At 69.5% G+C, this 114,173-nt stretch carries 106 protein-coding genes, 1 tRNA gene and 2 pseudogenes (1 of these 109 only partly in view); 45 read left to right on the top strand and 64 right to left on the bottom strand.

The genetic code is table 11. The features are described 5' to 3' along the window. Window positions 1-1,366, bottom strand: a 1,366-nt coding sequence (locus tag ABD108_RS14820; protein WP_343930678.1) for a glutamate synthase subunit beta, incomplete at its 3' end; no start/stop codon positions are given. Beyond that, window positions 1,359-5,966: a glutamate synthase large subunit gene (gene gltB, locus ABD108_RS14825; protein WP_343930679.1), complete on the bottom strand. Its 4,608-nt coding sequence runs from the start codon at window positions 5,964-5,966 to the stop codon at window positions 1,359-1,361. The genes ABD108_RS14820 and gltB, both read right to left, overlap by 8 nt. A 367-nt stretch (window positions 5,967-6,333) precedes the next feature. Here gltB and ABD108_RS14830 point away from each other — a divergent pair, with 367 nt between their 5' ends. Together ABD108_RS14830 and ABD108_RS14835 are read left to right on the top strand one after the other, a co-directional pair. Further along, entirely contained in the window at window positions 6,334-6,966 is a 633-nt protein-coding gene (locus ABD108_RS14830; RefSeq protein WP_305112525.1) for a DsbA family protein, read from the top strand. After that, window positions 6,963-8,123 (top strand): NAD(P)/FAD-dependent oxidoreductase, encoded by a 1,161-nt coding sequence (locus ABD108_RS14835; RefSeq protein ID WP_343930680.1) that lies wholly within the window; start codon window positions 6,963-6,965, stop codon window positions 8,121-8,123. Before ABD108_RS14830 ends, ABD108_RS14835 begins: the two co-directional genes overlap by 4 nt. A gap of 83 nt (window positions 8,124-8,206) precedes the next feature. Here ABD108_RS14835 and ABD108_RS14840 read toward each other — a convergent pair whose 3' ends face one another. From ABD108_RS14840 to ABD108_RS14900, 13 genes and pseudogenes are all read right to left on the bottom strand, one after another. Then, window positions 8,207-9,976, bottom strand: a complete 1,770-nt coding sequence (locus tag ABD108_RS14840) for a glycoside hydrolase family 35 protein (protein ID WP_343930681.1) — start codon at window positions 9,974-9,976, stop codon at window positions 8,207-8,209. A gap of 68 nt (window positions 9,977-10,044) precedes the next feature. Then, window positions 10,045-10,743: an MspA family porin gene (locus tag ABD108_RS14845; protein WP_343930682.1), complete on the bottom strand. Its 699-nt coding sequence runs from the start codon at window positions 10,741-10,743 to the stop codon at window positions 10,045-10,047. 66 nt (window positions 10,744-10,809) lie between these two features. Continuing rightward, on the bottom strand, window positions 10,810-11,454 hold the full coding sequence (locus ABD108_RS14850) for an MspA family porin (RefSeq protein WP_343930683.1): 645 nt from the start codon (window positions 11,452-11,454) through the stop codon (window positions 10,810-10,812). A 433-nt stretch (window positions 11,455-11,887) separates the two neighbouring features. Beyond that, window positions 11,888-12,961 carry a Gfo/Idh/MocA family protein gene (locus ABD108_RS14855; RefSeq protein WP_343930684.1) on the bottom strand — a complete coding sequence of 358 codons (1,074 nt, stop codon included), beginning with the start codon at window positions 12,959-12,961 and terminating at the stop codon, window positions 11,888-11,890. Further along, window positions 12,958-13,593, bottom strand: a complete 636-nt coding sequence (locus ABD108_RS14860) for a Gfo/Idh/MocA family protein (RefSeq protein WP_343930927.1) — start codon at window positions 13,591-13,593, stop codon at window positions 12,958-12,960. The genes ABD108_RS14855 and ABD108_RS14860 overlap by 4 nt, the downstream gene beginning before the upstream one ends. Before the next feature lie 18 nt (window positions 13,594-13,611). Further along, window positions 13,612-13,959 (bottom strand): annotated as a pseudogene (locus ABD108_RS14865) (Gfo/Idh/MocA family protein); the annotation flags it as partial. Between the two features lie 45 nt (window positions 13,960-14,004). Next, complete coding sequence (locus tag ABD108_RS14870) at window positions 14,005-15,201, bottom strand: ROK family transcriptional regulator (protein ID WP_343930685.1); 1,197 nt, start codon at window positions 15,199-15,201, stop codon at window positions 14,005-14,007. Window positions 15,202-15,226: 25 nt separating this feature from the next. Continuing rightward, on the bottom strand, window positions 15,227-16,075 hold the full coding sequence (locus ABD108_RS14875; protein WP_305112534.1) for an ABC transporter ATP-binding protein: 849 nt from the start codon (window positions 16,073-16,075) through the stop codon (window positions 15,227-15,229). Further along, a complete protein-coding gene (locus ABD108_RS14880; protein ID WP_305112535.1) occupies window positions 16,072-16,944 on the bottom strand; it encodes an ABC transporter ATP-binding protein in 873 nt (290 codons plus the stop codon). Before ABD108_RS14880 ends, ABD108_RS14875 begins: the two co-directional genes overlap by 4 nt. Beyond that, window positions 16,941-17,933, bottom strand: a complete 993-nt coding sequence (locus ABD108_RS14885; RefSeq protein ID WP_305112537.1) for an ABC transporter permease — start codon at window positions 17,931-17,933, stop codon at window positions 16,941-16,943. The genes ABD108_RS14880 and ABD108_RS14885 overlap by 4 nt, the downstream gene beginning before the upstream one ends. Continuing rightward, window positions 17,926-18,921: an ABC transporter permease gene (locus ABD108_RS14890; protein WP_305112539.1), complete on the bottom strand. Its 996-nt coding sequence runs from the start codon at window positions 18,919-18,921 to the stop codon at window positions 17,926-17,928. The genes ABD108_RS14885 and ABD108_RS14890 overlap by 8 nt, the downstream gene beginning before the upstream one ends. A gap of 51 nt (window positions 18,922-18,972) precedes the next feature. Beyond that, window positions 18,973-20,601, bottom strand: a complete 1,629-nt coding sequence (locus tag ABD108_RS14895; protein WP_305112540.1) for an ABC transporter substrate-binding protein — start codon at window positions 20,599-20,601, stop codon at window positions 18,973-18,975. A gap of 351 nt (window positions 20,602-20,952) precedes the next feature. Further along, on the bottom strand, window positions 20,953-23,652 hold the full coding sequence (locus ABD108_RS14900) for a polysaccharide lyase family 8 super-sandwich domain-containing protein (RefSeq protein WP_343930686.1): 2,700 nt from the start codon (window positions 23,650-23,652) through the stop codon (window positions 20,953-20,955). Between the two features lie 22 nt (window positions 23,653-23,674). Between ABD108_RS14900 and ABD108_RS14905 the strand changes: the two genes are divergently transcribed. Then, the gene (locus tag ABD108_RS14905) at window positions 23,675-24,865 is read left to right on the top strand and encodes an ROK family transcriptional regulator (protein WP_343930687.1); all 1,191 of its coding nucleotides are present in this window, start codon (window positions 23,675-23,677) and stop codon (window positions 24,863-24,865) included. 9 nt (window positions 24,866-24,874) lie between these two features. On the opposite strand, the gene ABD108_RS14910 is transcribed toward ABD108_RS14905, so the two are convergent. Both ABD108_RS14910 and ABD108_RS14915 read right to left on the bottom strand, forming a co-directional pair. Next, the gene (locus tag ABD108_RS14910) at window positions 24,875-25,216 is read right to left on the bottom strand and encodes a hypothetical protein (RefSeq protein WP_343930688.1); all 342 of its coding nucleotides are present in this window, start codon (window positions 25,214-25,216) and stop codon (window positions 24,875-24,877) included. A 15-nt stretch (window positions 25,217-25,231) separates the two neighbouring features. Further along, on the bottom strand, window positions 25,232-26,110 hold the full coding sequence (locus ABD108_RS14915) for a phytanoyl-CoA dioxygenase family protein (RefSeq protein WP_343930689.1): 879 nt from the start codon (window positions 26,108-26,110) through the stop codon (window positions 25,232-25,234). A gap of 101 nt (window positions 26,111-26,211) precedes the next feature. Between ABD108_RS14915 and ABD108_RS14920 the strand changes: the two genes are divergently transcribed. After that, window positions 26,212-26,964, top strand: a complete 753-nt coding sequence (locus ABD108_RS14920) for a helix-turn-helix domain-containing protein (RefSeq protein WP_343930690.1) — start codon at window positions 26,212-26,214, stop codon at window positions 26,962-26,964. A gap of 69 nt (window positions 26,965-27,033) precedes the next feature. After that, window positions 27,034-27,627, top strand: coding sequence for a M15 family metallopeptidase (locus ABD108_RS14925; protein WP_343930691.1), 594 nt, complete (start codon window positions 27,034-27,036; stop codon window positions 27,625-27,627). 78 nt (window positions 27,628-27,705) lie between these two features. On the opposite strand, the gene ABD108_RS14930 is transcribed toward ABD108_RS14925, so the two are convergent. Together ABD108_RS14930 and ABD108_RS14935 are read right to left on the bottom strand one after the other, a co-directional pair. After that, entirely contained in the window at window positions 27,706-28,326 is a 621-nt protein-coding gene (locus tag ABD108_RS14930; RefSeq protein WP_220657068.1) for a hypothetical protein, read from the bottom strand. 198 nt (window positions 28,327-28,524) lie between these two features. Beyond that, window positions 28,525-28,986 carry a GbsR/MarR family transcriptional regulator gene (locus tag ABD108_RS14935; RefSeq protein WP_220657069.1) on the bottom strand — a complete coding sequence of 154 codons (462 nt, stop codon included), beginning with the start codon at window positions 28,984-28,986 and terminating at the stop codon, window positions 28,525-28,527. A gap of 64 nt (window positions 28,987-29,050) precedes the next feature. On the opposite strand from ABD108_RS14935, the gene ABD108_RS14940 reads away from it, so the two are divergent. Continuing rightward, entirely contained in the window at window positions 29,051-29,950 is a 900-nt protein-coding gene (locus ABD108_RS14940; protein WP_343930692.1) for an ABC transporter ATP-binding protein, read from the top strand. Further along, entirely contained in the window at window positions 29,947-31,527 is a 1,581-nt protein-coding gene (locus tag ABD108_RS14945) for an ABC transporter permease (protein WP_343930693.1), read from the top strand. The genes ABD108_RS14940 and ABD108_RS14945 overlap by 4 nt, the downstream gene beginning before the upstream one ends. Before the next feature lie 164 nt (window positions 31,528-31,691). On the opposite strand, the gene ABD108_RS14950 is transcribed toward ABD108_RS14945, so the two are convergent. The 7 genes from ABD108_RS14950 to ABD108_RS14980 all read right to left on the bottom strand — a co-directional run bounded on the left by ABD108_RS14950 (window position 31,692) and on the right by ABD108_RS14980 (window position 39,425). Then, on the bottom strand, window positions 31,692-32,489 hold the full coding sequence (locus tag ABD108_RS14950; protein WP_343930694.1) for a glutamate racemase: 798 nt from the start codon (window positions 32,487-32,489) through the stop codon (window positions 31,692-31,694). A gap of 10 nt (window positions 32,490-32,499) precedes the next feature. Then, the gene (locus tag ABD108_RS14955) at window positions 32,500-33,855 is read right to left on the bottom strand and encodes a sensor histidine kinase (protein WP_343930695.1); all 1,356 of its coding nucleotides are present in this window, start codon (window positions 33,853-33,855) and stop codon (window positions 32,500-32,502) included. After that, window positions 33,852-34,550, bottom strand: a complete 699-nt coding sequence (locus tag ABD108_RS14960; RefSeq protein WP_220657074.1) for a response regulator transcription factor — start codon at window positions 34,548-34,550, stop codon at window positions 33,852-33,854. The genes ABD108_RS14955 and ABD108_RS14960 overlap by 4 nt, the downstream gene beginning before the upstream one ends. Beyond that, window positions 34,522-35,169, bottom strand: a complete 648-nt coding sequence (locus tag ABD108_RS14965; RefSeq protein ID WP_220657075.1) for a phosphatase PAP2 family protein — start codon at window positions 35,167-35,169, stop codon at window positions 34,522-34,524. Before ABD108_RS14965 ends, ABD108_RS14960 begins: the two co-directional genes overlap by 29 nt. Before the next feature lie 155 nt (window positions 35,170-35,324). Beyond that, window positions 35,325-37,475 (bottom strand): SulP family inorganic anion transporter, encoded by a 2,151-nt coding sequence (locus tag ABD108_RS14970; protein WP_220657076.1) that lies wholly within the window; start codon window positions 37,473-37,475, stop codon window positions 35,325-35,327. Between the two features lie 124 nt (window positions 37,476-37,599). Continuing rightward, a complete protein-coding gene (locus ABD108_RS14975) occupies window positions 37,600-38,730 on the bottom strand; it encodes a sensor histidine kinase (protein WP_220657077.1) in 1,131 nt (376 codons plus the stop codon). Next, complete coding sequence (locus ABD108_RS14980) at window positions 38,727-39,425, bottom strand: response regulator transcription factor (protein ID WP_220657078.1); 699 nt, start codon at window positions 39,423-39,425, stop codon at window positions 38,727-38,729. The genes ABD108_RS14975 and ABD108_RS14980 overlap by 4 nt, the downstream gene beginning before the upstream one ends. Before the next feature lie 20 nt (window positions 39,426-39,445). On the opposite strand from ABD108_RS14980, the gene ABD108_RS14985 reads away from it, so the two are divergent. Continuing rightward, window positions 39,446-40,369 carry a cytochrome c oxidase assembly protein gene (locus ABD108_RS14985; protein WP_220658511.1) on the top strand — a complete coding sequence of 308 codons (924 nt, stop codon included), beginning with the start codon at window positions 39,446-39,448 and terminating at the stop codon, window positions 40,367-40,369. Between the two features lie 9 nt (window positions 40,370-40,378). Continuing rightward, window positions 40,379-41,071 (top strand): DUF998 domain-containing protein, encoded by a 693-nt coding sequence (locus ABD108_RS14990; protein WP_305112554.1) that lies wholly within the window; start codon window positions 40,379-40,381, stop codon window positions 41,069-41,071. Here ABD108_RS14990 and ABD108_RS14995 read toward each other — a convergent pair. After that, on the bottom strand, window positions 41,010-41,333 hold the full coding sequence (locus ABD108_RS14995) for an ArsR/SmtB family transcription factor (RefSeq protein WP_305112555.1): 324 nt from the start codon (window positions 41,331-41,333) through the stop codon (window positions 41,010-41,012). The genes ABD108_RS14990 and ABD108_RS14995 overlap by 62 nt on opposite strands. A 103-nt stretch (window positions 41,334-41,436) precedes the next feature. On the opposite strand from ABD108_RS14995, the gene ABD108_RS15000 reads away from it, so the two are divergent. Further along, window positions 41,437-42,666: an MFS transporter gene (locus tag ABD108_RS15000; protein WP_220657081.1), complete on the top strand. Its 1,230-nt coding sequence runs from the start codon at window positions 41,437-41,439 to the stop codon at window positions 42,664-42,666. Here ABD108_RS15000 and ABD108_RS15005 read toward each other — a convergent pair. The 4 genes from ABD108_RS15005 to ABD108_RS15020 are packed head-to-tail and all read right to left on the bottom strand — an operon-like array spanning window position 42,663 to window position 45,780. Beyond that, the gene (locus ABD108_RS15005) at window positions 42,663-44,003 is read right to left on the bottom strand and encodes a L,D-transpeptidase (protein ID WP_343930696.1); all 1,341 of its coding nucleotides are present in this window, start codon (window positions 44,001-44,003) and stop codon (window positions 42,663-42,665) included. The genes ABD108_RS15000 and ABD108_RS15005 overlap by 4 nt on opposite strands. A 27-nt stretch (window positions 44,004-44,030) precedes the next feature. After that, the gene (gene bluB, locus ABD108_RS15010) at window positions 44,031-44,672 is read right to left on the bottom strand and encodes a 5,6-dimethylbenzimidazole synthase (RefSeq protein WP_305112557.1); all 642 of its coding nucleotides are present in this window, start codon (window positions 44,670-44,672) and stop codon (window positions 44,031-44,033) included. After that, complete coding sequence (locus ABD108_RS15015; protein WP_220657083.1) at window positions 44,672-45,169, bottom strand: GNAT family N-acetyltransferase; 498 nt, start codon at window positions 45,167-45,169, stop codon at window positions 44,672-44,674. The genes bluB and ABD108_RS15015 overlap by 1 nt, the downstream gene beginning before the upstream one ends. Then, entirely contained in the window at window positions 45,166-45,780 is a 615-nt protein-coding gene (locus ABD108_RS15020) for a TetR/AcrR family transcriptional regulator (RefSeq protein WP_220657084.1), read from the bottom strand. Before ABD108_RS15020 ends, ABD108_RS15015 begins: the two co-directional genes overlap by 4 nt. Before the next feature lie 200 nt (window positions 45,781-45,980). Between ABD108_RS15020 and ABD108_RS15025 the strand changes: the two genes are divergently transcribed. The 4 genes from ABD108_RS15025 (at window position 45,981) to ABD108_RS15040 (ending at window position 50,578) form a co-directional block, all read left to right on the top strand. Further along, window positions 45,981-46,379: a DUF5313 domain-containing protein gene (locus tag ABD108_RS15025; RefSeq protein WP_220657085.1), complete on the top strand. Its 399-nt coding sequence runs from the start codon at window positions 45,981-45,983 to the stop codon at window positions 46,377-46,379. Window positions 46,380-46,389: 10 nt separating this feature from the next. Then, complete coding sequence (locus ABD108_RS15030; RefSeq protein ID WP_343930697.1) at window positions 46,390-46,992, top strand: FMN-binding negative transcriptional regulator; 603 nt, start codon at window positions 46,390-46,392, stop codon at window positions 46,990-46,992. Between the two features lie 21 nt (window positions 46,993-47,013). Further along, window positions 47,014-48,096: an alpha/beta hydrolase gene (locus tag ABD108_RS15035; RefSeq protein WP_305112559.1), complete on the top strand. Its 1,083-nt coding sequence runs from the start codon at window positions 47,014-47,016 to the stop codon at window positions 48,094-48,096. A 235-nt stretch (window positions 48,097-48,331) separates the two neighbouring features. Then, on the top strand, window positions 48,332-50,578 hold the full coding sequence (locus ABD108_RS15040) for a heavy metal translocating P-type ATPase (protein WP_343930698.1): 2,247 nt from the start codon (window positions 48,332-48,334) through the stop codon (window positions 50,576-50,578). A 27-nt stretch (window positions 50,579-50,605) separates the two neighbouring features. Here the strand turns inward: ABD108_RS15040 and ABD108_RS15045 are convergent, their stop codons facing one another. After that, a complete protein-coding gene (locus tag ABD108_RS15045; RefSeq protein ID WP_343930699.1) occupies window positions 50,606-51,664 on the bottom strand; it encodes a TPM domain-containing protein in 1,059 nt (352 codons plus the stop codon). A 95-nt stretch (window positions 51,665-51,759) separates the two neighbouring features. Here ABD108_RS15045 and ABD108_RS15050 point away from each other — a divergent pair, with 95 nt between their 5' ends. Beyond that, window positions 51,760-52,527, top strand: a complete 768-nt coding sequence (locus tag ABD108_RS15050) for a WecB/TagA/CpsF family glycosyltransferase (RefSeq protein WP_220657090.1) — start codon at window positions 51,760-51,762, stop codon at window positions 52,525-52,527. A gap of 19 nt (window positions 52,528-52,546) precedes the next feature. Here the strand turns inward: ABD108_RS15050 and ABD108_RS15055 are convergent, their stop codons facing one another. The 14 genes and pseudogenes from ABD108_RS15055 to ABD108_RS15120 all read right to left on the bottom strand — a co-directional run bounded on the left by ABD108_RS15055 (window position 52,547) and on the right by ABD108_RS15120 (window position 68,380). Next, window positions 52,547-54,202, bottom strand: coding sequence for a hypothetical protein (locus ABD108_RS15055; protein ID WP_343930700.1), 1,656 nt, complete (start codon window positions 54,200-54,202; stop codon window positions 52,547-52,549). A 100-nt stretch (window positions 54,203-54,302) separates the two neighbouring features. Further along, window positions 54,303-56,144 (bottom strand): cytochrome c oxidase assembly protein, encoded by a 1,842-nt coding sequence (locus ABD108_RS15060; protein WP_343930701.1) that lies wholly within the window; start codon window positions 56,142-56,144, stop codon window positions 54,303-54,305. Window positions 56,145-56,146: 2 nt separating this feature from the next. Then, window positions 56,147-56,869, bottom strand: a complete 723-nt coding sequence (locus ABD108_RS15065; protein WP_343930702.1) for a hypothetical protein — start codon at window positions 56,867-56,869, stop codon at window positions 56,147-56,149. Between the two features lie 52 nt (window positions 56,870-56,921). Beyond that, window positions 56,922-57,386: a hypothetical protein gene (locus tag ABD108_RS15070; protein WP_220657094.1), complete on the bottom strand. Its 465-nt coding sequence runs from the start codon at window positions 57,384-57,386 to the stop codon at window positions 56,922-56,924. A 65-nt stretch (window positions 57,387-57,451) separates the two neighbouring features. Further along, window positions 57,452-58,792, bottom strand: a complete 1,341-nt coding sequence (locus ABD108_RS15075; RefSeq protein ID WP_305112656.1) for a glutamate-1-semialdehyde 2,1-aminomutase — start codon at window positions 58,790-58,792, stop codon at window positions 57,452-57,454. Window positions 58,793-59,014: 222 nt separating this feature from the next. Beyond that, window positions 59,015-59,956 (bottom strand): annotated as a pseudogene (locus ABD108_RS15080) (class I SAM-dependent methyltransferase); the annotation flags it as partial. 2 nt (window positions 59,957-59,958) lie between these two features. Further along, window positions 59,959-60,975, bottom strand: a complete 1,017-nt coding sequence (locus ABD108_RS15085) for an NAD-dependent epimerase/dehydratase family protein (RefSeq protein ID WP_343930703.1) — start codon at window positions 60,973-60,975, stop codon at window positions 59,959-59,961. Next, window positions 60,972-61,625 carry a PIG-L deacetylase family protein gene (locus ABD108_RS15090; protein WP_343930704.1) on the bottom strand — a complete coding sequence of 218 codons (654 nt, stop codon included), beginning with the start codon at window positions 61,623-61,625 and terminating at the stop codon, window positions 60,972-60,974. The genes ABD108_RS15085 and ABD108_RS15090 overlap by 4 nt, the downstream gene beginning before the upstream one ends. Further along, a complete protein-coding gene (locus ABD108_RS15095; protein ID WP_305112567.1) occupies window positions 61,622-62,404 on the bottom strand; it encodes a glycosyltransferase family protein in 783 nt (260 codons plus the stop codon). Before ABD108_RS15095 ends, ABD108_RS15090 begins: the two co-directional genes overlap by 4 nt. Window positions 62,405-62,417: 13 nt before the next feature. Next, the gene (locus ABD108_RS15100) at window positions 62,418-63,659 is read right to left on the bottom strand and encodes a class I SAM-dependent methyltransferase (RefSeq protein ID WP_220657099.1); all 1,242 of its coding nucleotides are present in this window, start codon (window positions 63,657-63,659) and stop codon (window positions 62,418-62,420) included. A gap of 108 nt (window positions 63,660-63,767) precedes the next feature. Continuing rightward, window positions 63,768-65,387 carry a hypothetical protein gene (locus tag ABD108_RS15105; RefSeq protein ID WP_343930705.1) on the bottom strand — a complete coding sequence of 540 codons (1,620 nt, stop codon included), beginning with the start codon at window positions 65,385-65,387 and terminating at the stop codon, window positions 63,768-63,770. Beyond that, window positions 65,384-66,736, bottom strand: coding sequence for an O-antigen ligase family protein (locus ABD108_RS15110; protein ID WP_343930706.1), 1,353 nt, complete (start codon window positions 66,734-66,736; stop codon window positions 65,384-65,386). The genes ABD108_RS15105 and ABD108_RS15110 overlap by 4 nt, the downstream gene beginning before the upstream one ends. Beyond that, entirely contained in the window at window positions 66,733-67,407 is a 675-nt protein-coding gene (locus ABD108_RS15115) for a hypothetical protein (protein WP_343930707.1), read from the bottom strand. The genes ABD108_RS15110 and ABD108_RS15115 overlap by 4 nt, the downstream gene beginning before the upstream one ends. Window positions 67,408-67,411: 4 nt before the next feature. Then, the gene (locus ABD108_RS15120) at window positions 67,412-68,380 is read right to left on the bottom strand and encodes a hypothetical protein (RefSeq protein ID WP_343930708.1); all 969 of its coding nucleotides are present in this window, start codon (window positions 68,378-68,380) and stop codon (window positions 67,412-67,414) included. Window positions 68,381-68,471: 91 nt separating this feature from the next. Between ABD108_RS15120 and ABD108_RS15125 the strand changes: the two genes are divergently transcribed. Beyond that, window positions 68,472-69,113, top strand: coding sequence for a GNAT family N-acetyltransferase (locus ABD108_RS15125; protein ID WP_220657104.1), 642 nt, complete (start codon window positions 68,472-68,474; stop codon window positions 69,111-69,113). Between the two features lie 33 nt (window positions 69,114-69,146). Here the strand turns inward: ABD108_RS15125 and ABD108_RS15130 are convergent, their stop codons facing one another. Further along, on the bottom strand, window positions 69,147-70,202 hold the full coding sequence (locus tag ABD108_RS15130; RefSeq protein ID WP_343930709.1) for a glycosyltransferase family 4 protein: 1,056 nt from the start codon (window positions 70,200-70,202) through the stop codon (window positions 69,147-69,149). A gap of 41 nt (window positions 70,203-70,243) precedes the next feature. On the opposite strand from ABD108_RS15130, the gene ABD108_RS15135 reads away from it, so the two are divergent. The 3 genes from ABD108_RS15135 to ABD108_RS15145 are packed head-to-tail and all read left to right on the top strand — an operon-like array spanning window position 70,244 to window position 74,783. Next, window positions 70,244-71,791, top strand: a complete 1,548-nt coding sequence (locus tag ABD108_RS15135; protein WP_220657106.1) for a flippase — start codon at window positions 70,244-70,246, stop codon at window positions 71,789-71,791. Continuing rightward, a complete protein-coding gene (locus ABD108_RS15140; RefSeq protein WP_343930710.1) occupies window positions 71,788-73,764 on the top strand; it encodes a glycosyltransferase in 1,977 nt (658 codons plus the stop codon). The genes ABD108_RS15135 and ABD108_RS15140 overlap by 4 nt, the downstream gene beginning before the upstream one ends. A gap of 8 nt (window positions 73,765-73,772) precedes the next feature. Next, a complete protein-coding gene (locus tag ABD108_RS15145; protein WP_343930928.1) occupies window positions 73,773-74,783 on the top strand; it encodes a glycosyltransferase in 1,011 nt (336 codons plus the stop codon). Here ABD108_RS15145 and ABD108_RS15150 read toward each other — a convergent pair. Beyond that, complete coding sequence (locus ABD108_RS15150; RefSeq protein WP_343930711.1) at window positions 74,761-75,855, bottom strand: glycosyltransferase family 4 protein; 1,095 nt, start codon at window positions 75,853-75,855, stop codon at window positions 74,761-74,763. The two genes, ABD108_RS15145 and ABD108_RS15150, sit on opposite strands and share 23 nt — an antisense overlap. 71 nt (window positions 75,856-75,926) lie before the next feature. On the opposite strand from ABD108_RS15150, the gene ABD108_RS15155 reads away from it, so the two are divergent. Beyond that, the gene (locus ABD108_RS15155) at window positions 75,927-76,454 is read left to right on the top strand and encodes a hypothetical protein (RefSeq protein ID WP_343930712.1); all 528 of its coding nucleotides are present in this window, start codon (window positions 75,927-75,929) and stop codon (window positions 76,452-76,454) included. Window positions 76,455-76,478: 24 nt separating this feature from the next. On the opposite strand, the gene ABD108_RS15160 is transcribed toward ABD108_RS15155, so the two are convergent. Then, complete coding sequence (locus ABD108_RS15160; protein ID WP_344185984.1) at window positions 76,479-77,054, bottom strand: dTDP-4-dehydrorhamnose 3,5-epimerase family protein; 576 nt, start codon at window positions 77,052-77,054, stop codon at window positions 76,479-76,481. Window positions 77,055-77,204: 150 nt separating this feature from the next. On the opposite strand from ABD108_RS15160, the gene ABD108_RS15165 reads away from it, so the two are divergent. Then, entirely contained in the window at window positions 77,205-78,629 is a 1,425-nt protein-coding gene (locus ABD108_RS15165; protein ID WP_343930713.1) for a hypothetical protein, read from the top strand. 45 nt (window positions 78,630-78,674) lie between these two features. Next, entirely contained in the window at window positions 78,675-79,361 is a 687-nt protein-coding gene (locus ABD108_RS15170) for a DUF1361 domain-containing protein (protein ID WP_343930714.1), read from the top strand. Here ABD108_RS15170 and rfbA read toward each other — a convergent pair. Beyond that, window positions 79,306-80,178 carry a glucose-1-phosphate thymidylyltransferase RfbA gene (rfbA, locus tag ABD108_RS15175; protein WP_343930715.1) on the bottom strand — a complete coding sequence of 291 codons (873 nt, stop codon included), beginning with the start codon at window positions 80,176-80,178 and terminating at the stop codon, window positions 79,306-79,308. The two genes, ABD108_RS15170 and rfbA, sit on opposite strands and share 56 nt — an antisense overlap. Before the next feature lie 52 nt (window positions 80,179-80,230). On the opposite strand from rfbA, the gene rfbC reads away from it, so the two are divergent. The 4 genes from rfbC to ABD108_RS15195 all read left to right on the top strand — a co-directional run bounded on the left by rfbC (window position 80,231) and on the right by ABD108_RS15195 (window position 83,292). Further along, on the top strand, window positions 80,231-80,785 hold the full coding sequence (gene rfbC / locus ABD108_RS15180) for a dTDP-4-dehydrorhamnose 3,5-epimerase (protein WP_343930716.1): 555 nt from the start codon (window positions 80,231-80,233) through the stop codon (window positions 80,783-80,785). A gap of 157 nt (window positions 80,786-80,942) precedes the next feature. Then, window positions 80,943-82,463 carry a sugar transferase gene (locus ABD108_RS15185; RefSeq protein ID WP_305112583.1) on the top strand — a complete coding sequence of 507 codons (1,521 nt, stop codon included), beginning with the start codon at window positions 80,943-80,945 and terminating at the stop codon, window positions 82,461-82,463. A 5-nt stretch (window positions 82,464-82,468) separates the two neighbouring features. Beyond that, entirely contained in the window at window positions 82,469-82,918 is a 450-nt protein-coding gene (locus tag ABD108_RS15190) for a hypothetical protein (RefSeq protein WP_220657115.1), read from the top strand. Continuing rightward, complete coding sequence (locus ABD108_RS15195; RefSeq protein ID WP_343930717.1) at window positions 82,915-83,292, top strand: hypothetical protein; 378 nt, start codon at window positions 82,915-82,917, stop codon at window positions 83,290-83,292. The genes ABD108_RS15190 and ABD108_RS15195 overlap by 4 nt, the downstream gene beginning before the upstream one ends. 8 nt (window positions 83,293-83,300) lie before the next feature. Here ABD108_RS15195 and ABD108_RS15200 read toward each other — a convergent pair whose 3' ends face one another. Both ABD108_RS15200 and ABD108_RS15205 read right to left on the bottom strand, forming a co-directional pair. Beyond that, window positions 83,301-83,858 (bottom strand): YdcF family protein, encoded by a 558-nt coding sequence (locus tag ABD108_RS15200; protein ID WP_343930718.1) that lies wholly within the window; start codon window positions 83,856-83,858, stop codon window positions 83,301-83,303. 38 nt (window positions 83,859-83,896) lie between these two features. Next, window positions 83,897-85,195 carry a lipase family protein gene (locus ABD108_RS15205; RefSeq protein WP_220657118.1) on the bottom strand — a complete coding sequence of 433 codons (1,299 nt, stop codon included), beginning with the start codon at window positions 85,193-85,195 and terminating at the stop codon, window positions 83,897-83,899. A gap of 163 nt (window positions 85,196-85,358) precedes the next feature. Here ABD108_RS15205 and ABD108_RS15210 point away from each other — a divergent pair, with 163 nt between their 5' ends. Continuing rightward, window positions 85,359-85,502, top strand: a complete 144-nt coding sequence (locus ABD108_RS15210; protein ID WP_220657119.1) for a hypothetical protein — start codon at window positions 85,359-85,361, stop codon at window positions 85,500-85,502. A gap of 7 nt (window positions 85,503-85,509) precedes the next feature. Here the strand turns inward: ABD108_RS15210 and ABD108_RS15215 are convergent, their stop codons facing one another. After that, on the bottom strand, window positions 85,510-86,139 hold the full coding sequence (locus tag ABD108_RS15215; RefSeq protein WP_220657120.1) for a TetR/AcrR family transcriptional regulator: 630 nt from the start codon (window positions 86,137-86,139) through the stop codon (window positions 85,510-85,512). A 96-nt stretch (window positions 86,140-86,235) separates the two neighbouring features. On the opposite strand from ABD108_RS15215, the gene ABD108_RS15220 reads away from it, so the two are divergent. From ABD108_RS15220 to ABD108_RS15230, 3 genes are read left to right on the top strand one after another with little or no spacing between them, the layout of a single operon-like run. After that, the gene (locus ABD108_RS15220; RefSeq protein ID WP_343930930.1) at window positions 86,236-87,129 is read left to right on the top strand and encodes an SDR family oxidoreductase; all 894 of its coding nucleotides are present in this window, start codon (window positions 86,236-86,238) and stop codon (window positions 87,127-87,129) included. Next, entirely contained in the window at window positions 87,126-88,055 is a 930-nt protein-coding gene (locus ABD108_RS15225) for a patatin-like phospholipase family protein (protein WP_343930719.1), read from the top strand. The genes ABD108_RS15220 and ABD108_RS15225 overlap by 4 nt, the downstream gene beginning before the upstream one ends. Next, a complete protein-coding gene (locus ABD108_RS15230) occupies window positions 88,052-89,515 on the top strand; it encodes a flavin-containing monooxygenase (protein ID WP_343930720.1) in 1,464 nt (487 codons plus the stop codon). Before ABD108_RS15225 ends, ABD108_RS15230 begins: the two co-directional genes overlap by 4 nt. A 36-nt stretch (window positions 89,516-89,551) precedes the next feature. Here ABD108_RS15230 and ABD108_RS15235 read toward each other — a convergent pair whose 3' ends face one another. The 3 genes from ABD108_RS15235 to ABD108_RS15245 all read right to left on the bottom strand — a co-directional run bounded on the left by ABD108_RS15235 (window position 89,552) and on the right by ABD108_RS15245 (window position 91,741). After that, complete coding sequence (locus ABD108_RS15235; RefSeq protein ID WP_343930721.1) at window positions 89,552-90,682, bottom strand: hypothetical protein; 1,131 nt, start codon at window positions 90,680-90,682, stop codon at window positions 89,552-89,554. Window positions 90,683-90,796: 114 nt separating this feature from the next. Next, a complete protein-coding gene (locus ABD108_RS15240; RefSeq protein ID WP_305112591.1) occupies window positions 90,797-91,006 on the bottom strand; it encodes a sigma factor-like helix-turn-helix DNA-binding protein in 210 nt (69 codons plus the stop codon). Between the two features lie 81 nt (window positions 91,007-91,087). After that, window positions 91,088-91,741 (bottom strand): GNAT family N-acetyltransferase, encoded by a 654-nt coding sequence (locus tag ABD108_RS15245; RefSeq protein ID WP_343930722.1) that lies wholly within the window; start codon window positions 91,739-91,741, stop codon window positions 91,088-91,090. Window positions 91,742-91,911: 170 nt separating this feature from the next. Here ABD108_RS15245 and ABD108_RS15250 point away from each other — a divergent pair, with 170 nt between their 5' ends. Beyond that, entirely contained in the window at window positions 91,912-92,349 is a 438-nt protein-coding gene (locus tag ABD108_RS15250; RefSeq protein WP_305112593.1) for a hypothetical protein, read from the top strand. On the opposite strand, the gene ABD108_RS15255 is transcribed toward ABD108_RS15250, so the two are convergent. The 4 genes from ABD108_RS15255 to ABD108_RS15270 form a co-directional block, all read right to left on the bottom strand. After that, window positions 92,350-93,330, bottom strand: coding sequence for a zinc-binding alcohol dehydrogenase family protein (locus ABD108_RS15255; protein ID WP_343930723.1), 981 nt, complete (start codon window positions 93,328-93,330; stop codon window positions 92,350-92,352). A 62-nt stretch (window positions 93,331-93,392) separates the two neighbouring features. Next, window positions 93,393-93,992, bottom strand: a complete 600-nt coding sequence (locus tag ABD108_RS15260; protein WP_343930724.1) for a TetR/AcrR family transcriptional regulator — start codon at window positions 93,990-93,992, stop codon at window positions 93,393-93,395. Further along, window positions 93,985-94,515, bottom strand: a complete 531-nt coding sequence (locus ABD108_RS15265; protein WP_220657129.1) for a TspO/MBR family protein — start codon at window positions 94,513-94,515, stop codon at window positions 93,985-93,987. Before ABD108_RS15265 ends, ABD108_RS15260 begins: the two co-directional genes overlap by 8 nt. Before the next feature lie 82 nt (window positions 94,516-94,597). After that, entirely contained in the window at window positions 94,598-95,233 is a 636-nt protein-coding gene (locus ABD108_RS15270) for a TetR/AcrR family transcriptional regulator (protein WP_343930725.1), read from the bottom strand. Between the two features lie 149 nt (window positions 95,234-95,382). Between ABD108_RS15270 and ABD108_RS15275 the strand changes: the two genes are divergently transcribed. Then, on the top strand, window positions 95,383-96,921 hold the full coding sequence (locus ABD108_RS15275) for an MFS transporter (protein WP_343930726.1): 1,539 nt from the start codon (window positions 95,383-95,385) through the stop codon (window positions 96,919-96,921). On the opposite strand, the gene ABD108_RS15280 is transcribed toward ABD108_RS15275, so the two are convergent. Together ABD108_RS15280 and ABD108_RS15285 are read right to left on the bottom strand one after the other, a co-directional pair. Continuing rightward, window positions 96,918-97,715 (bottom strand): ABC transporter permease, encoded by a 798-nt coding sequence (locus ABD108_RS15280; RefSeq protein ID WP_220657132.1) that lies wholly within the window; start codon window positions 97,713-97,715, stop codon window positions 96,918-96,920. The genes ABD108_RS15275 and ABD108_RS15280 overlap by 4 nt on opposite strands. Before the next feature lie 28 nt (window positions 97,716-97,743). Continuing rightward, entirely contained in the window at window positions 97,744-98,274 is a 531-nt protein-coding gene (locus ABD108_RS15285) for a TetR/AcrR family transcriptional regulator (RefSeq protein WP_220657133.1), read from the bottom strand. A 332-nt stretch (window positions 98,275-98,606) separates the two neighbouring features. Between ABD108_RS15285 and ABD108_RS15290 the strand changes: the two genes are divergently transcribed. The 3 genes from ABD108_RS15290 to ABD108_RS15300 are packed head-to-tail and all read left to right on the top strand — an operon-like array spanning window position 98,607 to window position 102,182. After that, on the top strand, window positions 98,607-99,707 hold the full coding sequence (locus ABD108_RS15290; protein WP_343930727.1) for a zinc-dependent alcohol dehydrogenase: 1,101 nt from the start codon (window positions 98,607-98,609) through the stop codon (window positions 99,705-99,707). Next, entirely contained in the window at window positions 99,700-101,130 is a 1,431-nt protein-coding gene (locus ABD108_RS15295; RefSeq protein WP_220657134.1) for an MFS transporter, read from the top strand. The genes ABD108_RS15290 and ABD108_RS15295 overlap by 8 nt, the downstream gene beginning before the upstream one ends. Window positions 101,131-101,168: 38 nt before the next feature. After that, window positions 101,169-102,182, top strand: a complete 1,014-nt coding sequence (locus tag ABD108_RS15300; protein ID WP_305112607.1) for a 3-oxoacyl-[acyl-carrier-protein] synthase III C-terminal domain-containing protein — start codon at window positions 101,169-101,171, stop codon at window positions 102,180-102,182. Here the strand turns inward: ABD108_RS15300 and ABD108_RS15305 are convergent. After that, the gene (locus ABD108_RS15305) at window positions 102,179-103,087 is read right to left on the bottom strand and encodes a LysR family transcriptional regulator (RefSeq protein ID WP_305112608.1); all 909 of its coding nucleotides are present in this window, start codon (window positions 103,085-103,087) and stop codon (window positions 102,179-102,181) included. The genes ABD108_RS15300 and ABD108_RS15305 overlap by 4 nt on opposite strands. 130 nt (window positions 103,088-103,217) lie before the next feature. On the opposite strand from ABD108_RS15305, the gene ABD108_RS15310 reads away from it, so the two are divergent. From ABD108_RS15310 to ABD108_RS15325, 4 genes are all read left to right on the top strand, one after another. Next, a complete protein-coding gene (locus ABD108_RS15310) occupies window positions 103,218-103,808 on the top strand; it encodes an NADPH-dependent F420 reductase (protein WP_343930728.1) in 591 nt (196 codons plus the stop codon). Window positions 103,809-104,197: 389 nt separating this feature from the next. Then, window positions 104,198-105,331 (top strand): helix-turn-helix domain-containing protein, encoded by a 1,134-nt coding sequence (locus tag ABD108_RS15315; protein WP_343930729.1) that lies wholly within the window; start codon window positions 104,198-104,200, stop codon window positions 105,329-105,331. After that, complete coding sequence (locus tag ABD108_RS15320; RefSeq protein WP_220657139.1) at window positions 105,328-105,846, top strand: flavoprotein; 519 nt, start codon at window positions 105,328-105,330, stop codon at window positions 105,844-105,846. The genes ABD108_RS15315 and ABD108_RS15320 overlap by 4 nt, the downstream gene beginning before the upstream one ends. Beyond that, entirely contained in the window at window positions 105,825-106,967 is a 1,143-nt protein-coding gene (locus ABD108_RS15325) for an MFS transporter (RefSeq protein ID WP_343930730.1), read from the top strand. Before ABD108_RS15320 ends, ABD108_RS15325 begins: the two co-directional genes overlap by 22 nt. A 284-nt stretch (window positions 106,968-107,251) precedes the next feature. Here the strand turns inward: ABD108_RS15325 and ABD108_RS15330 are convergent. After that, window positions 107,252-107,337: transfer RNA gene (locus ABD108_RS15330), tRNA-Leu, on the bottom strand. A gap of 211 nt (window positions 107,338-107,548) precedes the next feature. Between ABD108_RS15330 and ABD108_RS15335 the strand changes: the two genes are divergently transcribed. From ABD108_RS15335 to ABD108_RS15360, 6 genes are all read left to right on the top strand, one after another. After that, the gene (locus ABD108_RS15335) at window positions 107,549-108,820 is read left to right on the top strand and encodes an FHA domain-containing protein (protein ID WP_305112616.1); all 1,272 of its coding nucleotides are present in this window, start codon (window positions 107,549-107,551) and stop codon (window positions 108,818-108,820) included. A 96-nt stretch (window positions 108,821-108,916) separates the two neighbouring features. Then, on the top strand, window positions 108,917-109,381 hold the full coding sequence (locus tag ABD108_RS15340) for an FHA domain-containing protein FhaB/FipA (protein WP_220657156.1): 465 nt from the start codon (window positions 108,917-108,919) through the stop codon (window positions 109,379-109,381). Next, the gene (locus ABD108_RS15345; protein ID WP_220657157.1) at window positions 109,378-110,796 is read left to right on the top strand and encodes a PP2C family protein-serine/threonine phosphatase; all 1,419 of its coding nucleotides are present in this window, start codon (window positions 109,378-109,380) and stop codon (window positions 110,794-110,796) included. Before ABD108_RS15340 ends, ABD108_RS15345 begins: the two co-directional genes overlap by 4 nt. Beyond that, a complete protein-coding gene (locus ABD108_RS15350; protein ID WP_220657158.1) occupies window positions 110,793-112,220 on the top strand; it encodes an FtsW/RodA/SpoVE family cell cycle protein in 1,428 nt (475 codons plus the stop codon). Before ABD108_RS15345 ends, ABD108_RS15350 begins: the two co-directional genes overlap by 4 nt. Further along, complete coding sequence (locus tag ABD108_RS15355; protein ID WP_305112619.1) at window positions 112,217-113,731, top strand: peptidoglycan D,D-transpeptidase FtsI family protein; 1,515 nt, start codon at window positions 112,217-112,219, stop codon at window positions 113,729-113,731. The genes ABD108_RS15350 and ABD108_RS15355 overlap by 4 nt, the downstream gene beginning before the upstream one ends. Then, window positions 113,731-114,173, top strand: partial view of a protein kinase domain-containing protein gene (locus ABD108_RS15360; RefSeq protein WP_343930731.1) — the beginning only. Its footprint extends 994 nt past the window's final position; only the first 443 of its 1,437 coding nucleotides appear in the window; it begins with the start codon at window positions 113,731-113,733; its stop codon lies beyond the right edge, outside the window. Before ABD108_RS15355 ends, ABD108_RS15360 begins: the two co-directional genes overlap by 1 nt.

Raw genomic sequence — 114,173 nt, forward strand, 5'->3', positions numbered from 1 at the left:
TGGCCCACACGATCAGCGACTGGCCGCGGCCGGCGTCGCCCGCCACGAAGACGCCCGGCACGGTCGACTGGAAGTCGTCGCCGCGCGCCACGTTGCCGCGGTCGCTGTACTCGACGCCCAGCTTGTCCAGGAGATCGTCACGCTCGGGGCCGACGAAGCCCATGGCCAGCAGGACGAGATCGGCCTCGATGGTGAAATCGGTGCCCTCGACCTTCTCGAAGCGGCCGCCCTCCATCTTGACCTCGTAGGCCTTGAGCGCGGTGACCTTGCCGTCCTTGCCCAGGAACTCCTCGGTGCTCACGGAGAACACCCGCTCGCCGCCCTCTTCGTGCGCCGAGCTGATGCGGTACATCAGCGGGTAGGTCGGCCACGGGGTCGACTCGGCGCGCTCGCGCGGCGGGACCGGCATGATCTCGAACTGGTGCACCGTCTCCGCGCCCTGGCGCAGCGAGGTGCCGAGGCAGTCGGCACCGGTGTCGCCGCCGCCGATGATGATGACCTTCTTGCCCTTGGCGTGCAGGGGCGGCAGTCCGTCCTCATCGACCACGTCGTCGCCCACCGCGGCCCGGTTGGCCCAGGGCAGGAACTCCATGGCCTGGTGGATGCCGTCCAGTTCGCGGCCGGGGATCGGCAGGTCGCGCCACAGGGTGGCGCCGTTGGCGAGGACCACGGCGTCGTAGTCCTCGCGCAGCTGCTCGACGGTCACATCGACGCCCACGTTGACACCGGTCTTGAAGATGGTGCCCTCGGCGTTCATCTGGGCGAGGCGGCGATCGATGTGCCGCTTCTCCATCTTGAACTCGGGGATGCCGTAGCGGAGCAGGCCGCCGATCCGGTCGGCGCGCTCGTAGACCGTGACGGTGTGGCCGCCGCGCGTGAGCTGCTGCGCCGCAGCGAGACCCGCGGGGCCGGACCCGACGACGGCGACCTTCTTGCCGGTCAGCTTGGTGGGGTGCTCGGGCGAGACCCAGCCCTCGTCGAAGGCGTGGTCGATCAGCTCGACCTCGACCTGCTTGATGGTGACGGGGTCCTGGTTGATGCCCAGCACGCACGAGGCCTCGCAGGGTGCGGGGCACAGCCGCCCGGTGAACTCCGGGAAGTTGTTGGTCGCGTGCAGGCGCTCGATGCCGTCGCGCCAGCGGTCCTTATAGACCAGGTCGTTCCACTCCGGGATCAGGTTACCGAGCGGGCAACCGTTGTGGCAGAACGGGATGCCGCAGTCCATGCAACGGGAGGCCTGCTTGCGCAGCGTGCCGCCGTCGAAGGGCTTGTACACCTCGTTCCAGTCCAGCAGGCGCAGCGGAACCGGCCGGCGCACCGGCAGCTCGCGCGAGTTGTTCTTCAGAAAGCCCTGGGGATCAGCCACGAGCGGCCTCCATCACTGCGTCGTCGATGTTGCGGCCGTCCAGTTCGGCACGCTTGATGGCGGTGAGCACGCGCTTGAAATCGCGCGGCATCACCTTGGCGAAGAGCTGGCGCTCCCGAGCCCAGTTGGCCAGGATCCGTTCCGCGATGGCGGAATCGGTGGCCTCGTAGTGCTTGGTCACGGTGGCGCGTACGAACTCGATATCGGTCTCGTCGAGCGATTCGAGCTCCACGAGCTCGGTGTTGAGGTCGCGCTCGAACTGGCCGTCGGCGTTGTAGACGTAGGCGATGCCGCCGCTCATGCCTGCACCGAAGTTGCGTCCGGTATCGCCGAGCACGATCACCCGGCCGCCGGTCATGTACTCGCAGCCGTGGTCGCCCACGCCCTCGACCACGGCGACCGCGCCCGAGTTGCGCACCGCGAACCGCTCGCCCGCCTTGCCGCGGAGGAAGACCTCGCCCGCGGTGGCGCCGAACAGGATCACGTTGCCCGCGATGATGTTGTCCTCGGCCACGAAGCCCTCGGGGGCGTCCTGCGCCGGGCGCACCACGATGCGGCCGCCGGACAGTCCCTTGCCCACGAAGTCGTTCGCATCGCCCTCGAGCCGCAGCGTGATGCCCTTCGGCACGAAGGCGCCGAAGCTGTTGCCCGCGCTGCCGCGGAAGGTGATGTCGATGGTGTCGTCCGGAAGTCCCTCGGCCCCATAGGCCTTGGTGACCTCGTGTCCGAGCATCGTGCCCACGGTGCGGTTGACGTTGGAGATCGCCGACTGGATCGACACGGGCGCGCCGGTGTCGATCGCCACTCGGGCCTGCGAGATCAGCTGCTGATCGAGTGCCTTCTCCAGCCCGTGCTCCTGCGTCTGCGAGCAGTACGGGTCCTGCTTCATGAACGGCGAATCGACCTGCGCCAGGATCGGTGCGAGATCGAGCTTGCCGGCCTTGGCGCCACCCCAATGCTGCTGCGCCGCCTCGGTGTCGAGCACCTGCGATTGGCCCACGGCCTCCTGCAGGGTGCGGAAGCCGAGCTCGGCGAGCAGCTCACGCACCTCCTCCGCGATGTACAGGAAGAAGTTCTCCACGAACTCCGGCTTGCCGGTGAACCGGCGCCGCAGCACCGGGTTCTGGGTGGCCACGCCCACGGGGCAGGTGTCCAGGTGGCACACGCGCATCATGATGCAGCCCGAGACCACCAGCGGCGCGGTGGCGAAACCGAACTCCTCGCCGCCGAGCAGGGCGGCCACGACCACATCGCGGCCGGTCTTGAGCTGACCGTCGACCTGCACCACGATCCGGTCGCGAAGACCGTTGAGCAGCAGCGTCTGCTGGGTCTCGGCCAGGCCGATCTCCCAGGGGGCGCCGGCGTGCTTGACCGAGGTGAGCGGGGTGGCACCGGTGCCACCGTCGTGACCGGAGATGAGCACCACATCGGCGTGCGCCTTGGAGACGCCCGCGGCCACGGTTCCCACGCCGATCTCGGAGACCAGCTTCACGTGGATGCGGGCCGACGGGTTCGCGTTCTTCAGGTCGTGGATCAGCTGCGCCAGATCCTCGATCGAGTAGATGTCGTGGTGCGGCGGGGGCGAGATCAGGCCCACACCGGGCGTCGAACCGCGGACCTCGGCGACCCACGGGTACACCTTGTGCGGGGGCAGCTGGCCGCCCTCGCCGGGCTTGGCACCCTGCGCCATCTTGATCTGGATGTCGGTGCAGTTGCTCAGGTAGTGCGAGGTCACGCCGAACCGGCCCGAGGCCACCTGCTTGATCGCCGAACGGCGGAAGTCGCCGTTCTCATCGGGCGTGAACCGCGCCGGATCCTCGCCGCCCTCACCGGAGTTCGAGCGACCGCCGAGACGGTTCATGGCGATGGCGAGGGTCTCGTGCGCCTCCGCCGAGATCGAGCCGTAGCTCATGGCACCCGTCGAGAAGCGCTTGACGATCTCGCTGGCGGGCTCCACCTCGTCGATGGAGATCGACGGGCGGTCGCTCCGGAAGCGGAACAGCCCGCGCAGCGAGGCGAGCCGCTCGCTCTGGTCGTCCACCAGCTTGGTGTACTCCTTGAACACCTTGTACTGCCCGGTGCGCGTCGCGTGCTGGAGCTTGAAGACGGTGTCCGGGTTGAACAGGTGGTACTCGCCCTCGCGGCGCCACTGGTACTCGCCGCCCACCTCGAGCTCGCGGTGCGCGAGCTCCTCGGGGCGGTCGTTCATGGCGCGCTTGTGCCGCGCGGCCACATCGGCGGCGATCTCGTCCAGGCCGATGCCGTCCAGCTGGCTCTGCAGGCCGGTGAAGAACTCGTCGACCACGTCCTGCGCGAGGCCGATCACCTGGAACAGCTGGGCGCCGGTGTACGAGGCCAGGGTGGAGATGCCCATCTTCGACATCACCTTGAGCACGCCCTTGCCCGCGGCCTTGACGTAGTTGGCGTTGAGCTTCTCCAGCGGGATGCCGTTGAGCTCACCGCGCAGGTGCATGTCCTCGATCGTGGCGAAGGCCATGTACGGGTTCACCGCTGCGGCACCGCATCCGATGAGCGCGGCCATGTGGTGCACCTCGCGGGCGTCACCCGACTCCACGATCAGGCCGACCCTGGTGCGGCTGCGCTCGCGCACCAGGTGGTGGTGCACGGCGGCGGTCAGCAGCAGCGACGGGATCGGCGCCATCAGCCGGTCGGAGTTGCGGTCCGACAGGATGATCAGGCGCGCGCCACCGGCGATGGCCTCGGAGACCTGCGTGCGCACGGTGTCGAGCGCCTCGTGCAGGCCCTTGCCGCCCTCGGCCACCGCGTACAGGCCGGGGATCACCACGGACCGGAACTCGGGCAGGGTGCCGTCGTCGTTGACCTTGACCAGCTTGATCAGCTCGTCGTTGTTGAGGATCGGCTGGTCCAGGTGGATCTGGCGGCAGCTGACGGGAGTCGGGTTGAGCAGGTCGGACTCGCCGCCGATGGTGCCGCCCAGGCTGGTGACGATCTCCTCGCGGATGGCGTCCAGCGGCGGGTTGGTCACCTGCGCGAAGAGCTGCTGGAAGTAGTCGAACAGCAGGCGCGGGCGCAGCGAGAGCACGGCGACGGGGGTGTCGGTGCCCATGGAGCCGATCGCCTCGGCGCCGGTCTTCGCCATCGGCGTCAGGAGCAGGTTCAGCTCCTCGGTGGTGTAGCCGAACATCTGCTGGCGCTGGGTGACCCGATCGTGCGGCATCACCGGGTGCGGACGGTCGGGCAGCTCCGACAGGCGCAGCAGGCCCTCGTCCAGCCAGTCCTGGTAGGGCTCGGCCGCGGCCAGTTCGTCCTTGATCTCCTTATCGGAGACGATGCGGCCCTGCGCGGTGTCCACCAGGAACATGCGGCCCGGCTGCAAGCGGGTCTTGAAGACCACGTCGCTGTGCGGAATGTCGAGCACGCCGACCTCCGAGCCGAGGACGACGAGGCCGTCCTTGGTGACCCAGATGCGCGACGGGCGAAGGCCGTTGCGGTCGAGCACGGCGCCGATCACGGTGCCGTCGGTGAAGCACACCGAGGCGGGTCCGTCCCAGGGCTCCATGAGCGAGGAGTGGTACTCGTAGAAGGCGCGGCGTGCGGGATCCATGTCCTGGTGGCGCTCCCAGGCCTCCGGGATCATCATGAGCACGGCGTGCGGCAGGCTGCGGCCACCGAGGTGCAGCAGTTCGAGGACCTCGTCGAAACGCGCGGTGTCCGATCCGCCCTCGGTGCAGATCGGGAAGATCTTGTTCTCGGCGTCGGCGCCGAAGACGGTGGGGTCGAGCAGCGACTCGCGCGCCCGCATCCAGTTCTCGTTGCCGCCGACGGTGTTGATCTCACCGTTGTGGGCCACGCGGCGGTACGGGTGGGCCAGCGGCCAGCTGGGGAAGGTGTTCGTGGAGAACCGCGAGTGCACCAGGCCCAGAGCCGATTCCACGCGCTCGTCCTGCAGGTCCTCGAAGAAGCCGCGCAGCTGCGGGGTGGTGAGCATGCCCTTGTAAACGAAGGTCTGGCCGGACAGCGAGGGGAAGTAGACCGACTCCTCGCCCTGCGAGCCCGCGCCGGCACCGTCGGTGCCCAGCTCGCGCTCGACCCGCTTGCGGATCACGAAGCAGCGGCGCTCGAGGTCCATCCCGGACAGCGGCGCACCCTCGGCGTCGGTGCCGGCGATGAACACCTGGCGCATGGTGGGCATGGCGTCGCGGGCCAGGGCGCCCAGCGAGCCGTCGTCGGTGGGCTGATCGCGCCAGCCGAGCACCGTCATGCCCTCTTCGGCGACGATGCGCTCGACGCCCTCAGCCGCCTTGGTGGCCTCGGCGGAGGCCTGCGGGAGGAAGGCGATGCCGGTAGCGTACGCACCCTGGTGCGGCAGCTCGAAGTCGACGACCTCGCGGAAGAAGCGGTCGGGGACCTGGATCAGGATGCCCGCGCCGTCGCCCGTGTTCGGCTCGGCACCGGCGGCACCACGGTGCTCCAGGTTGACCAGCGCGGTGATGGCCTTGTCGACGATGTCGCGGGATTTGCGGCCGTGCATGTCCACCACGAAGGCGACGCCACACGCGTCGTGCTCGTTCGCGGGGTGGTACAGCCCCTGCGGACCCGGGGGGACGAAACGGCTCATCGAATACCTGCCTTAGCGCAGCGCCTCACGGCGGAACGGTGGAAATGAAGGTTCGGTGACGGCATACGTCACCTCAGGCATCGTTGGCTGTACCCGAAACGATAGTTTCCCGGGGCTCTATCACCAAATGAAAGGCCATCCTAACTGGCCCTGACCTGCGCGTTTCGGAAATCTTCGGCGTGCACCGGGAACCACGCCGATCTCGCTGAGGGCGCGCGTCACGTCCCCGGACCGAGGCCGAGGGCCGTTGCCGGCCGCGCGGACCGGTGTTACGTTGAATCTATCCCCCCGGGGGGATATCTTCCGCTTCGGCGGATCCGTTGCCCTCACGTTCTTCTCATCCGCACCACCAGCTCGGAGGCAGTCGATGAACACCGAAGCGCCGCCCGCGATCACGATCTGGCTCGACCCCGTGTGCCCGTACTCCTGGTCCACGGCCCAGTGGCTGCGCGACGCCACCGGCGACACCGCCGCGGTGCGCTGGGAGCAGATGAGCCTCGCGATCCTCAACGAGGGCCGCGACCTGCCCGAACGGGCCCGAGCCCGGATGCGCGACTCCCGCACCGCCGGACGCCTGTTCGCGCGCCTGTCGCAGACGCTGGACCACGACCGGAGGTGGGAGGCACTGCGGGCCTTCACCCGTAGCTACCACGAGGACGGCCGGACGCTCGACGACGAGCTGGTCGCGGCGCTGCAGGCGCAGTTCGGCGGCCCGGTCGCTCAGGACACCACCGACGAATCCCTCGACGCCGCGGTCCTCGAATCGCACATCCGCAGCCAGGACGCGGCGGGCGGCACGGGCGGAAGTCCCCTGATCGACCTGGGCGGGAAGGTCTTCCACGGCCCGGTACTGACCGCGGTCCCCGAGCCCACCGCCGGACGAGAACTCCTCGCCGCCCTCGACACCCTCGCCGCGGTGGACGCCTTCGCGTCCGTCCAGCGGCTCCACCCCGCATCCACACCACCGAGCAGTGACCGGAAGGAAAGTGAGCGAGAATGAGTACGAAGCGAATCGTCATCGCCGGCGCCGGAATCGGCGGGCTCAGCGTGATCAAGGAACTGCGGGAGTCCGGCGTCGCCCTCGACGATGCCGAGATCACCCTGATCAATGAGAACTTCGAGCACTACCTCGGTTTCACCCTGCCCTGGGTGATGCGGGGGTGGCGCACCGCGGACAGCATCCCCATCCGCCCCTCGGAGGCCGGCCTCGCGGGGATTCGGACGATCCGCGCCACGGTGACCGGGGTCGACGCCGCGCCGAAGGAAGTGGTGCTGGACGACGGTGAGCGGGTGCCCTTCGACGCCCTGGTGCTGGCGCTGGGCGCGCGCAACGCTCCGCACCGGGTCCCCGGACTGCAGCAGGCCGTCGACGCCGGAATCGCGGTGCACTTCTACGCCACGGCCGACGCGGAACGCGCCCACCGGGCGCTGTCCGAGTTCCCCGGCGGGCGCCTGGTCTTCCTCGTCGCCTCGATGCCCTTCCGCTGCCCCGTCGCGCCGTACGAGGGCGCCTTCCTGGCCGCCGATCTGCTCGCCGAACGCGGGGTGCGCGATCGCACCGAGATCGCCGTGTACACGCCCGAACCGCAGCCGATGCCCTCCGCCGGTCCCGATGTGGGTCTCGAACTGGCCCAGCACGTCCGGGACGCCGGGATCGGCCTGCACCCGCTGCACCAGGTCACGGAGGTGGACGCCGCGGCGAAGACGGTGCGCTTCGCCAACGGCGAGAACGCTCCGTTCGATCTGCTCGTCTTCGTGCCGCCGCACGAGCCTGCGCTATCGCTGGACGGGGCGGGATGGATCCCCGTCGACCGCGCGAGCATGGGCACCGGACACGACGGGATCTGGGCGATCGGCGATCTGTCCTCCGTCACCTCGCCCACCGACCGACCGCTCCCGAAGGCGGCGATCTTCGCGAAGAACGGTGCGGCCGCGGTGGCCCGGAACGTGCTGCACCACCTCGGACTCGACGATGCGACGGCCGCCCTGTCAGGGCTGGGGTACTGCTACATCGACACCGGCGCCCACGAATCCGCCCGCGGCCAGGGCGATTTCTTCGCCGAACCGCACCCCGATGTGACGCTGACACCCGCTTCCGTACAACTGCACGAGGAGAAGATGCGTGAAGAGCAGCAGTGGCGGTCGTACTGGGAGTGACCCCGTCGCCGACTCACCCGTGATCCCACACAGGTCGCCGGAAGCCTGCGGGGACCGACGGGGCCGCGCAGCAATCGGCGCAGTCACATCGCGAAGGATTCGATTCGGTCCACTCGAAGGCGGTCGCCGACACGAACCTCGCTGCCGACCCGGTCGGTCGCGAGAACGGTGATCGCATTCGCTCCCGCCCTCCAGCATGGCGCCGGCGCGTACAGCGACAGCGTGGGCCCGATGTCCCAATACCGGCCGAGGAGCACGTCGTTCAGCCACACCATGGCTCTACCTGATCCGGGAAAGCTCAGCCAGGCGTCGGCCGGCGTGTCGACGTGCACCGTCGCCACGCTCACCCCGCCTCCATCGCGTGGCAGGACGGGGACATCCGATTCCGTACCAACGAATTCCGGCCGCTCTTCGGGGACGATGCGATGAACCCACCCGTGCACGATCCGGTTCCCGGCGCGGACGCCTCCGAGGATCCCCTTCGCCTCGCCCACCAGTGGGCCGTAGTTGATGCGGCCCAAAGACTCGACCAGGATCGTCAGGCGGCCGCGCCCACCCGCCGCCGGCAGCGGGAGTGCGCACTCGCTTCCCCGCTGCACGATCCCGAGCGGCTGATCGTCCAGGAAGAGCACCGCGCGATCGTGGAGGCCGTCGATAGTCACCTCGGAGTCGGGAGGGTAGGCGAACCCCGCCTCGTAGACCACCGGCGCATTCTCAACGGCGAGGTCCTCGAACCGTGCGGGCACCGGACGCACAGGGCCCGCCGCGGGGAGTCCGCGTAGGTAATCGATGAGCCGCGCTGCCGGGCGAAGCTCAGCGACGGAGTCGGGCAGGAAGGCCGGCGCCTCGGGAACGGGCGGCAAGGGTTCGTTGCGGTACCGCCCGTAACTCGCGCGCACGCGATGGAACTTCTCCGTGAGCCTGCCGTCCTCGCCGATCGGCGCGTCGGAGTCGTAGCTCGTGACGGTCGATTGCAGGCGACCTTCGTGGTTCGCTCCACTCCACAACCCGAAGTTCGTCCCGCCGTGCGCCATGTACAGGCTGACGGAGCCACCTCCGTCCAGTAGGTCGTCCATCGTCTCCATCAGGCTGTCGGCGGATCGGACGTGGTGGACATCGCCCCAGTGATCGAACCAGCCACCCCAAAGCTCGCTGCACATCAACGGCCGGTCCTCGCGACACAACTGCCGGGCACGATCCACCTCCGTCCCGAGGGTGAACGTCGGGAGAGCGCCGGGTACGGCGCCGTGCTCCTGCATGTGGGCGGTGGTTCCGTCGGCAGTGGTGAGCATTTCGACGATGCCGCGTGCCCGTAGCCCGTCCCGCAGGTGTTCCAGGTAGGCGGTATCGCTGCCGTACGATCCGTACTCGTTCTCCACCTGCACCGCCACGATCGGGCCGCCGTGCGCCCCCTGCAGCGGCGCGAGCTTGGGAATGAGCTCGTCGAACCACGTGTCGACGGCCCGCAGGTAGTGCGCATCCGAGGTCCGCAGGGCGCGCGTCCGCCCCGTCAGCCATGCGGGCAGTCCGCCGTTCGACCATTCCGCACAGATGTACGGACCGGGACGCAGATACACGTCGAGGCCGAGCGAAGCCGCGATCTCCAGATACCGGACGATGTCTCGGTCACCCGAAAAATCCGTCCGTCCTTCAACTCCCTCGTGGAAGTTCCAGGGCACGTACGTATCCACGGTGTTCGCGCCCATCGCGGCAAGCCGTTCGAGCCGGTCGCGCCACTGTGCCGGGTGCACTCGGAAGTAGTGGACCGCGCCCGCAAGGATCCGATGTGGACTGCCGTTCTTACGCAGTTCGCCGTCGCTCCAGCCGAGAGTCGCCCGTGCCGATCCAGTCATGGAGTCACTCCTGCCATCGTGACCTCCGGCGTACTCGCCGACCATCGCCGCGCCCGCGAGAGGCTCGTTCACCGGAGGCTGAACGGCTTGCCCCACAGGACCACGGAACCTCTGTCCCCTCCCACGGTGGCCTTCACCTTGGCGAAGAACTTCGCCTGCGCATATCCCGCGCAGCCGTCGACACCGATCGTCTGATCCTGGAACGACAGTGAGCCCGTGCGGCCCTTGAAGTTGAATGCTGTGCCGGGATCCATCCATCCGGCATCGAACTCGTCACCCGGAGCCGGCCACTTGGCTGCGTCGTACGTCAACATCTGCGTACCGATACTTCCCGCGGCCAGACTGAGGCTTGCCCCGGACGTGCCCTTGACACTCGGCTCGACACCGAAACTGCCGTCCGTGACGCCCGTACCCGATTCGCCGCCACCGCCGAGCGAGACGTTCGCCTTGCCCACGTCGACCTGGCACCCGACGGCGTATCCCGCCTGAATCGAACCACCGTCGGCCGATCCTCCAGTGACCGTGACGGATACGATGCCGGACACCCACGCATTGCGCGTGGTCGGCAGTGCCACCATTCCCGGAGAGAATCGCGCGGTGTGATCGTTCACCGTCACGGTGATCGTCGAGTCACCGACGCGATGAGTAACGGTCTTCGTATCGAGCCGCTGGAAGGTGTCGGCTGCGGCCTGGCCGACAGGGGCGACTCCACACAGGAGCGCTGCACCGGCGATCGCGGTGACACCGCGGAGAGTATTCGTGGTCATGTCTTTCCGTTCTGGGGTATGTGATGGCGCGTCAGCGGGACACGCGGGGTCGGGTCGCGGACGGGCTCAGCCGAGCGAGAACGGCGCGCCGTAGAGGAATCCCTGGATTCTGTTGCTGCCCTTGATCTCCACCCAGGTGACGACACGGGCCTGCGCATAGCCCGAACAGTGCTTGATGTCGACGTTGTGGTCCTTGATGGTCACGGTGTGGGTACCGGACTTGGTGAACTTGATCGAGTCGATGGAGCCCGGCGGCTCGTTCCGAGCGAATCCCGTGACACTGCTGGTGGCCCCCGGGGTCAACGGGAGACTCACCGTGGGAGAGACCCCGCCGAGACCGAAGCCCGCAGCGGACCCGAGCGAGGCCGACGGTCCGGTGACCTCGACACCGACGCCGATCTGACCCGGGAACTGGCACCCCACGATCACTCCGACACCCAACTTGCCTTCGATCACCGCGTCGGCAGGGGCCTTCACGGACACCCCACCGATGGTGGTGAGCCACGCCGTGCGCGACTGGGGTGTGGCCATGGACGGTTGAACGGCGACGGCATTGCCGGACGACTTGAGGTTGATCGACCACCCCTCCGGTGCGGGAACCGCACGTTCACCGGATGGGAGCGGGCCCGCGCTCGCGGCAGGGGCCGCCATCGTCGCGATTGCCACGGCGGCGACCATTGCACCGCAGCCCTTCCACACATTGATCTTCACTTCAACACCTTGCTCGTAGGACCGGATCCTGCGCGTCCGGATTACCCGGGGTGCCGTTCAGAAAGGGTGGGAATCACAACGGATACCGTTTCCGAGTTCTCGTACTGAGATACGCCGCGAAGGAGCATCCGTACCTCGAACAACACTTCTGGGGTGTGATGAAGATAACTGGTACTGACCGGGTTACGCAAGGGGGTTATCAAAATAGTTCCGAGGCCCACCGAGGCCCACAAACCGCAGGTCACGGTTCCTTTTGTGCTCCGAACAACAGAAATGGCCGAGCGCACGGGATCGTCCGAAAACATGGCATGGCCACATATTTTTGACACGTTCGGATTGCCATTCGGCCGAATATCGATAATCGACCCAGTGCAATTCACCGCACTTATAGCCGGGCGGAGAATTTCTCACCACCCGGAAGAACCAACTCCCATCAGGAGCCCGCTGGAATAGGCGATCCCTTCGGGGATACAGCAATGCCCTCGCGCGCAGAACTGTGCGCGGCATCGACGATCGCAGCCGTGCGTGCGCCGGCGCGACCGTCCGGCCACGGCGCCCGGCCCTCCCGCACGCTCGCGAGGAACTCCTCGAGCATCCGGGAATCGAGATCTGCGCCGAACGGCACCCACGCAGCACCGTCCACGGTGTCTCCGGACAGTCCTGCCCCGAACGGGGCGATCGACATCGTCGCCTCGGTTCCCTCGACAGTCAGGGTGAGGTCGCCCCACCGCGCCGACGCAGCGGGGCGTGACCACGAGCAGTCGATCGTTCCGATGACGCCGCTCGGGTAGACGAGCGACACCAGGCCTGCGGTCTCCACATCGCCGGCGCTCGGAATGACGGAGTTCGCCACTGCGTACACCTGGGAAGGGATCTCGCCGAGCAGAGCGTCGATCAGATCCGCGCAGTGCACGACGTGATCGGTGAGCGCACCACCGCCGGCCTTCGCACGGTCCACGAACCAATTGCGCCCCTGGGGGATCTTTCCGTTGTTCGTTCCACGGATGCTGATCACCCGCCCCAGCGCTCCCCGCTCGACGGCATCGCAGAGCTCGGCGAACTCGGGGGCGAACCGAACCGGGTAGGCGGTCATCAGACGCACGCCGGCAGCATCCGCAGCGGCTACCATGGCGTTCGCATCCTCGGCGGAGGTCGCCAGCGGCTTCTCGCAGAGGACGTGCACGCCATGGGCCGCAGCCTCCTCCGTCAATCGCCGGTGTCGGTCGTTCTCGGCGCAGATCACCACCGCATCGGGCTGCCACCGGTAGAGCGCATCGCCCGCCAGGTAGTCGATCCCGTACTGCGCGGCGAGATCCGCTCCACGGGGACCCTCCTCGTTGCTCGTCACGCCGTCGTCGTCGCTCAGGGCCACGATCACGTCGGGTCGCCGCGCGAGCAGTTCCAAGTACGACGCCGCGTGCACATGGGCCGCGGAGACGACCACGATCCGCATCGGGTTCTCGGCGCTCTCGACCATGGTCTTCTCCTTCGTGGTTCCGGTGGTCATAGCAGTGCTTCGTCGAAGGCGACGGGACGGCCGCTCGCGATCGATTCGGATGCCGCCTGCGCCAGGGCGATGGCGATCACCCCGTCCCGCGTGGACACCCGCGGCTCGGTTCCCGCGACGATCGCCTCGGCGAGGTCCCTGATCTCGAGGAGGTACGGGCTCTGGGAGGGATCCCCGGCAGGCAGGTAACCGGCCGGCGGCTCGCTCCCCACGCGCGTGGCCGTGCGGGTCTCCGCACTCGAATGGCGCAGGACGCCGGCGCTGCCCGCCACTTCCACCGAGGTGGCGAAGGGGAGCGACCGCGCGCCCCAGAGTCCCTGCGCCAGGCTGATCGCACCGGATGCGTGCGTCAGCGTGACATGTGCCGCTGCGGCATCCGGAGTCTTTCCGCCGATGGAGGCCGGTGCCTGTGCGGCGTAGACACTGGTGATCGGGCCCGCGATCCATCGGGCCTGGTCCAGATCGTGCAGCATCTGGTCCATCACGATTCCACCGCTGAGCTCCTCGTCGAAGAACCAGGAGCCAGCGGCGGGTGCCCCGCTCGACCTCGAGAATCGCAGCACCGCAAGATCACCCAGCAGGCCGTCGTCCGCTGCTTGCTTGATCGCCACGTACTCGGGGAAGTACCGCACGACGTGCGCCGGGATCAACCGGACACCGGCGTGCTGCGCCGCGGCGATCATCTCAGTGGCGTCGGCGACGTTCCGCGCCAAGGGTTTCTCGCAGATCACGTCCTTCCCTGCGGCGATCGCGGCGAGGACGATCTCCTTGTGTGAGGGCGTCGGTGTGACGACGTCGACGATGTCGCAGAGGTCCCAGAGTTCATCCAGCGCCGGTACGGCACGCCCCCCGGTTGCCGCGACGACCTCGTCTGCGCCGGCGAGCGAGTAGACGGCCACGTCGGCCCCGAGGTGCGCCCACGCCTCCGCGTGCGCCGCGGAGATCATCCCGGCGCCGACCATCCCGATGCGAAGTCGATGATTCACGTCGTCTCTCGTTTCGTTGTGATTGTTCTTCGATTGCGGCCGAACAGCTTGTGCTGCCTACTCATCAGCGGCACCGGCTCGCGCACCGATCCCGCGCCCCAAGCTCGACGATGCCAAGTCGGGCAAGGGGACGTCCGGCATCTCGAACACCGGTTCGGCCGCGAGATCGTACGCAAGCGTGAGCGCCCCGATGAGGGGCGCATCCGCGCCCAGCGGCGAGGTCACCATGGTGTGCTCCACCGGGACGTCGACGAGCTCGGCGACCGCGGCACGTATCGGTCGCAAGAGGGCCTCACCAGCCTGCGACAACCCTCCGCCGATCACCACGATCTCGGGATCGATCAGCATCACGATCGCCGCGAGCCCGCGCGCCGCCTCGCCGACGACCTCGCGGACCTCCGCCTCCGCACCCACATCGCCGAGTGCGGCGAGTTCCAGTACGTCCTTCGCCGTCGCTGCGGACTTCCATTCGGCATTGGCACGATCGGGGGAGAACAGCACGCCACCCACCTCACCTACGGCGTAGTGGCTTCCGCGCAGCACCCGTCCGTTGACGACTGACCCGACCGAGAAGCGGTGTCCGGCATGGAAGTAGACCACCGATTCGCACCCTCGCGCGATACCCATGCGGTGCTCGCCGGCCGTTGCCAGCCTGGTGTCGTTATCGACGACGACCGGACACGAGTAGCGCTCACTGAGCAGGGTCGCCGGATTCGCACCGACCCAGTCACCCAGATTGTCCGACACCACGATGCGCCCGTCCTCGCTGACGAGTCCGGTGACGCTGACGGCGATCGCCAGGACCCGTTCCACGCCTGCACGGGACACCGCCTCCTCGACCAACCCGGTCAACTCGTCCGGGCGCAGAGCACCGCCACGCGCATCCGAGCTCCGCTCGCTCGTCGCCAGGACATCGCCCACGAGATCGCTCACCACGACTCGGCTCCGGTGCGCGCCGAGATCCACGCCCACCACCACGCCGAAGGACGCGGCGAACTCGAACCTCCGTGCCGGCCTGCCCGCGCCGGGTGTGGGCACGATCCCCTCGTCCAGTACCAGTCCCGTGCTGACGAGCTCGTCGAGAATGGTCTCGACGGTGACCCGGCTCAGCTCCGTGGCCTCGGCGATCCCGGCGATCGAGGAGGGGCCTCGATCCCGCAGCGCGACGGCACAGGCGGCGGTGTTCGCCCGCTTGATGTCGACGCCGGCCAGCTTCCATCCCGGTCGCACAGTGGACTCCGATCTCCTCGTCATGCTGGGCGCATCCCCTCTGTATCGGTCATGAGTCCGCCAACTCCCGGCGCACCTCGTCACGCAGCCGTCCGAGATTCTCGGGATCCGGGGCGGCGGCCAACAGGGTCTTGGTGTACTCGTGCTGCGGATTCAGGATCACGTCACTGCTCGGGCCGCGCTCCACCACTTCACCGTGGTACAGCACCATGATCTCGTCACTGAAATGTCGTGCGGTAGCGAGGTCGTGCGTGATGTACAGAACGCCCAGATTCTCCTCGGACTGAAGATCGGAGAGCAGATTGAGCACTCCGAGGCGAATGGACACGTCCAGCATCGACACCGGTTCATCGGCGATGATGAACCGTGCTCCCGGCGCCAGTGCCCGCGCGATGGCGACGCGCTGACGCTGGCCACCGGACAGCTCGTGCGGCCGTCGATTCGCAAAGTTCTCGGCAGGGCTGAGCCGCACCCGTTCCAGCAGCTCGAGCGCTCGTGCTCGGACCTCGGTACGGGAGAGCTTCGGATGGTGGATCTTCAGCGGCCGCTCCAGATGGTGGATGATGGAGTGGAACGGGTTGAGCGAGGCGAACGGATCCTGGAACACCATCTGCACCTGGGACCGGTACCGCGCGAGCGAACGTCCGCGGTTTCCGGACGGCTGACCGTCCAACAGGATCTCGCCCGACGACGGGGTCTCGAGCTTCATCAGCATCCGTGCGATGGTCGATTTTCCGGACCCCGATTCTCCGACCAGTGCGATGGTCTTCCCCGCCTCCAGGGTGAAGGAGACGTCTTTGACGGCATTCAGCACGGTGGTCCTGGTGCCGGACCGGAGCTTGAAGTCCTTGACCAGGTTTCGTGCTTCCAGCCGCGGACCGCGTATCGAGTCGTTCATCGCGTCCCCTCTTCCTGTGCCTGCCCGCGGGAACGGACGAAGTCTCCGTGCTCGCCACGGAGACTGGGGAAGCTCGACAGGAGCTTCTTGGTGTACTCGTGCTGCGGTGTGCGGTAGATCGCCTCCGCCGTCCCCTGCTCGACGATCTGCCCCTGGAGCATCACCGCGATCCGATCGCTGATCTCGATGAGCATCGGGAGATCGTGAGTGATGAAGACGACGGCGAAGCCCAGCCGTTCGCGCAGCCTCATGATCTCGCGGATGATGTCCCGCTGAACCACCACGTCGAGTGCTGTCGTGGGTTCGTCCATGATCATGACCTGCGGATCGAGTGCCAGAGCCATGGCGATCATCATTCGCTGCCGCATGCCGCCGGAGAGCTCATGGGGGAAGCTGTCGAGGCGTCCGGGGTCCACACCCACCAGTCTGAGCAGTTCCCGTGCCCGTTCGGTCTTCTCTCCCTTCGACATGCCAGGACGGTGCGTATCGAAGACGTCGAAGATCTGGGCCTTCACACTGATCACCGGATTCAACGAGTTCATCGCGCCCTGGAAGACCATGGAGATCTTGTCCCACCGGAATGCGCGAAGCTCATCGTCGGCGAGGGCGACGACGTCGATGTCCTCGCCGGAACGGTCGTGGAAGACGACCTCTCCGCCGGTCATCAGAGCGGGCGCCTTCAACAGCCGATTCAGGCCGTACGCGAGCGTCGTCTTACCGCAACCCGATTCGCCTGCCAGGCCGAGGATCTCACCTCGGTGGAGCGTCAGAGACACGCCACGGACGGCCCGGACCGGCGGGACCACCTCGTACTCGATCGAGACGTTCCGGGCGGATAGGACGGGCTGCGCCTCGGTTCCCGCGGTCATGCCGTGACTCCCTTCGTCTTCGCTGCCTTACGCACGCTGCGCGCCGCGGCGGGAGCGGTACGCAGCCGCGGGTTGATGATCTCGTCGATGGCGAAGTTGATGAGCGCCAGACCGCACCCCAGAAGGGCGATCATGATGCCCGGCGGGATGAACCACCACCAGGCACCCTGCGCCAGCGCCTGCCCGCTCTGGGCGTCGTTGAGCACCGTTCCCCAGGTTATCGACGAGTTGGGCCCGAGACCGAGGTACGACAGGCCCGCCTCGCCGAGGACCGCGAAGATGATGGAGAGCAGGAGCTGCGACGCCAAGAGCGGCAGGAGGTTCGGCATGATCTCGACGAGGATGATCCGGTGCGGGCGCTCTCCCGCCACCTTCGCCGCGGACACGTAATCACGCGATCTCAGCGAACGGGTCTGCAGGCGCAGGACGTACGCCCCACCGGCCCACGCGGTGATTCCCAGCACGCCCGCCACCAGCAGCCAGCTGCGTTGCTGAGCGAAGGCCGCGATCACCATCACCAGTGGAAGCCCCGGGATAACGATCATCACGTTCGTGAACAACGCGAGCAGGTCTTCTCTCCACCCGCCCAGGTACCCCGCGAGCACGCCGAACACCAACGACAGCACCAACGCGATCCCGCCGGCCACCACACCGACCTGCAGCGAGCCCAGCGCACCGTGCGCCAACTGTGCGAGCACATCGTTACCGAGTTTCGTGGTACCGAGGAGGTGCTCCGCCGACGGCGGCGCGAGGTTCGGGTTATCGCTGTTGCGCGGATCCTGGACGAAGAACGGGGCCACGATCGCGAACAGGACGATCGCGGTGACGAGGGAGACGCCGAGCACGAACTTCGACGATCGTCCCGGTAGCAGCCCGTGTCGGCCGCGCGGTGCCGGCGCCCCGGGGAGAGGTCCGATATCGGTGCCGGCTTCGGACGACTCACCGGGAATCACACCGGTTGTTTGCAGTACGTTCTGGGTGTCAGACATTTTGGCGCGCCCTCGGATCGACGAAGCCATAGACCAGGTCCATGACGAAGTTGGCGGCGAGCACGGTGAGCGTGATCACCAGGAACAACCCCTGCATGAGGGCGTAGTCGTTGTTGCCGATCGCCTCGAACATCAGCTTGCCGACCCCCGGATAGGTGAACACGAGCTCCATCACGATCGAACCCGCGACCACGAATCCCAATGAGATCGAGAATCCCGCGATCGATGGGATCACCGCATTGCGCGCCGCGTACGCGGTCAGGATCCGGCGCACCCGTAGCCCTTTCGCCTCCGCCGTCAGGACGTAGTCCTCGGCGAGAGTGGACACCATCATGTTCCGCATCCCGAAGAGGTAGCCGCCCACGGAACTGAGCACGATGGTGATCGCCGGCAGTATCGCGTGTTTGACCGCACTGACCAGGAACGCGAAGGACGCGGCCGGGCCATCCGGGAACTCGAAGACGTCGTAACCGCCGAAGATCGGGAACCATCCCAGGCCCACGCCGAACACCGCCACCAGGAGCAACGCCAGCCAGAAGTACGGAATCGATTGCAGCATCGTGGTAGCGGGGATCAGATTGTCCACCCACGTGCCGCGCTTCCATCCCGCCCACGCGCCCAGCGTGATCCCCAGGACGAAGGCGATCACAGTGGCGGTGCCGACCAGCACCAGCGTCCAGGGGAGCGCCTCCGTGATCAGCTCCGAGACCGGGGTGGGGAACTGCGTCACGGAGATTCCGAGATCTCCGTGGAGCAGCCTTCCCCAGTACGAGAGGTACTGGTCCCACAGCGGACGGTCGTCACTGCCGAACATCCTTCGCATGTTCAGGATCATGCCCTCGCTGACGGTGCCGCCTTGCTGCTGCATCCGGGCGATCATGATCTCCGCCGGATCGCCCGGCATGAGCCGGGGAAGCAAGAAGTTCAGCGAGATCGCGGCCCACAGCGTGAATGCGTAGAATCCGAATCTCCGTGCATAGAAAGCCATATCGCTACCTCCTGGAGCCTTCCGCCGCGGCCGGAACGATCACCGCACCGACTACTTCTTCGGCTTGAGCTGGGTGAGGACGTAGCCGGCGTGCATACCGGTCCACGGCGGCGCATCCGCGTAGTCGTTGTCCTTGGTCACCCAGCCGGTGTAGTCCTTCGCGTTGTAGAACGCGAGCGAGGGCGACAGAACCAGCGGGATGTACGGCAGATCGCGGGCGATCTCGGTCTGGATGACGCCGTACTGCTTCTTCACCGTGGCCTCATCGTCGGTCGACTGGACGGCCCGGAGTGCATCGTCCACCACGGCGTTGTTGTAGCGGACGAAGTTGAAACGGCCGGCGGGCGGAGTGGTACCGACCCTGCTCGTCGATCCGAACGACAGGCCGCCGAACCATTCGCTGTACACCTGGTAGGGGTCGGTGACCGCCGTACCGGCGACGTTCATCACGATCAGCTGGAAATTGCCGGACTGCCGCAGCGAGGTGAGCTGCGCCGGCTGGGCGGTCGAGTAGGTGAGTTTGATTCCGGCGGCCGCCGCCTGCGTGACGACCAGCTTGGCCGTATCCACGAGATCGGTGGCTCCGTCTGCGGAGAGAAGTTTGATCTCCAGCGGAACGCCGCCCTTGGCGTAGAAGCCATCACCGCCCTTGACGTACCCGGCGGATTCGAGAATGCGGCCGGCCTCTGCGACATTCGGCTTCTGCGGGCTGATCAGGTTCGCCGGATCGGCGATCATCGCCCGGTCACGGGTCGGGACGATCATCGTCGGCGAGACCTCCTTCGCCAGGCCGGAGAACGCCTTGTCCTTGATCGCCGTGCGATCCACCGCCGCGTTCAACGCCTGCCGCACAGCGGGATCGGTCTGCGGGCCGGTGCATCCCAGCTCCGCGCTCGAACACGTGAAGAGCGTCGTCGGGTCCTGCGCCTGGTTGGTGTACTGAATGGTGCCGTTAGCAGTCACCGAGTCGGGATTCGGGACGAAGAACCCCGCCCAATCGAGCTTGCCCGCGGACAGCAGGTCCTGTGCCGACTGGTTGTTGTTGATCCCGATGTACTGGACCTTCTTCACGCCCAGTCCGTCGTAGTCGCGGTAGTTCTTGTTGGCCACCATGGTGTACGAACCACTACTCACCGAATCCACCACGTAGGCACCGGAGCCCACGGGCTTCTCATTCGTGAAGGTCGCGAAGTCCGTGATCTTCGACCAGATGTGCTCGGGGACGATCGGGGTGAATTGGAGCAGGACGACCTTCTTCGCGAACTGCGGGCGTGCGAAGGTCAGCACCGCCGTCGAATCGTCGGGCGCCGCCGCCGAGGTCAACCCGACGCTCTCGGGGTGCTTCGCTTCGTAGTTGAACGAGAAGGCGACATCTTTCGCCGTGAGCGGCGTGCCATCACTCCACTTGAGACCGGGCTTGATCTTGACCGTGAGCTGCTTGCCATCAGGACTGAAGGCGAAGGAATCGCCGATCAGGCCAACCGGTTCGGAGCCCTGCTGTCGCCCGAAGATGAACAACGGCTCGTAGATCGATCCCAGGGATGAAGCGAGCGCGAGCGGCGAATACGGGTTGAAGTTCGGCTTGACCGGGGTCTCCGCTCCGGCCCAGACGCGCAGCGTCCCGTCGCTGCTACCGCCACTGTCACCACACGCCGCCGCACCGAAGACGAGTGCTGCCACACTCACTCCTACCGTTGCCGCGCGGCCGAATCGACGGCTAGCTGATCGGATCATGATCACTGCTTCCTCTCACTGCACTGCACGCCGGAGGATTCCGGCGCGGACAGACGAACCTGTCGGTGTGTGCAGATTCGGCGCTCCCTCGACGGACCCCACCCCGGAATCCCGCGGTATTCGCCCGTAGCGCTTCTCGGCACGGGAATAATGTAACCCCATTACGTAACCCTGTCACTCAAATCGCCCAAGTTCGCCCCGTCGATCTGCGTAATGCCAGGTGGAAGAGGTTCCGTTCGGTTCTGTGAGCGCGGAAGCACCCCGGCCTGGCCCCTCCGTAGGGGCCAGGCCGACGGATCACCGGGAGAGCCGAGCCGCGACCGGCATTCCCAACGACCCCTGCAGATTGCACGTGAGGGTGAGCGAGGTGGTGCCCGATACCTGAATCTTCGGGTCGCTCGACGTCAACCCGGTACCGGCGAACTTGTGCAGGGTCACGGTGAGGGCCCCGACGGTGCGGGTGGGATCGGTGATCGAGACGTCGTATCCGCTCGCGGTTCTGGTGATGACGACCGCACACGGCCCCGTGGCCTCAGCGACACCCACTTCCTTCACCGCGGTGAAGGCGTGCATACCGACCGTCGTCCCATCGGGGTCGAGCGGTCCGTAGTGCAGTGCCGCGGACCTCCGAATGTTCGCGGCGTCCAACCCCGCCGCGGTCCCGGCCCCCGGAGTGATCCAGTACTCGTAACCGTCACCGTCGGCACCGTGGACGAGCACCAGGGTCACATAGTGCCGGGTGATGTTATCGGTACTCGATCCCTTCGTGACTTCCGCCCAGTTGCCCGTGCGAGCTCCACTGATGACGCGAACCTTGCGGGGCGCGAGGAAGCGGTAGCCGACCTGTCCTTCGATCGCCACCGTGGTGCACTGCACCTCCTTCCACTGCGGCGCGTCCACGGGCTGGCCATCCACCAGAATCCTCGGCGCCGCGCCGGCGGCGAAGCCGCGATTGTCCAGAACGGTGTACACATCGCCCGTGTAGCCGTTGAGCCGCTTCAGGTCCGAACCGAGACAGAGGATTCCGGTTTTCCCGACGAACCACGACTTCCGCACCGACATCGTGCGCAGGTCGTTCGTCAGCTGCATGCCCTGGGTTCCCACGGCGTGTTCGGGCAGTGCGGCTCCGCCGGCCCACGGACTCGCTCCCGCCGGCGAGATGGTGCCGTTCTCCCGGAACTCCGGTACTCGAGCCTGGCTCGTGACCGTCGTCCCCGGCAGCAGTTGCGAGTCCACCGTGGGCCAGAACTCCTCGCCGAACTGCCCCGGATCCGCCTTCGTACACAGGAACACGAAACCGTCGCCCTGGTACCAGGACTTGGCGTTCTCATTGTTCCCGTACTCGCGGCGTGCGATCCGCGTGGACGAGAGGGCGACGGTGAAAGACCAGCCCGCACGCGATGCGAATGCCCGGTCCATGGAATTCATCAGGACGAACCGATCGACGGCGGGTACCGCCGGAGCGGCGGCCGCCCGCTCTTGCGCCCACGCGATGTGGCCCCGTTCGGGAAGGCTCACAATCCCCTTCTGGGTGAGAGAGGAGTTCGAGGCCGTAGCGGACTGGAGCACCTCCGGTGACCCGAGTTCGGCACCGATCAGGCTTCCCGCCAACAGCCAATGCTTCGAGGCGACAACGCCGCCGTTCCCCACGAAACGTCCGTGGACCGAGTCGAACATGCGCCCCTCCCAGATCAGCGACGCATAGCTGTTCTTGCACATCGCGAGAATGAACTTCTTCGTCTCATCGTTCAAACCGCCGGCACCGTACCTACTCATCACGGTGACGTACCGGGAGATCATCCGAGCGAGCACGACGCCGTACCCACCGGTGTACGGAACGTTCACATGCTGAATGAAGCCGCCGTCCAGGTAGAACCCGTCCCGCTGCGTCACGTACTTGAAGATGCTGTCCTTACCGGCACTGTCCTCGTCGGCGAAGGCCTGCCGGCCCTTCTCGAAATAGATGGCATCGCCCAGGATCGCGCCGCACACGATGGCGATCATCGCCTTGGCGCCACGATTGGCTCCTGTCTCCAAATAGTTTCCGAATCGGCGATACTCGGGGTTCGGACAGAAATACCGCGCGCGGGAGGCGGCGCTCGTGATGAGGGCGTCCCGATCGATCGTCTTACCACCGGAGGTGGCGGGAGGTATCTGCGCGGGGAACACTTTCAGCATGGTGACCACCGTGGCGATCGCCTCCGAGGTACCGATCTCCAGTTCCCACCAATTGGCGCCCGAGTAGATTCCGTTGCAGACCGTGACCAGCTTGTCCGTGAGCTCGGCGACGACGCTCGCATGGTCCGGCTTCTGGAAGTAGGCCGACCCCGCCACCCCGTACGCCACGGCAACGTTCCCGAGTTCGGTGAACGCTATCCGAACCCGCATTTCGTACTCTCTCGATACAGTTTTCGCCGGGACGCCCAGGTCCTGGACCATCTTCGGAAGCTGCGCGAGCTTGCTCGCGATCCCCTCGTCGTACTCCCGGATCAAGTCCGTGAATGCGGCCGTCCTGTTGAACCCCGTGAGGATGTCCCGATAGCCCTCGATGACACCATCGAATCCGGTGGCTGCATTGGCCGGGGACGCCATCGTCGCTCCGCCCGCGGTGATCGCCACGGCACCGCCGGCCACCGCGACCGCGCGCAGGAAGTTCCGCCTCGTAGTTCCACGCACATCACCCGCAGGCTGTGTATCCGACATTGACAAACTCCTCTGGTCAGTTGCCACTACGGCTGTCACATCCGCTGCATCGATGCAGGCGGACGACTGTCCACTTCGGGAACCGGATGGTTGGAGACACCGCTCCGGCATGGTCAGAAACGTCACGACCGAGCACGGGCGCCCACTTCGCGAGCTACGTAACCCTATTTTGTAATGAACAGTTCGTAAAAAACGATAGTAGTCTGCCGGTGATTCAGTGCGAGATTCGCCGGCGACACGCGGGAGATTCTTGCGATCACACTCAGGAGGGGGTGGGGAGTTGACCGCGGCCAATGGACCGCATGTACTCCGGCAGATGAACGCCGCCACGGTCTGGCGGGCGCTTCGATCCGCCACTGCCGAGGGCATCCGTGTCACCGAGATCTCCCGCACCACGGGCCTCTCGCGCCCTGCCGTCACGCGCGCACTGATGACACTCGACCACGCCGGACTCGTCGAATCCATCGACGAGACGGACCGCCTTGCCGTGGGCCGTCCCGCCGTGCGGTACGCCTTCCGCGCCGACACCGGATACGTCGCGGGTATCGATGTGGGCCCGCACAAGATCCTCGTGGTGATCGCCGACCTCCGCGGGCGGCCGATCGCAGAGCACCGTGTCGGGCTTCCCCTCGCGGCCACCGGGAACACGATCGCGACCCAGCTCGAATCCGCTCTGGCCGAAGCGATGGCAGCGGCGGAGATCGCCCGTTCCGACCTGTGGGGCATCGCGATCGGCACCCCGGGCGTCGTCGACCACGCGCGGGGCGAGGTCGCACTGGCACCCAGCATCCCGCGGTGGTCGGGCCGCCCCATGCTGGCGTCGCTGGAGAAATGGGCGGACTGCACCATCGTGATCGACAACGACGCGAACATGGCCGCCCTGGCCGAGTACCGCCACGGGGACCAGCCGGCCAGCCTGCTGTTCATCCACTGGGGAGAGCGCGTCGGTGCCGGCATGATCCTCGACGGTCGCATCTACCGCGGAGCGCATTCCGCCGCCGGCGAGCTGGGATTCATCAACGTCGGCACGTCTCTCGACGACGAGGTCCCTCCCATCGCCACAGAGCGCCTCGGCTCGTTCGAGTACATGGTGGGCGCCCAGGAGCTCCTGCGACTCGCACGCACCAGGGCGACGCCGGACGTGAGCGCTCGGATCAACGACGAGGGCAGTCTGGTCCCCCTGTTCGAGGCCGCGGACGCCGGGGAGCCGCGCGCAGTGGAGATCGTCGACCTCATCGCGCGTCGATTCGCGCGGGGCGTCGCGATGTACACCCTCGTCTTCGATCCCGACGAGGTGGTCATAGGCGGCGGCCTGTCGCGTGGTGGCCCCACGCTCTTCGCCGCGATCGACCGGTACCTGCAGCCGCAGCTCCTACACCCGGTCGAGATCCGAACCTCGCCACTGCACGACAGCGGGGTCGCGGTCGGAGCCACGTACGTCGCCCTCGACCGCGCCGAGGCCCGGATACTCGCCCGAATCGATGAGATCGTCACCGGCGACAAATAGCCGGAGCGATCACCTTTCCGCGCCGACGGCGACCAACCTGGTCAGCCAGAACTCGTACGGAAGATACGACGTGTCGTGCTCGAACCCCCTCGCCGGTGGAATCAATTGGGAGGCCTGCAGCAGGCGCCAACCGTCGACGAGCGCGTCCACGCCGGTCGCGTACGGAGGCACATCGCCGTCGCCCATGGTCGGTCGGCTTCTACCCGTGCCGTCGTACCTCGACCAGCCGAGCACCGGCGAATCGAGGGCCGACGTCGCGAGTTGCAGCACCATCACCTGCTGTCGCACACCCGGTTCGGCGAGGGGCGCGATGAATCCGTCGCGGGCGGCGGCCGGTGTCGTGTCAGTCATGATCAGAAATCCCTCTCACTGGTTCCAGCCGGCGCCGTGGCCGGCGAATCCCAAGCGCTGGTCCGTGGCCCCGGGGGCCACGAAAGTCGGCGTGATCGTCTCTCTCGTCAGGTAGTAGTCGATATCGAACATGTCGTCGCCGGTCAACGCTCGCCACAACTTGGCTCGTTTGATCTGCTCGAGCCGCCCCTCCGCGCTCGACGCCCATCGCGGCGGTGCCTGCAGGGCCTCGAGCACCTCCGGAGAATCGATATCGTCGGTGTTCCACAGTCGGAGTTGTCGCACGGTGGGGTTGAAGCGGATCTTGAACATGTATCGGGGCTCATCCGAATCGTTGCGGCGGCCACCGTGCCAGATCCCGTGGTGGAGGAACACCACCGTGCCCGCCGGGCACACGAGTCTCGTCTGGCCCACGAGATTCTGATACCGGCCGATCCCCGACTCGTTGATCCGCCGCAGATGCGTCCCGGGCACGCTGAGCGTTCCGCCCTGCTCCAGAGTGACTGCCCGTGGGTAGTACATGAACTGGACGTCGAAGGCCGTTTCACGCGTGTCGAGCACCGCATCGGCGTGCATGTGCTGCGCCTCACCGCCGTGTGCGGGTCGGATGTGCACGTGATGGTGGTCGATCCGCGGGTCCGGGCCGACGAGACTGCGCAACGCGCCCGCCACAGCCGGGATGTCGAGCAGTTCCCGCACGAAGCTGCCCGCGGGATATGCGGTCTCGAGGGGCGTGCCGTACGGATGACCGGGAATCCCCTCGTCCAGCACTGCCAGCGCGCGTTCGTTCACCGCCTCCGGCACCACGGATTCCAGGGCGATCGAGCCGGTGGCGACGAACCTCGCCATGTCCACCGAAGTGAGGAGGTGCTTGCGTTCCATCGTCGATTCCATGCAGAGAACGGTAGGCGCGACCGCGCCGGAAGTCGTGGCCCACATCACGCGACTACTGGTAAATTTTCACCATGCCGATCGACCTGAGCGGGCCACCCCTCGTGGTGCAGGCCGGCAACGCGGTCCACTGCTCCGGCCCCGGCCCCCGCACGGAGGTGTACTGCCTGCCGGATCTGTGGGCGTTCCACCTGTACTCGTACACCGCGGAACTGGTCATCGACGGAATCAGCCACCAGATCCGCCCCGGCACAGTGTCACTGGTACCTCCGGGCGCAGTCACCGAATACCGCTACACCGGGCCCAGCCGCCACGATTTCGTGCATTTCTCCGCCGCCTGCTCCCCCGGCGGCGACGTGTCACCGCTCGTGCTCAACCCCGGGCGATCGCTGCCCGACTTCGACGTGACCTTTCGCAACGCGGTGCGCCACGCCGCGACCGCACCCGATCGCGCACGCGCCGAGATCTGGGTCGCGCTGCACCGGCTGCTCGACCAGGAGGCCACCTTCGTCGGTAGCATCGACTATGTTGCCCAGGCACTTTCGATCATCGAGTCGAACCTTGAGGCACTCCCCTCGGTCGCCGAGCTGGCACGCGAGATCGGCATCTCCCACACTCACCTGACACGCTTGTTCCGCACGGAGACCGGGCGCACCGTCATCGGATACATGCGTCACAGGCGCATCGAACGTGCCGTGCACCTGCTCCGGAACTCAACCCTGCCGATCTCCGCAGTCGCTGCCTCCGTGGGCTACGAGGACACGCAGGCGTTCAACAAGGCCTGCCGCATCGAGACCGGGCTCTCCCCGCGCAGCCTGCGTGGCCGCGGTGATCGGCCGCGGGACCGGCGCGCCTGAGACACGATCGGGACACGGCCGGGGCTCGACGGGGACGAGCCCGGGACGGAGCGCGCCGATGCTGGTCGCATGGCACCGTCGAAACCACTCCCCCGCATCGTCTTCGCCGTCGGTCTCGCCGCGCTGCTGGCGGTGGGCGGCTGTGGATCCACCACCCTTCCCGGTGGTGTGGGCACGCCCGCGGGACCTGCCGCCGGCGGTTCGGACGGCACCCCGAGCGGTCCGCTGGGGGCCGCCGACGGCGTGCTGCCGGACAGCATCTCCGTGGACACCGATACACCCGCCATCACCAAGCTCCAGCCGGAGCTGCGCCGGGCCTTGCAGGCGGCGGCGACGGCGGCGCGGGACGACCGGGGCGTGGAGATCAGGGTGACCTCGGGCTGGCGCTCAGCGCGGTACCAGCAGTCGCTCTACGACGATGCGGTCAGGAAGTACGGATCGGAGGCCGAGGCCCGGCGCACGGTGGCGGACGGGGCGACCTCCGAGCACGTGCGCGGTGAGGCCGTCGATGTGGGACCGACCGATGCCGCCGACTGGATGACCCGGTTCGGCGAGGACTACGGGCTGTGCCGCGTGTACGCCAACGAGATGTGGCACTTCGAGGCCAAGACGGGCGGGCAGTGCGCCCCGATGGTGGACGACGCCGCATCGCGCTCCCGATGACCCAGCCGGACAAGGGCTCCGGTACCAGCGGAGCCGGTACCGGAGCCCTTCACAGCCGGCCCTGCGACCGGATGGGACCTACGTCGGCGAGCAGAAGCTCAGGACCGGCGCGACCGCCGCGAGGCAGAAGACGCCGGCGGCGTTGTTCTGCTGGTACTGGGTCTGACCGGGGTTGGCCCGCTCGGTCCAGTCGAGCGCCTGCTTGGTGCGGGCCGGCTGCACCGAGTAGTCGGAGAGCTTGAGGTTGAAGGTGGTTCCGACCGACACCTGGATCTTGCCGAGCGTCACGGGGATCGATCCGCCGGGCTGGATGTCGTTCTTCAGGGTGATCACCTTGTCGCGACCGTTCGCGGTGAGCAGGGTGACCGAGTACCCCTCGGTGTCGCCGAGAGCCACGTTGCCGAAGTTGTTGGAGCTCAATACGAACTGGGTTCCGGCCGGCAGCACCTGCGCGCGCTGCGCCTGCCCGGCGTTCGCATCGGCCCGATCGGCCACGTTCCTGATGGTGAATCCGTTGTCCTTGCCGATCGCCGACGCCTGCGCGGTGACCTCGACGAGATCGACACTGTTCGCGCCGCCGCCCGAGGGATGCGGCTTGGGCGATGCCGATGCCGCGCCGGTGGCACCGAGAAGCGAGAGCGAGACGCCTGCGGCGACTCCGACCATGGCCGCGACGGACCTGGTGACCTGAGTATTCACGGTAGAGCCTTTCGTTGAGGGAGACGCTCGGACACATACTGTGAGCGGGGCCACAGTGACCCGCTCGCCAATGAGTCTGCATTCGCAAACTAACGAAAAGAAGAAACGCATCATGGCCATTGGATGTTGTTATTGCAAACAAACTTAACCGGCAACGCCCTTTGTGCTATCGCCGGGGGCGGAACCGCTTCGGCCGCCTCAGTGTCCGTGGCGCTCAAGGCGTGTCAGACGCCAGCGCTCCATGAGATCCGGGAGTTCCGTGAGCACGAACTCGAAGAAATCACGCATCACCGCCACACGCTCGGCCGCCGGACCGCCCTCCGGAAGCTCCTTGAGCCCGTCGTCGGCCACGGTGAGCCACCGCTCCAGAATGGGATTGCGCGAGGTCAGCGCTTCGTACCAGATGTCGTCCCCCAGCTCGATGAGGCTGTGGCGCGAACCCGGGACGTGCGATTTCCGGATCATGCCGGCCTGTTCGAGGTAGCCGACCGCACCGGACACGGCGCCGGCCGACACCGAGAGCTGCTTCGCGATCTGCGACGGGGTCAGCGCACCGTCCGGCGAGGCGAGCACCGCGGAGAAGACCCGGGCCGCCATCCGTTGCATTCCGGCCTCGACGAGGGCGGCTGCCATGTTCTCCACGAAGTTCGGCGCGTCCACAGACGCAGAATATACAGGGTTCTGACACTTCACAAACTTCTGAAATGGGTATAGCGTCGCCGCTATGACCAACGATGTCATCCGCGCCGAGGGCCTGACCAAGACCTTCGGTAGCGCTCACGCTCTCAACGGCCTCGAACTCCACGTCCGCCCCGGGGAGGTACACGCCTTCCTCGGCCCCAACGGCGCGGGGAAGTCGACCACCATCCGAATCCTGCTCGGCCTGCTCAAGAAGACGGACGGCACCGTCGAACTGCTCGGCGGTGATCCCTGGCGCCAGGCCCCCGAGCTGCACCGTCGGCTCGCCTACGTGCCGGGCGATGTGACCCTGTGGCCCAACCTGTCCGGCGGCGAGATCATCGATCTCCTGGGCCGGCTGCGCGGCTGCATCGACGAGGCGCGCCGCGACGAGCTGCTCGACCGCTTCGCCCTCGACCCCACCAAGAAGGCGCGCACCTACAGCAAGGGCAACCGGCAGAAGGTGGCACTGGTCTCCGCCTTCGCCGCGCGGGCCGAACTGCTGATCCTCGACGAGCCCACCTCGGGCCTCGATCCGCTGATGGAGGAGGTGTTCACGCAGTGCCTGGAGGAGGAGAAGGCCAGGGGCGCTTCGATCCTGCTGTCGAGCCACATCCTCTCCGAGGTGGACCGCGTGGCCGACGCCGTGACCATCATCAAGGACGGCGCCACCGTGGAGACCGGCACGCTCGCCTCGCTGCGTCACCTCTCGCGCACTCGGGTGGAGGCCACCGTCTCCCAGCCGACGGATCTGTCGGGCACCGCGGGCGTGCACGATCTGCAGGCCGACGGCGATCGACTGTCGTTCAGCGTGGACACCGCCGACCTCGGCAGCGTCCTCGCCCGATTGGCGGCCGGCGCGCCGACCTCACTCACCAGCCGCCCGCCCACACTGGAGGAGCTGTTCCTGCGGCATTACGACACGGCCGAACAGGGCGCTCGATGACCGGGCTCGGCGCCACCCTGCGGCTGGTGGTGCGGCGCGACCGCATCCAGCTCGCGGTGTGGCTGCTGCTGTACGTGGCGATGGCGGCCTCGGCCTATTCCACCGCGAAGACCAACTACACCGACCAGGCCGCACTCGACTCGGCCGCGCGCGCCGCGAGCGAGAACCCCTCGCTCGTCGCGATGTTCGGCCCGGTGTACTCCGCCACCGTCGGCGCCGTGGGCATGATCAAGATGGTGGTGATGATGGCCGCCGCGCTCGGCCTGCTCACCGGCCTGCTGGTGATCCGGCACACCCGTGCCGACGAGGAATCGGGGCGGCGGGAAATGCTGGGCGCCTCCGCCATCGACCGCATCGCACCGCCCCTGGCCGCGCTCATCGAGTCCGTCGTGCTCAGCCTGGCGATCGGCGTGCTCAGCGCGCTCACGCTGATCGGCATGGGCGCCGACGCACCCGGAAGCCTGGCCTTCGGGGCGCTGTGGGCCCTCACCGGCATCGTCTTCGCGGCCTTCGCCCTGCTGTGCGCGCAGCTCACCGAAGGCGCCCGCGCCGCTCGCGGGTTGTTCGCCGTGGGACTGGGCGCCGCCTACCTGCTGCGTGCGGTGGGCGATGTCTCGGTGCTCCGCACGGACGGCACCCTGCCCGCCGAACCGGGCTGGGAGTCCTGGCTCTCGCCGCTCGGCTGGTCGCAGCAGATGCGCCCCTTCGCGGACGACCGGTGGTGGCCCGTGATCCCGCTGCTCGTGCTCACCGTGGCGCTCGCCGCGATCGCGCTGCGCATCGCTGCTCAGCGCGACCTGGGCGCCGGGATCATCCCGGTGGGACGGGGCCGGGCGCACGCCGGTCCCCTGCTCGGCTCCGTCGAGGCGCTCACCTGGCGGCTGCATCGCGGCCAGCTGATCGGCTGGACGGTGGGCATGCTCGCCGTGGGTGCCGCTTTCGGCGGAATGGGTTCGGCGATCGACTCGCTCGCCGGGAACGAGGGCACCCGCGAGATGCTGGAGCGCCTCGGCGGATCCGGCTCGAACCTGCTCGACATCTTCTTCGGTGCGGAGTTCTCGGTGATGGGCATGGCCACCGCCGCGCTCGGCATCTCCATCGTGAACACCGCGTGCTCCGAAGAGCTTTCCGGACGCGCCGAGTACCTGCTCGCCGGACCGGTACGGCGGCTGCGCTGGTACGCCTCCCACCTCACCGTGGCGGTGATCGCCACCTTCGTGGCCACCGCCGCACTGGGCCTGGGTGTCTCGCTCACCGCCGGACAACAGCTGATCGGTCCCGCGCTGGGCGCACTGCCCGCGGTGTGGGTCCTGACGGCCATCGCCGCGCTGGCCGGCGCGATCTCCGCGCAGTGGTCCGCGGTGGGGTGGGTGGCGCTGGCCCTGTGCGTGGTGATGATGGTGGCCGACGTCCTGCGCCTGCCCGACTGGGTCTCGAAGCTGTCGCCGTTCACGCACGTCGCCACGCAGCCCGGTTCCCCGCTCATCACCGGCACCACCGTGGCCCTGATCGCGATCGCCGCGGCCGGCCTGCTCGCCGCGGCCTTCTCCGAATCGCGACGCGATCTGGCGGCCTGATCGATGACCACGTCCGCCGGCGCCGGTGCGCTCCTGAGAGTGCGATCACGCGAAAAGCCCTGCAAATGACTACTGACCGCAGCGAGCGAGTCAGCTGCGGTCAGTGCACTCTCAGGATAACAGGAGAGTTGCGATCATGCATATATCTCATCGCGATCTTTTTGTCATGTCTTTATTTCGTTGTGATCACAACGTTTCAGGAGATCGCGGCCCGCGGGATACGCGGCCAGCGCGGCCGGCATCGAGCCCGGCCGCCCGGACTCCAGGACCGCGATCACCGCGCCGAGCCGGTCCGGTCCCCCGGGCTCCACACCGAGCCGTCGCAACACCTGCCGAGCCACCGGTTCCGGTGAATCGAAGACGGTGAGATCGCGTCCCGTGCGCTCCCGCAACGCCGCCACGATCTGCTCCCGCACCAGCCCGTAGTGCGTGCACCCGAGCACCACCGACTCGATGTCCTCGGGGGTCGCCGCCGCGGCCGCGGACACCGCCGCGGACACCCGACCGAGATCGCCGGAGTCGATGGCCTCGGCCAGTCCGTAACAGGGAATCCTGTGCGCCAGTGCCGGATCGGCGAAGGCGTCGATGAGCGAGGTCTGGTAGTCGCTCACCGTGGCCGCGGCGGTGGCCCACACCGCGAAGGGGCGCCCCGTCGACCCCGCGGGACGGATCGCGGGCACCACCCCGATCACCGGCACCGCGGGCTCGAACCGGGCCCGCGCCGCCTCCAGGGCGTACATCGATCCGGTGTTGCAGGCCACCACGATCGCGTCCACGTCGTAACGGGCGGCGGCCCCCGCCATCGCCACGATGCACTCGGAGATCCGCTCGGGCGGCAGCAGGCCGTAGGGCATGTTGTCGGGATCGCGGGCCAGCACCAGCTCGGTATCGGGGCGCAGCCGCGACAGGGCGTCGGCGTAATTGACCATCCCGAAACCGGAGTCGATCACCGCCACGCGCATGGCCCAGAGTTTAGCCGCGGAACCAGGTCCGGAAGACGGTGGTGGCGCCGTCGCGGCGGTAATCCACATCGCCGCCCAGCAGCCGTGCGTTGTCCCGGGCGATCGCGAGCCCCAGGCCCGCACCGCCGCCGACGGTCCGCGAGCGGGCGTCCTGCGCCTTGTGCAACCGGTCGAAGACCAGGGCCTCGTGCCCGGGCGGCACACCGTCGCCCTGATCACGGACCTCGACGACCGCGCCCGGCTCGCCCTGCTCCGGCGCCCACGGTCCCACCCGCACCGACACCGGCGCGGCGCCGTGACGCAGCGCATTGCCCACCAGGTTCGTGACCACCGCGACCACCCGTCGCCGGTCCGTGTTCACCCACAACTCGGCCGGGCCGCCGACCCGCACCGAGGTCCACCCCCGTGCGTCGAGCGCCGAGCGCACCGCCCCGACCAGCTCGAACCGTTCCGCCCGGACCTCGGCGACACCGGCGTCGAGCCGGGTCATCTCCAGCAGATCGTCGAGCAGGTGGGCCAACCCGTCGACCTCGGTGGCCACCATCCGGGCGGCGCGAGCGAGATCGGGATCGTCGCCCGACTCCGCCGCCATGGCATCGGCCTCCTCGCGGAGCACCTCCGCGGCCGGGACCAATGCCGCGAGCGGGCTGCGCAGCTCGTGCGAGACATCGCTCGCGAAGCGGCGCGAGCGCTCGTCCTGGCGGCGCAGCACATCGAGCGATTCGTTCTGCCGGTCGAGCATGCCGTTGAAGTTCTGCGACAGTTCCCGCAGCTCCGCCATCGAGGTCTCCGGCAGGCGCACCGTCGCATCGCCACCGGCCACCGCGGCGGCCACGTCCTGGACCCGTCGCAACGGGCGGGTGACCGCACGGGCCACGAGCACCCCGGCGATCGCGCCGAGCACCGCGCCGCCCAGCGTCGCGAGCGCCACGAGGCTCATCAGTTGCCGCAGGCGTTCGTTCACCCCCTCCAGGGGCTCCACCGCGAAGACCATGTACGTATGTTTGTTCGAGCTGTGCCCCACCAGAACCCGGCCGTCGTCCAGCCGCTGGAAACGATAGGTGCTGCGCACCTGCCGCAGGTAGTCGTCCATCGACTGCGGGATCAGTCCGGGCGGCACCTCGCCCGCCTGGAGGACGGTGCCGTTGAGGTCGACGACGCGATAGGTGGACGACACGAATTCCAGGGTCGGCCGCTCATCGAAGGTGTCCATATCGTGGCGGAACGTGGTGAGCACGGCCTGCTGGGCGTCCTCGTACACCCAGTCGCGCACCACGTAGGCGACGGAGGCTCCCGTCACCGCCGCCGTGAACGCCGTGACCAGCACGATGATCACCAGCAGGCGGACCCGGAGGCTCTTGATCATCTCCCCGCCCGGAACCGGTAGCCGAAGCCCCGCACCGTCTCGATGCAGCTCGGCTCGTCCGGACGATCGACCTTCGGCCGCAACCGCAGGATCGCGTTGTCCACCAGGCGCGAATCACCGAGGAAGTCCTGATTCCACACCAGGGTCAACAGCTGCTCGCGGCTGAGCACCTGCCCGGGGTGATCGGCGAAGACGTACATGAGGCGTTTCTCGGTGGGGGTCAACGGAAGCGGCTCACCGTCGCGCAGCACCTCGGCCGCCGCGCGGTCCACCGTCAGGCCGGACGAGGTCACCACGGCGGGTGGCGCCTCCTCGTCCTCCACCTGCTCGACCGCGGGCGCGCTGCGCCGCAGCGCGGCCTTGATCCGGGCGTCCAGGACCCGCGGGCTCACGGGCTTGACCACGTAATCGTCTGCGCCGGATTCGAGTCCCGCCACCGTGTCGATGTCGTCCGCGCGGGCGGTGAGCATGAGGATCGGCACCTGGCTGGTGCGGCGGATCCGGCGGCACACCGCGAAACCGTCGTCGCCGGGCAGGCCCACGTCCAGGATCACCGCATCGGCGGCGGCCACGTGCTCCTCGAGATCGTCGGGCGCACCCGCAAGGTGTTCGACGGTGTGGTCGAGCCGCCGCAGGGACAAGGTCAGCGCATCGACGATCGCCGGATCATCCTCGATGAGCAGCAGTTTGACCACCGACGGGCCTCCTCAGAATCGTCTCCGCACTCCACGCCGCGCTGTAGGTGCGCACCGCTCCCGCGGCGCACGCGGCCACCAACCACGCCCCCAGCACATCACCCGGGCGGTGCCATTGCAATGCAACGACAGCGAAGGACGCGACCGCGCCCACCCCGAAGGCGTACAGCAGGACGAGCGTGCGCAGCGCCGAGGGCGCGCAGATCACGGCCACCGCGGTGAGCGCGGCGAAGACGGCGACGGTGTTCGACGGAAACGAATTGAGGGCCGGACCCACACCGAACGAGGGGCGGTCCAGCAGGGCCTTGAGCACGTAGGCCCCGCCGAGCGTGAGGCAGACGATCGCGCCCGCCTCGACGACGGTGCGCAGCGAGCGGTTCGCGGCGAGCAGGATGGCGACGGCGGCGAAGCCGATCATCAGGAGCGGCATCTGCGCATCGCCGAACCAGCCGGAGGTGGGGATCTGCACGCCGAAGACGGCGGAGATGCGGACCATGAGCTGATTGTCGATGTACTGGCCGGACTGGGTGCCCACCACGACGAGGTAGAGCGCGGCGAGGCCCAGGAAGGACGCGGCGGCCACACTGGCCGCTGCCCAGAGGCGGGGGTTGAGGAGCATGACTTCAGCCTCCGGCGCGGAGGTCCCGCGTCGGCCGCGTCCGCGCCTCATCCGTGTCACAACTCTGTCACAGTAGTCGTTCCGAAGAGCGGAACGCAGACGGATGCGCGGCGCCGCAGGGGTGAGGGACCCCGCGACGCCGCGCCGGCATGCCGTCAGACGTGGGTGAGGGTATCCGCCTCTACGACCGCCGTGTCCGTGACCCGCAGCACCTGCCCCGACCGGATGTCGAAGAACAGGCCGACCACATCGATCCGGCCGGCTGCCACGGCCTCGCGCAGCAGCGGATGGGCCCGCAGGTTCTCCACCTGGACCGCCACATTGACCACGCCGAGCTGATCGGCGGCATCGAACCCCGCCTCCTCGGCGGCGCGCCGCACGGGGTGCCCCTCCTGGTAGGCGGCGACCGAGGGATCGGCGTGACCGATCCACTCCTCGATGCTCGGCGGCACCGCCGGACGGTTCATCGCCACGCCCATCGCGCCGCAGGCCGAGTGCCCGCACACGATCACCTGGCGGACCTGCAGGTTGTCGACCGCGAAGGTGAGCGCTGCCTCGAAGGACCCGTCGACGCCCCCGGCCGGGACCAGGTTGCCCACGTTGCGGACGGTGAACAGGTCGCCCGGGCCGCTGGCGGTGATCACGTTCGGCACCACCCGCGAATCGGCGCAGGTGAGGAACAGCGCCTCGGGCTGCTGGGCATCGCTGAGCTCGTCGAAATCGTCGCTGAGCAGCGAGGCGTGCCGGCGGTGGTAGCGGGCGATGCCGTCCGCGAGGCCACCGCGGGCGTGCGCGCGCCAGGGCAGCAGGCCGCGCTCGGCCGGACGGTCGGTGGTGCGTCGCGGCGACATATCGCCGGCCGCGTGGATCTGCGCGACGCCCAGATCGTCGATGGTCACGGTGCCACCCGATGCGCGGTAGCGGCGCACCCACTCGGTGATCTCCTCCGCCGACGCGTGGTCCAGGAAATCGACGGTGAGCTCGATCGCCACGTCCGACTGGGGCGGGACCGAGGCGAGCACCCGCGAGAGGCGGGGCAGCGAGAAGAAGCTGAGCGATCCGTCGATCGCCACGTGCCACCGTCCGGCGCTGTCCTGCGAGGCCTCGATCGATGCCCGGGCCACTCGCCAGAGCACCAGCAGGATGGCCACCACCAGGCCCGCGAGGACACCCTCGAGCAGGTTGAGGAAGAGCACTCCCAGGATGGTGACGGCGTAGACCGCGATGTCGCCGGTGCGGCGTGCGGTGCGGATGTGCGCGGTCTTGACCAGCTGGAAGCCGATCACGATGAGCAGGCCGGCGAGTGCCGAGGTCGGGATCTTCTCCACCAGGCCGGACAGGGCCACGGAGAACAGCAGCAGCCACACGCCGTGCAGCACCGCGGACCACTTGGTGCGGGCACCCGAGGTGACGTTCGTGGCACTGCGGACGATCACGCCCGTCACGGGCAGGCCGCCGAGCAGACCGGACAGCGAGTTCGCGGCACCCTGGCCGATCAGCTCACGGTCGAGGTTCGACTTGGGGCCGTCGTGCATCTTGTCGACGGCGACCGCCGAGAGCAGGCTCTCGACGCTGGCGATCAGCGCCACGGTGAGCACACCGAGGGCGACGGCGGCCCACTGTCCGGTGGGCAGCTGCGGCAGGCCGATGGCATCGATGATGGAGCCGTTGAGCTTGATCCGCTCCACGTTCATCGGCACCACGAGCGAGAGCACGGTGGCCGCGACGATGGCGACCAGGGCGCCCGGGACCTTGCGGAACTTCGGCGGCAGCTTCGGCCACACCATCATCACCGCGATCACCACCGCACCGACGGCGAAATCGGGCCAGTGCATCGACCCGATCCGCGCGGGGAGGTCCATCAGGTTCTGCAGCACCGAGCTCCGCGAGGAGCCGCCGAACAGCACGTGGGTCTGCTGGATCACGATCGTGACGCCGATACCGGCGAGCATCGCGTGCACCACCACCGGCGAGATCGCCAGGGCGGCACGGGCGATCCGGCTCATGCCGAGCATGATCTGCACCAGGCCGGCGGCCACGGTGATCGCGGCGGTGACCTTCCAGCCGAACTTGTTGATCAGCTCGGCCACCACCACGGTGAGGCCCGCGGCGGGGCCGCTGACCAGGAGCGGGGAGCCGCCCATCACGCCGCCGACGATGCCGCCGATGACGCCCGCGATCAATCCCGCCATCAGGGGCGCACCGGATGCGAGGGCGATGCCCAAGGACAGGGGCAGCGCTACCAGGAACACCACGATGGAGGCGGGCACATCGAAACGCACCACCTCTCTTAACTTCTCCTGCACGACGACTCCCTCACGGATCGGATCTGTTGCTTACCCCATCCACTGTGGTGACGGCATGTGTCCGCGTCGCCGCACGGGCGTGAAGGTTCGGTGAAGTGGCGCAGGACACGTTTTGCCCGCGAATTCAGCGGGCGGGCAGCGTCATTGCGAAGGTCGCGCCGGTGCCGGGACCCTCGGATTCGACCCACAGATGGCCGTCGTGGGCGGCGACGATGCTGCGGCAGATGGTCAGGCCCACCCCGCTGCCGCCGCTGTCCCGGTCGCGCGCGATATCGGTGCGGTAGAACCGCTCGAAGATCCAGGGCAGGTGCGCGGCGTCGATGCCGTCGCCGTGGTCGACCACGCTGATCTTCACCCGCCGGTGCGAGGCCATCTCCGCCACCACCTCGACCGCGGTCCCGGGCGGGCTGTGCCGCAGGGCGTTCGCGAGCAGGTTCGCCAGCACCTGCTGGAGCCGCTGGCGGTCGGCGCGGATCGTGGTGCGCCCCAGACGGGTCTTCGACGACAGCGCGACGTCCTTGTCCGCGTACGCCTTCCGGGCGGCCGCCACCGACGACTCCACGAGTTCGCGCACGTCCACCTCGGACGGACGCAGGTCCAGCGCGCCCTCATCGGCGTGCGAGACGGCGAGCACGTCCTCGGTCAGTCGCGCAAGACGGTTGGTCTGCTCCCGCAGCATGGTGACGGTCTCATCGTCGGCCACCACCACCCCGTCCTGCATCCCCTCGAGGTATCCGTCGAGAACGCTGACCGGCGTGCGGATCTCGTGCGCCAGATCGGTCAGTAGCCGGCGGCGCGACCGTTCGGTGGATTCCAGGCGGGTGGCCATGTCGTTGAAGGCGGTCACCAGCTCCCCGGCCTCCGGCCCGAGCGAGACCGGCGCCACGCGCACATCGGGGCGGCCGTCGGCCACCTGCTGGGCCGCGTTCGCCAGCCGCTCCACCGAGCGATTGAGCCGGCGGGCGATCACCAGGCTCAGGGCGATCGACACCACGACGGCCGATCCGAAGCCGAGGACCACCGCGAGCACGTTCGCCGGTGTGGTGTTGTCCCTGGTGTGGTCCTTCGGATCCGGCAGCCGGATTCCCGCGAAGTGTCCCTCCAGGATGCTCGGCCACAGCACGAAATCGACCAGGGCCGTCATGGAGAGGGTCACCAGCGACACCAGGACCAGCAGAACCGCCATGCGGGTGCCGATCCCCTGCCGTGCCAGCCGCTCCCGAATCGGTTCGAGGACCGGTTCGAGAAGTTTCACCCCTGACCCATTCGGTATCCCACGCCGCGCACGGTACGAACGTAGCGCGGGTCGCCCGCATCGTCACCGAGTTTGCGGCGCACCCGGCCGACGTGCACGTCGACCAGGCGCTCATCGCCCACCCAGCCGGCGCCCCAGACGGCCTCGATCAGCTGTCGCCGGGAGAAGGCGACGTTGGGGCTGCGGGCGAGCACCGCGAGCACGTCGAATTCGGTGGCGGTGAGGTCCACGGCCTGATCGCCCAGGCGCACCTCGCGCCCGAGCAGGTCGATCGCGAGGTCTCCGTAGGTGCGGTCGGTGCCGGCACCGTCGGGCATGCGCCGGGGGCGGCGCAGCATGGCCCGCACCCGGGCCACCACCTCGCGCGGGCTGAACGGTTTGACCAGGTAGTCGTCGGCCCCGACGGACAGGCCGACGATCTTGTCGGTCTCGTCACCGCGGGCGGTGAGCATGAGGACGTAGGCGTCGGAGAACCTGCGCAGTGAGCGGCAGACTTCGAGTCCGTCGATCCGGGGGAGGCCGATGTCGAGGATGATCACGGCGGGGTCGAGCTCGCGGGCGAGCTGCAGGCCGCGCTCTCCGTCCATGGCCACCGTGACGTCGAATCCTTCGCGGGTCAGATAGTCCCGGACGAGGCGTCCGAGGGCGGGTTCGTCCTCGATCACGAGGACACTTTCAGTGTTCATGACATTCATTGTAATATGCGCATGTGGATATGCCAGCGCCGCCGGCGGCGGCGCCCACCGTGCTGGGAATGCTCGGGTGGGAGCCGCCGCAGTTACCCCTGCTCCCGGTACTCGCGGCCGTCGCGGCGATCGTCTACCTGATCGGCGTGCGCAGGGTGCGCGCCCAAGGGCGATCGTGGCACCCGGCGCGGGTGATCAGCTTCCTGCTCGGATGCCTCGCACTGGCCGCCGTCACCGGCCTGAAGATCGAGGCCTACTCCTGGCACCTGTTCAGCGCATTCATGTTCCAGCAGCTCACCCTGTCGATCCTGGTGCCGCCCCTGCTGGTGGGCGGGGCACCCGGCGTCCTGCTGCTGCGCGCCACCCCGCACCACGGCGCAGGCAAGGTGGTGCTCGGCGCCGCCCTGGGGCTGCTACGCAGCCGGGCGCCCAGGATCCTGCTGCACTCCGGCTTCACCATCCCGCTGTTCCTGATCAGCTACTACGGCGTGTACCTGAGCGGCATCATCGACCGGATCGGCGGCAACTGGTTCGGTCACACGGCCCTGCAGCTGTTCTTCCTGGGCGCCGGGATCCTGTTCATCCTGCCGATCATGTCGGTGGGCCCGCTGCCGGGCCGCGACTCCTGGCTCATGCGCTTCTTCGACATCTTCATCGAGATGCCCCTGCACGTCTTCATCGGCGTGATGCTGATGATGGCCACCACGCCGATGGTCGCGATGTTCGCCTTCCCGCCACCGGAATGGGGCATCGACCCGGTGCGCGACCAGACCATCGCCGGCGCCCTCGCCTGGTCGTACGGCGAACCGGTCGCGATGGTGACCGTGTGCATCTTCGCGCTGCGCTGGCGCCGCGCGGAGAACCACGACTCCGAGCGGGCCGGCGCCGAGGTCCGCGAAGACGACGAGCGGGCCGCCTACAACGCCTACCTGGAGCAATTGCGCGGCCGGTAACGTGGGGACATGCAGCGAGCCCGCCTGGTGATCATCGCGGGCGCGATCTTCTATTCGGCGTGGATCTTCGCCCCCACCCTCGGCTCCACCCTCAACGGACTGCGGTCCTACGTGAGCGAGGTGGCGGCCACCGGCCAGCCCTACGCCCAGTTCTTCCGCGCCACCGACCTGCTGGCCGGCACCTGCTTCATCGTGGGCGCCGCGCTGTGGTGGAAGGCCGCCCGGCCCGAGTCACGATTCGCCTGGGCCTGGATGGGCGGCATGATCGTGCTGGGCGCGGCCACCATGTGCGATGCGCTGCTGCCGCTGTCCTGCACGCCCACCGCCGATGCCACGTGCGCCTACCGCGAGGCCAACGGGCAGGTCCCGTTCACCCACCTCGCGCACGCCTACTCCTCGGGACTCGCCGGAACGGGCGGGGCCGTGGCGGTGCTCGCCTGGGGCGCCTGGCTGCTGCGCGGCGGGCACGACGGTGCGCTGCGCACCGTCCGGCCCGTCACCGTGGTCGCGTTCTTCGCGGGACTGACCTACCTGATCGCCTCGGTGTGGACGCTGGCCGCGATGGCGATCACCGATCCGGACCTGTATCTCGGTGTGGCGCAACGCCTGCAGATCGCGGGGCTCACCGTGTGGCTGGTGCTCATCGCCCTGCCGATACCGGTACGCCCGCCTCCTGATCCGCCGCCGCCAGCACCGAGCTGAGCAGCCCCGGGTACACGTCCTCCACGTCGTCGAGCCGGAGTTGCTGGCGCGCCTGCGCACCCTCATCGGCGCGCCGGGTGACGCCCGCCTCCCGGAGCACCTTGAAGTGATGGCTCGCCGTGGCCTTGGTGACCCCGTCGTAGAGCTCCGCGCAGGCCAGCGGCCGCTGCTCGCGATGCAGACGACGAACCATCTCCAGGCGCACCGGATCGGCGAGCGCGGCGAGGACGGTCTGCAACGGGGCGACGGGGCTGTCGGGCATGGCTCTCGTTTCCTGAGATAACGGTTTGATCTTGATCGAACTTGACTGTACTCTCGTCTTGGTTCGACGTCCATCGAACTCGGAACCACCGGAAGGCATGCCGATGAGCATCACCGAGCACCAGCGCAGCGCGGCCCGGCCGCACCCGCAGGCCTGGTCGTTCGCGCTCCTGCTCACGCTGCTCGCACTCGCGCTCGGCGTCTCCGGGCTGCCCTCCCCGCTGTACCCGATCTACCAGCAGCAGTGGCACCTGTCGGCCCTGTCGACCACGCTCGTCTTCGCCGTCTACGCCATCGGCGCGCTCGGCGCGGCGCTCACCGTGGGCCCCATCTCGGACGCGATCGGCCGTAAACCCGTGCTGCTGGTCGCGGTCGCGACCATCCTGGTGGGCCTGGTGATCTTCCTGTTCGCCGGCGCCGAATGGCAGCTGATCCTGGCGCGCTTCCTGCACGGCGCCGCCATCGGCTCGATCACCGTGGTCGCGGGCGCGGCCCTGCTGGACGTGCGACCCCAGGAGGGCGCGCGCAACGGCATGCTGTCCGGCGTCTTCCTCAACGTGGGCATCGCGGCCACCGCGCTCGGCGCCGCCGCCGTCGCGCAGTACGCACCCAGCCCGCTGCGCACCCCGTTCATCGCCATGGGCGTGGTGGTGCTGGTGATCCTGATCGGCGTCATCGCCCTCGTGGAACCGCACTTCGGGCGCACCGGCGGCCGGGTCCGGTTCTCCCGCCCCAGCGTTCCCGGCGAGATCACCTCCGACTTCTGGTTCTCCGGCATCGGCATCATCACCGCGTGGTCGGTGCTCGGCGTCTTCCTCAGCCTGTACCCGGCGCTGGTGCAGCACGTGACCGGGCACCGCTCGGTGATCTTCACCGGCATGCTGGTGGCCATGATGGCCGTGGCCTCCGCCGTGGCGCAGTACGTGGGCGGCCGGTATCCGGCGCGCCCCACCGCCATCGTCGGCGATCTGGGGCTGGTGGTCTCGCTGGGCCTGGCCGTGGTGGCCGTGCACTCCGGCATCACCTGGCTGATCATGGTCGACACCGTGGCCCTCGGCGCCACCTTCGGACTCGCCTTCGGCGGCTCCCTGCGGCACCTCGCCTCCGTGGCGCCCGCGCACGCCCGCGGACAGGTGATGAGCGCCTACTACCTGCTGGGCTACCTCGCGATGGGCGTGCCCACCGTGATCGCCGGCTACCTGGCCACCGAGTACGGCACCGCCGCGATCTTCCCGTGGTTCGCCGCCGCCGTGGCCTCCGGCTGCCTCATCGCCGCCGCGATCGGCATGCGCAGCGGCCGCGCGCGCCCCGTCGTCACCGAGCGGGTGGTCTAGTTCCCCGGGGCAACGGAGCTCGGCGCCGATGACGGAGCCGGACCCGAACCCGCACTCGGTGTGGTGCTCGGGGTCTCCTCGACCGGCGCGCCGCCGGCCACCCAGGTGGCCCACGGCACCGTCCAGTCGCCGTTCTGCCACTGCTCCAGCGGCGGACCGCCGGTGTTGCGGACCTCGACCACATCGCCCGGCTGGCTGAGCTCGAAGAACCACTGCGCGTTCGCGGGGCTCAGGTTCAGGCAGCCGTGCGACTCGTTGCGCACGCCCTGCGCGCCGATGTTGTCCAGCGCGTGCAGGTAGATGCCGTCGTTGCTGATCCGGGTGGCCCAGCCGATGGTCTGCTTGTAGCCCAGCCGCGAGTTGATCGGCAGGCCGTAGGTGGACGAGTCCATGATCACCGGATTCGCCTTGTCCAGCACCGTGTACACGCCGCGCTGCGTCCAGAAGTGCAGCGTCTTGCCGTTCACCACCTCGGTGCCGCCCTGGCCCATCGACGTGGGCATCGACCGCACCATCTGGCCACCCACGAAGACCTGTACCTGCTTGGTGTTGTCGTCGGCGATCGAGACGTGGGATTCGCCGATGCTGAAGGTGATCGCGATGTCCTTCTCGCCCCACAGCCCGGGGCTGACCTGCTTGCCGAAGGCGTTCACCTCGATCGAGACCTTGGTGCCCGAGGGGTAGTAGTCCTTGGGCCGCCAGGCGACCGTCTTATCGGTGGTCCAGCTCCACGCGCCCTCGACGGGCGGCGTGGTGGTCGCCTTGAGCAGCTTCTGCGCCATCGAGCGATCCTTGATCGGCTCGTCGAAGTGCACCACGGCCACCTGGCCCACGCCGTACACGGCACCGTCGTTGAGCGACATGCCGCCGGTGTTCTCGAAGTAGGGCAGCGTCTTGTTGGTCTCATCGACCACCACCGTGCTGAACGTGGTCTTGTGCTCGCGCGGCTGGCCGAGCGTCTCGTACTTCGCGACCAGGGTGTACACGCCGTTGTAGGCGAGCGGCTTGGCGGGCTTCCACGACAGCATGTCGGTGGACAGCTTCCCCTCCACGGCGACGCCGTTGGCATCGGTGAGGGTGACCGAGCCCAGCACGGCCTTGGCGATCGACACGGAGACCGGGGCGATCGGGCTCACGTCCTTCGCGCCGTCGGCCGGGGTCACGGTGATCTCGGCCGGATCCTTCGCAGGGGTCGACGGTGCCGCGTTCTTGCCGCCCACATCGCCGATCGTGCAGGCACCGGCGACCAGCGGCACCGCCGCGGCGGCGCCGATGAGCACCGTCCGTCGCCCGACCAGCTGCTGACCGCCGCTCCGGGCACGTTTGAATCGCGTCACGTACATCCCCTCATCGTCGACCGCAGTCTAACGATCTCCGGTGACGTCTCCGTTTCCGAAACGCTCCCGGTGCACCGCCGCAGACAGCGGGCGCCGATCGCGCCATCCGAATCGTTCCAGGTCAGGGACTTCCTGGAAGCGTGTGACCGGTCCCACACATAACCACGCCACAATATGAACGTGTTCCGGTACGCCGACCAGTTCGCGCAGCGCGGGTTCGCGGTAGAAGGACACCCAGCCCACCCCGACGCCCTCCGATGTGGCCGCCAGCCACAGGTTCTGGATGGCGAGCGCCACCGAGAGATGGCCGGTCTCGTCGATGGTGTGCCGGCCCAGGATGTTGGCGCCGCCGCGGGTGGGGTCGTAGGTCACCACGACGCCGGTGCGCGAGCTCTCGATGCCCTCGATGACGATCGGGTTGAAGGTCTCGCGACGGTCCTCGGGCAGCGACCGGGCGAAGTCATCACGGCACTGCCCCACGTGCGCGGCGAAGGCGGCCAGCGTGGCCGGGTCCTGCACCACCACGAAGTCCCAGGGCTGGGTGTTCCCCACGCTGGGTGCGCTGTGCGCGGCCCGCAGCAGCCGGGTGAGGCGGTCCTCGTCGATCAGCTCGCCGCTGAACTCGTTGCGCACATCGCGGCGCGCGCGGATCGCCTCGAAGACGTCCATCAGGAACCGTCGAACTGGCTCGCCAACGATCCGAGGGCATCGCCGGTGAGGCGCTGCGTGGTCCAGTCGTCCATCGGGACGGCGCCGAGCGCCCGGTAGAAACCGATCGCCGGGGTGTTCCACTCCACGACGGTCCACTCCAGCCGCGGGTATCCGCGGTCGGCGCACAGCTTCGCCAGCGAGGCGATGAGCTGCTTGCCGTGGCCGCCGCCCCGCGAGGTGGAACGGACGTACAGGTCCTCGAGCCAGATGCCGTAGCCGCCGGTCCAGGTGGAGAAGGTGCGGAAGAAGACGGCCATGCCCACGGCCACCTCGGCACCGTCTTCGCCGGGCTCGGTGGCCAGGTGCGCGAACACGGCCGGGTGCTCGCCGAACAGCGCCTCGTGCAGCTGCTCCTCGGTGGCCACGGCCGCATCGGGAGCCTTGTTGTAGGCGGCCAGCTCGGAGATCATCGCGAGCAGCTCGGGGACATCAGCGGGTGTAGCCGGGCGGATCATGAAGCTCCTTCGGTTGCGGCCGCGGTCTGCGCGGCGATCGCGGGCATCAGGCACTCACGGACCACCCGGCCCGCGGCGTACGGATCGTCGAAACTGATCAGCCCGTCCGGCGCCAGCAGCACCGAGTGCCCCACACGCGCGAAGATCTCGGCGATCGGCTTCGGATCGAACGGCGGCAGATCACCCTTGTCCTGGAAGCCCTCGATGATGTTGGCCGCGAAGGTCCGCCCGATCTCGATGAGCATCGCCCCGCCCTGCGCGATCATCGGCAGGCCCACCACCACGTTACCGTCGCCGATCCCGCGGATCAGCGGGCGCCGGTGCGCCTCGCGGAGGAAGGCCACGAAGCCCTCGGTGAGCGCCTCCTCCACCGTGGGCAGGCCCGCGATCTGCTGCTCGATGGTCTTGAGCAGTTGTTCGGCCTCGTACCGGATGGCCTGTTGGACGAGGTTGTCCTTGCGGTTGAAGCGGCGGTACACGGTGGCCACGCCGATGCCCGCGAGGTTCGCGACGTGCTCCATGGTGGTACGCGAGATACCGACGCTGCCGATGCTCGCCACCGCCGCAGAGAGGATGCTCTGCGCGGTCTGATCGTTTCTGCCGGGACTCACAACGTCCGATTCTAGGCTTGTGACCCCGCCGGGAAGGTTCATGATGGCAAGAACCGCCCGGAATTGTGGTTCGTTCATGCCACATCAAGGGCCGGTGGCCGGGCGCGACGGGCCGCGGACCGCACCCCAGCACCTCGTCGTCACCGCGTTCGTGCACGCGCGATTCGCCCCGCTCGGCACGGGGATCGCGTGGTGAGACAATGACTGACATGACCGACAGCCCGAGCAAGCCGAACCCCGTGCAGTACCTGCTGTACTCCTACGGGCGCACGCTGCCGGACTCGATGCGCGACTGGGTGGCCAACGATCTCGCCGGTCCCGGCGCCGCCGCGCGCACCGTGATCCGGTTCTCGATCCCGTGTTTCCTGATGCTGGTGCCGTTCTGGTTCGTGGATGCGGACTTCCTGGTCAAGGCCACGATGACGCTGCCGATCTTCATCCCGTTCGTGTACTTCGCGATCGCCCTGAACAAGATCTACCGGCGGGCGCGGCTGCGCTGGCACGGCCTCGATCCCGATCTGGTGGATCAGCGCGCCCGGGTGCGGGAGGCGGATCTGCACCGGGAGTACGTGGAGAAGTACGGGCCCCGGGGTCAGTGAGGCGCCGCTGATGTACGTCGCCGCACCCGACCGCTCCGATGAGGAGCGGGCCCGCGCCACCGTGGGCGCCGCCGGTATCGGCACCGTCTTCTCCGCCGCCGGTGGCCTGCACGCGACCACACTGCCCTTGTTGTGGGAGGGCGAGACGGTGATCGGGCATTTCGCGAAGGCCAACCGGCACTGGCGCGAGCTCGACGGCGCCGAGGTCCTGATCGTGGTGACGGGGCCGGATTCCTATGTCTCCCCCGGTTGGTACCCGTCCAAGGCCGAGCACGGTCGCGCGGTGCCCACCTGGAACTACTCCGAGGTGCAGCTGCGGGGCCGCGCGAGCGTCCACGAGGACGCCGCGGCGTGCCGCGACATCGTCGCCCGGCTCACCGCCCGGCACGAGGCGGGCAGGCCCGCACCGTGGGGCCTGGACGACGCCCCGACCACGTACATCGAGCAGCAGTTGAAGGCGATCGTCGGGCTCCGGGTCGCGGTCACCGAGGTGACCGCGAAGGAGAAGTGGAGCCGCGGCCGCAGCCCCGAGGACATCGCCGGGGTGCAGGCCGCCCTGGACGCCTCGGACCCGGTGGCGGCGGCGGAGATGCGCCGCGCGCGGGATGTGTGACGCACGTCCTACTATCGGACCATGGCGCTCAAAGAACTCGTCCAGAAGGCCGCTCTGTCGATTCCCACCCCGCTGGTCGCGGGCGGGGCGAAGGCGGTCTTCGGCCTCCCCACCCAGGTGAAGCGGCGGCTGGTGGGTCCCGCGCCGCGGGTCGACGGCAACGAGATGGATCTCGATTCGCAGATCACCCTGATGCTCCTCAAGGCGCAGGGCGTCGACGGCCTGGCCGGGCGCGATGTGGCCCTCTCCCGCGCCTCGATGCTCAAGCTCAGCGCCGCCGTCGGCGCGGGCACGGCGCCGTCGGTGGGCACGCGCGGACTGATGGTCGACGGTGCCGCCGGCCCGATCCCGGCGCGGCTGTACACCCCGAAGGACCTGCCCGCGGGCTCCCCGCTGGTGGTCTTCTTCCACGGCGGCGGGTTCGTGCTGGGCGATCTGGACTCGCACGACGCACCGTGCCGGTACATCGCGGAACGCGCCGGGGTGCGGGTGCTCGCGGTGGACTACCGGCTGGCCCCGGAGGACATCTTCCCGGCGGCCGCGGACGATGCGGTGGCGGCCACGCTGTGGGCGATCGCGCACGCCGATCAACTGGGCGCCGATCCGAAGCGGGTCGCGGTCTCCGGTGACAGCGCGGGCGGGAACCTCTCAGCGGTGGTCTCGCGGGAGTTGTCGCTGCGCGGCGGACCGCAGCCGGCCTTCGCGCTGCTGTTCTACCCGGTCACGGGCGCCGATCCGGCGAACCGCAGCCGCGACACCTTCGCCTCCGGCTACTTCCTGACGAAGGCGGACATCGAGTGGTTCCGGCAGCAGTACACGCCGGAACCCGGGCAGGACACCGATCCGAAGTTCCACGTGCTGCACGCCGACGGCCTGGGCGGGATCGGCCGGACCCACGTGGTGGTGGCCGGTTTCGATCCCCTGCGGGACGAGGGAGCGGCGTACGCGCAGCGGCTGCGGGACGCCGGTGTGGACGCCACCACGCAGCTCGCGCCCGGCGCGTTGCACGGATTCCTGAATTCGGTGGGTGTGAGCGCCGATGCGCGCGTCGATGTGGACACCGCGCTTGACGTGCTGCGAACCGTTCTGGCGGCGCGATCTTGACAACGTAGGTAGGCACATTGCACTGCCATGCGAACACGCATGTCACGAAAGGTGGCGGGCGTACGCGTACACCACGTATCGTAGGTTCTGCGGCCGTCATATGACGTCTCCCCCCACGTCGACGGCTGCGTGTTTGAGCCTTGATACCGGCTCCCCCTCCTCCCCCCATTCCGGGAGCCGGTATCAAGGCCTTTCGCGTTTCCGGGCGATTTCTCCCGGCGTGGATACTGGAGGGGTGACGGATCTGCACTCGGCCGCGCCGGCCGCCCCCGCGGAGGATTCCGCGGCGTCGGCGCAGCGCACCTTCCTCGATGTCGGCGGCATGACCTGCGCCGCGTGCGTCGGCCGGGTCGAGCGGAAGCTGAACAAGCTCGACGGGGTGCGCGCGGTGGTCAACCTGGCCACGCGCACCGCCACGGTCGAGCACGCGCCCGAGGTCACCGTCGAGCAACTGACCGGCACCGTCGAGGCGGCCGGGTACACCGCGGCCCCGAAGTCGCCCAATCCGCGCCGCGCGATGCTGGCGGAGGAACGCGAGCGGCGCGACGTACTCCGCCGGCTCGTGGTCTCGCTGGTGCTGTTCGTGCCCGCGGCCGATCTGTCGATCGTGCTGGCCACCATCCCGTCCACCCGCTTCCCGGGCTGGGAGTGGGTGCTGCTGGCGCTGAGCCTGCCGGTGGTCACGTGGGGCGCGTGGCCGCTGCACAAGAAGGCCTGGCAGGGCGCGCGGCACGGCGCCGCCACCATGGACACCCTGGTCTCGGTGGGCATCATCACGGCCACCGCGTGGTCGGTGGTCACCGTGCTCACCCCGGGCCGGCAGCGTCCCGATCCGCACGGCCTGTGGAACGCGATCATCCAGTCCGATCCGATCTACCTCGAAGTCGCCATGGGCGTCACGGTGTTCGTGCTCGCCGGGCGGTACTTCGAGGCCTCCGCGCGGGCCAAGGCCGCCGCGGCGCTGCGCGATCTGTCCACGCGCGGGGCGCGCGAGGTGTCCGTGCTCGTGCGCGACGGCTCCGAGTTGCGGATCCCGATCGGCGAGCTCCGCGAGGAGCAGCAGTTCGTGGTGCGCCCCGGCGAGACCATCGCCACCGACGGCGTCGTCGAATCCGGCTCCGCCTTCGTCGACAACTCGGCGATGACCGGCGAATCCCGTCCCGTCCCGGCCGGTCCCGGCGACCGGGTGGTGGGCGGCACGGTGTGCCAGGACGGCCGCCTGACGGTGCGCGCCACCGCGGTCGGCGAGGACACCACGTTCGCGGCGATGCTGCGCCTGGTGGAGGACGCGCAGGCCACCAAGGCACGCATGCAGCGGCTCGCCGACCGGGTCTCGGCGGTCTTCGTGCCCTGCGTCTTCGGCATCGCCGCACTCACCTTCCTGGGCTGGCTGGTGTTCGGCGGCTCGATCGACAACGCGGTGAAGGCCGCGATCGCGGTCCTGGTGATCGCCTGCCCGTGCGCCCTGGGCCTCGCCACGCCGGTGGCCTTCATGGTGGCCTCCGGACGCGGCGCGCAACTCGGCGTGTACGTGCGCGGCCACCAGGCCCTCGAAGCCACCGAGACCATCGACACCGTGGTCTTCGACAAGACCGGCACGGTGACCACCGGCCTGTTGGAGGTGACGGGGGTGACCGCGGCGCCGGGCTTCTCGGACGACGAGGTGCTGCGCCTCGCGGGCGCCGTGGAGACCGCCTCCGAGCACGCCGTGGCCCGGGCCGTGGTGGCCCGGGCGGGCGGGGATCTGCCTGCGGTGGACGACTTCCGGGCGGTGCCCGGCCTGGGTGCCACCGGTGTGGTGCAGGGTCGCGCGGTGCGGGTGGGCAATCCGCGGTTCGTCGCGCCCGGGGGCCTCGCCGCCGCCGTCGACGCCGCGGCGCAGGCCGGGCGCACGGTGGCCGTGGTCGAGGTCGACGGCGCCGTGGCCGCCGTGTTCGAGGTGGCCGACACCATCAAGCCCGACGCCGCGGCGGCCATCGCGCGGCTGCACGAGGCCGGCATCACCACGGTGCTGCTCACCGGCGACAACGCCGCCGCCGCCGCGAAGGTCGCCGCGTCCGTGGGCATCGACGACGTGCGTGCCGACGTGCTGCCGGACGGCAAGGTGGACGCGGTGCGGGAGCTGCAGGCGCAGGGCCGTCGCGTGGCGATGGTGGGCGACGGTGTGAACGACGGCCCGGCGCTCGCCGCGGCCGATCTGGGCCTGGCGATGGGCACGGGTACCGATGTGGCGCAGGGCGCCGCCGATGTGGTGCTGATGCGCGAGGAACTCGCCGCCGTGCCGGACGCCCTCGGCCTCGCCCGCGCCACCCTGAAGACGATCAAGACGAATCTGGTGTGGGCCTTCGGCTACAACGTGGCCGCGATCCCGATCGCCGCCGCGGGACTGCTGAACCCGCTGATCAGCGCCGCCGCGATGAGTTTCAGCTCCTTCTTCGTGGTGTGGAACAGCTTGCGCCTGCGCAAGTTCGGCGAGCGCTGAGCCCGGCCGAGCCCGAGCTCGAGCCCGTCAGAAGCTGCCCGACGATCCGCCACCGCCCGAGAATCCTCCCGAGCTCGACGACGAGCTCGAACTGTCCGAGGAGAAGCTGGAGCTCGATCCGCCGCCTCCGCTGAAGCCGCCGAAGGAGCTGGAGCTCGAGCTGGACCGATCCTCGTGCACGCGCCACTGCGGATAGATCGCGTTCCACGTTCCCCTGCCGATGCTGGTGTGCCGGCGGGCGTGGTTGTAGCGCTGCCGGTTCGACCAGGTGGACCACTCCGGTTCCTCGTCGATGAGGCCGGACAACTGCGTGCGGAGCGCGGGGGTGTCGGACACGGAGTTCGCGGAGGACACGATCGCCTTGACGATGCCGCCCACGAGCACCAGCGCGACGAAACCGATGAACAGCCCGACCGCGGTGCCCATCCCGTCGTTCCGCTCGACCGATGGCGTTCCCGGCCATCCGGTCTGGCCGAAGGTCGGCCAGCTCCCCTGCTGGCCGGGGAAGGGCATCCCGCCGACCCCGCCCGGGTACACCGTGATGGTCGGGCCGCCGATGTCCCCCGGCGCCGCACCGGCCGGCGCGGTCACGGGCGGGTCCGCGGTGGTGGTGGCCGCGGGGGCGGCCACACCGGTGGCGACATCGGCGAGTGCGCGCAGGCCGTCGATCACGCCCTGCGGGTAGTCCCCCGTGCGGAAGGGCGGCGTGATCACGGTGTCGACGATGCGGGTCACCTCGGCGTCGGGGATCCGGGCCATCGCCTGCGGTGTGGTGTAGACGCCCACCTTGCGGGTCTGGACGTCGACGCCGATCACCACCGCCTCGCCCTGATCGCGGCCGAGGACGGCGCCCGCGGTCGTGGCGTAACCGCGGATGTCCTGGTCGCCGATCCCGTTCGCGGTGGCGACGGTGGCGGTCATGCCGGTGCGGGCCTGGAAGTCGGTGAGGGCCGCCTCGACATCGCCGGTCCGCGCGCCGAACAGTCCCGCCCGGTCGGCGATGCCGGCCGGGTCCGCCGAGGCCGGTGCGGCGCCGATGATCAGCGCAACGAGGAGTGTCCCGATGATGCCGATGATCCGTTTCATGTACGAATCATAATTTGCTAACACGGCGTGGGTCTACAGTGTGACGAACTCAGCCGGGCGATCGGCCGCGACCGGCCGAGTGATACTTTTCAGCCGTGAGGAGAAGCGTACGAGTGCTCGGCGTCGACTTCGACGATCGGACCGTCGACGGGGCTCTGACGGAGCTCCGGGACGCGATCGCCGACACCCGGCGTCCGCACTCGGTGTTCTTCCCCAATGCCGCGACCCTCAACCTCGCCGCGGGCGACCCCGCCTACCGCGACGTGCTCAACGCCGCCGATTTCGTCTATCCCGACGGCACCGGGGTGCGGTGGGCGGCGCGGATGCGCGGTGTGGACCTGCTGGCCAATCTCAACGGCACCGATGTGATCCCCGCGCTGCTCGCCGCCTCGCCCGGGCTGCGGGTCCACCTGCTCGGCAGTACCGAGGAGGTGAACGCCGCCGCAGCGGAATCGGTGCGGCGCAGCTACCCCGACATCGTGGTGGCGGGCCGCCACCACGGCTACTTCGACCACGACGATTCCGGCGCCGTGATCGACGAGATCAACGCGGCGGCACCCGATGTGCTCCTGGTGGGCTTCGGGAATCCACTGCAGGAGAACTGGATCCACCACAACCGGTCCGATCTCCGCGTCCCTTTGATCGCCGGCGTGGGCGGGCTCTTCGGATTCTGGTCCGGAACCCGTACCCGCGCTCCGGGATTCGCCCGCAGGATCGGGATGGAATGGGTCGACATCCTGCTCCGCGAACCGCACAAGGCCCGGCGTTACCTGCTGGGCAATCCCACCTTCCTCTACCGGGCGGCGCGCACGCGCGGACGCGACCTGGCGGAGCCCCCGGCCGATTCCGGGCCCGCGCACTGACCCGCACCCCGATCCGGGGTCAGCGGGACCGCAGTTCGTAGATCACCTGATCGCCCGACCGGCCGATCTCCACCAGCCGGGATCGGTTATCGCTCAGCTGTTTGCGGACCGCCCCGCCGCCCGCCGGCGCCTCGGTGCTCGGCGGCGGCGTGAAGGCCCACGACGAGACGAGCACCCGGCGCGTACCCAGGGCCGCCTGCAGCTGGTCCACATCGTCCGAGGAGGCCTGGATCGGCAACACATCGGTCATGAGGGCGAGGTTGCCCCGGCACACGTAGGGGCAGTCGGTGACGATCACATCGCCGGTGCGCGCGACCTCGCGGAAACCCTTGTTCTGCACCGACCAGTAGTCGGTATCGCTCTGCGAGTAGGGCAGGACGGCACCGAGGAGGTTCGCGACGAACAGCGCGCCCACGAGGACGAACCCGGCCGCCACGACCCTGGTCCGCCGCGAGAGGAGGACGGCCAGCAGGAGCGCCAGCACCGGCGTCACGGCGATCCAGAACTCGAGGTTCCCCGGTTCCCAGATCATGATGAGCAGGGCACTGACCACCAGGTAGACGGTGGCGAACCCGGTGAACCGGCGCCGCGGCCCGTCGTCGGACCCGCTGAGCTCCGGGCCCGGTGCGCGGCGGGCGAGGCGCAGCACCAACCACAGCGTCGCCAGGGCCGCCACGACCATCGCGATGACGATCGCGACGAAAGCGGGGGTGCTGATGCCGTGCTCGGCCAGATAGCGCTCCTCGACGAGCGACTTCCCGGCGAACACCCTGGACATCACGTCGGCGGAGCGCGGCGAGTGGAACAGGAAGTTGATGGAGAAGATCGACCGGACGAACCCGGCCACCAGCAGCAGCGGCGTCTTCGCGGACAGGCTCTCCCACAGGCCGTTGCTGGCGTGGCCCCGGGACCACCCGATCACCTCGGACACCGAGTGCAGCCCCAGGGCGTAGCGCCCCACGAGCAGGTAGGCCCCCGCGGTGATCACCACCGCGACCGTCACGAAAACGCCCACGGCGCGCAGGAGCGGCGGCACCGTCCGCTCGGGATCGCGCCGCCAGAGGACGACGAAAGTGATCGCGATGATGGGGATCACGAAGGCGTACTGCTGATGGAGCAGCGCGGCCACGGCGACGACGGCCCCGAGTCCCGCGAGGCGCAGGACGGTGCGCCGGCCGGTATCCGCGAACGATGCGAACCGCAGGAGCAGCAGGATCGCCCACAGCAGGAAGGGCATCGGCAGGAGATAGGTGTCCGCCTCCAAGCTGTACACCCAGAAGCCGAACGAGAAGCAGGCCCAGCCCGTGGCCACGAGGGCCAGCGGAAGGCCGGCGCCGATGCACAGCGCGATGCGGTAGATCAGCCAGGCGGAGGTCAGGCTCGCGAGCACGGACAGGACCTGCATCGGGACCGTCGCGTTGCCGCCGTAGCCGAACGCCTCCCACACGAGGTAGTGAATCCGGTTCAGCGGCCCGAAGAGGAGGTGGTTCGGGTGATAGAGATCGTCGCCGTTGGTGACGTTCACGATGTACAGCGCGGAGTCCTCCGCCTCGCTGTGGCTGCGCGAGAGGGTCGACAGATCCAGGAGCCCCAGGGCGAGAAGCGGAACGAGTATCCAGAAGCGATGGAGCCCCGTCGGCATCATCGCCATCGCGCGCGCGTTCCCCACCGACATCCGGCCCCCTCCGCAGCAACCGACACCTGTTTGCCGCTGCAAACGGTACACGGCGAGTGCGGGACCGGACCACGCATGAGGCCATGGCGGCGGCGCGCGATCAGAGCAGTTCGGGCTCGGAATCCTCGTCGCGGTTCTGCCAGGCCCAGTGCAGCACCAGGCCGAGCGTCACCAGGGCGATGGCGGCCTCGTCGACCGCCCAGGCGGCGACGCCACCCACGAACTGGTCGCGCTGCAGGTCGGTCATCCACGACAGGTCGAGGTAGTAGTACAGCCGCGACCCGACGAGGCCGTCCATCGTCATCACGATGAGCGCGAACACCATCGAGATGGGCATCATCGCCAGCAGCATGCCGATGCGGCCGATGAAGGGCAGCGGCTTGGGCACCGGATCGATCTGGAAGACGCGCCAGTAGAACAGGAATCCGGTGAACAGCAGCGCGATGTTGATGCCGAAGTGGCCCCAGTGGTATCGGCCGATCCGGTCGAACAGCGGGGTGAAGTACAGGCCGTACAGCATGAACGCGAACATCAGCAGCTGCACCGACGGGCGCATCAGGACCACGAAGGAACGCGAACCGAGGAACAGCTCCAGCCACCGCTTCGGCGCACCGGTGAGGGTGTCGCGCAGCAGCGTGATCGGCGCGCCCAGCAGCAGGAACACCGGTACCAGCGAGGTCATCAGCATGTGCGAGACCATGTGCACGCTGAACATGGCCTTGGAGTAGGTGCTCACGCCCGAGCTGGTGAGCACCAGCAGCGCGAGGCAGCCGAACAGGAAGCACGCGGTGCGGTACCAGGGCCACGCGGTGGTGCGCCGCACCAGCAGCAGGTAGCCGATGGCGAAGGCGGCCACGATGAGCACGAAGTTCAGGTCGAACCGCCACAGTGTGGCCAGCCGCAGCGCGTTCGGCGGCTCGGGCAGGTCGTAGCCCATGAACACCTCGCCCACCGTGAACCGCGTGCGCAGGAAGGGCGGCGGGGTCAGCAGCGAGGCGGACAGGGCGGTACCGATGGACGCGGTGAGCAGCGCGGCGGCGGGCGCGAGGGCGCGGAGGTACTGCGCCACGGCGGCCCCGGTGATGAGCACGGCGGTGGCGATGTACAGCCAGCCGTACCAGGTGACCCAGAGATCGGATCCCGGTGCGTAGACCACGGCGAGAACGGCGCCGTTCGCCAGCACGAGCGCCGCGAAGGCGGGTGCGGTCCAGCGCTTCTCGGGGCGCTCGGGCAGCCGGACGGAGGTCCACAGGCCACCCAGCCACAGGGCCCCGGCGAGCGCGATCGTGATGATCGCGGCGGTGGAGTAGTCGTGTTTGGGGCCCTGCGCTTCGTTCGCCGTGACCACGGTGGCCAGAAGGCCGACCGCCGCGGGCAGCAGGATCCACAGGTGCGCCACCCAGCTCAGGGCGTTGCGCAGCGCGACGATCACGATCACCGCGCAGATCAGGGACACGATCCAGCCCTTGGCGCCCTCGGACGCCGAGACCAGGGCGAACAGGCCGCCCACCCGGTAGGTGGCCACCAGGTCCTGGCCGGCGCTGTCGGACGCGGCGAGCAGCACCATCGGGGCCGAGACGAGGGCCCAGACGGCCGCGTACCGTCGGGCGTGCAACTGGGTGACGTAGCCGCGCAGGCCGAGTTCGCCACCGTCCTGCGGTTTGGTGCGGAAGACGGCGTAGCCGAGCGCGCCGAAGGTGAGGGCCGCGGTCAGCGTGCCGACGAGCCGGCCGATCGACGCACCGTAGGCGGTGAGCGCCCCCGGGTAGCTGTCGCCGTTGATGTCGTAGCGGATCTCGCCCTCGCTCGTCACGAGCCAGAGCACGACGGCGAAGGCCACCGCGAACCCGACGCCGAGCGCCACCGCTCCGCCCCGCGACGTGGTGCCGGGGCGCTCCGCGGGGGTCGGCGACGGGCGCTCGGGGGCGACCGCCTCCGCCATCGCTACTTCGCGTCCTTGATCTTGTTCACCGACTTGTTGAAGAAGGAGTCGAACTCGCCGCGATCCGGATCGCCGCCGAGCTTGGTGCCCTGCACGGCCACGGTGTAGCCGCGCAGCGAGGCGACACCGAAGAGCACCTTCTGCTGGATCGGGAAGGAATCGGTGCCCTTGGTGCGGGTGCCGTTGAGCACCACCTCGAAGGTGGCCTTCTGCTTATCGGAGGACACCTCCTTGGTCTTCGCCCGCGCCTTGATCACGCCGCCCTTGGGATCGTTGGTCTCGATGGTGACGTCGGAGCACAGCTTGAGCAGGCCCACCTTGAGGGTGTCGACATCGGCGGCCTTGGGCACCAGCGACTCGCTCAGGCTCTTGCGGTCCTGATCGTGCACGCCGGCCACGGTGTTGAGGTCGCCCTCGCCGTTCTTCGCGGCGTTCAGCAGGTTCTTGCACTCGGGCGGGTTCACCTTGGCCGCGCTGATCAGGGTCAGCGGATCGGCACCGAGCTCATTGGCCAGGCGCTGCTGCGGCGAGGGCACCACCCAGTAGCCACTGGGGAATTCCTTCTGATCGAGCAGCAGGTCGGACACCGGGGTGGCGGGCGTGGTCTCGGCGTCGGGCTCGGCGGTGGCGATGCCACCGGTGAGGCCGAACATCACGGCGGTGGCCGCGGCTACGGCAGCGGCCCGGCGCAGGGCCGGCTTCTGGAAGTTGGTCGTCGCGTTCATCGCTTCACCTATCTGTTCTGATCACCCGAGTGTTAGCACCGGGTGATCGTGGTCACCCGGCGGTCCGTGAGATCCCGCGGTTGCGGAGAGCGATCATGCCCAGCGCCGCGACCGCCACCACGATCTCGGCGGCCGCGAAAACGATCATCAGGGTCATCCACGGCTGCATCGACGCCATCTCCATGCCGCCCATGTCCATGCCCGGCATGGAGTGGTCCATCGCCATGCCCGAGCCGTGGCCCATCGCGGACATGAGAACGGGGTGCAGGGCGATCATGATCGCGCCCATCGCGGCGGTGCGCACCCAGGCGCTCACCGTCGGATTGCGGAACAGGCACACGGAGCAGTGCGCGCAGCCGATCAGCATCGCGGCCACGATGATCGACACCACCCAGCTGTTGTCGCCGAGCATCGGGATGTGCACGAGCGATGTGGCCAGCGCGACGGCGGCGCCCACCCAGCCCCAGATCCGCAGGGACCGGGAGGAGGTGGCGGCGTCGGCTGGCGCGTGGTTCACGCGCCCGATCCTACCTGCGGCGACGCCGCAGCCGAAACCGTACGTCGTCCACCTCGGCGCGGGCCTCAGGCGTCGGGCAGGCGCCGGGGCGCCGCGCTGCGCCGCAGGGCGGGGGCCACGGGACGGCCCCGCAGGTGTCCGTCGACGGTGCCGTCGACGATCGCCCGCCCGTACGCGACGAGTGCCTCCTCGATCGCGTCCACGGTGTGATCGATATCGGCGTCGGTGTGCGCGGCGGAGTTCACGAAGGACTGGCCGAGCACGCCGTTGTCGAGCAGGCCCTGCAGGAACAGGGTGCGGTAGGCCTGGGACGGCGCACCGTCGGGACCGCGGGTCACGAAGACCTGACACGACGGGCGCCCGATGACCTGCACGTATTCGCCGAGTCCGGCACCCACGATGGCGTCGGTGGCGGCGTTCTCCAGCCGCCGGCCCGCGGCCTCCATCGCGCCGATCGGATCGGATTCGGCGTATTCGGCGACCACCGCGCGGAAGGCCGCCAGGCTCGCGGTCTCGGGACCGTGGGTGGTGGACAGCAGGAAGACCCGGTCGCTGTCGGTGTTCAGCCCGCCCAGCTCCATGTACTCGCGCTTGCCGGCGAGCGCGGCCAGGGGGAATCCGTTGCCCATGGCCTTGCCCCAGCAGGACAGGTCGGGGGTCACGCCGTAGAGGTCCTGCGCGCCGTGCTCGGACCAGCGGAATCCGGTGATCATCTCGTCGAAGACGAGCAGCGCCCCGTGCCGGTCGCACAGGGTGCGCACCCGGTCCAGGAAGCCGTCGACCGGTTCGGCGGTGGCGGTGGCGGCCTCGAGGAAGACGCAGGCGATCCGGCCCGGGTTCTCCTCGAACAGCCGCTCCAGGGAGCCGGGGTCGTTGTAGCGGAAGCGCAGGGTCTTGGCCGGGACCTCGGCGGGGATGCCGGCGTTCATGGCGGTGGTGCCGATGAACCAGTCGTCCACCGAGAAGAAGGGGTGATCGCAGGCCGCCACCAGGTCGCGGCCGGTGACGGCGCGGGCCAGGCGCAGCGCGGCGGTGGTGGCATCGGAGCCGTTCTTGGCGAACTTGACCATATCGGCGCCGGGCACCAGGCCCAGGAAGTCCTCGGCGGCGGCCACCTCCAGCGCGGTGGGCCGGCTGAAGTTGGTGCCGTGGGCGATGGCATCGGTCACGGCGGCCACCACCCGCGGGTGGGCATGTCCCAGGGTCACGGCCCGCAGGCCCATGCCGTACTCGACGTACTCGTTGCCGTCGGCGTCCTGCACGCGCGCGCCCAGGCCGCGGGTGAGCACGGGCGCCATGTGCTCCGGGTACTGATCCGAACCGCGGGCGTAGGTGTGCGCGCCGCCGGGCACCAGCTCGTGCAGGCGGGCCTGCAGCCGGTTGGATGCGGTGAAGTCGCGGCGCACCGGCTCCTCGTCGGCGGGCGGTGCGGTCGGCTGTTCGGCCGGCTCTTCGGAGACGGCCGACGGTGCCGTCGGCGCTGCCGCCGGTGGTGCGGCGGTGGCCGGATCGACGACGAGGCGCCCGGCGAACGCCGGGTAGCCCGCCAGCAGTTCGTCGCGCAGGTCCGGCAGGGTCAGGAGAACGGGCCCGCCGCCCGCGGCGACGTCGGCCGGAGCCACGATGGGGATATCGGTGCCCGGCATGCGCCGCCCCTGTTTGCCGGGGCTGGCATCGGCGACGGCGGACAGCACCGTGCGGTCCAGTCCCGCGAGCGCGAACAGCGCCACCGCGCGCGAGGCCGCGCCGTAGGCGGCCGGACGCCGTCCCGCGGCGGTCTCGGCCTGCGCCCACGTCCGCAGCGCACCGGCCTGCCGCTGCGCCGCGGCACCGAGGGTGCCCACCACGGCGGGATCACGCAGGCCCGCGCGCTCCTCCTCGTCCAGCAGCCGGAAGACGGTGTCATCGGGTGCCACAGTGCCGCGCACCACCGCCAGCAGCACGGTGCCGCCGTACAGATCGAACTCCCAGGCCGCGGCGATGCTCAGGCCCGCGCGGGCCAGCAGACCGCTCAGTGCGTGCAACGAGTAGTACGCGAAGTGACCGTGGCGCAGCGCATTCCACTGCTCGCCGGCCACGATCGCGCCGAGCGCGTGGTACTGCAGCAGCAGGACACCGCCGGGGGTCAGGGCCTCGGCGCGGCGGGCGAAGGCCGCCGTCTGATCGGGCTCGTGCATGATGCCGAAGCAGTCCACCACCACATCGGCGGGGCCGTCGGTGGGGGTGAGTCCGCGCTCGGCGAGCAGGGGCAGCCAGGTACCGCCGTGCGGGCTTCCGAACTCGCGCACCGTGTTCCCGCTGAGCCAGCCGTCCGCCGCCGCGCGGGCCACGGCATCGGCGGCCTGGTCCCGCAGCGCCTGCGGTTCCACACCCCGGGGCTCATCGGTCACCGTGTCGTCGTCGGCGAGCTGCGCGAGAGCGCAGGCACCGCAGAGGTCCATCGCCAGCGGATGCGCGGACTCGCCCGGCTCGACGGGGGTGTCGGCGGGCGGGAAGTGGTCGGCCGCAGGCACGGCGCCCAGGTCCAGCACGCGGTGCAGATCGCCGCTCCCGCAGCCCCGGCAGGCCATGCCTAGGCCGGGCGCATCGTGTCGTCCAGCGTGCCCGCCTCCTGCCGCGCCTTCAGGTGCGCGAGCCGGGTGTAGCGCTGGAAGAAGGCGTCCGAGGTGAGACCACGGGCGGTGTACTCGCGGTACAGCTCGGCGGCGCCCTGCGGCACCGTCCACTGCGCCTCGAACCCGAGTCCCTCACGGGCGCGGGAGAAGTCGACGCGGTAGGAGCGCGGGTCGGCACCGGACTCGCCGGTGATGTTGAGCGTGGAGCCGGGGACCGCGTCGACCACCGACTGCGCGATCTCGGCCACGGTCACGTTGTTGACCTCGGTGCCGATGTTGTAGGCCCGGCAGGAGATCTTATCCACCGGCGCGGTGAGGCAGGTGGCGAAGGCGCGGGCGATGTCCTGCGCGTGCACCAGCGGCCGCCACGGCGTACCGTCGGAGAGCACCTTCACCTCGCCGGTGAGGGTGGCGTAGCCCACCAGGTTGTTGAGCACGATGTCGGCGCGCAGCCGCGGCGAGAAGCCGAAGGCGGTGGCGTTGCGCAGGAAGACGGGGGCGAACCCCGAGTCCGCGAGGGCCGCGGCATCGTCTTCCACCCGCACCTTGCTCTCCGCGTACGGGGTGAGCGGGCGCAACGGGGCGTCCTCGTTGACCAGGCCGTCGCCCGCGGCGCCGTACACCGAACACGTGGAGGCGTAGAGGAACCGGGACACGCCGGCCTGCTTGGCCAGGCGCGCCAGGCGCGAGGAGGCGTGGTGGTTGATGTCGTAGGTGATCTGCGGTTCCAGCGCGCCCAGCGGATCGTTGGACAGGGCGGCGAGGTGGATCACGGCGTCGAAGCCGACGAGCTGCTCCTCGGTCACATCGCGCAGATCCACCGCGATGTCCGGGGGCTCGGGCGGCGCGACGCCCAGCGTGCAGTCGGCGAACAGGCCCGAATCGAGGCCCACCACGTCGTGGCCCTCCGCCTGCAACAGCGGCACCATGACCGTGCCCAGGTATCCCTGGTGGCCGGTGACCAGAACCTTCATCGACTTCCTCCGAACTCCACGATCGCCTTCTCCAGCATGAATCCCTCGGCATAGGGTGCGCGGCATTGGATTCCGCGCAGCCGGGCCAGGCCGAGGAAGGACTCGTCATCGAACCAGTCGTGCGCGGTCTGCGACGGATAGCACTCGGTCAGCAACCGGGCCTTCGTCATCGCGGCGTACACGGTGAGCGGGTTCAGCGCCGTGGGACGCGGGGTGTCGGTCTCCCACTTGAGGATCTCGTAACCGAGGATCAGGTGGTCGCGGAACTCCGTGGGCACCAGTTCGGCGAGCTGGCGGTGGTCCTGATGCGCATCGCCGCGGTGCGGCGCGAACACCAGGTCCGGGTCCGTCGAGCGACGGAATTCGCTGAGCGCCTGCTTCTCCCGCTCCCAGTACGCGGGGGAACGCCCGTCGGGGAGATCGAAGACGGTGACCTGCAGGTCGGCGCCGGGCGCGAACGCGGCGAGCGCGGCCCGCTCCTCCGCCTCGCGCGGTGTGCCGCCGCCGCTGCCCACCCAGGCGCGCACTCGGACACCGGGATTCTCCTCGGCGATCTGCAACAGGGTGCCGCCCATGCCGATCGCGATGTCGTCGCAGTGCGCGCCGAGTACCGCGATCTCGCGGACCGTTCCGGGCGAGAGTCCGATCACGAGTGGTCGTTCTCCCACAGCATCCAGGGGCGGTACCCCTGGGCGTAGCCGGCATCGAGTTCGGCGCGTTCCTTGAAGGTATCGGCGGGCTTCCAGAATCCGCGGTGCCGGTATCCGATCAGCCGGTCCTCCTTGAGCAGGGCGCCGCAGGCGTCCGCCACCAGATCGCCGCCCTCCGGCAGATGGTCGAAGACCTCCTGGGTGAGCACGAAGTAGCCGCCGTTCTCCCAGATCGGGAACTCGGAGACCGGCGTGATGCCCGTGACCTTGTCGTCGTCGTTCACGTCGACGCAGTGGAAGGAGGACTGCGGCGGCACCAGCAGCATGGAGGCGGCGGCGCCCTCGGCCTTGACCTTGTCGATGATGGTGTTCATCGGGGCGTCGCTGAGCACATCGGCGTAGTTGGCGAGGAAGTACTCGTCACCGTCGAGGAAGGGGCGCACGCGCCGGAGTCGTTCGCCGATGGCGGATTCCAGGCCGGTGTCGACGAAGTTGATCGTCCAGTCCGACATGTCCGAGTGCAGCAGTTCCACCTCGCCGCCGCGGATCACGAAATCGTTCGAGGCCGTCTCGCGGTAGTTGAGGAAGTAATCCTTGATGTGGCCGGCGCCGTAGCCGAGGCAGAGGATGAATTCGGTGTGCCCGAAGTGGGCGTAGTACCGCATCACGTGCCAGATCAACGGCCGCGGGCCCACCATCTGCATGGGCTTGGGCACGGTGTCGTCGGCACTGCCCCGCATCCGCATGCCGTATCCGCCGCAGAACAGGACGACCTTCATGGTGTGCTCCTTGTCAGCCGACCCGCGCGGGCAGGTCGGCGGAGTGCAGGGTGGGAAGCGGGTACACGAGCTCGGCGCCCCACTCCGCGACGTGGGCGAGCTGCGCGGTGATCTCGGTCTCCAGATTCCACGGGAGGACCACGATCACATCGGGCCGGTCTTCGTCGATCCGCTCGGGCGCGTGGATCGGGATCCGGCTGCCCGGCGTGTAACGGCCGTGCTTGTAGGGGTTGCGGTCCACGGTGTACTCGAGCAGGTCGGGCCGCACGCCGCAGTAGTTGAGCAGGGTGTTGCCCTTGCCGGGTGCGCCGTAGCCGACCACCTTCTTGCCCTCCGCCTTCCGGTCGAGCAGGAAGCGGAGCAGGTCCTGGCGGGTGGCATCGGCGCGGTCCTGCAGCCCGGTGTACCCGGCCACCTCGTGCAGCCCCGCCTCGGCCTCCAGGGCCAGCACCTCTGCGACCCGGGGCGACGGGGTGGCGCCGGCCTCCACCGGGCGCGCCCACAGCCGGATGGAGCCGCCGTGGGTGGGGATCAGCTCGACGTCGACCACCTCGAGCCCGGCGGTGGCCAGGGCCCGCTGCGCCGAGTACACGGTGTAGTAGCTGAAGTGCTCGTGGTAGATGGTGTCGAACTGGCCGAGCTGCACCAGGTTCAGCGCGTGGTGCACCTCGATGCTGAGCCAGCCGTCGTCGGCCAGCAGGGTGCGCAGCGACCGGGTGAAGCCGAGGACGTCCGGGACGTGCGCGTAGACGTTGTTCGCGGCGATCAGATCGGCCTTGCCGTGTTCGGCGACCACCTGCGCGGCGGTCTCCTCGCCCAGGAAAGCGGTCAGCGTGGGCACGCCCTTCTCGCGGGCCGCGGCGCCCACGTTCACCGAGGGCTCGATGCCCAGGCACGGGATGCCGCGGGCCACGGCGTGCTGCAGCAGGTAGCCGTCGTTGCTGGCCACCTCGATCAGCAGGCTGTCCGGGCCGAGGCCGAGCCGGTCGGCGGATTCGTCCACGAAGCGCTTCGCGTGCGCCACCCAGCTGTCGCTGAAGGACGAGAAGTACGCGTACTCGGAGAAGGTCTCCTCCGGCAGGATCAGCGCGGGGATCTGCAGCAGCAGGCAGTTCTCGCACAGCCGCAGGTGCAGCGGGTACGTGGGCTCGGGCAGGTCCAGCTCATCGGCCGTCAGGAACTTCTCACACGGCGGCGTGGCGCCGAGGTCCACCACGCTGCGCAGGCGCTCCGAGCCACACACACTGCAGGTCATCCCGGGTCAGCTCCCCTGCTCTGCGCGCCGTGCGATCTCGACGCTCAACGGATCATCGTTACTCGACGAATGCTATCGCACACACTGTAGTGGGAAATTCCGGAGGTCTCATCGTCCGAGTTCGACGGTGCCCGCCGGATATCCGCCCCCGGTGTCGCGCCCGGTCTGCGCCAGTGCCATCGGCGGCAGGTCCACCGTGTGGGTGGCGTCGGGTTTGCGCTCGTCCCACTGCACCCGGACCCGCAGCGAATAGGTCCCCGGGCGCAGGTAGGGCAGCTCGACGGTGTCCGTCACCTCGGCCGCCGGGGGCACCGCGGGGGCACCGGCGTAGGGCTCGGTGGTCAGCAGGCCCGCGAGATCGACGGCGCCGGGGATGCTGGCGCGCACGCGCCCGAGCGTGTCGAGCAGGTCGTAGGTCACCGCCCACCGGTCGTGGGTCGGCGCCGAGCCGGCGTTGGTCCACCGCACATCGAGGACGCGGCGTCCGTCGTCCGTCGTCCGGGGGCCGAGGGTGGCCGCGCTGTAGCGGTATCCGGCGTACTTGTTGGCCCGCTCCCACAGTTCGTACTGCTCGGCCGTCATCCGCTCGGGCCGGCTCTGCGCCGGGAACCCGGTGCTGGAGGTGCTGGAGACGTGCTGCCGCACCACGTCGTTCGCTCCCCGGCGGTAGTACTCGAGGTCGGTGCCGCCGGTCAGCAGCTGGGGCGACCACTCCGACAGGACCGGTGCCGTGCGGTAGCGCTGCGCCAGCACGCCGATCAGCGGATCGCGGTCGATCACGTACTGGGACCACCGGTTCTGCGCCCAGGTGGGGAAGATCTCCATGCCGCCGAGCGAGTCGGCGCGGATGCCGACCGGGCGGCGCAGCCCGGCCAGGTCGGGATGGTCGCGCAGCAGCAGCCGGGCGATCTCGGGGTTGCCCATCGGGGACACGATCTGGGTGCTGCGGAAGGCCCGCAGCGTGGTTCCCACCAGCCGGTTCGCCGACGCCGCCGTGAGCGTCTGGTCACGGTACTGGCTGAAGTAGCCGAGCTCGGCCCTGCTCCGTTCGGGCGCCGGCCCCGGTGCGCCGAGGCTGTCGCGGGCGAAGGACATGTGGTTCTCGCTGAAGTCCCCGTAGCCCGAGAACTCGAACACCGCGACCCGCTCGTCCCGGTCGTACCGGCGGCCCAGGGCCTCGACCAGACCGGTGAAGACGTCGAGGTAGGCGGCGTCGTTCCACCGCGGGATCACGTACGAGACACCGTCCTTCACGGCCGTCGTCGACGCACCGGGGAGGGTCCGCAGCCACGCGGGCGCCGTGGTGACCACATCGCCGGGCTTGGTGGCGTCGCAGCAGGAGTTGAACGCGGTGACCCGGAATCCCACGCGTTTGCCCTGTTTCGCCGCATCGGCGATGTAGGTGTCGAGCTGGTCGAAGGAGTACTTCTCGGTGTCGGCCGCGTCGGCGGGCACCGTGCGCGGGTCCTTCGGCTGCAGGAAGGACCACGGGATGCGGACGCTGACATCGGCCACGCCGGGCCATGCGGGCAGGTCCCGGTTCAGCTCCGAGGTCTGGGGGAAGGGCCCGGTCAGGAGGTTCTCGTACTGCCCGCGCAGGGGATTGACCAGATCGGGTTCCGAGAAGGGCAGGTCGCCCGGCGGGGGCGGCGCGGAGGTGGTGGAGAGGGTGACGGCGGCGGCCGCGGCGAGCGCCACCGGCCCCAGCAGCCATGCCGTGCGGGTCACGCGGCCGCCTCGACGACGTCCGGTTCCTCAGCTTGGTTCACCCGCGCCAAGCGGTAGGCGACACCGGCCAGGGCGAGCAGGATCCAGGTGAGGTACCAGATCTGTTGGAAGCCGGAGGTGTCCAGGATCAGGCAGATCACGATGAGGGCCGCGACCGCGCCGCTGATGCCGCCGGCCAGCTCCGCGAGCGGTCCGTCGGCGGCGGTGGACGCGCGCATCGCGAGGTAGAGCGCGATCGCCAGGGCCACACAGAAACTGACCAGGCCCACGATCCCCGACTCCATCAGCCGCGACAGGTACTGATTGTCGAGGACCGGCTGTTTGAGAGTGGGGTACGCGCCGACGCCCTGGCCGAACCAGAGGTGTTTCTCCACGTTGTCGGCGACGAAGGCGCGCCCGATCTCGCGCGACTGGATGGACGAGTCGGTCGACGAGCCGGCGAAGGTTTCGATCAGCGCGGTGACGAGCTTGAGCTGCGCCACCGTCCCGACGACCACCACGGCCGCACCGGTGCCCAGCAGCAATGCCAACCGCTGCACGGGCCACCGCCAGCACATCACGCCGATGGCGGCCGCCCCGCCCACCACGGCGGACCGCGAGACGGTGGAGAGATCGGCCACCAGCACGATCAGCAAGCAGGCCAGCCACAGCCGCGTCCCCGCGCCGCGGGCCTTGGCGTTGAAGTACAGGGCCGCGGCCAGGGGCGCGATCACCGTGAGGACCGCGCCCAGTTCCAGGGGGTGGCCCGCGCTGCCCTGAGGCCGGTTCACGCCGGCGCGGGCGAGGTTGCGCAGGATCACCCAGTCGTTCGCCTTGGTCAGCCCGGGAACCCGGAAGCTGGCGGCGATGTCCATGCCGGTGGCCGCGAAGAGGAGGGCGAACAGGGAGCTCACCGTGGCGCCCAGGACGAGGCCGCCGAGGATCACGCGCAGCCCGTGCTCGGTGCGGACCACCGTGAGGATCAGCAGCACCAGGCCGGCCAGGAAGAGGTCGGTGATCACGTACCGGTCGATCGAGGGCTGCGATTCCGCCGGGATGCCGCGCGCCGAGGCCAGCGCGTAGGAGATGAAGGAGGCGCTCACGTAGCCGAGGACCGCGGCGATCACCACCCAGTCCTTCACCAGGTGCGCGTGTCCGGTGAGAACCGTGGCCAGCCACAGCAGCGATCCGCACGCGAACAACGTGCCGGCGAAGGACATGCCGTACGTGCCCGGCACCGAGATCACCTGGCGCATCGACAGCAGCGAGAACGAGGCGACGGCGATGAACAGCGCCCCCGCGGGCGCGAACCGTTCGATCCGGGAGACCGTGCGGGAACCGGTCTCCACCAGGTCGATTCCGCCGATCACGCCGGCACCGGCTCACGCTCGGCGTCCGGCGCGGACGAGGCTCGGGAGGCGGACGATCGCGCGCGCATCGCCGCGCCGGCGGCCGCGACGCACAGCAGCGCCAGCACCGCACCGATGGCCATGCCGACGGCCGAGCGCACCCGGTCGCCGCTGCCCGCCTCTCCGGGATCCGGCTCGACGGTGACCCGGAAGTCGGCGTAGGTCCCGTCGACCAGGCCCGCATCGCGCTGCAGGGACCGCAGCCGCGTGCGCATCAGGTCGATCAGCGCCATCGCACCCTCCCGGGCCACCCAGGGGCCGGGACCGCGCACCGAGATCCTGATCTGCGCCGACAGCTGGGACGACGTCGGTCCCTGGCCGGCCACGCGGAACACGGTGTAGTCGCTCGACGATGCGCCCGTCTTCGCGACGGTCGCCCTTCCCTCGTCGCCGTAGGCGATCACCGCGAGGGCGTTCGCGAACTGGGAGGTGGTGTCGAGCCGGTTGAACGGGTTGTTGCGGGCGTCGGGGTTACCCGCGCCCGGCGGAATGACGAGCACGACGCCGGAGGACTCGTACCAGACCGACGTGGACTTCCAGCCGAAACTTCCCGCCGTGAGCCCCACGAGCAACACGGCGCAGACTGCGAGCCATCGCCGCAGCAGCACCGATGAGCGGGCGGATTCCTTCATCCCCTCAGACCTTGGGACGCGCCGGATCGTCGCGGTTCGCGGGCCGCGCCCACCGGACCTGCGGCGACGGTCGCCGCGACGACCGGCCCGCCGGCGCCGTCTCGTCGGTGGGTGCGGGGAGCGGCTCCTCCTCGGAGGACCAATCGGTCACCTGGCTCGGCTGCGAGCGCACGGGGCGCTGCGGGGGTGCGATGCGCCGCGGGCGCGGGGGGCGGCCCTCGTCGGGGGCGGCACGGTCGGCGGCACCGTCGGCGGCCGGGACCTCGCCCTGCGGCGCGGGTGCGGCCGCCGCGGGAGCGTTCGCCGGCGCGGGCGCGGCTCCCGGTGCCGCGACCGCGGGCACGCGGCGGCGCAGCAATTGCTGACGCACCGCCGTCACCACCAGCAGGGCGATGATCACCAGTGCCGCCGCCGCCATCCCGTAGGAGGCCGCGGTCCGCGCCGATTTCGCGGGCACCTCGGTGCCGGGCTGCGCCTCGACGGTGACGCGCAGATCGGCGAACGTGCCGTCCGCCACACCGGCCTGGACCTGCATCTTCCGCAGCTCCGCGCGCATGAACGCCACGAGCGCCTGGGAGCCGCGCTGCGCCGTCTCCGGGTCCGGCCCGGACACCTGGAAGGTGATCTGCGGCGAGAGCTGATTGAAGCTCGACGAATCGCCCGCGAGGGTGGAGAGCTGGTAGTCGGGCTGCGCGCCCGTGGCCGCCACCTTGTCGCGCGCCTCGGGTGACCCGGAAGAGGTCGCGAGTACGTGGGCGAGGAGCGGGGGCCCGCCGTTGAGGTTGGCGAACGGGTTCCGGCCGGCGTCGGTGTTGCCCGCCCCCGGCGGGATCACCAGCACGGCACCGCCGCTGACGTAGTGCGGCGACGTCGACGACCAGCCGACCGCGCCCGCGGCGGCGGTCACCACCACGAGGACGACGAGGACCAGCGGCTTGGCGAGAACAGTCCTTACGAATCCCGCGACATTCATGATCCGTCTCTCCTTGGTCCCTGGCTCCGCACCGCGAGCACTGGTCAGCGGCACCGAGCAAACGCCGACTTTGCAACTCTATAATGAAGCAATGCTGCGTAGTATTCGAACCCGCCTGGCCTCCGGCCGTGCCAGGACCGTGGCCGCGATGCGGCTCGACGGGGTCGACTACGAAGTGCGTCACATGCGATTGAGCGACTTCCGGCCCTGGCAGAAGACGCGTCTGCGCTGCGAAGACCGGTTGGCTCCCGCGTTCGCCGCGGAGGGCAGGACGTGGGCCGAACAGAACGACGTCACTTCCTGGGTGGAGTACGCCACACCCCTCATCGAGGGGTACCGGAGCCGCCGCACACTGCCGCTGGTGATCTACCGGCGCGACGCCCACGGGGAGGAGTTCCTCGGCGAGGTCGGGCTGTGCGGTATCGACGATGCGACCCGCTCGGGTGAGATGTACGGCTGGATCGCCCCCACCAAGACCCGCATCACACCGTGGACCCTGTCGACGGCGGTCGGCATGGTGCTCGAGCCCGAGTACCGGTTGGACCGCGTCATCGTGCCCGCGGCCGCGGCCAACGCGGCCACCCGGCCGGGTCTGCAGATCCTGGGCTTCTCCGACGGTGGCCGTCGGCACGCCCTGCGGCCCTACGCCGGCGCACCCGCCGATCACGACATCTCGTACCTGGACAACACGCCGGAGAACCGGGCCGCGATCGCCAAGTGGGCCAAGGCATGATCCGTCCCGCTTCCCGCGCGGACCGTCGAACGATCACATCCTGCGCAGCATCCGGGCGAGGTGATCGGCCATGACGTCGGAGGTGAACCGCTCCCGGGCGCGCTCGGCGGCGCGGCGCCCCATCTCGATCCGCAGCGCATCGTCGCCGAGCAGCGATTCGATCGCCGCCGCGAGTGCCGCGGGATCGCCCGCGGGAACGGTGAGGCCGGTGACTCCGTGCTCGACGTAGTCGGCGATACCGGGATTGTCGGTGACCACGATCGGCCGGCCGCTGGCCATCGCCTCCAGCACCACGGTGAGACCGGACCCGGTCACCGTGGGGTGCAACGCGACCGCCACCACGCTCGCGCGGCGGTACAGGTCGCGGATGCGGCCGTTGAGCCGCTCGGTGTGCAGGGTGACGAGGCCCTCCGGGGCCGCGAAGGGGAGCGCGGAGGCCAGTTCGAGGCGGGTCTCGGCGCGCCGCTCACGCACCGCCGCCACGGCGGCGATCAGCGTGGCGTGATCGCGGAAGCGATCCTCGCCCGCGCTCATCACCAGGCCGGGACGCTCGGGCAGGGGCTGCTCGCAGTAGAAGTCGGTGTCGATGCCCAGCGGGATGAACTGCAGGCGGGACTCCGGTACGCCCCACTCGGCGCCGATCACCGGGAGCACGGCGGAGCACTGCGCCCACACCGCGCCGGCGCGGGGCAGAGCCTTCGCGGCGAGCGCACCGTGCACGCGATCCGTCCCCGCGCGGGTGGTGAGCCAGCCGATGCCGGCGGCCACGGGCGTGCGTCCGGTGAGCAGGGCGGGCACGCCCGTCCGCTCGTCGTAGGCGAGCACGGCGTCGGCATCGCCGGTGCGGCCGCTGCTGGTGAGGGCCTCGACGAATTCGTAGCCGCCGGTGCGGTGGCGCACGGCGCGGGCGACGCGGGAAGCGGCCCGGCCGCCCGGTCCGGCGCCGAATCCTGCGGTGGCGAAACGCACGTCGATGTCGTGCCGCGCCAGTTGATGGAGGCCGTACGGTGAACGATCCGGGACCTCACCGGCGTCGTGACGGCGAGCCCAGTCCTGCTCGGACAGACCTCCGGCCAGCGGCACCGTCACCCGCACCTGATCCTCCGCTCGACCTCGCCCCCGAATCGGGCGTGCCCGATTATTCGATCGCAACAGAGGGTAACGGTACCCAGCCCCCCACCGCACAGGGACGTGCCTCCTCCGGGCGCATCGCCCGCGCCTTCGGGCTGCAGATGGTGGCGCGCGTGGTGGGCCTCATGGCGTCGATCTTCACCATGGCGCTCACCAGCCGTCACCTCGGACTGACCTCGTACGGCCACCTGCAGACCGCGATCGCCTTCGTGGGCCTGTGGACCAGCTTCACCGAGCTGGGCATCGGTTCCGTGATCGTGCGCCGGGTCACCTCCGGCGTCGACGATCTCGCACACCTGGTCCGGGTGAGCATCGGCCTGTCCCTCGCGTACTGCGTGCCACTCGGGGCGCTGACCCTGTTCATGGGCTGGGGCATCTACGCCGATCAGGGCACGGAGGTGATCGCGATGATCGCGATCGTCTCCACCAGCCTGGTGCTCACCACGCTGAGCAGTTGTTTCCAGCCGATCTTCATGACCAACGTGCGATTCGGCGCGGTCGCGGCCTCCGATGTGCTCGGCCGCGTCTTCTCGCTGGCGGGCACGGTGTGGCTGATCTCGATCGACGCACCGCTCGTGTGGTTCGCCGCGGTCCAGGTGATCCCCCCGCTGATCGCGCTGGTCATCCAGGCGGTGGCGGCCCGCCGGCTGGTGGACGTGACGCCCATCTTCTCCGCGAGCGAGAGCTGGCACCTGGTCCGGGAGAGCCTGCCCCAGACGGGCGTGCTCATCATCGCGGCGCTCTACTGGCGGTCGGACGCCTTCCTGCTCAGCATCCTGAGCACGCCGCAGCAGCTGGGCGGGTACAGCCTCGCGTACGGCATCGCCTTCAACGCCACGGTGATCTCCACGGTGTACCTCGCCTCGGCCCTGTCGACGATGACCAACCTGTGGGCCACCGACCGCGACGAGTTCGCCCGGTTCACGGTGCGCAGCATGCAGGCAATGCTGTTCCTGGGCGCCCCGATGGTGGTGATCGGCGTGATCCTCTCCTCGGGCCTCATCCACCTGATCAGTGACGACGAGTTCGTCCAGATCGGCGGTATCGCACTGGGACTGCTGTTCATCGCGGTGGCCATCCGGTTCGTGAACGCGGTGCTCAGCCAGGCACTGTTCGCCGCCCACGATCAGGTCTTCCTGCTCCGGCTGAACGTGGTGAACCTGATCGGCAACATCGTGCTCAACCTGATCCTGATCCCGCCCTTCGGCGCCGCGGGTGCCAGTGTCGCGCTCATCGCCAGCGAGACCGTGGGCCTGCTGGTGGCCACCTGGCGGCTCACCCGGCGCAGCCCGTACCGCACGCCGTGGCGGTTCTGCCTGCATCTGACGGTTCCGCTCGCCGCGACGGCGGCCGTCTGCGTCCTACTGCGGGATCAGCCGGTGCTTCTCACAGCACTCCTGGCCGGGGTGGTCTACCTGGTCGTCAACGCAGTGCTCGGCCCCGTCCGGCCCGCGGCGGTGCGCCAGATGGTGGCCCGCGCCGAGGGCGAGGAGTCCGACGAGCCCGGTGCCCCCGAATCCACCGCCTCCGAAGGGAGCACACCGTGAGCCGCGAGCTCGACCGTGCGTATCTGGCGGGCGGACTGCGCTCGGCGCCGCCGCCCGCCGTGCCCACGCGGCGCGATCTCGCCGTCGCGATCGTCGCCTACCGCAACCCCGGCGATCTCCGGCAGTGCCTCACGTCGGTGGCGGAGCACCTCCCGGGAACACCGGTCCTCGTGTGGGACAACTCCTTCCCCGCCGATCCCGAGGTCCCCGCCGTGGTGGGCGAATTCGCCGATGCCCGGTACCTCGGGGACGGCCGCAATCACGGTTTCGCCGCGGGCGTCAACCGGATCGCGGCCGAGGTGCCCGATCACGATCTGCTGCTGCTCAATCCCGATGCGGTGATCCGGGACGGGCTGACGGCAACGCGCGCCGCGCTGGGCCGCACCGGCGTCGCGGCCGCAGCTCCCCCGGTGCGCGATCCCGAGGACGGGGCGGGGATCCGGCGCCCCTGGGACGTCGCGCACCGCCGGCGCGGAGTGCTGCGGGCCTTGGTCTCGCGGGCCGGATACGCCGAGCGCCTGCGCGGCACACCGCTGTCCGATCTCTACGCCGATCCGCCGGAGGAGGTGTCCGGTTACCTCACCGGCGCCTGCCTCGCGGTCTCCCGGGACGCGTGGAACGCGCTGGGGCCCTTCGACGAGGAGTTCTTCCTCTACGGTGAGGAATCCGACTGGCAGGCGCGGGCGCGGGCCGCGGGATGGCGGCTGCTGCTCACCGGGGACGCCGGGATCGACCACAGCGGGCACGGCACGGTCCGTAACGACGGTGCCGCGAGCCGTCGTTCCACGGACCTGTTGCGCGCCAACACCGCCCTGAACCTCGAGCACGAGCTCGGCGCCCGCGCGGCCGGTGGCTACCTGGCCGGGGCCTCGCTCCTGGACCGGGTGCAGCGGTCCAAGCGTGCGGCCACGCGGGTCCCGGCCGCGGCGAAGCCGGCGATCGTGATCACCACCAACCGCCTCGTCTTCGGCGGCGCCGAACGCCAGCACGTGGTGTTGGCCACCGAGCTCGCCCGCCGCGGCTACCCGGTGACGATCGTCTGCATGCAACGGTTCGGCCCGCTGGTGAGCGAGATCCCGCACGGTGTGCGGGTGGTGCGCCAGCCGTGGTGGGCTCCGGCTCTCGACCTCCCGCCGGGACCGCAGATCCTGATCAGCGGCGATACCAACACCGAGACCGGTTTCGCCACCCTGTGGCGGGCCGCCGGTCGGGACCGGAAGTGGTTGGTGGCGGCGCATATTCCGCCGGAGCTCGACCGGCCGACGTATTCGGCGGGGTTGGCCGCGGCCATGCGCCGGGCCGACGGATTCATCGCCCTCTCGCCTCGCCACTGGGAGGAGGCCACCGCGTATCAGGACCTCGGCTCCACGGTGTTCACCGTCCCCAACGGCGTGGCCTCCGCCGCATCCCTCGACGGCGTTCCCGCCCGTCCGCCGGTCGCCGGACCGCCGCATCTGGTGATGCTCTCGCGCATCGTCGAACACAAGAACCCGCACCTGCTGGTCGAGGCCCTGGCCGGCCTGCGCGATCTCCCGTGGGAGCTGTCGATCTTCGGCGACGGTCCCGATCGCGCGCGGCTCGAGGCGCTCACGCCCGGCGATCTGCGCGACCGGATCCATTGGCGCGGATGGTCGCCGGGACCCGAGCACGCCCTCGCGGACGCCGACCTCGTGTGTGTCCCGAGCCGCTCGGAGGCCTTCCCGCTGGTGATCTTGGAGGCGATGGCGCGCAGGGTGCCGGTGGCGGCATCGGCGGTGTGCGCGGTGCCCGACATGCTCGACGGTGGCCGCGCGGGCGCCGTGGTGGAGGACATCACGGTGGCCGGCTGGCGCGCCGCTCTGCGTGAGCTGCTGGCCGATACCGCGCGGTGGAAGCAGCTCGGGGAGCGTGGATTCGACCGGATGCGCGAGCGGTACACGATCGAGGCCATGGCCGATGCCTACGAGGCGGCCTTCGCGGGTGTGCTGCGGTGAGCGGCCGCCTGCTGTGGCTGTCGCCGTGGATGCGCCCGCTGGCGCGCGTGTACTGCGAGGCGCTCGCCGACCGCGGCTGGGAGGTGGTGCTCGTGACCTCCGATCAGCACCCCGAATCCGATGCCGCCCGCCCGTACGAGTGGGTCCTCGATCCGCGGCCCAAGACGCCGGCCACGTGGGCGCCGTTCGCGCGCACGCTGGGCGAGGCCCGGCGATTCGCGCCCGATGTGGTGGTCACCGAGCTGGTGCGGGATCCGCGGTGGATCGCGCTCGCGGGCCGCGCGTCCCGGGTGCGGCTGGTGCACGACGACCGCCCGCACGATTCCGGTGAGGTCCTCCCCCGCTGGGAACGCGCCCTGTTCGACCGCTGGGGCGGTTCGGCCGCGGCGACCGTCGCCTTCAGTGATTACGTCCGCGGCGCAGTGGGAGCGGACGGATTCGCGCCGCTCACCAGCGATCTGGCCGAATCGCTCGTTCCCCCGGTGGTCGCCGCCGAGGGCCGCAGGGACTTCGTGGCGGTCGGCCGGCTCAACGGCTACAAGAACCTCGACGTCACGCTCCGGGCGTGGGAGCGTCATGCCACCGGCCCCGGGTGGCGCGGAGACGAATTGGTGCTCATCGGCGATGGTGACGCGCCGCTGCGCGATGCGCCGCACGTGCGCCGGGTGGCCGGCGCCTACTCCTACGCCGATGTGATCGCGCCGCTCGCCGCCGCCAAAGGGTCGGTGGCGCATTACCGCCGGGCCACGCAGAGCGGGGTGCAGGTGCTGGCCATGCAGCTCGGCGTCACCCCGATCGTCTCCGACCGCGGTGCGCTGCCGGAGTTCCAGCCGCCGGGCGAGCCGCCGATCGCGGTGGACGATGTGGCCGGGCTCGCCGCGGCTTTCGACGCGCTGGCCGATCCCGCCGAGGCGGCCCGCCGCGGGACCGCGGCGCGGGCCCACTACCTCGCCGAGTACGCGGCCCCGGTTTCGGCGGCGCGCCTCGACGAGGTGCTCAGCCGCGTCGCGCGGGCCTGACCGGGAGCAGCGCGTTCCACCGCTGGCCGAGCGTCTCGTACCAGGATTCGATGTCGAAGTCGTCGGCGCGCTCGCGCGCGGCCGCTGCGAGTTCCGCCGTGGTCTCGCGGTCGCGGACCATGGCGGTGAGCGCCGCGGCGAGGGCCGCGGTATCGCCCGGCTGCACCAGCACGCCGTCGGCCCCGTCGGCGATCGCGTCCGGGATGCCGCCCACCCCGGTGGCGAGCGGTGCGAGCCCGGCGGCCATCGCCTCGAGCAGCGCCATCGGCAGGCCCTCGTGGTAGCTCGGCAACGCGAAGACGTGGCTCGCGGCCAGCAGCCGGTCCCGCTCCGCGGCGTCCACCCAGCCGCGCACCGTCACCGTCGCGCCGACGCCCGCGTCCGCGACGGCGGCCCGTACCTGCTCGACCTCGCCGTCGCCCGCGAGCGTGAGGTGCAGCTGCGCGGCCACCTCGGGCGGGAGCTGGGCCACGGCGCGCACCAGGTCGTAGCTGCCCTTGCGTTCACCGAGCCGGCCCAGGGAGACCACCTGCAGCACCTCGGCCCCGCGCGGGTCGGGAGCGGCGACGGAGCCGGAGGGCACCGGGTTGTGCAGGACGCGCACGCGGTCGGCGGGGAGCCGGAGCGCCGCGCGGTACTCCTCGGCGAGGCCGGTGCTGAGCACGAGCCATTCATCGGCGGGCAGGGCCGCCCGCACCACGGCCTGCGCCGGGGCGGGCAGGCGCTGCATCCAGCCGCCGAAATCGAAGCTGTGGCCGTGCACCACGGCGGGGACTCCGCGCAGGCGAGCGGCCCACAGCGGTACCGCCTTGCGCACCACGCTGCCGCCGTGCGAGAGGTGCACGTGCAGCACGTCGACCCGGCCGAGGAGCACGAGCGCCGCCGCACGCAGCATCCCGGTCACGCCCACCCGGAGCCGTTCGGCGGGGGTGCCGTCCACGTAGGTGGGCACCACGGTGATCCGGGCGCCGGGGTGCGCGGCCATGTGCCCCATCACCGTGGCCATGCCGCCGCGACTGTCCGGACCCGGCGGTGCGGGCCCGACCAGCAGGACGCGGAGCGGCTCGTTCATCGTCTTAGCATATGCAAAACCCGCTACACTCCCGTTCCGTGGGATCTGACGAGCTGGCCGACCGTGCAGCGATGACCGTAGCGAGGGCCCGAATCGGGGTGCGTCAGGCGCGCCGCGCCCTGGCGCAGTACCGCGCGGGCGCCGCACCCCGGGAACTGCCCCCGATCGAAGGGGTGCGGTTCACGCCGTGCACGCCGGATCAGGCCAAGCGCGCGGCCCTGGCCTCGGGAATCCGGGCATCGGCCGCGGCGGCCGCCGTGCGCAGCGGCGCCCTGACCGCCTACCAGGTGTCGATCGGCTCGGATTCCTCGACGTATCTGTGCCGGTACGACGGGGGCACCGCGACCACCGAGGTGTATCCGGCTTCGGGGCCGCGGGGTCCGGTGGATCATCGGGCGGTGGCGGCGCTCGCCCGAGCGCTCGTGGCCGCCGGTCCGGACCTGCGCCGAGTCGCGATATCGCTGCCGCCTGCGGCACCGTCGGGGCCCGCGCTGGTCGGCCTCGGGTTCCTGGACGAGGGCTGGTCGGCCCCGCCCGCCGGTGGCCTGATCGGCGCCGACGGCGGCGATTGGCACATGTACACCCTGCTCGCGCACTGATCGCCCGCCGCGCCGCCGCACGGCTCAGGCGCCGCCGAAGGCCTCGCGCAAGGACGGTGCCGCGCCGTCCTTGGCGGACCGCACGTAGTGCAGTGCCGCGCCGTCGCGCCCCGTGGTGGGCCAGTCGATCGCCAGATCGGGATCGAAGGCGTCGATCTCCCGGTCGAGATCGGGGGCGTACTCGGACGAGCACAGGTACATCACCGTGGACTGGTCCTCCAGCGACAGGATCGCGTGCCCCAGGCCCACGGGGAGGTACACGGCACGGCGGTCCACATCGTCGAGCAGGACGCTGTCCCAGGTGCCGAAGGTGGCCGAATCGCGGCGCAGGTCCACGATCACATCCAGGAAGGCGCCCCGCACGCAGGTCACGTACTTCGCCTGGCCGGGCGGATTCAGTGTGTAGTGCACGCCCCGCAGCACCCCGGCGGCGGACACCGAGCAGTTCGCCTGCTGCAGCTCCGGCATCGGCGAGCCGGTGGCCGCCTCGAACTCGGAAGCCTTGAACCACTCCAGGAACCGGCCGCGATCGTCGCCGAACTGCTGCGGCGTGAACTCGAACGCCCCGGGCACCGTCAAACCGCGCGCCTGCACTCCCATGACTCACGCCCCTTTCGCTTGCGATCCTACCGACGGAACTTGACCGGCACGGGACGCCGTGTTTCAGTGGGCGAAGCGGTCCGCCCTGCGGCGGGCCGGCAGGCGTGACGAATCCGCGCGACGTACCAGCCCGAACGGATCGGATCACCCATGCACGCACGGAAACTCGGCGCGGCCTTCGTCGCCGTCCTCGCCGCCACCACTGTCGCCTCCTGCGGTTCCGGCGAGGAGAAGGACAGCCCGATCTCGTGGAGCCCGGTGACCGGCGACCGGTTCACCGCCAACCCGGGCGCCTGGCAGACCGACGGTGTGCCGGTCCCCGAGGCCGGGGTGTCCATGGTGGGCGATCCGGTCCCCGCTCAGGCGGTGGCGAACGCGGGCCTGCAGCAGGGCACCGTGACCGCCACGTCCGGGGACACCACGGTCTACTACCCCAAGGCTCCCGAGATTCCCGGCCTGCCCGTGGCACCCGATCAGGTGACTCCGCCGCCGCCGCAGTTGCAGCGGCCCACCGGCACCGCCCCCTGGCGGTACACGCCCTACCAGATCGCCGCGTTCCGGCAGATCTGCGAGACGGGGCGCTGGAACGACTGGGCGGCGAGCACCGAGGTGCAGACGCAGACCTGCTGGACGGTGTACGGACGCCAATTGGGCGTGCGGCCCTGGCATCCGGGCCAGCCCAAGCCCTGGGAGCGGCCGTCGTGGCCCACGCCGTGGTTCGAGCGCGACTTCCGGCCCGACGTTCCGGTGATGTGGGTGTACCCGCCCACCTGGAGCAAACCCAAGCCGCAGCCGCTGATCTCGGTCTCGATCGGGCTGAACCTGCCGCGCAATCCGTACGCCCGCCCGAACCCGCAGCGGCGCGCGGAGGCGTACTACCCGGTCTGGGCGGTGACCCCGGGCCGGCCCGTGGTGGCCCGGGATCAGTCGCGGGTGGTGGCCCCCTGGGTCCCCGGCTACGCCACCGCCACGTCGACCACCACCTACATCGCGCCGCCCGCCTACCCGGGCGTCGCGCTGGCCGGGATCCCGTCGGACGGCCGGGTGCAGCTGGTGACCGCCACCCCGGGTCAGCGCCTGCCGGAGAACCCCAACACCGATGCCGCCGTGCTGATCCCGACGGCCGCCGCGATCAAGGGCGCCACCCTGTACAGCGGCTCGCGCGCCGATCTCGCGCAGGTGTACGGGGCCGATGCCGATGTGCGCACCGCCACGGCGACGACCACGTCCGCGACGAGCCGTGCTGCGTCCACGTCCACCACGTCGGAGTCCACCACCTCGGAGTCGACCACGTCGGCGTCCACCACGTCGGAATCCACCTCGCGGTCCACCGCCCCGAGCGCCGACACCACCACCACGACCGCCCCGGCCACCGGCGGCTCCGGGACACGAACGTCTGCCACCGGCACCGGCACAGCGTCGAGCACCGCACCGGAATCGACGACCACCGAGCCCACCCGCACGGCACCGTCGGCCACGTCCCGGACCCCGCGGCCCTCGGCCACCACGACCACGCCACCGGCGACCACCACGACCACCCGACCCGCCCCGACCACCACCACGACAGCCCCCTGACCGCGGCCGCAGCGCACACCACCGCGCACCGGGCACACTGGTCCGATGACCAAGGCCCGAGGCGTCCTCCTGGTGGCGTCCCTGCTCGCGACCACCGCGCTCACCGTCGCCCTCGGCGTGAGCGACCCGCAGGCACCGCTGTTCTATCCGACCCGGTTCCTGGTGTGGAACCTCTTCCTGGCCTGGATCCCCCTGGTGTGCGCGATCGGTTTCGCGACGGTGCGCGGCCGCGCGTGGCTCGTGCCCCTCGGCCTCGGCTGGCTCGCCTTCCTGCCGAACTCGCCGTACCTGGTGACCGACCTCGTGCACCTCGGCGAGGGCGCGAACCTGTGGCGGCACGTGCTGCAGTACGGCTTCGCGGCGTGGACGGGCATCCTGCTGGGCGTGATCTCGCTGCTCCTGGTGCACCGGCGGCTCACGCGTGAGTTCGGCGCCCGGTGGGGCTGGCTCGCCGTGGCGCTGTCGGTGGCGCTGTGCGCCATCGGCGTGGTGATCGGCCGGTTCCAGCGGTGGAACTCGTGGGACCTGGTGACCCGCCCGGACGACGTGGTGGCAGCCACCTTCGGATGGATCGGCTCACCCTTCGCGCACGTGGAATCGACGGGTGTGGCCTTCGCCGTCGCGGCCTTCTACGGTCTGGCCTACCTGACCATCTGGTCGCTGACGCCCTCGGTATCTAGTTCCGCTCCGCGGCAAGGAGATTCAGTAGATACGCGCCGTATCCGGATTTGACCAGCGGCTCCGCGCGCACGCGCAGCTCATCGTCGGTGAGGAAACCGCGGCGCCAGGCCACCTCCTCGGGCACCCCGATCCGCAGGCCCTGCCGCTGCTCGATGGTGCGCACGTAGGTGCCCGCGTCGAGCAGCGAATCCACCGTTCCGGTGTCGAGCCAGGCCGTTCCGCGGGGCAGCACCTCCACCTGGAGCTTCCCGCGGCGCAGGTACTCGAGGTTCACATCGGTGATCTCCAGTTCGCCGCGCGCCGAGGGCTTCAGGCCGGCCGCGATCTCGACCACGTCGTTGTCGTAGAAGTACAGGCCGGGCACTGCGTAGTTCGACCGCGGGTGCTCCGGCTTCTCCACGAGCGAGAGCGCCGTGCCGTCGGCGTCGAACTCGATCACGCCGTACCGCTCGGGATCGGACACCCGGTAGGCGAAGACCGCTCCGCCGTCGATGCCGGAGAAGCGCTGCAACTGCGAGCCCAGCCCGGGGCCGTAGAAGATGTTGTCGCCCAGCACGAGTGCGGCCGACTCGCCGCCGATGTGCTCGCGCCCGATGCGGAAGGCGCTCGCCAGACCATCGGGTTCCGGCTGCACCGCGTAGGTGATCGCGATGCCGAACTGGCTGCCGTCGCCGAGCAGCCGGGTGAAGGCCTCGCGGTCGTGCGGGGTGGTGATCACCAGCACGTCCGAGATCCCGGCCAGGAGCAGCGTGGACAGCGGGTAGTAGATCATCGGCTTGTCGTACACCGGGACCAGCTGCTTGCTCACGCCCAAGGTGATGGGATGCAGCCTGCTGCCGGCGCCGCCGGCCAGGATGATTCCGCGCATTCGCCCATCGTGCCTCAGATGGCCTGTGCGGCGCGCATGACACCATGTTTGCGTGCGCATCGAGCAGACCGACCTCAACGACGTGGTGCTGTTGATCCCGGAGCCGTTCCGCGATCAGCGGGGACTGTTCACCCGGACCTTCGACGCGGAGGTCTTCGACGCCCACCTGGGGCGGCCGGGGGCCTCGGCGAGCTTCGTTCAGGATTCGCAATCGCGGTCCCACGCCGGCGTCGTGCGGGGCATGCACGGGCGCTCGGGGCGGGGCGAGGCGAAGCTGGTGCGGTGCGCGCACGGCGCCGTGCTGGACGTGCTCGTGGACATCCGGCCCGATTCGTCCACTTTCGGCAGGCACGCGACCTTCCGGCTGGACGACGACGCCTTCCACCACCTGTACGTACCGCCGGGCTTCCTGCACGGATTCCAGGCGCTGACGCCGGTGGCCGATGTCTGCTACCGGATCGACTGCCCGCACGATCCGACAGAGGACCTGGCGGTGGCTTACAACGACCCAGGTTTAGGGATTCACTGGCCGCTACCTGTGACACTGATCTCACCTCGCGATGCCGCCGCCGGCTCGTGGAAAGACCTCGTCGAGCGTCTGCGCTGATCAGCGCGATCCCACTTAGATAGGGGTCCGAAAGGCCTGCTCAAGGCCGCAACTTCGGATCAACCCCGGGGTGTTCTGCAACGCGATTGCACAAGGTATCGTGACGCGGGTAATCGAGCGGGCCCGCCTCGAACCAGCGGACGGAGGTGCGCGACCAATGACGGAACTATCCGCCGAGACCACCCGTGGCGCAGCCGTGCACGCTGGTCAGCCCCCTGCCCCGACGCCCGAGACCGCGCCCTTCTCCGCGCCGGCACCGGGCGACCGCTCCACCACCACCCCGAGCCTGCCGCGGGGCGCCGTCCTCACCGACGATCTGGTCGTGGCCGCCGTCGCCTCCGCCTCCGGGATCGCCGCCGCCATCCGCGCGGGCGCTGCCCCGCTGGCCTCGGTGATCATCATCCTCGCGATCCATGCGATCTGGGTGGGTGCGCTGAGCAGCTCCCGCGCCCTCGCCGTGCCGCTGCTGCGGCTGGGTTCGGCCGAGTACCGCCACGTCATCCAGGCCACCATCGTGGTCTTCGGCATCACGGCCATCGTCGAGGCCTACGTGCACACCCCGCTCCTGCAGTCCGTCATGCAGGCCTCGTTCCCGGTCGCCCTGGGCGGCGTGCTGCTGTGCCGCCTGCTGTGGGGACGCCGCGTCCGCGCCCACGACAGCCGGCAGTTCCGCACCCCCACGCTGGTGGTGGGCAGCTACTACGCCAGCCGGGCCACCGCCGCGGCACTGCTGCGCGAGACGCGCACGGGCGCCGAGGTGGTGGGGATCTGCCTGCCCGAGAGCGAGTCCGAGCTGCACGAGGTGGTCCCGCTCGACGATGGCACAACGGTCCCCGTGATCGGATCCGATCAGACCCTGCTCGCCGCGATCGACAGGACCGGCGCGCGGGCCGTGGCGCTCACCCCGACCGACACCCTCGGCCCCGGCGATCTCCGCAAGCTCATCTGGGAACTGGACGAGAAGCAGGTCGAGCTGGTGCTCGCCCCCGGCGTGGTGGACGTGGCCGGACACCGGGTGCTGTACCAGGCGGTCAGCGGCATGCCGATGCTGTCCATCGCCCGACCGCAGCACCGCCGGGCCGACAGTCTGGCCAAGCGCGCCTTCGACATCGTCTTCGCGCTCGCCGCGCTGCTGTTCACCCTGCCGCTCACCGTGGCCGTCGCGATCGCGATCAAGATCGATTCCCGCGGCCCGCTGTTCTACCGGGCCGAACGCGTCGGTGCGCGCGGCCGGACCTTCCGCATGGTGAAGTTCCGCAGCATGGTCGACGGTGCCGACAGGTACCGGGACACGCTGGCCGACAAGGACGTCGGTGCCGGCGTGCTGTTCAAGATCCCCGACGATCCCCGGGTCACGCGGGTGGGCCGGCTGCTGCGGCGCTACAGCGTCGACGAGCTGCCCCAGTTCATCAACGTGCTCACGGGTGAGATGTCCGTGGTGGGTCCGCGGCCGGCGCTGCCCGCCGAGGTCGCGCAGTACCCGCCGGTGATGCGCCGCCGGCACCTGGTCAAGCCCGGCATCACCGGTGCCTGGCAGGTGAGCGGGCGGTCCGACCTGTCCTGGGACGAGTCCGTGCGCCTCGATCTGGGGTACGTGGAGAACTGGTCGATCTTCACCGACCTGTCGATCGTCGCGCGCACCGTGCGGACCGTCGTCAGGTCGAGCGGCGCATACTGAACCGGATGCCGGACAGTCCTATCCCCCGCGCCACGCGGTCCGAGAGCGCAGCGGTCGCCGCCGGTGGCGCGGTGGGCGCAGCGATCACCTACTACGTGCAGACGCACGCCGACGACACCGGTCAGGGCGCCGCGAGCCTCCCACTGGTGACCCTGCTCCTCGTGGGCGCGGGCTGCCTGGCCGCGGGTGCGCTCCTCGGTGGCGCCGGCGCCCGGCTGCCCCGCCTTCCCCGCGCCCTCGTGATCGGCTTGCTCTGCGGGATCACGCCGGTGGCGAGCTATGCGGCGGTGGGCCTGACGGTGCACGCCGGGATCGGCAGCGCCGTCTTCCTGGTGGGCACGCCCGTGGTCGCGCTGATCGCGGGAGTCGCCGGCTACTCCGCGGCATCCGCCCTCACCCGGCGGTCCGGCGGCCCCGAGGCGCACGCCGTCGACACGGACGGTGCGGCCTCGTGATCGTCACCGCGTTCGCCGCGGCCGGCGGGGCGCTGGGCGCGATCGTCGCCTACCGCAGCGCCCGCCTCTCGCCCGAGAACCGCGCCACCGCGCTGCTGCTGTTGGTCGCGGCGGCATCGATGACGCTGGGGGCGATCGCCCGGGCGGGCGCCGCGGCGCACGCCTCCCCGGTCGGGGCCTTCCTCACCGGATTGTGCGGAACGATGGTCTCCTTCGCGGCGCTGGCGTGGTGCCTGGTGCGCGCCGAGCGCCCGGTGCGGGCCGCGGCGGCGGTCGCGGTGATCGTGGGGGCCTCGGTGGCGGCGGCGATGCTCGGCTACCTGGCCTTCGACCTGCTGGGCCTGGCGTACGTGAAGCTGCCCCGGGTGGGCTGAGCCCGCGGTCAGCAGCCGCCCTGCACGGTGGCCTTGAGCATGGCGAAGCTCTGGTAGAGGTAGATGAGCTCCCAATCGGCGGGGCCGAAATCGTAGCCACGCGGCACCGCGCGCATCACGGTCTCCCCGGCGAAGCAGTTACCGAAGATGAAGCGGGACCGCGGCAGGTGGTACCGCCAGCTGATCACGATCACCTTCTTCCAGCCGCGTTCCTTCGCGAGCCGCTCGGTGAACAGGGCCTCACCGCGGGTGGTGGAGGGATCGGGCACCTCGCACAGCACCTCGATCCCGTCGATCCGCCGATCGCACAGCGGGGCCATCACCGGATCGTGCGACTCGTACGGGTTCGACAGCACGACCGTGGACGCGTAGCCCTCCCGGGCCAGATCGATCCCGTACTGCTCGCGACCGTCGTGTTCGCCGCCGAGGACCACCACCGCGTCCACGCGTTCGAGCGGATCCTCCTTGGCCTTGCCGAACATCGGGTAGCCGACGGCCGCGACCACGCCGAGGACCACGACCACGAGCACGGCCGTACTCCAGATCGCGATCTTGATCTTCGACACGGCCGCCAGACTACCGGCAGCTCAGCGGCGGGGAGGAATCAGAACCGGCCGCCCGCGGCCACCCGGGCCGCGGTGCCCACCAGCCGCAGAGTGCGGCCGATCTGCTTCGGCGAGGCCATGATCGAGCGGCTGTGCCGGTGCCCGGCGGCTCCGGCCGGCTTACCGTCGAGCCGGTCGGCCAGCCAGCCGAGCAGCAGGGGCGCCGACATGAAGTGCATGGAGAAGTGGTCGCTCCACTGGTCGGTGCGGTACTCGACGTGGGTACCGCCGGCGGCGTAGCGGCCCACGTGCGCGGCGGCGTCCTGCTCCGGGGAGATCTGATCCTTGGTGGACTGCACCACGAGCATCGGCACCGTGGGGGCCGACTGTCCGGGGCGGATGTCGTCGAAGATCTCCAGCAGCTTGGGCAGCCGCGCGATCTCGTCGAAGGGCAGATCGCAGTAGTAGCCGAAGTCCTTGTGCGCCATCTTGCGGATGGCCCGCTCGGGCGACCATTCGAGGGCGTCCTCGTAGAACAGCTTGCGGCCCTTGTCGTCCACGTGCTCGGCCAGCACCTCACGCAGGGTGGGGTACTCGCGGGCGAGCGCCGCGATCACGAGGGTGGGGAGCCCGGTGAAGAGCGTGTTGTTGAGGTAGACGAAAACGTTGCCCGGATCGGAGACCGGGGCGCCCACGGCACTGGCGATGAGGTTCAGCTCGGGCGCGTACGTGGGTGCGGTCTCCGCCGCCCAGACGGTGGCCAGGCCGCCGCCGGAGTAGCCCCACACGCCGATGCGGGTGTCCGGCGCGAGGTCGAGCGGGGCGTGCGCGAGGCAGGCGCGCAGGCCGTCGAGCACCATGTGGCCGGGCTCGCGGGGGATGCCCCAGCGGCCGGTCTGGCCGCCGTGGTCGGGCACCGAGACGGTCCAGCCCTTGGCGACGGCCGCGGCGATGAACAGGTACTCGATCTGCGGGAACGAGGCGTCCTCGGTGCGCACGCCGTGCTGGAGCACGTACGAGGGGAAGGTCTTGGGGTGCAGGGAGTCGATCGCGCACTGGTACGAGACCAGCGGGGCACCGGGCTTCGCGCCGCGGCGGGGCGCGATCACAGTGGTCACGGTGACCTCGGGCTCGCCGTGCATGTTGACGGTGCGGTAGAGCAGCTGGGTGGCGCGCACGCGCTGCTTGATCCGGCCCAGGAAGCCGACGGTGACGTCGCGGTAGCGCAGCACGGTGCCCACGGGGGCCTCCGCGAAGCCCGCGGGTGCGTCGAAGAACGGATCGACGCCCACCTGCTGCGGCTCCGCGGGTGCGGGCCACTGCTCGGCGGTCTCGAGGCGCGTGCTCACGGCCGTCATATCGGTCCTCCTGATTCGGCGGTCCGTGCGACCATACACGGCTTTGGGACAGATCTGAATAATCTGTCCCATTCAACGATGGTGAACATCCGATGAACCGGCCTCAAGAATCCGTTCCACCGGCTAGCTTTGCTGATTCCGACATCTAGAAGAGGTGACCGCCATGACCCCCGGTGATCGAGTGCAGCTCCGCGACGAGGCGCTGACCTACGGAACGGTGCTCCGGACCGAGAAGGACGCGGTCTCGGTGAAGCTCGACGACGGCCGCGCCGTCGCGGTCGACCGCGAGGATCTGGTGCTGCTCTAGTTCCGGGTCAGCGCACGCCCGCGGCGAGCAGGGTCAGGGTGCTGCGCATGGTGTCGATCACCGGCTCGGCGGACAGGGTGGGATCGACGGCGCGCTGGATGCCGAGCCCGATACCGGCGCTGAGCAGGAGATCCGCGGTGGCCTCCAGCTCGTAGAGTTCCGCCTCCGCCTCGGCCACGTCGATGTCCTCGTCGTCGGCGCCCAGCAGGCCGCGCAGCATGTCCACCACCGTGCGATGCGCGGCGGTGCGGAGTTCGACCACCATCTCCCGCAGCTTCGGATCGTTGCGGGAGACGGTCACGAACTCGAGTTCGAGCATCGTCCAGCCCACATCGCCCACGGTGCGCTCGACCCACTCGGCGAGGCCGTCGATGCGGTCCTGCAGATCGCCCGGACCGGTGATGAGCGCCGCCATCTCGGCGACCTTCTCCTCGTGCAGGTCCTGCAGCACCTCGCGGCACAGATTCGGCTTGTCGACGAAGTTCGAGTAGACGGCGCCCTTGGAGTAGCCGGCCCGATCGGCGATGTCGTCGAGGCTGGCCGCCGCGTAGCCCACGGCCAGGAATCGCTCGCGGGCGGCGATCAGCAGATCAGCACGGGTCTGCGCGCGTTGTTCCGCCCGGGTCAGCCTCGCCATGCGAAAAGGATAACGCCCTCCGGTATTCAAAAACCACCAGTATTCAGATACCGTGGGTTTTGAATGGTCCGTGCGGACCCGATGGAAGGACTCGCGATGGCGGCATGGAACGGCCTACTCCCGATCGGCGGCAAGCGCCGCCCCGACCTCAACGGTGCCGTGGTGGTGATCACCGGCGGCGCGCGCGGCATCGGCGCGGCCACCGCGCGGCTGTTCGCCCAGCAGGGGGCCACGGTGTGGATCGGTGATGTCGATGCCGAGGTGGCGGCCGAGACCGCCCGCGGCATCCCCGGCGCGCACGCCGGCCGCCTCGACGTGACCGACCGCGCATCCTGGACCGCCTTCCTCTCCGAGGTGACAGCGGATTCGGGCCCGGTGGACGTGCTCGTCAACAACGCGGGCGTGATGCCGCTCGGCCGTTTCGAGACCGAGGCGGAGTCCACCACCGACCTGATCCTGGACGTGAACGTGCGCGGCATGCTCAACGGCATGCGCGCGACCATCCCGTCGATGGTGACCCGCGGCCGCGGCCACGTGGTGAACGTGGCGTCGATGGCCGGGATGATCCCGATCCCCGGCATGCTCACCTACAACGCCAGCAAGTTCGCCGCGCTCGGCGCCTCACTCGGGGCGCGCCGGGAGTACGACGGCACCGGCGTCGCGGTCTGCGCGATCCTGCCCGCCGCGGTGCGCACCGAGCTCTCCTCGGGCGCGCAGCTCGGCGGCGCCCTGCCCACGGTGGACCCCGAGGACGTCGCGGCCGCCATCCTGGACACGCTGCGCACCCGCGCGGCCCGCACCTCGGTGCCGAAGTGGGTGGCACCGGGCTGGAGCCTGGTGGAGGCCTTCGTCCCCGAGCCGGTCGAGCGGCTCGCACGCAGGCTCGCCGGCGACCGCCGCGCGCTCGATGTGGACGGCTCGGCACGCAAGGCCTACACCGACCGGATCGAGCGGCACGCCTCCGCACACGCCGAGGAGGCCACCCGATGAGCCGCGCCCTGGTGATCGGCTGCGGCGGCACCATCGGCGGCGCCTGGACCATGGCCGCCCTCGCCGCGCTGGCCGATCAGCTCGACTGGGATCCCCGTGAAGCCGCTGTGCTGCAGGGAACCTCGGCCGGCGCCGAGATCGTGACGATGCTCTCCGGCGGCTGTTCGGCGCACGATCTGGTGGCGATGCAGGAGGAGAGCACCGACGACCCGGTGCTGATCCGCCACCTCGCCGCGACCCCGGCACCGCTGCCCCGCATCCCCTTCTCGCTCCCCTCCCAGCCCTCCACGCTGTGGAGCCGCACCGGCGGTCACGCGCCCCTCACGGGCATCGCGCCGCGCGGTCGCGGCGACGCGAGCTGGTTGCAGGAGCTCGCGGACTCGACGCTCGGCCCGGGTGCCCCGGTCCCCGACCGGGCGCGCCTCGTCGCCTACGAACCCGCGACCGGCGAGCGCGTGGCCTTCGGGTCGCCCGGCGCACCGTCGGCCACGGCGGGTGAGGCGCTGCGCGCGTCCTGGGCCATCCCCGCCTGGATGCCGCCGGTCACCATCGGCGGCCGCACCTTCGTGGACGGCGGTGCCGCCTCCACCGCCTCGCTCGATCTGGTGGGCCCCGACGATGCCGACGAGATCTACGCCATCGTCTCGATGGCCTCGGCGCCCGGCGTCCGCGGTCCCGGCCTGGGCGGACTGCTCGAACAGGCCGTGCTGCGCCGGCCCATGTCCACCGTCTTCTGGCGGGAGGTGGCGGTGGCCCGGGCCCGGGGGCAGAGGGTCACCGTGATCACGCCCGACGCTGCCGATCTCGCCGGGCTCGGCGCGAACTTCATGGCGCGGGGCAAGCGGGCGCAGGCCTTCGCTTCCGCGCAGCGCACCGCACCCGAGGCCGTGCGGCGCGCACTGTCCGGCGAGGCGGTGACCCGGTGACCGAACCGCGCGTGGTGATCATCGGTGCCGGTGTCGCCGGCATCTCGGCGGCGCACGTACTGCAGCAGCAGGGATTCACCGACTGGGTGGTACTGGAGAAGGGCGCCGATGTGGGTGGCGTCTGGTACTGGAACCACTACCCCGGACTCACCTGTGATGTGCCCTCGCAGATCTATCAGTTCGCGTTCGCCCCGAAGCCCGACTGGGAACGCATCTGGGCCACCGGTCCCGATATCCAGCGCTACCACCGGGACGTGGTCGACGAGCTCGGCCTCAGCGATCGGATCCGGTGCAACACCGAGGTTCTCGCGGCGGAGTTCGACGACGCCACCGGTACCTGGGCGCTGACCCTGAACACCGGCGAGAGCATCACCGCCGACTTCGTGGTGTGCGCCACCGGTGTGCTGCAGAACCCCGCGATCCCCGACATCCCCGGACTCGCCGATTTCGACGGCACCGTGGTGCACACCGCACGCTGGGACGACGAGCTCGTCACGGACGGCAAGCGGATCGCCGTGATCGGCACCGGATCGACCGGGGTGCAGGTGGTCTCGGCGCTACAACCGGGGGCGCGGTCGGTGACGCACTTCGTGCGCTCGCCGCAGTGGGTGCTGTGGGCACCGATGCGGATCCCCCAGTTCGGCGCGATCACGGCGCTGTTCGAGCGCGCACCGAAGGCCCTCGACGCCGTGCACCGGGGCCTGCTCTGGGGCTCGGGCATCCTGGCCGACATCGTGACCACGCCCTCCTGGCGGCGCCGCACGGTGCAGGCCTACGCCCGCCTCTCGCTCCGGGCACAGGTGCGCGACAAGGCACTCCGCTCACAGCTCACACCCGATTTCGAGCCGCTGTGCAAGCGCCAGGTGGTCTCGGGCACCTACTACCGTGCCCTGCAACGCGAGAACGTGGAACTGGTGACCGAGGGCATCACCGCGATCACCGGCCAGGGCGTCCGGACCGCCGACGGACGGCTGCATCCGGCGGATGTCCTGGTGCTGGCCACCGGTTTCCGCGCCCACGACTACATGCGGCCGATGCAGGTGACGGGGCGTGAGGGGATCACGCTCGACGATGCCTGGGCCGACGGCCCGCGCGCCTACCGGATGACCGCGATCCCCGGCTTCCCGAACCTGTTCACCGTGCTCGGCCCCAACTCGCCGACCGGCTCCATCTCCTTGCAGTTCTCCGCCGAGCTGACCGCGAAGTACATCGCGCAGTGGCTCGACCGTTTCCGGCGCGGCGAGATCGCGACGGTCGAGGTCACGGAGGAGGCGACCGCCGGCTTCAACCGGCAGGTGGCGGAGGCGATGGGCCCGACGGTGTGGAACACCGGGTGCAACTCCTGGTACTTCACCGAGGGCGGCAGCATCGATCTGTGGCCGTTCGACCGCGCGACCATGGTGGAGATGCTCAGCACCCCCGATGACCGCGACTTCCGGGTGTCCGCCAGGACGCCCTGACCTGCTCCACACCTCGATGTGAGAACCGAACCCGCGCTACTTCTCCCGGGCGAACTGGACGGGCAGCCACGGATCGGTGTTGTGCGCATCCGGGCGCGGGAATCCGTGTGAGGGCGTGGGGATCTCGCTGATCGCCCGGGCCAGATCGGCGAGCGGCGCCTCGGGGGCTCCTGCGGGAACGGGGGCACGGCGCACCCGCTGGTGCACCGCGAGCGCCACCAGGTAGGAGAACGCCCCCGCCGATCCGGCGGCGAACAGGGCCCAGGCCAGCCGCGTGGAATCATCGGTGGCGACGGCGGCCACCGGCTGCTCCGTATCGCGGGACTCCGCCTGCAGGCGGGTCTGGATCAGGGCGAGCTGATCGTCGATGGACTTGAGGGCGATGCCCAGTTGCTTGGTGCCGGTGGACAGATTGTTCATCGCCGCTTCGGCATCGGGCCGGGCGTGGGCGATCGTCGCGAGGCCGTCGTGCAGCCGGTGCGCGGCACTGCGCGCGGAGGCGAGCGCGCCCGCCGACCTGCCGGAGAGCGTGGTCAACGAGGTGAGCGAGCTCTTGAGCTGATCGACCGATTCGAGGGTCTTGAGGCCGTCGGTGGCGGCGAGCACGTGGTCGAGCTGCTCCACCGTCTCGTGCGAACCCGGGGTCGGGTTCTCGACGAGCTGTTGACGCAGCCGGGTCGAACTCGACCGGACGGCCACCGAGAGACCGGAGACGCCCTGCACCTGGTCGAGGGTGTTCGCCCACGCCCCCGCCGATTCGGTGACCTCGTTGAGCGCCGCCTGGGTGGTGGCGGTCTCCTCGAGCCCCGCCACGACCTCCGCCGCACCGGCGCGGGCGGTGTCGACGCTGTCGAAAATCTGCGGCACCCCGGACATCGCCGCGGCGAGCCCGCTCGACGAGGAGGTGACGGCGTTCGACAGCAGGCCGAAGATGACCCGCGAATCGTCGGCCGCCTTGAGCGCCACGCGGACGTTCTCATCGGTGCTCGCACCGGTCGTCTTCTGCGGCGAGGCAGCGGGCGCGGCCGGTGCGCGCAGGGCGTAGGTGGCGCCGCCGGCGGCGATCGCAACCATCACGGCGATCAAGGCCGTACCCGACACAGCCCACGCCGCGCCGAGGGCCGAAGCGACCGCGGCGCGAAGTCGGGGGGTTCCTTCGCCAGGCACGGAGGCGATCATACGGAACAACGATTTCCCGTGCTGCACTGGCAGATTCCGCACTTTGCGTACACGTATGGAGTGAACAATCCGCCGTGCACGCCTATCACATAGTGAATCGCGTCACCGGTCGGAGAAGTTCGCACGCAACCGATCGAGCGCGCGATGCTGGTGCCATCGCACCTCCTCCTCGGTCAGCCGCAGGACCTCCGCACACCGGGTCACGCTGAGCCCGGCCACGATCCGCAGGAGCAGCACGGTGCGCAGTTCCCGGGGTAGGCGATCCACCGCCGCGCGTGCGTGCGAGGGCTCGGAGGGGTCTGGGCAGAGCATGCCGACGATGATGCTGCCGGCGTGCTGCGAGCACTCCTCAATACCGTCACAGCTCGGTCCCAGCTGTGCCCCGAGACGCGGTCAGTCGCCGGAGCGGGCACCCGGTGCGGAGTCCGCCGCGAGATCGCGCAGCGCGGCGCGGGTGGCAGGAGTGTTCTCGATGACCCAGATGTCGTGGTCGCGCGGCGCACCGTCGTACTCGCGCAGAGACCGCCGGACGGCCCGCCGCTCCATCCCCACCGCCTCGAACATGCGGCACGGTCCGGGGTTGTTCCGGGCCACGGGGGCCACCACCCGGTCCAATCGGTGCTCGGAAGCGAAGGCGGCCGCCACGAGGCTGGCGGTGGCCCACGGCATCACCGCATCGGGGAGGTCCGTCGCCCACACGCTGATTTCGCCGGAGGCCGTGACCGGATCCACCCCGCGGATCCCGACCTCGCCGACGATCCGCTCGTGCCCCCGCGGATCGCGCGCGACCACCACGTAGGTCAGCGACCTCCCCCGGCGGGAGAGGCCCGGCACCGGGCCGAAACGCTCCAACCACGCCGACCGCGTGTTCAAGGCGGACCAGAGCCGGTCCGGGCTGCCGAACGCCGGGGCGAGCCTCCGCTCGTTCGCCATCCGGGTAGCGCGCCAGGAGCGGTAGTCGAGGAGCCGGGCCGGTCGCACGAGATACTCGTCCCCCGCCGCGCCGTCGGCCACGGAGGGGAGGCGCGATCCGAGAGTGCTTCTCATGAATGAACTATAGGTTCAATTCCGCGTCCACAGCCTGATCGGAACCTGTATATCTCATGACATTGCCTGGGCGAGACGGTCATTACGGCGCAAACCGGGACGTCTCGGACAGCCTGCGAGGTCTCCTGCGATCATGGCAGTACCCACGCGCTCCCGGAAGGACGTCGACGATGCCACAGCTCCAGGTGACCGCTCTGGGGATCGACACCCGCCTCACCCTGCTCGCCGCGGGCCTCGTCTTCCTCTGGGCCCTGGCCCTGGGGGTGTGGAAGTACCACGGCATCATGACCTCGCCCGAACACCACGCCCACGTCTACGTGGACATCGCCCACCGGGCGGCACTGATGTACTCCTTCGCGCTGGCGCTCACCGCGGTCTTCGTCCAGCTCAGCGCCTGGCCGACGGCGGTGAACCTGGCCGCCTCCGCGGTGCTCACCTTCTTCTTCGTGGCGGCGATCGGCAGCTACTGCTGGCACGGATACCGCCGCGACACCGATAACCAGCTGGCGCCGCCCGCACCCGGGGTACGCGGCTTCATGATCGCGCTCATCGGCGCCGAGATCGGCGCCTTCGCCGTGCTGCTGGCGGGTTTCGTCGCGGCCTGGTGATCAGGGCAGGACGACGCCCTTCCCGCCCACCGTTCCGGCCTCCATATCGCGGTGGGCCCGCACGATGTCGTCGATCCCGTAGACGGTGCCGACGGGGATCGTGGCGGTACCCGCTGCGACCGCATCGAGGAAGTCCTGGAGCACCGCGGCGGGGAGATCGGCCGAGCCGCCCGAGTACGCGGTGAGCCGGACGCCGTTGGGCAGCCAGTCCATCGGGTAGAAGTCGGGGATGGTCCACTGGTCGGAGAGCATGCCCGTGAAACACACGGTGCCGCCGGGCTTCACGGCCCGCAGGGTGTCCTTGAGAACGTCGGCTCCCACCAGTTCGACCGCACCGTCGACCCCGTCCCCGTGCAGTGCGCGGACCTGCTCGGCCACGGCACCGTCGTCGATGAGGACACCGTCGGCACCGAGTTCCTCGAGCCGGGCCCGGGCCTGTTCGCGCCGGGTGGTGGCGTACACCCGCAGGCCGTCGCGCTTGGCCAGCACGATCAGTGCCATGCCGATGGACGAGGTACCGCCGCGCACCAACAGGCTCTGCCCGGGCGCCGCGCGCACACCCGTGTACAGCGATCCGTAGGCGGTCTGCAGCATCTCGGGCACGGCACCGAGCTGCTCCCACGGCAGCTCGCTGGCGAACGGGATCACCTGTCCGGCGGGCACCGCGACGTACTCGGCGTAGCCGCCGTCGAATTCGCGCCCCATCCCGCCCATCAGGGTGACCACCTGTGTTCCGGCCGCGAGCGCACCCGACGGATCGGCCGCCACTACGCCGGTCGCCTCGATGCCGGGTATCCGCGGGAAGGAGCCGTTCGTGGCCACCCCCTGCCGGAAGTGCAGCTCGGATCGGTTCAGGCCGAAGGCCTTCACGCGGATCAGCACCTCACCGGCGGCCGGCTCCGGGATCGGCCGGGTCCGCAGCTGCAGCACCTCCGGTGGGCCCGGCTCGTCGATCACGACGGCGCGCATGTCCTTGCTCATGGTGCAACTCCTTGCAGTCGGTCGACCCGGTCACGCAGCCCTTCGGAGCGGCGCTGACACCATCATGGCGCGGTCGCGACCGCGACGGTGCGGCGAAGCCGCCCTTCCAGGTAACTGGACACGGTCTCGCGGACGCCCTGCGGTCGCATGGGGCGCACCACCACTTGCCCCACCACGATCCGCCACAGTCCTTGGACGGTGGCCCGGGCGTCGTCCTCGTCCAATCCCAGTTCCCGGGCGGCGATCAGCTGCTCGTCGAGCGAGCGCTCGGTGAAGTCGTCGCCGATCTCGCCGCTGAGCAGGGCGGACACCGCCCAGGAGTGCGCCGACAGGTGTTCGGCGAGGGCGAGGGACAGCTGCACGATCCGATCGCGGGGATCGCGCGCAGGCTCCTCGGCCGCGGTCCGGTTCGCGCCGTGCGCGAGCATGAAACCCAGCAGATCCGTCTTCGAATCGAAGTAGTAGTAGATGCCCATCGGGCTGGTACCCAGGCGATCCGCGAGGTACCGCATGGACAGCCTGCCGAAGCCCTCGTCGGCGATGATGTCGATGGCGGCGGCGATGATGCTCTCCCGGCTCAGCCTCGGCGGACGCCCGCCCCGCCCCTTCGCCGCCGCGGCGTCCTCCGCCGTCGTCCTCCCGTTCCCGGCCGGCCTAGGCATTGAGCGACCAGACGGAGAAGTTCAGCGCCGTCGCGAACAGGATCCACGCGAGATAGGGCACGAGGAGAACGGCCGCGCGGCGGTCCCTGCGCCAGAACGCGGCGATCGTGGCCGCGACGAGAACGTCGAGGACCAGGATGTCCACCAGCGCCCACCCCCGCTGCTCGGCCCCGAAGAACAGCGGCGACCACGCGAGGTTCACCAGGAGCTGTGCGCCGTAGAGCTGGATGGCGCGATTGCCGAAGGTGGGCTCGGTGCGCCACACCAGCCAGGCCGCGACCGCCATGAGCAGGTAGAGCACGCCCCACGCGGGTCCGAACAGCCAGCTCGGCGGCGCCCACGAGGGCTGTGCGAGCCGGCCGTACTCCTGCGCGGCATCCGCCGACGCCGCCCCGCCGATCGCGGCGACCGCACCGACGCAGATCAGCGAGACCAGCAGCGCGATCGGTCTCGTCCCGCCGGAACCGGCCGCGGTCGTCGCGGCATCCTCCGGTGCCCACTCCCGGTTCTTCTGCTGCTGCATCGTCCACTCCTCGTCGCTCGTCGCCGACCCGGCGCAGTCGCCGTTGTCCTGTATTCGGCGCGAACCCCGGAATGGATGGGAGTCAGTGCGCGGGGAGCGGGAGTGTGCTGACGCGGGCCGCCTCGTCCGGGTCGATCCCGAGCATGACGAGCATCGATCGCGCCAGCTCGTCGGCGGAGGCCTCGTCGTCGCGCTCGGGATCGTCGACGAGCAACTGCCCCAGCATGAGAATCGACCCGGCCGTCGCGGCGAGCGCCAGCTCGGGATCGGCGACGGTGAACCGGCCCGCCTCGACCGCCTGCTCGATGTCCCGGCGGGGGCTGCGCATGAATTCGCCGGTGGTGCTCAGCATCGCGGTGCCGGTGCGCAGCAGGATCGCGCTCAGCTGCGGGAACCGGCGGTGCATCCGTCCGATCAGCCGCAGGCTCGTGGCGAATCGCTCGACGGGGTCGGTGATCTCCGTCGTGAGGGCGTCGAGCCCGGCCACGATCTCCTGGGCGGCGGCCTCGGTCGCCGCGACGAAGAGTTCCTCCTTCGTGGCGAAGTGGTTGTAGAAGGAGCCGAGCCCCACGTCGGCGAGCTCCGTGATGACGGAGACCGCGACATCGGGCCTCCCCTCGGACAGCAGCTGCTGCCCCGCCGCCACCAGGGCCGCCCGGGTCTTGAGTTTGCGCTGCGCGAGGCGGCCGGTGGGCGCCTCCGGAACCACGTCGTTCATCGGCGCGACCTCCCTCTCGATCAGAAGTGATGGGAACGTCACTTCTGACATTCCGTGCGCTCAAGTCTTGCACAGTCGGATCGAAGTATGTGATGTTTTCTTCAGTTCTGATCTTGTCATCACTATGTGCGTCCCTCGAAGGAGTCCCCATGACCACCGATCCGTCCGCCCCCGGGCGCGTACAGGCGGGCCCGCGCCGCGGCACCGCCGGCGTCCTGTTCTCGATGTGCCTGTCGCTCGTCCTCGTGGTCGCCTCGGTCTCCGCGATCAACCTCGCGATGCCCGAGCTCGCGGTGAGCCTCGGCGCGAGCAACGCCCAGCTGACATGGATCGCGGACGCCTACACCGTGGCGCTCGCCGCCCTGGTCCTGCCGCTGGGCGCCCTCGGCGACCGGTACGGCAGGCGGAACGTGCTGATCGCCGGCACCGTCGTCTTCGCGATCGGCGCGCTGTTCGCCGGAATGTCCGACTCCGCCGGTGAATTGATCGTCTGGCGGGTGGTGATGGGACTCGGCGCGGCGATGATCATGCCCGGCACGCTCTCCACCATCACCGCCTCCTTCCCCGCCGAGCAGCGGGCCCGCGGCGTCGCGGTGTGGTCCGGGTTCGCCTCCGCCGGCGCCATCATCGGACTGGTCGGCGCCGGCGCCATGCTCGAGGTGTGGTCGTGGACGTCGATCTTCTACGTCAGCGCCGCGCTGGCCGTGGCCGCCGGTATCGCCGCGCTCCTGCTCTCCGAGAACACCAGCGACGAGGAGAAGCACCGTCCCGATCTCCTGGGCGCGCTGTTCACCACCGTCGGGATCGGCACCCTCGTCTTCGCGATCATCGAGGGCAACGAGAAGAGCTGGACCGAGCCGATCGTCATCGCCTCCCTCGCCGTCTGCGTCGTCTCGTTCGCGGGTTACGTCATCGCCGGGCTGCGCACGGAGCATCCGCTGCTCGACCCGCGCCTGTTCGGCATCTCGGGTTTCCGGGCGGGCGCCGTGGTGATCCTGGTGCAGTTCATGGCGCTGTTCGGATTCCTGTTCGTGGGTCTGCAGTACCTGCAGCTGATCGTCGAGTTCAGCCCCTTCATCAGCGCCGTCGCGCTGATTCCCGTTGCGCTCGTAGTGGTCCCGGTATCGCTGGCCACACCGAAGATCGTCGACCGGATCGGCCTCAACGTGACGATGGGGGTCGCGCTCGTTCTGCTCGCCGCGGGCCTCATGGCGATCTCCACGATGAACGCCGATTCGGGTTACCTGCCGTTCCTGGCCGGACTGCTGATCGCGGGCCTGGGAATCGGGTTGGCCAGCTCGACCGGGACCAGCGCCATCGTGGGCTCGCTCCCGCTCGGCAAGCAGGGCGTGGCCTCGGCGATGAACGACACCACCCGCGAGGTCGGATCGGCGATCGGGATCGCCCTCATGGGCGCGGTGTACAGCTCCAACTACACCGCGAGCCTGCCGGACCTGTCGGGGCTCCCGGCCGACGCCGCCGAGGTGGCCCGCGAGTCCGCGGCGGGCGGGTTGGCCGTCGCCGCGCAGCTCGGCGCCGCCGGAAACGGCCTGGCCGAGGCGGTGCGCACGGCCTTCATGGACGGACTCTCCGCGTCGATGGTCGTGGTCGCCGTCATCGTCGGTGTCGCAGCGGTGACCTCGTTCATCTTCGCGCCGCGCACCCCCGCGGCCCCCGCGGAGGACTAGCCGGAATCCGCGGGTGGCGACGATGCGTCGGGCCGGAACTGCCCGTACCAGCCCTCGGCGACGTACCGGCACACCAGCAGTGCGGCGATCGACCCGCAGCAGAGGATCGCCACGAGAACCAGCAGCTGCATCGCGGCGGCCGCGGCCGGCGACGCCCCGCCCAGCATCATGCCCACGAAGGCGCCGGGGATCGAGACCAGACCGACGGTGCGGGTCTGGTCGAGATGCGGGATGATCGCGGCGCCGGCGCTGCGGCCGCACACCTCCCACCGGATGAACGGGGCGGGGAGCCCCAACGCCAGTCCCGCCTCCACCTCGCCCCAGCGCGCCGTGATCGCCTCGCGCGCATGGCGTCCCGCCAGCCCCGCGGCCGCCATCGCCCCACCCATCACGATCCCGGCGATGGGGATGATCGCGATGCCGCGCAGCGGAATCACCCCCAGCGCCAACAACACCCCCACGACCACCAGCGCGGGAACGGCGACCGCGGTGGCCGTCAGCGCCGCGTCGCGCGGCCGCGGGCGCCGTCCGACGATCCGTGCGGCCGCGGTGTACGACGAGACCGCGGCGATCACGGCGATGAACGCCGCGCTCAGCGCGAGACTGTCCATGATCGCGGCGACCAGCAGGCCCAGCAGGATCAACTGGACCGTCGCCCGGACGACCGCCCACCCGATGCGACTCCCGTACCCGGTGCGCCCGATGTACGCCACGGCGATCGCCGTGACCGCGAGCAGGATCAGAACTACCGCGAGCGCGGGCCCCACCGCCACCACCGGTGATTCGCCTACCACGGGCTGCAGCGTTCCACGGCGTTGCCGGCTACTGCGCGGTTTTCGGAGCCTGCGCGACAGCGCTGTCCGCGGTGATCCGCGAGATGAGCCATTCGGGGTCGGTGGCGGGATCGTCCAGGGCGCGGCGCCGCAGGATGCAGTCGAGGATGTGGCCGTCGACCGCCGCGATCAGCGAGACGGAGATCTCCTCGGAAAGCCCGCGCTCGACGAACATCCGCACCAGGCGCTCGCGTCCGCGCACCAGCTCCGCCGACAGCGCCGGGTCATGGAACGAGGCGACCACGAACTCGTACCGCGCGCGGGTCAGCGCCACGTTCGGACCCAGCAGTCGGCGGACCTGGTCCACCGGGCTCTCGCCGATCTGCGGCAGATCGAGGTCGAGCATGTGCCGCAACATCGCGACCACCAGCCCCTGCTTGTTCGTGAAGTAGTGCCGCGCGGTGCCGTGCGGCACGCCCGCCTCATCCTCGGCGCCACGCAGCGACCACTCGCGGAAACCCACCCTGGCCAGCAATTCCAGCCCTGCATGGAGCAGGTGCTTGCGGGTCTCGAACTCCATGCGGGCAACTTATCGTGCCGTCCGGTCTCCAGATGGAGAACGGGCTGCTCCACACTCGTGTCGTCATCTCCGGCAGGGTATGAGCAGACGCACCCGCGGCCCGCGGCCCGCGAGGAGGACCGGACACCACTGCGCGCTCCGCATCGTTCGCCTCTGTGAACACTTGTTTCTTGCATACCGGCAGGTCAACGCTGCCAACCGTTAGTAATGTGAAACATCTCACTTCCCTGATTCCTTGACGCCGGCTCCCCCGCGACGTCTACTCGGCAGTGTTCACATTTGTGGACGCGACGGAGTTCTCCGCAGCCTCGGGCTCGAAGGAAAGGGCAAGCATGTCGTCACTGATCGAATCCCCCAGCGCCACACCGCACCGCACCCCCACGGGCGAGATGTTCGGATACCAACTCGACGCGCCCGGAAGCCTCTCGTTCCGCAGCCTTCCCGTCCCCAGCACACCGGAAGACGGTGTACTGATGCGCACGATCGCCACGTCGATCTGCTCCACCGACATCTCGTTCTACGAGGGGAATCTGTTTCCTCAGCAGTATCCGGTGACCCTCGGGCACGAGTACCTCGGCCGCGTCGTCGAGGTCGGACGGCGACTGTCCGGAATCAGCGTCGGCGAGCGCATCGTCTACTGGGGCCAGTCGGACTTCGGCGGACTCGCTCAATACCAGACTCTGCGTCCAGTCTTCGCGCGTCAGTCGCTGCGCGACCACTTCTTCGCCGAGCGCGACTTCATGGACGACGCTCGGGCCGCCGCCGTAGTCGTGCCCGACGAGATCGGAGACGATCACGCCTCGCTCATCGAACCGGTGACCGGTGCGCTCCGATCCATCCTCCGCAACCCGCCGGAGGTCGGTGATCGGGTGCTGGTCCTCGGCGCGGGCCCCATCGGCATCATCGCCGGCGCGATCTTCGCGGCGCTGTACGCAACGTCGGGCGTGGACGCCACGGACGCCGTCCCTGCGCGCACGGCGCAGGCCTCGCACTTCTTCGCGGACACCGCGTACCTGCCGGACGAACTCGCGGCCGTTCCGGAGAGCACCTACGACTACGTCTTCGATTGCCTTCCGCCGCTCAACGTCGCGGACCCGGCGGCCTGCCCGCGGCGCAATGCCATGCTCGCGCTCAAGCCAGGCGGTAAGTACGTGCTCTACGGTGCATCACAGACCCGGCAGTTGCTCGACACCTGGCTGATGCTGTCGAAGGGACTCCGGATCGTCTCGGCATCGTTCGACGTCCGCTCGTACCCGATGCACATGACGGCCCTGGTGATCGACAAGGCCATGGAACTCATCCGCCGCGGCATCGTTCCCGCCGCAGAGATGGTGACCCAGCGTGTCCCGTTCACGGACGCCGCCGCCGTGGAAGGTGTCTTCGCGAACTACCGCGGGACTCCTCACCTCAAGACCGTGATTCATCATGAGTGAGGTACTCACTCGGGCCGGCCGGCGGATCGCGGGGGCGCGGGGAACACCCGCTGCGGTGCTCGCCGTAGCGTGCACGTGTCAGTTCATCATCGCGATCGACTACAACATCGTCTTCGTCGCACTGCCCACCATCGGCTCCGAGCTGAACATCGGTAGCAGTGGCCTGCAATGGGTCGTCACCGCGTACACCGTCGCTGTCGGCGGCGTCCTCATCCTGGGCGGGCGCCTGTCGGATCGGGTCGGCTCCCGTCGCATCCTCATGGCGGGAATGGCGTTGTACGGACTCGGTTGCCTGATCAGCGCGGTCGGCGCCGACGCCTTCCTCCTGATCCTGGGCCGCTTCGTCCAAGGGACGGGCGCGGGACTCGCCACACCCGCCTCCCTCGCCCTGATCTACGCGGCGTTCAGCGATCCCGCCGAACGCCACCGAGCGCTCGGCGGTTGGGGCGCAGCCACCGCGATCGGCCTGGCAGCGGGGTCCGCGCTCGGTGGTGTGCTCACCGGGCTCCTGGGGTGGCCGTCGGTGTTCTGGGTCAACACCGTTTTCGCCGTGCTGGCGATCGCGCTGGCCGCCGCGCTCCTGCCCCCGGACGCCCTCGCGCGGTGGAACGACTTCGATGTCTTCGGCGCGATCCTCGCGACGATCGGCTCCGTTCTGATCATCTACTCCCTCGCATCGATCCCCGAAGCCGGCTTCTTCTCACTCGCGGGAGGTGGGGCGCTCGTCGCCGGGATCGTCGTGGGTGCCGTCTGGTTGCGGTGGGAGCGATCCGCCCGTTCTCCCCTGTTCCCTCCGCGGGCAGCGCGCGATCGCGGATTCCTGGGCGTCGCGATCGCGCTGATGGCCGCCCAGGGGATGCTCGGCGCCGGCTATTACGAGTACACCGAGTACCTGCAGGATCGACTCGGTTGGGGCGCGGTCTCGGCCGGCCTCGGCTTCCTGCCCCTCGCGGTCGTGTCGATAGTCCTCTCACGCAGGGCCGTTCCCGGTGCCCTGAACCGCTTCGGACCCGCTCGAGTGGTGACCGCCTGCTTCACGGGCTCGGCGCTGGCCTTCCTCGCACTCAGCGTCGCGTACGCCGCTGGCGCAGGTTTCGCGATCGTCCTCAGCATCATGCTGGTGTGGGCCGTGGCCTGCGCCTACCTCTTCCCCGCCGCGATGGCGCTTCTCGGCCACCTACCGATCTCGTCCGAGCTGCCGGGCGTCATTTCGGCCGCGGGCTCGTCGGCGCGGCAGATCGGTGCCGGCATCGGGCTCGCGCTCGCGGTCATCGCATCGCGGCTCGTCGACGGAACGGGCTTCAGCGGGACCGCGGCCGCGTGCGCCACGATCGCGGCGATCTGCCTCGTCGGATTGGCAGGAGCGGTCGTCGCCGAGCGAGCCGCGCGCACCACACCCCAGACCGTCGGGATCGGCGGCTGAAACCGTCGGCCACCTACCGCCAGAGAGCGAGGAACGCCATGTACTCGAACATCGTCATCAAGTCGACCGGCGCCGTGATCGGAGAGCTCATCCCGATGGACCAGGCGGTGCAGGCCGGGCTCTACTCGGCGAAGGAGGCCGATGCGGACGGCTACGAATCCCTCGCCGTATCCCATCGCGCCCCTGTCGATTCCGCGATCGCGGCCGCGCGTCTGGCACTCGCCAAGATCGACCCTGCCGAGGAGAACTTCACCTACGTCTCGCACTCCTCGACCGCGTACCAAGGTCTGGACTACTGGTCGCCGACGCCCTACATCCAGGCCGAGACGGTCGGCGGCCAGGCGTCTCCCCTGGAGATCAAGCAGAACTGCAACGGCGCCATGTCCGCGATCCACCTGTTGTCGCGCGTCTTGACGGCCTCGGACCATCCGGAGTCCGCACTCATCACCGCGGCCGATCGCTACGCCCTCCCGGACTTCGACCGGTACAACTCGGACAAGGGCCTCCCGCGCGGAGACGGCGCTGTGGCACTCGTCCTATCGAACTCCGGCACCGGGGTCGCCCGCGTGCTGTCCACCTGCGCCATCGGGGACGTCGGCCACGAACGTATGTACCGCGGCACGTCCGAGTGGGGCGATCAGAGCTGGGCGCACGGAAGACCGGTCGACCTCCGTATCCGGTTGAAGGAGTACTTCAGCACCGGCGCGGACCGCGACGACATCGTCCGCGTGCTGGACCGCGGCATGGAGCGGGTGATCACCACGCTCCTGGCCGACGCCGGCTGCAAGGCAGGTGATATCGAAAGATTCGTGTTCTCCAACTCGGGTGACACACTTGTCGATTGGAACTCGCGTCGGGAGAAGTTCGGAATCACCCGTGAGCGCACGACCTGGCCCGCGGGTCGGAAGCTCGGGCACATGGGGGCAGCGGATCAGATCGAGGGCCTCAACCGCCTCCTCGACGACGGTGATGTCATCAGTGGTGATCTCGTCATGCTGATCGGAATCGGGGGCGGGTTCAGTTTCAGCGGCGTCCTCGTCGAAATCGCCTAGATCTCATCCGCTCCGGCGGGACGCCTCTCCACCCTCGAGCGGCGGCACGCGTCCAGGATCACCTGGTGACGCGGAGAATCGCGCTTGGCGGTCACCAGGAAAGCAGCCAGCGTGATCGGCTTCGCCAGTCGCGAGCTCACGATGCCCTCATAGCCCTGCGTCGCCTCGAACTCCTGGTACATCACCGTCCACGTGTCGTGCGCATGCGCGACCATCTCGGCGAAGGTCACCTCGGGCGACGTGAACGGAATCCCTCGCCGCGGAGTCAGGCCCTCCGCCGCCATGGCGCCGAGCAGGGTGGCGTGAAGTGCCGGGTTGCCGTCCTCGGGTCCCAGTGCCACCGGGTACTCGGCGAGATCGCGGAGCTCGAGCTCATCACGCCCCGCCAGCGGATGGCTCGCCGCGAGGGCGACCTCCATTCTGTCGTTCCACACATGGTGTGCCGCAACGGCGCTGTTGCGCACCCGCCCCCGGACCAGGGCCGCGTCCAGCTCTCCCGCATCGACCATCCTGCACCGCTCGGCCGGTGCTGCGTACACCGTGGTCGTCGAGTAACCCGATTCGGCGAGGCGCCGAAGGATACTCGGCAATCGCCGCCCCATCCCCAGCCCGACTCCGATGCGCAGTCGGTGGTCGCTGTCGCTACTCGACTCGGCGAGGAACGGGAGCTCATCACAGCCCTCGACGATGCGACGGATGTGCGGCATGAGACGCGATCCGTGCTCCGTCACGGTGATCGACCGTCGGCTGCGGTCGAACAGCTCGACTCCCAGCTCCCGTTCGAGTCTCCGGATCTGTTCACTCACCACGGACTGCTGAACGTGAAGCCTGGCGGCGGCTCTGCCGAAGTGCATCTCGTCGGAGACCGCGAGGAAGTACCGCAACTGTCTCAGTTCGAGCGACATCGCTTCCTCCCGCGGGTGATCCCACTCATCTTGGACCGCGAAGACTGATTTCGCGATTCGAGCCTCGATCCCGGCGTCCATCACCCGCATCGTGGGAAGCGTCCCCATCCGAACAGACAGGAGCACGACCATGGCACAGATCACGATCGTCGGAACCGGCAGCGTCGGCGGGCCCCTCGCCACCACCGCCACCCGGACCGGACACGAGACCACAAGTATCACGCGCGCCACGGACGCCAGCGATGCGCTGGGCGCCCTCAAAACGGCCGACCTCGTCTTCCTCGCTCTCCCTTATGAGGCGGCCCTCGACCTTCCCGTCGACTGGAAGGACGCGCTGGCCGACAAGGTCGTCGTCGACGTCACCAACCCGCTCAAGCCCGACTTCTCAGGCCTCACCCTGGGTTTCGACGTCTCCGGTGCCGAACGAGTGGCTGCCGCGCTTCCGAAGAGCTCGGTCGTCAAGGCGCTCAACGCCGTCCTGGCGCCCAACCACGACCCCTCCGCATATCCCGCCGACTCCGTCTTCGTTCCGGTCGCTTCGGACGACGATGCCGCGAAGGCCACGGTGATCGCCGTCCTCGCCTCCCTCGGATTCGCGCCCATCGACGCCGGGCCGCTGGCCAACGCGCGCTACATCGAGCCGCTCGCCGAGCTTCTGGTTCAGCTGGCCTACTTCCAGAACAACGGCACGCAGATCGCCCTGTCGCTGCTGCGGGCCTGACCCGGGGAGCCGGCGGCGCGCTCGGCGGCGCCGGCTCCGCGACGGCTCCGGACGGTGCATGATCGTCCGGCTCACCGGCCTGACGAGCGCTCGTGACCCGTGTGCCCCATTCCGGCACACGGGTCACACCGGCCGTCGGCCGGACACGCTGTCACCAGGCCATCGGCTGCGAAGAGCGCTCTCCCGGCACCCCGCGCAACCGATCACCACGACTCAGAAGCGCGGCCGGGCGCCGAGACACACGATTCGTGTGCCTCGTCCCGGGCGCGCTCACCGAGCGCGCACGGCCGAGTGGCTGGAAGATGGCGTCGACGGTGCGGTGGCGGGGCGCGGACACCGAGGGACCTGCCGCCGTCGGAACGAGTCGATAGGACGGGGCGGAGGCGTTCATGGAGTCCGACACTCTGGGGGACCGGATCAAGTCGTGGCGTCTGCGACGCGGCATGTCGCAACAGGATCTCGCCGACCGGATGTCCCGCTCGAAGTCCTGGATCCAGAAACTCGAGGGCAGCGAACGACACAGCGACCCGAGGCTGAGCGTCCTCCGTGAGGTCTCGCAGGCCTTGGGTGTCTCCCTCCCCGTCCTCATGGGCAGCCGGCACGACCGTGACGAGGCTCCCGGGCGGAGCCTGCGCGAGATCGATGAGAGCGTGGCGTGCGCCCCCTTGTCGACTCCGATGGACGCCGACCTCGCCCCGATTCGCAAGCAGGTGCGATGGGCGCACCACGCCTACGCGAACGCGCAGTACGTGCAGCTGGCCGCAGCGTTGCCCGACCTGATCACGGCCGTCCACGAGGCGAGAGGTGCCTCGGCACTGAAGTCCGACGTCTATCGGCTGGTCACCTACACCGCGTTCAAGCACGGCGCGATCCACCTCGCCGGCAGGGCGGCGGACAGATCGCTGGAATCGGCCACCGATCGGGAGTCGAAGCTGCTGGCGGTGGAGGCGTACGCCCTCGCGTTCTCGCGGATTCCCGAATCGGCCGCAGCTGCAGCCGCACTCGTCACCGCTGTGAGCGAGCGGTGGCGGGATCTGGATTCGAGCCCGCTCTACGGGGCGGCCCTCCTGCAAGGTGCGGTGGCGGCCGCTGCGGCCACGGACGGCCACCGCGCCCTGGCGCTCCTCGCGCGTGCCGAATCGACGGCCGAGCAGCAGAACGGAGCCGACAGCGGTGGCACCGGTTTCGGCGCCACCAACGTGCGACTGCACTACGTGGACGTCTACGCCCGGCTGGGGAAGTACGGCAAGAGTCGCGATCTCGCTCAGAGTCTGCTGGATTCCCCCGCGCTCAAGGAACTCTCGCGCGAGCGCCAGGCCCATTTCCGGCTCGACCTCGCGCTCCTCATCGCGAACGACCAGCCGGCGTCGGCCTGCGCCCATCTGCTGGAGGTGTCGCGCACCGCACCGGCCCAGCTGCTCCACCCCGACGCCACGAACCTGATGCGCACGTTGATGAATGCCGGTCCCGTATCCGGCGACTTCGAGCGACTGTGCACCACCATCTTAGGATCGGAAACATGAACCGACCGACCCTGTATCTGATCGGCTGCGCCTCACCACCCGTTCTCCAGATGCACGAATGGGTCGACCGTGCACACGGTGCCGGATGGCGGCCGTGCGTCATCCTGAGCGAGGCCGCGAGTTCGTGGTTGACCGCAGACCAGGTGCGTCACCTGACGGAGGCCACCGGATACCCGATCCGTTCCGTTCCCCGGACACCGTCGGACCCTGATCCCCTGCCTCCGGCCGAGGCCGCCATCGGGGTTCCCGTCACCTTCTCCACCTTCAACAAGATCGCCATGGGACTGACCGACACCATCCCGGCGGGAAAGATCTGCGAACTGGCCGGGTCGGGTGTGCCCGTCGTTCTGATCCCCCGGTTCCATGAGGCCAACCTGTCCCACCCGCAACTACCACTGAGCAGGAAAGCCCTGGCCGCCATGCAGATACGAGTGGCACCCACCGAGAACGCCGACGACCCCGCCTTCGATCGCGAATTCGACACGGCGTTGACATGGTTGCGCGCATCGCTCTGATCGTCGCGCTCGGTTCCTTCACCTTCGGGTACGACCTGGGATCGACCGCGACGGCCCTCGGGCACCTGGCCAAGCAATGGAATCTCAGCGCAGCCGAATTCGGGTTCACGACTGCGGTACTGCCCGCCGCCGCAACGATATCCGCACTCGCTGCGGGCGAGTTGGCGGATCGCGTGACCCCGACGAAGGCGATCGCCGTATCGAACCTGACATTGATTGCGGGGTCGGTGGCGTCCGCGCTGGCACCGACCTTTCAGGTCATGATCGGCGCGCGTCTGCTCCTGGGCGTGGGTATCGGTGCCATGGCCACTCTCACGCCGCTGTACCTCCGCCTGCTGGCTCCCACCGGGGAGACCGGGCGGTATACCGCTCTCCACCAAGCGATGATCGCCGCCGGATACGCGGGCGCCAGCGCGGCCACGATCGTCGCGGGTGCCGACAACACCTTCCTGGTGCTGCTCCTGGGAGGGCTCGCGCCAGTGATCATCCTGCTCAACGTCCGAGCGATCGCCGCGAGGTTGCCCGCGATCCGGACGACCGCATCGTCGAGCGACTCGGGGGCAGTGCGCTGGAGTGCGGTCGTGGTCGCCGTCCTGCAACAACTCACCGGCATCAGCGTGCTCGTGTACTACGCGCCGACGGTGCTCCAAGAGGTGGGCGCGACGGAGACGACGGCAACCCTCCTCCTGCTCGGCATCAGCACGCTGAGCGTGGCGTCCTGCGTCGCAGCGGGACATCTCGCGGATCACTACGGGCGGGTGCCGCTGCTCCGAGCCGGCGCGATCTCACTGGCGATCTCGATGACGGTGATCGGGCTGGCCTTCCAGGTCCACTCACTCCCGAGCCTCGCGGCGGCCACCGGCGTGGTCCTGATCGTCTTCCCCGCCACCTGGGGCGCACTCGCGTGGACCGCCATCACCGATCTCGCTCCGGCGGACCGCCCCGGCCGGACGATCGGCGCCGCGACGACGGCGAACTGGGTGACGACCGCACTCCTGTCCTGGATCGCACCGTTCATCATCGCTGCGCGGTCGCCCGTACCCACCTGGTCGTTCATCTGCTTCGGAGTGATGTCGGTGTTCGCGGGGCTCTGGATCCGGAGGGCGCTGTCCCGGGGCTGAGCTTGGCAGCCCCATCCGGGGCTAGAGCTTGTTGCACCGCGCGGTTCGATAAACGGCCGCAGATGCTCATCGCGCCCGTTGCCCGGCGGGTGTCGGCGAAGTGATTCCGGGGCGAATACGGCGATCGGGGCACTCGGTCGTTCTGGCGCACAGGCGGACAGTCATTTCGGCGGGCTCGACGGATCTTCCCCGCGAGTAGAAGCCGCCTCGAAAACGCGAAGACCCCAGGCACTGAACTATTTCGAGTTCGTGACCTGGGGTCCAGCAGTTCTGAGAACTGCTCATGGTGGGCGAAGGGGGACTTGAACCCCCACGTCCCGAAGGACACTGGCACCTGAAGCCAGCGCGTCTGCCATTCCGCCACTCGCCCGAGCGACCGAAGAAGACTAACACGACGGAACTGACTGTGCGAAATCGCTTCGCTACCTGGGCCGACACCCTTGCCCCGACCGGCGAGCCCGTGCTACCAAAGGGACGGTTGGGACCAATGGGGTTACGCTGGCTCCGTCGTGCGCGCAGCGCCGCTATCATCGATTGGTCAGAACACGTTCGCGACACGCTGAGGAAGGGAGGAAGTCGTTGTGGGAATCCTGCAACGGTTCGAGCGCAAGCTCGAAGGCGCGGTGGGCGATGGCTTCGCTCGCGTCTTCGGCGGGAAGGTCGTTCCCCAAGAAGTCGAGGGAGCCCTCCAACGGGAGGCCGAGGACCAGCTGCAACCGCTCGGAGACGGTGCGTACTTGGTACCCAACAAGTACGTCATCGCAGTCTCACCCACCGACCAACAGACCTTCGAGGCGGACCGTGATCTCGCCATCCGCGCGTTCTCGAAGCACCTGGACGAATACATCCGGGACAATGGCTGGCAGACTTACGGTGACGTGGTCGTGCACTTCGAGCAGTCACCACAACTGCATACCGGACAGTTCCGGGCGCGCGGCACCGTCGACCCCGACGCTGTCCCGCAGAACCTTGTACCTCAGCGACCACCTGCAGAATCAGGAGCCGATTCGATGACCAACAACCCCGGATACGACCAGGGTCGGCACGGCGGACAGCAGTACGACCAGAGCGGCTACCAGCAGCAGGGCTACGACCAGCAGGGTTACGGCCAGCAGCCTCCGCAGCAGGGCGCCTACGACCCCAACTACCCCCAGCAGGGCTACGACCAGCAGGGTCAGCCCCAGGCCGGGTACGAGCAGGGCTACCAGCAGCCCGCCTACGACCAGGGCGGCTACCAGCAGCAGCCCGGCTACGACCAGAACTACGGCCAGCAGAACTACGGTCAGCAGGGCTACGACCAGGGCGGCTACCAGCAGCAGCCCGGGTACGACCAGAACTACGGCCAGCAGGGCTACGACCAGGGCTACCAGCAGCCGGGTTACGACCAGCAGGGCTACGGCCAGAACTACCAGCAGCCCGCGTACGACCAGGGCTACCAGCAGCCCGGGTACGACCAGGGTGGCTACCAGCAGCAGCCCGGCTACGACCAGGGCGGCTACCAGCAGCCCGGCTACGACCAGAACTACGCCCAGCAGGGTGGGTACGACCAGGGCGGCTACCAGCAGCCCCAGACCGTGACCCTGTACCTGGAGGACGGCTCCAACCGCACCTTCGCGCTGCGCGACGGTGCCAACGTGATCGGCCGCGGCCAGGACGCGCAGTTCCGCCTGCCGGACACCGGCGTCTCGCGCCGGCACGTGGAGATCCGCTGGGACGGCTACGCCGCCGTGCTCAACGACCTCGGCTCCACCAACGGCACCTCGGTGAACGACGTGCCGGTGTCCAACTGGGAGCTGGCGGACGGCGACCGCATCCGCGTCGGGCACTCCGACATCGTGGTGCGATTCCAGTAGATTTCTCTTCGGGCTCGCGGAAGCAACCCCGTACTCGCGCCGCTCGACCGGGCGGCGCGAGCCGAATATGCGCACAATTGGCCGGAGGGAGGCGCCGTGCAGGGACTGGTCCTACAGCTGACGCGCGCGGGTTTCCTCCTGCTGCTGTGGCTGTGCGTGTGGCTGGTGATCAACGCGCTGCGCTCCGATGCGCGCCTGGCCTCGGGTCTGCGGCCGAAGCAGAAGGAAGTGAAGCCGCCGCGCGGCAGCTTCTTCCAGCGCGGCAGCAAGACCGCCAAGTACCTGGTGGTCACCCACGGCCCGCTCGCGAACACGCGGATCACGCTCGGCCAGCAGCCGGTGCTGATCGGCCGCGCCGACGATTCGACGCTCGTCCTCAACGACGACTACGCGTCGACCCGGCACGCGCGGCTCGCCCGCGACGGTGACGACTGGTACGTCGAGGACCTCGGCTCCACCAACGGCACCTACCTCGCCCGCAACAAGGTCACCACGCCCACCCGCGTCCCGCTGGGAACGCCCGTGCGCGTGGGCAAGACCGTGATCGAGCTGCGCCCGTGAGCCTGATCCTGCGCTATGCGGCGCGCTCCGACCGCGGTCTCGTCCGCAGCAACAACGAGGACTCGGTGTACGCCGGTCCCCGGCTGCTGGCGCTCGCCGACGGCATGGGCGGCCACGCGGCCGGCGAGGTGGCCTCCCAGCTGATGATCACCGCGCTCGCGCCCCTCGACGACGACGAGCCCAGCGGCGATCTGCTGGACACCCTCGAAGAAGCGATGGTCACGGGCAACGAGACCATCGCCGAACAGGTCGCCGAGGACCCCGAACTCGACGGCATGGGCACCACGCTCACCGCGATCCTGTTCGCCGGCTCCAAGCTCGGCCTGATCCACGTGGGCGACTCGCGCGGCTACCTGCTGCGCGACGGCCAGCTCACCCGCATCACCAAGGACGACACCTTCGTCCAGACCCTCGTCGACGAGGGCCGCATCACCGCCGAACAGGCGCACACCCACCCGCAGCGCTCCCTCATCATGAAGGCCCTCACCGGCCACGAGGTCGAGCCCACCCTCACGCTCCGCGAGGCCAAGGCGGGCGACGTCTACCTGCTCTGCTCCGACGGCCTGTCCGACGTGGTGAGCGACGAGACCATCGGCGACACCCTCGGGCTCGCCGCCGACGACGTCTCGGCCGCCGCCGACAAGCTGATCGAGCTGGCCCTGCGCTCCGGCGGACCCGACAACGTGACCGTGGTGGTCGCCCGCGTCGAGGACTCCAGCTTCGGGCAGAGCCGCCCCATCGTGGGCGGCGCCGCCAACGACGACGACGAGGACTACGTCCCGCCGTCCAACACCGCAGCCGGCCGTGCCGCCGCGCTGCGTCCCCCGCGCAAGGCGCCCCGTCGGGTGATCGCGCAGGAGACCGAGGACGAGCCCGAGACCGGGCCCCGTCGCAAGTGGATCGCGCTCGCCGTGATCCTGGTGCTGCTCATCGGCGGCGCCGTCGGCGTGATCGCCACCCGCTCGGTGGTGAACTCCAACTACTTCGTGGGCGCCACCGACAACGGCACCATCGCCATCTCCCGCGGCGTGAAGGTGAACCTGTTCGGCAAGGCGCTCAACAGCCAGCAGGAGATCGTCTGCATCGCGGAGACCCCCGGCGGCGACGGCACCACCCAGGGCTGCACCCCGCTGAACAAGGGCGATCTCACCCCGCGCGGCCGCGCCAACCTCGACGGCCTGCCCTACGCGAGCTCGATCGAGGACGCCCGCAACCAGGCCCGCGCGCTCACCGAGAAGGACAACCTGATCCCGCGCTGCAAGGTCGAGACGCAGGTCATCCCCGTGCCCGCGCCGCCGCCCGGTGCCACCCCGGCGCCCACCGGCGAGACGATCACCCCGCCTCCCCCGCCGGAGACCAAGGTGGTCACCCAGACCTCCACCCCCGATGAGCCCTGCCGTGGGGGCCCCTCGTGACGTCCGGTACCGCCACCAACACCCCGGGTACCGGCCTCGCGCTCGACCCGAACCGCGGATCCCGGTCGAAGGAACTGGTCCTGCTGTGCGCCGCCACCGTGATCACCGGTGCCTCGCTCGCCATCGTCGAGTGGGCGCAGAAGCAGACCATCAGCTGGGACCTGGCCAAGTACGTGGTGGCCTTCGTGGTGCTCTACGCCGCCGCGCACATCGCGGTGCGCCGCTTCGCGCCCTACGCCGACCCGCTGATCCTGCCCGTGGTGGCGATGCTCAACGGCCTCGGCCTGGTGCTCATCCACCGCCTCGATCTGGGCCGCGCGCACGGCGAGAACGGCCGTATCCAGGAGATCAACGAGGCCAATCAGCAGATCCTGTGGACCCTGCTCGGCGTGGTGGTGCTGGTCGCGATCCTGGCGCTGCTGCGCGATCACCGCACGCTGGCCAAGTACGCGTACACGATCGGCCTCGTCGGCCTCATCCTGCTCGCGCTGCCCGCCCTGCTGCCGTCCAGCCTGTCCGAGATCAACGGCTCGAAGAACTGGATCAAGACCCCACTGTTCAGCATCCAGCCCAGCGAGATCAGCAAGATCCTGCTGATCATCTTCACCGCGGCCTTCCTGGTGTCCAAGCGCGACCTGTTCACCACCGCCGGACGCCGCGTGCTCGGCATCGACCTGCCCCGCCCGCGCGATCTGGCGCCGCTGCTGCTGGTGTGGATCGTGGCCCTGGCCGTGCTCGGCTACGCCAACGACCTCGGCACCCCGCTGCTGATCTTCTTCACCGTGCTCGCCATGGTCTACATCGCCACCGAACGCGTCGGCTGGGTCGTGGTCGGCCTCGCACTGGCCGTGGTGGGCGCCGTCGCGGCCTACTTCATGTTCAGCCACCTGCGGGTGCGCGTCGAGGTGTGGCTGCACCCCTTCGACCACTACGAGGACATCGGTTTCCAGCCCGCGCAGTCGCTGTTCTCGCTGGCCACGGGCGGTCTGGCCGGGACGGGGCTCGGCTCCGGCCGGCCCACGATGGTGCCCTTCGCCTCGACCGACTTCATCATCGCCGCGATCGGTGAGGAGCTCGGCCTGATCGGCCTGGCCGCCGTGCTCATGCTGTTCCTGGTGCTCATCTTCCGCGGCTTCCGGATCGGCCTGACGGTGCGCGACAGCTTCGGCAAGCTGCTGGCCGCCGGCCTGGCTTCGACGGTGGCGATCCAGCTCTTCGTGGTGGTCGGCGGCGTCACCAAGCTCATCCCGCTGACGGGTCTGACCACGCCCTTCGTGAGCTACGGCGGATCCTCGCTGCTCACGAACTACGCCCTGATCGCGCTGCTGCTGCGCATCTCCAACGCGGCCCGCGAACCCAAGGTCACGCGCAAGCCCGGTGCCCCGGTCCCCGACCGGCCCACCGAGATCGTGAAGCGCGTATGAATACCCCGATCCGTCGCGTCTCCGTCGTCGTCGTCCTGCTCGTGGTCGCGCTCCTCGCGAACGCCACCTACGTGCAGGTCTTCAAGGCGGACGACCTCCGCACCGATCCGCGCAACGAGCGGGTCCTGCTCGACGAGTACTCCCGCCAGCGCGGCTCCATCCTGGCGGGCGGTCAGGTGATGGCGCAGTCGGTGCCCACCGACGACCGCTACAAGTACCTGCGCACCTACCCCAAGGAGCTGGCGCCCGCCTACGCCCCGATCACCGGGTACTACTCGATGGTCTACAGCGCCGGCGCGCTCGAGCACGCCGAGGGCCCGATCCTCAACGGCAGCGACGACCGGCTGTTCGGCCGGCGCATCGTCGACCTGCTGTCCGGCCGCGACCCGCGCGGCGGCAACGTGGTCACCACGATCAACCCGGCCATGCAGAAGATCGCCTACGAGCGGCTGATCTCGGCGTGCGGTTCGAACGGGCCGTGCCACGGTTCGGCCGTCGCGATCGAACCGCAGACCGGCAAGATCCTGGCGATGGTCTCGACGCCCAGCTACGACCCGAACCCGCTGTCCTCGCACGATCCGAAGGTGGTCAGCGCGGCCTGGGAGCAGCTGACCAAGGCGCCGGACCAGCCGATGCTCAACCGCGCCACATCGCAGCTGTACCCGCCCGGGTCCACCTTCAAGGTGATCACCACGGCCGCGGCGCTCAGCCAGGGCAAGGGCATCGACCTGAACACCCGGCTCACGGCCGATAAGCAGATCACCCTGCCCGGGGGCGGCGGCACGACACTGCAGAACTACGCAGGGATGACGTGTCCTGAATCCTCGGGCGGTACCGTCAGCCTGTTGCAGGCGTTCCAGTACTCCTGCAACACCGCGTTCGTGGACCTGTCGACCCAGAAGATGCAGGACGGAGGAGAGGCGATCAAGCAGATGGCGAACAACTTCGGCGTGAACAGCTCTCCCGACTCGATCCCGCTGCCGGTCTCGCAGTCGGTGACCGGTCCGATGACCTACCCCGCGCAGGTGGGACAGTCGGCGATCGGCCAGCTCGATGTGGCGCTGACGCCCCTGCAGAACGCGGTGATCGCGGCGACCCTCGCGAACGGCGGCATCCGGATGCAGCCCTACCTGGTGGACAGCCTGCAGTCGCCCGATCTGTCGACGATCTCGACCACCTCGCCCAAGCGCGCGGGGCAGGCGCTCTCGCCCGAGGTCGCGGCACAGATGCGTGAGCTGATGGTGGCCTCCGAACGGAACACGAAGGGTGCGGGCGGCAAGGTGGCGATCGCCTCGAAGACGGGTACGGCGGAGCACTCGGAGGGTCGGTCGGTGGCCGAACCCCCGCATGCGTGGTACATCGGCTACGGGCCGGTGAACGACCCGAAGGTGGCGGTCGCCGTCATCATTGAGAATGGTGGCAATCAAGGCGAGGCGGCGACCGGTGGGTCGCTCGCAGCGCCGATCGGACGTGCGGTGATAGGCGCCGCGGTGAACGGGCAGGGGAACTGATGAGTCTGCAGACCGGCTCCATAATCGCCGACCGGTACGAACTCCTCCGGCTCATCGCGACCGGTGGCATGGGTCAGGTGTGGGAGGCGATGGACACGCGGCTGGACCGCCGCGTGGCGATCAAGGTGCTCAAGGCGGAGTTCTCCGAGGACCAGGAGTTCCTCGCGCGGTTCCGCAACGAGGCCCGCACCACGGCCGCCCTGAACCACCCGGGCATCGCCGGCGTCTACGACTACGGCGAGACCGACGATCAGGCCGGTGGCGCGCCCCTGGCGTACCTGGTGATGGAGCTGGTGAACGGTGAGCCGCTCAACGCGGTGCTGTCGCGCCTGGGGCACCTGAGCCAGGCGCAGGCGCTCGACCTGCTGGAGCAGACCGGCCGGGCGCTGCAGGTGGCGCACAGCGCCGGCCTGGTGCACCGCGACGTCAAGCCCGGCAACAT

This window comes from Tsukamurella strandjordii, assembly GCF_039525985.1.
Classification (GTDB): domain Bacteria; phylum Actinomycetota; class Actinomycetes; order Mycobacteriales; family Mycobacteriaceae; genus Tsukamurella; species Tsukamurella strandjordii.

What these genes read in the sequence shown, in the direction of transcription:
- gltB (WP_343930679.1), bottom strand. Translation starts at nt 5,966, where the DNA reads ATGAGCCGTTTCGTCCCCCCGGGTCCGCAGGGGCTGTACCACCCCGCG.
- ABD108_RS14830 (WP_305112525.1), top strand. Translation starts at nt 6,334, where the DNA reads ATGAACACCGAAGCGCCGCCCGCGATCACGATCTGGCTCGACCCCGTG.
- ABD108_RS14835 (WP_343930680.1), top strand. Translation starts at nt 6,963, where the DNA reads ATGAGTACGAAGCGAATCGTCATCGCCGGCGCCGGAATCGGCGGGCTC.
- ABD108_RS14840 (WP_343930681.1), bottom strand. Translation starts at nt 9,976, where the DNA reads ATGACTGGATCGGCACGGGCGACTCTCGGCTGGAGCGACGGCGAACTG.
- ABD108_RS14845 (WP_343930682.1), bottom strand. Translation starts at nt 10,743, where the DNA reads ATGACCACGAATACTCTCCGCGGTGTCACCGCGATCGCCGGTGCAGCG.
- ABD108_RS14855 (WP_343930684.1), bottom strand. Translation starts at nt 12,961, where the DNA reads ATGACCACCGGAACCACGAAGGAGAAGACCATGGTCGAGAGCGCCGAG.
- ABD108_RS14870 (WP_343930685.1), bottom strand. Translation starts at nt 15,201, where the DNA reads ATGACGAGGAGATCGGAGTCCACTGTGCGACCGGGATGGAAGCTGGCC.
- ABD108_RS14875 (WP_305112534.1), bottom strand. Translation starts at nt 16,075, where the DNA reads ATGAACGACTCGATACGCGGTCCGCGGCTGGAAGCACGAAACCTGGTC.
- ABD108_RS14880 (WP_305112535.1), bottom strand. Translation starts at nt 16,944, where the DNA reads ATGACCGCGGGAACCGAGGCGCAGCCCGTCCTATCCGCCCGGAACGTC.
- ABD108_RS14885 (WP_305112537.1), bottom strand. Translation starts at nt 17,933, where the DNA reads ATGTCTGACACCCAGAACGTACTGCAAACAACCGGTGTGATTCCCGGT.
- ABD108_RS14890 (WP_305112539.1), bottom strand. Translation starts at nt 18,921, where the DNA reads ATGGCTTTCTATGCACGGAGATTCGGATTCTACGCATTCACGCTGTGG.
- ABD108_RS14905 (WP_343930687.1), top strand. Translation starts at nt 23,675, where the DNA reads ATGAACGCCGCCACGGTCTGGCGGGCGCTTCGATCCGCCACTGCCGAG.
- ABD108_RS14910 (WP_343930688.1), bottom strand. Translation starts at nt 25,216, where the DNA reads ATGACTGACACGACACCGGCCGCCGCCCGCGACGGATTCATCGCGCCC.
- ABD108_RS14915 (WP_343930689.1), bottom strand. Translation starts at nt 26,110, where the DNA reads ATGGAATCGACGATGGAACGCAAGCACCTCCTCACTTCGGTGGACATG.
- ABD108_RS14925 (WP_343930691.1), top strand. Translation starts at nt 27,034, where the DNA reads ATGGCACCGTCGAAACCACTCCCCCGCATCGTCTTCGCCGTCGGTCTC.
- ABD108_RS14940 (WP_343930692.1), top strand. Translation starts at nt 29,051, where the DNA reads ATGACCAACGATGTCATCCGCGCCGAGGGCCTGACCAAGACCTTCGGT.
- ABD108_RS14945 (WP_343930693.1), top strand. Translation starts at nt 29,947, where the DNA reads ATGACCGGGCTCGGCGCCACCCTGCGGCTGGTGGTGCGGCGCGACCGC.
- ABD108_RS14950 (WP_343930694.1), bottom strand. Translation starts at nt 32,489, where the DNA reads ATGCGCGTGGCGGTGATCGACTCCGGTTTCGGGATGGTCAATTACGCC.
- ABD108_RS14955 (WP_343930695.1), bottom strand. Translation starts at nt 33,855, where the DNA reads ATGATCAAGAGCCTCCGGGTCCGCCTGCTGGTGATCATCGTGCTGGTC.
- ABD108_RS14965 (WP_220657075.1), bottom strand. Translation starts at nt 35,169, where the DNA reads ATGCTCCTCAACCCCCGCCTCTGGGCAGCGGCCAGTGTGGCCGCCGCG.
- ABD108_RS14980 (WP_220657078.1), bottom strand. Translation starts at nt 39,425, where the DNA reads ATGAATGTCATGAACACTGAAAGTGTCCTCGTGATCGAGGACGAACCC.
- ABD108_RS14985 (WP_220658511.1), top strand. Translation starts at nt 39,446, where the DNA reads ATGCCAGCGCCGCCGGCGGCGGCGCCCACCGTGCTGGGAATGCTCGGG.
- ABD108_RS14990 (WP_305112554.1), top strand. Translation starts at nt 40,379, where the DNA reads ATGCAGCGAGCCCGCCTGGTGATCATCGCGGGCGCGATCTTCTATTCG.
- ABD108_RS14995 (WP_305112555.1), bottom strand. Translation starts at nt 41,333, where the DNA reads ATGCCCGACAGCCCCGTCGCCCCGTTGCAGACCGTCCTCGCCGCGCTC.
- ABD108_RS15000 (WP_220657081.1), top strand. Translation starts at nt 41,437, where the DNA reads ATGAGCATCACCGAGCACCAGCGCAGCGCGGCCCGGCCGCACCCGCAG.
- bluB (WP_305112557.1), bottom strand. Translation starts at nt 44,672, where the DNA reads ATGGACGTCTTCGAGGCGATCCGCGCGCGCCGCGATGTGCGCAACGAG.
- ABD108_RS15015 (WP_220657083.1), bottom strand. Translation starts at nt 45,169, where the DNA reads ATGATCCGCCCGGCTACACCCGCTGATGTCCCCGAGCTGCTCGCGATG.
- ABD108_RS15025 (WP_220657085.1), top strand. Translation starts at nt 45,981, where the DNA reads ATGACTGACATGACCGACAGCCCGAGCAAGCCGAACCCCGTGCAGTAC.
- ABD108_RS15030 (WP_343930697.1), top strand. Translation starts at nt 46,390, where the DNA reads ATGTACGTCGCCGCACCCGACCGCTCCGATGAGGAGCGGGCCCGCGCC.
- ABD108_RS15035 (WP_305112559.1), top strand. Translation starts at nt 47,014, where the DNA reads ATGGCGCTCAAAGAACTCGTCCAGAAGGCCGCTCTGTCGATTCCCACC.
- ABD108_RS15045 (WP_343930699.1), bottom strand. Translation starts at nt 51,664, where the DNA reads ATGAAACGGATCATCGGCATCATCGGGACACTCCTCGTTGCGCTGATC.
- ABD108_RS15055 (WP_343930700.1), bottom strand. Translation starts at nt 54,202, where the DNA reads ATGTCGGTGGGGAACGCGCGCGCGATGGCGATGATGCCGACGGGGCTC.
- ABD108_RS15060 (WP_343930701.1), bottom strand. Translation starts at nt 56,144, where the DNA reads ATGGCGGAGGCGGTCGCCCCCGAGCGCCCGTCGCCGACCCCCGCGGAG.
- ABD108_RS15065 (WP_343930702.1), bottom strand. Translation starts at nt 56,869, where the DNA reads ATGAACGCGACGACCAACTTCCAGAAGCCGGCCCTGCGCCGGGCCGCT.
- ABD108_RS15085 (WP_343930703.1), bottom strand. Translation starts at nt 60,975, where the DNA reads ATGAAGGTTCTGGTCACCGGCCACCAGGGATACCTGGGCACGGTCATG.
- ABD108_RS15095 (WP_305112567.1), bottom strand. Translation starts at nt 62,404, where the DNA reads ATGAAGGTCGTCCTGTTCTGCGGCGGATACGGCATGCGGATGCGGGGC.
- ABD108_RS15100 (WP_220657099.1), bottom strand. Translation starts at nt 63,659, where the DNA reads ATGACCTGCAGTGTGTGTGGCTCGGAGCGCCTGCGCAGCGTGGTGGAC.
- ABD108_RS15115 (WP_343930707.1), bottom strand. Translation starts at nt 67,407, where the DNA reads ATGAAGGAATCCGCCCGCTCATCGGTGCTGCTGCGGCGATGGCTCGCA.
- ABD108_RS15120 (WP_343930708.1), bottom strand. Translation starts at nt 68,380, where the DNA reads ATGAATGTCGCGGGATTCGTAAGGACTGTTCTCGCCAAGCCGCTGGTC.
- ABD108_RS15125 (WP_220657104.1), top strand. Translation starts at nt 68,472, where the DNA reads ATGCTGCGTAGTATTCGAACCCGCCTGGCCTCCGGCCGTGCCAGGACC.
- ABD108_RS15150 (WP_343930711.1), bottom strand. Translation starts at nt 75,855, where the DNA reads ATGAACGAGCCGCTCCGCGTCCTGCTGGTCGGGCCCGCACCGCCGGGT.
- ABD108_RS15155 (WP_343930712.1), top strand. Translation starts at nt 75,927, where the DNA reads ATGACCGTAGCGAGGGCCCGAATCGGGGTGCGTCAGGCGCGCCGCGCC.
- ABD108_RS15160 (WP_344185984.1), bottom strand. Translation starts at nt 77,054, where the DNA reads ATGGGAGTGCAGGCGCGCGGTTTGACGGTGCCCGGGGCGTTCGAGTTC.
- ABD108_RS15165 (WP_343930713.1), top strand. Translation starts at nt 77,205, where the DNA reads ATGCACGCACGGAAACTCGGCGCGGCCTTCGTCGCCGTCCTCGCCGCC.
- ABD108_RS15170 (WP_343930714.1), top strand. Translation starts at nt 78,675, where the DNA reads ATGACCAAGGCCCGAGGCGTCCTCCTGGTGGCGTCCCTGCTCGCGACC.
- rfbA (WP_343930715.1), bottom strand. Translation starts at nt 80,178, where the DNA reads ATGCGCGGAATCATCCTGGCCGGCGGCGCCGGCAGCAGGCTGCATCCC.
- ABD108_RS15185 (WP_305112583.1), top strand. Translation starts at nt 80,943, where the DNA reads ATGACGGAACTATCCGCCGAGACCACCCGTGGCGCAGCCGTGCACGCT.
- ABD108_RS15190 (WP_220657115.1), top strand. Translation starts at nt 82,469, where the DNA reads ATGCCGGACAGTCCTATCCCCCGCGCCACGCGGTCCGAGAGCGCAGCG.
- ABD108_RS15205 (WP_220657118.1), bottom strand. Translation starts at nt 85,195, where the DNA reads ATGACGGCCGTGAGCACGCGCCTCGAGACCGCCGAGCAGTGGCCCGCA.
- ABD108_RS15210 (WP_220657119.1), top strand. Translation starts at nt 85,359, where the DNA reads ATGACCCCCGGTGATCGAGTGCAGCTCCGCGACGAGGCGCTGACCTAC.
- ABD108_RS15215 (WP_220657120.1), bottom strand. Translation starts at nt 86,139, where the DNA reads ATGGCGAGGCTGACCCGGGCGGAACAACGCGCGCAGACCCGTGCTGAT.
- ABD108_RS15220 (WP_343930930.1), top strand. Translation starts at nt 86,236, where the DNA reads ATGGCGGCATGGAACGGCCTACTCCCGATCGGCGGCAAGCGCCGCCCC.
- ABD108_RS15225 (WP_343930719.1), top strand. Translation starts at nt 87,126, where the DNA reads ATGAGCCGCGCCCTGGTGATCGGCTGCGGCGGCACCATCGGCGGCGCC.
- ABD108_RS15240 (WP_305112591.1), bottom strand. Translation starts at nt 91,006, where the DNA reads ATGCTCTGCCCAGACCCCTCCGAGCCCTCGCACGCACGCGCGGCGGTG.
- ABD108_RS15245 (WP_343930722.1), bottom strand. Translation starts at nt 91,741, where the DNA reads ATGAGAAGCACTCTCGGATCGCGCCTCCCCTCCGTGGCCGACGGCGCG.
- ABD108_RS15250 (WP_305112593.1), top strand. Translation starts at nt 91,912, where the DNA reads ATGCCACAGCTCCAGGTGACCGCTCTGGGGATCGACACCCGCCTCACC.
- ABD108_RS15255 (WP_343930723.1), bottom strand. Translation starts at nt 93,330, where the DNA reads ATGAGCAAGGACATGCGCGCCGTCGTGATCGACGAGCCGGGCCCACCG.
- ABD108_RS15260 (WP_343930724.1), bottom strand. Translation starts at nt 93,992, where the DNA reads ATGCCTAGGCCGGCCGGGAACGGGAGGACGACGGCGGAGGACGCCGCG.
- ABD108_RS15265 (WP_220657129.1), bottom strand. Translation starts at nt 94,515, where the DNA reads ATGCAGCAGCAGAAGAACCGGGAGTGGGCACCGGAGGATGCCGCGACG.
- ABD108_RS15270 (WP_343930725.1), bottom strand. Translation starts at nt 95,233, where the DNA reads ATGAACGACGTGGTTCCGGAGGCGCCCACCGGCCGCCTCGCGCAGCGC.
- ABD108_RS15275 (WP_343930726.1), top strand. Translation starts at nt 95,383, where the DNA reads ATGACCACCGATCCGTCCGCCCCCGGGCGCGTACAGGCGGGCCCGCGC.
- ABD108_RS15285 (WP_220657133.1), bottom strand. Translation starts at nt 98,274, where the DNA reads ATGGAGTTCGAGACCCGCAAGCACCTGCTCCATGCAGGGCTGGAATTG.
- ABD108_RS15290 (WP_343930727.1), top strand. Translation starts at nt 98,607, where the DNA reads ATGTCGTCACTGATCGAATCCCCCAGCGCCACACCGCACCGCACCCCC.
- ABD108_RS15295 (WP_220657134.1), top strand. Translation starts at nt 99,700, where the DNA reads ATGAGTGAGGTACTCACTCGGGCCGGCCGGCGGATCGCGGGGGCGCGG.
- ABD108_RS15300 (WP_305112607.1), top strand. Translation starts at nt 101,169, where the DNA reads ATGTACTCGAACATCGTCATCAAGTCGACCGGCGCCGTGATCGGAGAG.
- ABD108_RS15305 (WP_305112608.1), bottom strand. Translation starts at nt 103,087, where the DNA reads ATGTCGCTCGAACTGAGACAGTTGCGGTACTTCCTCGCGGTCTCCGAC.
- ABD108_RS15310 (WP_343930728.1), top strand. Translation starts at nt 103,218, where the DNA reads ATGGCACAGATCACGATCGTCGGAACCGGCAGCGTCGGCGGGCCCCTC.
- ABD108_RS15315 (WP_343930729.1), top strand. Translation starts at nt 104,198, where the DNA reads ATGGAGTCCGACACTCTGGGGGACCGGATCAAGTCGTGGCGTCTGCGA.
- ABD108_RS15320 (WP_220657139.1), top strand. Translation starts at nt 105,328, where the DNA reads ATGAACCGACCGACCCTGTATCTGATCGGCTGCGCCTCACCACCCGTT.
- ABD108_RS15325 (WP_343930730.1), top strand. Translation starts at nt 105,825, where the DNA reads ATGGTTGCGCGCATCGCTCTGATCGTCGCGCTCGGTTCCTTCACCTTC.
- ABD108_RS15355 (WP_305112619.1), top strand. Translation starts at nt 112,217, where the DNA reads ATGAATACCCCGATCCGTCGCGTCTCCGTCGTCGTCGTCCTGCTCGTG.